General features: G+C 40.5%; 107 protein-coding genes and 1 pseudogene. 26 read left to right on the top strand and 82 right to left on the bottom strand.

Translation table 11 applies throughout. The features are described 5' to 3' along the window. Positions 1 to 132: 132 nt before the first annotated feature. The 6 genes from B3394_RS02170 to B3394_RS02145 all read right to left on the bottom strand — a co-directional run bounded on the left by B3394_RS02170 (position 133) and on the right by B3394_RS02145 (position 10958). The gene (locus B3394_RS02170; RefSeq protein WP_286912490.1) at positions 133 to 585 is read right to left on the bottom strand and encodes a hypothetical protein; all 453 of its coding nucleotides are present in this window, start codon (positions 583 to 585) and stop codon (positions 133 to 135) included. A 2-nt stretch (positions 586 to 587) separates the two neighbouring features. Then, positions 588 to 4172 (bottom strand): DUF6443 domain-containing protein, encoded by a 3585-nt coding sequence (locus B3394_RS02165; RefSeq protein WP_286912486.1) that lies wholly within the window; start codon positions 4170 to 4172, stop codon positions 588 to 590. A gap of 1 nt (position 4173) precedes the next feature. Continuing rightward, positions 4174 to 7458 (bottom strand): hypothetical protein, encoded by a 3285-nt coding sequence (locus B3394_RS02160; RefSeq protein WP_286912483.1) that lies wholly within the window; start codon positions 7456 to 7458, stop codon positions 4174 to 4176. Between the two features lie 13 nt (positions 7459 to 7471). Continuing rightward, on the bottom strand, positions 7472 to 9076 hold the full coding sequence (locus B3394_RS02155) for a T9SS type A sorting domain-containing protein (RefSeq protein ID WP_286912480.1): 1605 nt from the start codon (positions 9074 to 9076) through the stop codon (positions 7472 to 7474). Between the two features lie 737 nt (positions 9077 to 9813). Next, positions 9814 to 10272: a GyrI-like domain-containing protein gene (locus B3394_RS02150; protein ID WP_177735064.1), complete on the bottom strand. Its 459-nt coding sequence runs from the start codon at positions 10270 to 10272 to the stop codon at positions 9814 to 9816. 56 nt (positions 10273 to 10328) lie between these two features. Beyond that, on the bottom strand, positions 10329 to 10958 hold the full coding sequence (locus B3394_RS02145; protein WP_286912474.1) for a hypothetical protein: 630 nt from the start codon (positions 10956 to 10958) through the stop codon (positions 10329 to 10331). 140 nt (positions 10959 to 11098) lie between these two features. Here B3394_RS02145 and B3394_RS02140 point away from each other — a divergent pair, with 140 nt between their 5' ends. Together B3394_RS02140 and B3394_RS02135 are read left to right on the top strand one after the other, a co-directional pair. Then, positions 11099 to 11911, top strand: a complete 813-nt coding sequence (locus tag B3394_RS02140) for a helix-turn-helix transcriptional regulator (protein ID WP_286912469.1) — start codon at positions 11099 to 11101, stop codon at positions 11909 to 11911. 65 nt (positions 11912 to 11976) lie between these two features. Further along, a complete protein-coding gene (locus B3394_RS02135) occupies positions 11977 to 12897 on the top strand; it encodes a tetratricopeptide repeat protein (protein WP_286912467.1) in 921 nt (306 codons plus the stop codon). A 162-nt stretch (positions 12898 to 13059) separates the two neighbouring features. On the opposite strand, the gene B3394_RS02130 is transcribed toward B3394_RS02135, so the two are convergent. From B3394_RS02130 to B3394_RS02120, 3 genes are all read right to left on the bottom strand, one after another. After that, positions 13060 to 13932, bottom strand: coding sequence for a cation diffusion facilitator family transporter (locus tag B3394_RS02130; RefSeq protein ID WP_273245320.1), 873 nt, complete (start codon positions 13930 to 13932; stop codon positions 13060 to 13062). Between the two features lie 120 nt (positions 13933 to 14052). Further along, positions 14053 to 14865 carry an alpha/beta hydrolase gene (locus B3394_RS02125; protein WP_286912466.1) on the bottom strand — a complete coding sequence of 271 codons (813 nt, stop codon included), beginning with the start codon at positions 14863 to 14865 and terminating at the stop codon, positions 14053 to 14055. Positions 14866 to 14962: 97 nt separating this feature from the next. Then, a complete protein-coding gene (locus B3394_RS02120; protein WP_286912460.1) occupies positions 14963 to 15454 on the bottom strand; it encodes a DUF2867 domain-containing protein in 492 nt (163 codons plus the stop codon). A gap of 74 nt (positions 15455 to 15528) precedes the next feature. Here B3394_RS02120 and B3394_RS02115 point away from each other — a divergent pair, with 74 nt between their 5' ends. Then, entirely contained in the window at positions 15529 to 16149 is a 621-nt protein-coding gene (locus B3394_RS02115; RefSeq protein ID WP_286912459.1) for a TetR/AcrR family transcriptional regulator, read from the top strand. 48 nt (positions 16150 to 16197) lie between these two features. Here B3394_RS02115 and B3394_RS02110 read toward each other — a convergent pair whose 3' ends face one another. The 10 genes from B3394_RS02110 to B3394_RS02065 all read right to left on the bottom strand — a co-directional run bounded on the left by B3394_RS02110 (position 16198) and on the right by B3394_RS02065 (position 22876). Beyond that, entirely contained in the window at positions 16198 to 16569 is a 372-nt protein-coding gene (locus B3394_RS02110; RefSeq protein ID WP_286912457.1) for a nuclear transport factor 2 family protein, read from the bottom strand. Between the two features lie 78 nt (positions 16570 to 16647). Next, positions 16648 to 17085, bottom strand: coding sequence for an SRPBCC family protein (locus B3394_RS02105; RefSeq protein WP_286912453.1), 438 nt, complete (start codon positions 17083 to 17085; stop codon positions 16648 to 16650). Between the two features lie 141 nt (positions 17086 to 17226). Next, positions 17227 to 17355, bottom strand: coding sequence for a hypothetical protein (locus tag B3394_RS02100; RefSeq protein WP_262888425.1), 129 nt, complete (start codon positions 17353 to 17355; stop codon positions 17227 to 17229). A 116-nt stretch (positions 17356 to 17471) separates the two neighbouring features. Further along, the gene (locus B3394_RS02095; RefSeq protein ID WP_286912449.1) at positions 17472 to 17930 is read right to left on the bottom strand and encodes an SRPBCC family protein; all 459 of its coding nucleotides are present in this window, start codon (positions 17928 to 17930) and stop codon (positions 17472 to 17474) included. 18 nt (positions 17931 to 17948) lie between these two features. Continuing rightward, a complete protein-coding gene (locus B3394_RS02090; RefSeq protein WP_286912445.1) occupies positions 17949 to 18812 on the bottom strand; it encodes an alpha/beta hydrolase in 864 nt (287 codons plus the stop codon). Positions 18813 to 18845: 33 nt separating this feature from the next. Next, a complete protein-coding gene (locus B3394_RS02085; RefSeq protein ID WP_286912434.1) occupies positions 18846 to 19328 on the bottom strand; it encodes a VOC family protein in 483 nt (160 codons plus the stop codon). Positions 19329 to 19526: 198 nt separating this feature from the next. Then, positions 19527 to 20039, bottom strand: a complete 513-nt coding sequence (locus tag B3394_RS02080) for a VOC family protein (RefSeq protein WP_286912432.1) — start codon at positions 20037 to 20039, stop codon at positions 19527 to 19529. Positions 20040 to 20115: 76 nt separating this feature from the next. Beyond that, positions 20116 to 21045 (bottom strand): helix-turn-helix domain-containing protein, encoded by a 930-nt coding sequence (locus B3394_RS02075; protein WP_177735041.1) that lies wholly within the window; start codon positions 21043 to 21045, stop codon positions 20116 to 20118. A 119-nt stretch (positions 21046 to 21164) separates the two neighbouring features. Beyond that, on the bottom strand, positions 21165 to 21758 hold the full coding sequence (locus B3394_RS02070; protein ID WP_286912430.1) for a CHAP domain-containing protein: 594 nt from the start codon (positions 21756 to 21758) through the stop codon (positions 21165 to 21167). Positions 21759 to 21934: 176 nt separating this feature from the next. Continuing rightward, positions 21935 to 22876 carry an NADP-dependent oxidoreductase gene (locus B3394_RS02065; RefSeq protein WP_286912429.1) on the bottom strand — a complete coding sequence of 314 codons (942 nt, stop codon included), beginning with the start codon at positions 22874 to 22876 and terminating at the stop codon, positions 21935 to 21937. Positions 22877 to 22965: 89 nt separating this feature from the next. Between B3394_RS02065 and B3394_RS02060 the strand changes: the two genes are divergently transcribed. Next, positions 22966 to 23805 carry a helix-turn-helix transcriptional regulator gene (locus B3394_RS02060; RefSeq protein ID WP_286912427.1) on the top strand — a complete coding sequence of 280 codons (840 nt, stop codon included), beginning with the start codon at positions 22966 to 22968 and terminating at the stop codon, positions 23803 to 23805. On the opposite strand, the gene B3394_RS02055 is transcribed toward B3394_RS02060, so the two are convergent. From B3394_RS02055 to B3394_RS02040, 4 genes are all read right to left on the bottom strand, one after another. Beyond that, a complete protein-coding gene (locus B3394_RS02055) occupies positions 23794 to 24375 on the bottom strand; it encodes an AAA family ATPase (protein ID WP_286912421.1) in 582 nt (193 codons plus the stop codon). The two genes, B3394_RS02060 and B3394_RS02055, sit on opposite strands and share 12 nt — an antisense overlap. Positions 24376 to 24496: 121 nt before the next feature. Then, positions 24497 to 24940, bottom strand: coding sequence for a hypothetical protein (locus B3394_RS02050; protein ID WP_177735031.1), 444 nt, complete (start codon positions 24938 to 24940; stop codon positions 24497 to 24499). A 279-nt stretch (positions 24941 to 25219) separates the two neighbouring features. After that, positions 25220 to 27625: an alpha-ketoacid dehydrogenase subunit alpha/beta gene (locus tag B3394_RS02045; RefSeq protein ID WP_286912419.1), complete on the bottom strand. Its 2406-nt coding sequence runs from the start codon at positions 27623 to 27625 to the stop codon at positions 25220 to 25222. A gap of 199 nt (positions 27626 to 27824) precedes the next feature. Next, positions 27825 to 30605 (bottom strand): aminopeptidase, encoded by a 2781-nt coding sequence (locus B3394_RS02040; RefSeq protein WP_246296999.1) that lies wholly within the window; start codon positions 30603 to 30605, stop codon positions 27825 to 27827. A 307-nt stretch (positions 30606 to 30912) separates the two neighbouring features. Between B3394_RS02040 and B3394_RS02035 the strand changes: the two genes are divergently transcribed. Further along, a complete protein-coding gene (locus B3394_RS02035) occupies positions 30913 to 32877 on the top strand; it encodes an endonuclease (protein ID WP_286912417.1) in 1965 nt (654 codons plus the stop codon). 78 nt (positions 32878 to 32955) lie between these two features. Here the strand turns inward: B3394_RS02035 and B3394_RS02030 are convergent, their stop codons facing one another. Both B3394_RS02030 and arsC read right to left on the bottom strand, forming a co-directional pair. Further along, complete coding sequence (locus B3394_RS02030) at positions 32956 to 35433, bottom strand: outer membrane beta-barrel family protein (protein ID WP_273245347.1); 2478 nt, start codon at positions 35431 to 35433, stop codon at positions 32956 to 32958. A gap of 96 nt (positions 35434 to 35529) precedes the next feature. Then, a complete protein-coding gene (gene arsC, locus B3394_RS02025) occupies positions 35530 to 35871 on the bottom strand; it encodes an arsenate reductase (glutaredoxin) (RefSeq protein WP_177735023.1) in 342 nt (113 codons plus the stop codon). Positions 35872 to 35987: 116 nt separating this feature from the next. Between arsC and B3394_RS02020 the strand changes: the two genes are divergently transcribed. Further along, positions 35988 to 36893 carry a CPBP family intramembrane glutamic endopeptidase gene (locus B3394_RS02020; RefSeq protein WP_286912403.1) on the top strand — a complete coding sequence of 302 codons (906 nt, stop codon included), beginning with the start codon at positions 35988 to 35990 and terminating at the stop codon, positions 36891 to 36893. A gap of 11 nt (positions 36894 to 36904) precedes the next feature. Beyond that, entirely contained in the window at positions 36905 to 37945 is a 1041-nt protein-coding gene (locus B3394_RS02015) for an AMP-binding protein (RefSeq protein WP_286912402.1), read from the top strand. Between the two features lie 89 nt (positions 37946 to 38034). Here B3394_RS02015 and B3394_RS02010 read toward each other — a convergent pair whose 3' ends face one another. From B3394_RS02010 to B3394_RS02000, 3 genes are all read right to left on the bottom strand, one after another. Further along, positions 38035 to 38460: a DoxX family protein gene (locus B3394_RS02010; protein ID WP_177735016.1), complete on the bottom strand. Its 426-nt coding sequence runs from the start codon at positions 38458 to 38460 to the stop codon at positions 38035 to 38037. A gap of 117 nt (positions 38461 to 38577) precedes the next feature. Further along, positions 38578 to 40209, bottom strand: coding sequence for a M1 family metallopeptidase (locus B3394_RS02005; protein WP_286912401.1), 1632 nt, complete (start codon positions 40207 to 40209; stop codon positions 38578 to 38580). 133 nt (positions 40210 to 40342) lie between these two features. Then, positions 40343 to 41971 (bottom strand): acyl-CoA carboxylase subunit beta, encoded by a 1629-nt coding sequence (locus B3394_RS02000; RefSeq protein WP_177735012.1) that lies wholly within the window; start codon positions 41969 to 41971, stop codon positions 40343 to 40345. 181 nt (positions 41972 to 42152) lie between these two features. Here B3394_RS02000 and B3394_RS01995 point away from each other — a divergent pair, with 181 nt between their 5' ends. Both B3394_RS01995 and B3394_RS01990 read left to right on the top strand, forming a co-directional pair. Further along, on the top strand, positions 42153 to 42797 hold the full coding sequence (locus B3394_RS01995; RefSeq protein ID WP_177735010.1) for a DUF47 domain-containing protein: 645 nt from the start codon (positions 42153 to 42155) through the stop codon (positions 42795 to 42797). A 30-nt stretch (positions 42798 to 42827) separates the two neighbouring features. Then, positions 42828 to 43895 carry an inorganic phosphate transporter gene (locus tag B3394_RS01990; RefSeq protein ID WP_177735008.1) on the top strand — a complete coding sequence of 356 codons (1068 nt, stop codon included), beginning with the start codon at positions 42828 to 42830 and terminating at the stop codon, positions 43893 to 43895. 72 nt (positions 43896 to 43967) lie between these two features. Here the strand turns inward: B3394_RS01990 and B3394_RS01985 are convergent, their stop codons facing one another. After that, positions 43968 to 44384 carry a hypothetical protein gene (locus tag B3394_RS01985; RefSeq protein WP_273245357.1) on the bottom strand — a complete coding sequence of 139 codons (417 nt, stop codon included), beginning with the start codon at positions 44382 to 44384 and terminating at the stop codon, positions 43968 to 43970. Positions 44385 to 44522: 138 nt separating this feature from the next. On the opposite strand from B3394_RS01985, the gene B3394_RS01980 reads away from it, so the two are divergent. The 3 genes from B3394_RS01980 to B3394_RS01970 are packed head-to-tail and all read left to right on the top strand — an operon-like array spanning position 44523 to position 47253. After that, complete coding sequence (locus B3394_RS01980) at positions 44523 to 45539, top strand: DHH family phosphoesterase (protein WP_177735004.1); 1017 nt, start codon at positions 44523 to 44525, stop codon at positions 45537 to 45539. 4 nt (positions 45540 to 45543) lie between these two features. Continuing rightward, the gene (gldI, locus tag B3394_RS01975) at positions 45544 to 46122 is read left to right on the top strand and encodes a gliding motility-associated peptidyl-prolyl isomerase GldI (protein WP_273245360.1); all 579 of its coding nucleotides are present in this window, start codon (positions 45544 to 45546) and stop codon (positions 46120 to 46122) included. Positions 46123 to 46152: 30 nt separating this feature from the next. Beyond that, positions 46153 to 47253, top strand: coding sequence for a peptidylprolyl isomerase (locus B3394_RS01970; protein WP_414654228.1), 1101 nt, complete (start codon positions 46153 to 46155; stop codon positions 47251 to 47253). Between the two features lie 104 nt (positions 47254 to 47357). On the opposite strand, the gene creD is transcribed toward B3394_RS01970, so the two are convergent. Genes creD through B3394_RS01950 form a run of 4 tightly spaced genes read right to left on the bottom strand, consistent with a single transcriptional unit; the run spans position 47358 to position 50127 of the window. Beyond that, complete coding sequence (creD, locus tag B3394_RS01965; protein WP_286912399.1) at positions 47358 to 48692, bottom strand: cell envelope integrity protein CreD; 1335 nt, start codon at positions 48690 to 48692, stop codon at positions 47358 to 47360. 15 nt (positions 48693 to 48707) lie between these two features. Then, positions 48708 to 49163 (bottom strand): hypothetical protein, encoded by a 456-nt coding sequence (locus tag B3394_RS01960; RefSeq protein ID WP_177734998.1) that lies wholly within the window; start codon positions 49161 to 49163, stop codon positions 48708 to 48710. Between the two features lie 53 nt (positions 49164 to 49216). Then, the gene (locus tag B3394_RS01955) at positions 49217 to 49513 is read right to left on the bottom strand and encodes a winged helix-turn-helix domain-containing protein (protein WP_177734996.1); all 297 of its coding nucleotides are present in this window, start codon (positions 49511 to 49513) and stop codon (positions 49217 to 49219) included. 5 nt (positions 49514 to 49518) lie between these two features. Beyond that, entirely contained in the window at positions 49519 to 50127 is a 609-nt protein-coding gene (locus tag B3394_RS01950; protein ID WP_286912398.1) for a hypothetical protein, read from the bottom strand. 140 nt (positions 50128 to 50267) lie between these two features. On the opposite strand from B3394_RS01950, the gene B3394_RS01945 reads away from it, so the two are divergent. Both B3394_RS01945 and B3394_RS01940 read left to right on the top strand, forming a co-directional pair. Beyond that, the gene (locus B3394_RS01945; protein WP_286912392.1) at positions 50268 to 50537 is read left to right on the top strand and encodes a hypothetical protein; all 270 of its coding nucleotides are present in this window, start codon (positions 50268 to 50270) and stop codon (positions 50535 to 50537) included. Continuing rightward, on the top strand, positions 50534 to 50887 hold the full coding sequence (locus tag B3394_RS01940) for a DUF1801 domain-containing protein (RefSeq protein WP_177734990.1): 354 nt from the start codon (positions 50534 to 50536) through the stop codon (positions 50885 to 50887). The genes B3394_RS01945 and B3394_RS01940 overlap by 4 nt, the downstream gene beginning before the upstream one ends. 50 nt (positions 50888 to 50937) lie before the next feature. Here B3394_RS01940 and B3394_RS01935 read toward each other — a convergent pair whose 3' ends face one another. From B3394_RS01935 to B3394_RS01920, 4 genes are all read right to left on the bottom strand, one after another. After that, the gene (locus B3394_RS01935; RefSeq protein ID WP_177734988.1) at positions 50938 to 51783 is read right to left on the bottom strand and encodes a hypothetical protein; all 846 of its coding nucleotides are present in this window, start codon (positions 51781 to 51783) and stop codon (positions 50938 to 50940) included. A 15-nt stretch (positions 51784 to 51798) separates the two neighbouring features. Next, positions 51799 to 52617 (bottom strand): 3-deoxy-8-phosphooctulonate synthase, encoded by an 819-nt coding sequence (kdsA, locus tag B3394_RS01930; RefSeq protein WP_286912389.1) that lies wholly within the window; start codon positions 52615 to 52617, stop codon positions 51799 to 51801. Between the two features lie 94 nt (positions 52618 to 52711). Further along, the gene (locus B3394_RS01925) at positions 52712 to 53176 is read right to left on the bottom strand and encodes a 2-dehydro-3-deoxyphosphooctonate aldolase (protein WP_177734984.1); all 465 of its coding nucleotides are present in this window, start codon (positions 53174 to 53176) and stop codon (positions 52712 to 52714) included. 2 nt (positions 53177 to 53178) lie between these two features. Continuing rightward, positions 53179 to 53664, bottom strand: a complete 486-nt coding sequence (locus B3394_RS01920) for a DUF4199 domain-containing protein (protein WP_273245372.1) — start codon at positions 53662 to 53664, stop codon at positions 53179 to 53181. Between the two features lie 119 nt (positions 53665 to 53783). On the opposite strand from B3394_RS01920, the gene B3394_RS01915 reads away from it, so the two are divergent. Together B3394_RS01915 and B3394_RS01910 are read left to right on the top strand one after the other, a co-directional pair. Continuing rightward, entirely contained in the window at positions 53784 to 54341 is a 558-nt protein-coding gene (locus B3394_RS01915; RefSeq protein ID WP_177734979.1) for a YeeE/YedE family protein, read from the top strand. A 9-nt stretch (positions 54342 to 54350) separates the two neighbouring features. Then, positions 54351 to 54764, top strand: coding sequence for a DUF6691 family protein (locus tag B3394_RS01910; RefSeq protein ID WP_177734977.1), 414 nt, complete (start codon positions 54351 to 54353; stop codon positions 54762 to 54764). A 45-nt stretch (positions 54765 to 54809) separates the two neighbouring features. Here B3394_RS01910 and B3394_RS01905 read toward each other — a convergent pair whose 3' ends face one another. Beyond that, entirely contained in the window at positions 54810 to 55085 is a 276-nt protein-coding gene (locus B3394_RS01905; protein WP_177734975.1) for an ATP-dependent Clp protease adaptor ClpS, read from the bottom strand. Between the two features lie 28 nt (positions 55086 to 55113). Then, on the bottom strand, positions 55114 to 55947 hold the full coding sequence (gene prmA, locus B3394_RS01900) for a 50S ribosomal protein L11 methyltransferase (protein ID WP_177734973.1): 834 nt from the start codon (positions 55945 to 55947) through the stop codon (positions 55114 to 55116). Positions 55948 to 56036: 89 nt separating this feature from the next. On the opposite strand from prmA, the gene B3394_RS01895 reads away from it, so the two are divergent. Beyond that, positions 56037 to 57254, top strand: a complete 1218-nt coding sequence (locus tag B3394_RS01895; RefSeq protein WP_286912381.1) for a porin — start codon at positions 56037 to 56039, stop codon at positions 57252 to 57254. A 43-nt stretch (positions 57255 to 57297) separates the two neighbouring features. Here the strand turns inward: B3394_RS01895 and B3394_RS01890 are convergent, their stop codons facing one another. Together B3394_RS01890 and B3394_RS01885 are read right to left on the bottom strand one after the other, a co-directional pair. Next, positions 57298 to 58359 (bottom strand): NAD(P)H-dependent flavin oxidoreductase, encoded by a 1062-nt coding sequence (locus tag B3394_RS01890; RefSeq protein ID WP_286912374.1) that lies wholly within the window; start codon positions 58357 to 58359, stop codon positions 57298 to 57300. Between the two features lie 149 nt (positions 58360 to 58508). Further along, a complete protein-coding gene (locus B3394_RS01885) occupies positions 58509 to 61571 on the bottom strand; it encodes a choice-of-anchor I family protein (protein ID WP_286912371.1) in 3063 nt (1020 codons plus the stop codon). Positions 61572 to 61885: 314 nt separating this feature from the next. Here B3394_RS01885 and ccsA point away from each other — a divergent pair, with 314 nt between their 5' ends. Further along, on the top strand, positions 61886 to 65017 hold the full coding sequence (gene ccsA, locus B3394_RS01880) for a cytochrome c biogenesis protein (RefSeq protein WP_177734965.1): 3132 nt from the start codon (positions 61886 to 61888) through the stop codon (positions 65015 to 65017). Positions 65018 to 65186: 169 nt separating this feature from the next. Continuing rightward, on the top strand, positions 65187 to 65474 hold the full coding sequence (locus B3394_RS01875; RefSeq protein ID WP_286912369.1) for a hypothetical protein: 288 nt from the start codon (positions 65187 to 65189) through the stop codon (positions 65472 to 65474). A 32-nt stretch (positions 65475 to 65506) separates the two neighbouring features. Here the strand turns inward: B3394_RS01875 and B3394_RS01870 are convergent, their stop codons facing one another. Beyond that, a complete protein-coding gene (locus tag B3394_RS01870) occupies positions 65507 to 66739 on the bottom strand; it encodes an MFS transporter (protein WP_177734953.1) in 1233 nt (410 codons plus the stop codon). 93 nt (positions 66740 to 66832) lie between these two features. Continuing rightward, on the bottom strand, positions 66833 to 68026 hold the full coding sequence (locus B3394_RS01865; protein WP_286912368.1) for a thioredoxin family protein: 1194 nt from the start codon (positions 68024 to 68026) through the stop codon (positions 66833 to 66835). A 458-nt stretch (positions 68027 to 68484) separates the two neighbouring features. Between B3394_RS01865 and B3394_RS01860 the strand changes: the two genes are divergently transcribed. Then, a complete protein-coding gene (locus B3394_RS01860) occupies positions 68485 to 69225 on the top strand; it encodes a hypothetical protein (protein WP_286912366.1) in 741 nt (246 codons plus the stop codon). A 72-nt stretch (positions 69226 to 69297) separates the two neighbouring features. Here the strand turns inward: B3394_RS01860 and B3394_RS01855 are convergent, their stop codons facing one another. The 8 genes from B3394_RS01855 to clpB form a co-directional block, all read right to left on the bottom strand. Continuing rightward, a complete protein-coding gene (locus B3394_RS01855) occupies positions 69298 to 70095 on the bottom strand; it encodes an alpha/beta hydrolase (RefSeq protein WP_286912363.1) in 798 nt (265 codons plus the stop codon). A 75-nt stretch (positions 70096 to 70170) separates the two neighbouring features. After that, positions 70171 to 70746, bottom strand: coding sequence for a Crp/Fnr family transcriptional regulator (locus tag B3394_RS01850; protein ID WP_177734944.1), 576 nt, complete (start codon positions 70744 to 70746; stop codon positions 70171 to 70173). 23 nt (positions 70747 to 70769) lie between these two features. Next, entirely contained in the window at positions 70770 to 71270 is a 501-nt protein-coding gene (locus B3394_RS01845; RefSeq protein ID WP_286912361.1) for a GyrI-like domain-containing protein, read from the bottom strand. Then, positions 71254 to 71634, bottom strand: coding sequence for a VOC family protein (locus B3394_RS01840; RefSeq protein WP_286912359.1), 381 nt, complete (start codon positions 71632 to 71634; stop codon positions 71254 to 71256). Before B3394_RS01840 ends, B3394_RS01845 begins: the two co-directional genes overlap by 17 nt. 45 nt (positions 71635 to 71679) lie before the next feature. Further along, entirely contained in the window at positions 71680 to 72111 is a 432-nt protein-coding gene (locus B3394_RS01835) for a hypothetical protein (protein WP_286912356.1), read from the bottom strand. A 57-nt stretch (positions 72112 to 72168) separates the two neighbouring features. Then, a complete protein-coding gene (locus B3394_RS01830; RefSeq protein ID WP_286912343.1) occupies positions 72169 to 72306 on the bottom strand; it encodes a hypothetical protein in 138 nt (45 codons plus the stop codon). A 23-nt stretch (positions 72307 to 72329) separates the two neighbouring features. Continuing rightward, on the bottom strand, positions 72330 to 73007 hold the full coding sequence (locus B3394_RS01825) for a hypothetical protein (RefSeq protein WP_286912342.1): 678 nt from the start codon (positions 73005 to 73007) through the stop codon (positions 72330 to 72332). Between the two features lie 171 nt (positions 73008 to 73178). Continuing rightward, entirely contained in the window at positions 73179 to 75791 is a 2613-nt protein-coding gene (gene clpB, locus B3394_RS01820) for an ATP-dependent chaperone ClpB (RefSeq protein WP_286912341.1), read from the bottom strand. Between the two features lie 157 nt (positions 75792 to 75948). On the opposite strand from clpB, the gene ytxJ reads away from it, so the two are divergent. Beyond that, a complete protein-coding gene (gene ytxJ / locus B3394_RS01815; protein WP_177734934.1) occupies positions 75949 to 76338 on the top strand; it encodes a bacillithiol system redox-active protein YtxJ in 390 nt (129 codons plus the stop codon). A 51-nt stretch (positions 76339 to 76389) separates the two neighbouring features. Here the strand turns inward: ytxJ and B3394_RS01810 are convergent, their stop codons facing one another. From B3394_RS01810 to fahA, 14 genes are all read right to left on the bottom strand, one after another. Next, positions 76390 to 77553 carry a hypothetical protein gene (locus tag B3394_RS01810; protein WP_286912338.1) on the bottom strand — a complete coding sequence of 388 codons (1164 nt, stop codon included), beginning with the start codon at positions 77551 to 77553 and terminating at the stop codon, positions 76390 to 76392. Then, positions 77537 to 78532: a DUF2157 domain-containing protein gene (locus tag B3394_RS01805; protein WP_286912333.1), complete on the bottom strand. Its 996-nt coding sequence runs from the start codon at positions 78530 to 78532 to the stop codon at positions 77537 to 77539. The genes B3394_RS01810 and B3394_RS01805 overlap by 17 nt, the downstream gene beginning before the upstream one ends. A gap of 120 nt (positions 78533 to 78652) precedes the next feature. Continuing rightward, complete coding sequence (gene argH / locus B3394_RS01800; protein WP_286912331.1) at positions 78653 to 79933, bottom strand: argininosuccinate lyase; 1281 nt, start codon at positions 79931 to 79933, stop codon at positions 78653 to 78655. Positions 79934 to 79944: 11 nt separating this feature from the next. Then, positions 79945 to 81018 (bottom strand): M20 family metallo-hydrolase, encoded by a 1074-nt coding sequence (locus B3394_RS01795; RefSeq protein WP_286912329.1) that lies wholly within the window; start codon positions 81016 to 81018, stop codon positions 79945 to 79947. Between the two features lie 3 nt (positions 81019 to 81021). Further along, positions 81022 to 81810, bottom strand: coding sequence for an acetylglutamate kinase (argB, locus tag B3394_RS01790; protein ID WP_286912325.1), 789 nt, complete (start codon positions 81808 to 81810; stop codon positions 81022 to 81024). Next, positions 81797 to 82750 carry an N-acetylornithine carbamoyltransferase gene (locus tag B3394_RS01785; protein ID WP_286912319.1) on the bottom strand — a complete coding sequence of 318 codons (954 nt, stop codon included), beginning with the start codon at positions 82748 to 82750 and terminating at the stop codon, positions 81797 to 81799. The genes argB and B3394_RS01785 overlap by 14 nt, the downstream gene beginning before the upstream one ends. A 6-nt stretch (positions 82751 to 82756) precedes the next feature. Beyond that, positions 82757 to 83893 (bottom strand): aspartate aminotransferase family protein, encoded by a 1137-nt coding sequence (locus B3394_RS01780; protein ID WP_286912316.1) that lies wholly within the window; start codon positions 83891 to 83893, stop codon positions 82757 to 82759. Positions 83894 to 83998: 105 nt separating this feature from the next. After that, a complete protein-coding gene (gene argC / locus B3394_RS01775) occupies positions 83999 to 84964 on the bottom strand; it encodes an N-acetyl-gamma-glutamyl-phosphate reductase (protein ID WP_286912311.1) in 966 nt (321 codons plus the stop codon). Continuing rightward, the gene (locus B3394_RS01770) at positions 84957 to 86171 is read right to left on the bottom strand and encodes an argininosuccinate synthase domain-containing protein (protein ID WP_286912306.1); all 1215 of its coding nucleotides are present in this window, start codon (positions 86169 to 86171) and stop codon (positions 84957 to 84959) included. Before B3394_RS01770 ends, argC begins: the two co-directional genes overlap by 8 nt. 4 nt (positions 86172 to 86175) lie before the next feature. Continuing rightward, on the bottom strand, positions 86176 to 86793 hold the full coding sequence (locus B3394_RS01765) for a GNAT family N-acetyltransferase (RefSeq protein WP_286912302.1): 618 nt from the start codon (positions 86791 to 86793) through the stop codon (positions 86176 to 86178). Positions 86794 to 87255: 462 nt separating this feature from the next. Next, positions 87256 to 88719: an N-acetylmuramoyl-L-alanine amidase gene (locus B3394_RS01760; protein WP_177734912.1), complete on the bottom strand. Its 1464-nt coding sequence runs from the start codon at positions 88717 to 88719 to the stop codon at positions 87256 to 87258. A gap of 4 nt (positions 88720 to 88723) precedes the next feature. Beyond that, entirely contained in the window at positions 88724 to 89572 is an 849-nt protein-coding gene (locus B3394_RS01755; RefSeq protein ID WP_286912296.1) for a TolB family protein, read from the bottom strand. Positions 89573 to 89749: 177 nt separating this feature from the next. Further along, the gene (locus B3394_RS01750; protein WP_177734907.1) at positions 89750 to 90934 is read right to left on the bottom strand and encodes a hypothetical protein; all 1185 of its coding nucleotides are present in this window, start codon (positions 90932 to 90934) and stop codon (positions 89750 to 89752) included. A 114-nt stretch (positions 90935 to 91048) separates the two neighbouring features. Further along, positions 91049 to 92332 (bottom strand): fumarylacetoacetase, encoded by a 1284-nt coding sequence (fahA, locus tag B3394_RS01745; RefSeq protein ID WP_273245419.1) that lies wholly within the window; start codon positions 92330 to 92332, stop codon positions 91049 to 91051. Positions 92333 to 92442: 110 nt separating this feature from the next. On the opposite strand from fahA, the gene glyA reads away from it, so the two are divergent. Then, the gene (glyA, locus tag B3394_RS01740) at positions 92443 to 93717 is read left to right on the top strand and encodes a serine hydroxymethyltransferase (protein ID WP_177734903.1); all 1275 of its coding nucleotides are present in this window, start codon (positions 92443 to 92445) and stop codon (positions 93715 to 93717) included. A gap of 595 nt (positions 93718 to 94312) precedes the next feature. Next, positions 94313 to 95005, top strand: a complete 693-nt coding sequence (locus B3394_RS01735) for a hypothetical protein (RefSeq protein WP_177734901.1) — start codon at positions 94313 to 94315, stop codon at positions 95003 to 95005. 39 nt (positions 95006 to 95044) lie between these two features. Here B3394_RS01735 and B3394_RS01730 read toward each other — a convergent pair whose 3' ends face one another. From B3394_RS01730 to truA, 8 genes are all read right to left on the bottom strand, one after another. Next, on the bottom strand, positions 95045 to 95488 hold the full coding sequence (locus B3394_RS01730) for a carboxymuconolactone decarboxylase family protein (RefSeq protein WP_286912291.1): 444 nt from the start codon (positions 95486 to 95488) through the stop codon (positions 95045 to 95047). Between the two features lie 76 nt (positions 95489 to 95564). Next, complete coding sequence (locus B3394_RS01725; RefSeq protein WP_286912288.1) at positions 95565 to 96140, bottom strand: Crp/Fnr family transcriptional regulator; 576 nt, start codon at positions 96138 to 96140, stop codon at positions 95565 to 95567. Positions 96141 to 96246: 106 nt separating this feature from the next. After that, positions 96247 to 96699, bottom strand: a complete 453-nt coding sequence (locus B3394_RS01720) for a GNAT family N-acetyltransferase (RefSeq protein ID WP_286912282.1) — start codon at positions 96697 to 96699, stop codon at positions 96247 to 96249. Continuing rightward, complete coding sequence (locus tag B3394_RS01715) at positions 96700 to 97878, bottom strand: retropepsin-like aspartic protease (RefSeq protein WP_286912279.1); 1179 nt, start codon at positions 97876 to 97878, stop codon at positions 96700 to 96702. It lies immediately after the preceding gene. A 152-nt stretch (positions 97879 to 98030) separates the two neighbouring features. Further along, positions 98031 to 98591, bottom strand: a complete 561-nt coding sequence (locus tag B3394_RS01710) for a DUF4377 domain-containing protein (protein WP_286912275.1) — start codon at positions 98589 to 98591, stop codon at positions 98031 to 98033. 271 nt (positions 98592 to 98862) lie between these two features. Then, positions 98863 to 100251, bottom strand: coding sequence for a dihydrolipoyl dehydrogenase (gene lpdA, locus B3394_RS01705; protein WP_177734891.1), 1389 nt, complete (start codon positions 100249 to 100251; stop codon positions 98863 to 98865). Positions 100252 to 100439: 188 nt separating this feature from the next. Continuing rightward, positions 100440 to 102188 carry an ABC transporter ATP-binding protein gene (locus tag B3394_RS01700; RefSeq protein WP_177734889.1) on the bottom strand — a complete coding sequence of 583 codons (1749 nt, stop codon included), beginning with the start codon at positions 102186 to 102188 and terminating at the stop codon, positions 100440 to 100442. A gap of 2 nt (positions 102189 to 102190) precedes the next feature. Continuing rightward, on the bottom strand, positions 102191 to 102937 hold the full coding sequence (truA, locus tag B3394_RS01695) for a tRNA pseudouridine(38-40) synthase TruA (protein WP_286912270.1): 747 nt from the start codon (positions 102935 to 102937) through the stop codon (positions 102191 to 102193). Positions 102938 to 103090: 153 nt separating this feature from the next. Between truA and B3394_RS01690 the strand changes: the two genes are divergently transcribed. After that, the gene (locus B3394_RS01690; protein WP_286912260.1) at positions 103091 to 103588 is read left to right on the top strand and encodes a metallophosphoesterase family protein; all 498 of its coding nucleotides are present in this window, start codon (positions 103091 to 103093) and stop codon (positions 103586 to 103588) included. A 2-nt stretch (positions 103589 to 103590) separates the two neighbouring features. Here B3394_RS01690 and B3394_RS01685 read toward each other — a convergent pair whose 3' ends face one another. The 4 genes from B3394_RS01685 to B3394_RS01670 all read right to left on the bottom strand — a co-directional run bounded on the left by B3394_RS01685 (position 103591) and on the right by B3394_RS01670 (position 106909). After that, the gene (locus B3394_RS01685) at positions 103591 to 105345 is read right to left on the bottom strand and encodes a tetratricopeptide repeat-containing sensor histidine kinase (RefSeq protein ID WP_286912256.1); all 1755 of its coding nucleotides are present in this window, start codon (positions 105343 to 105345) and stop codon (positions 103591 to 103593) included. Positions 105346 to 105347: 2 nt separating this feature from the next. Beyond that, positions 105348 to 105629, bottom strand: a complete 282-nt coding sequence (locus tag B3394_RS01680; protein WP_177734881.1) for a hypothetical protein — start codon at positions 105627 to 105629, stop codon at positions 105348 to 105350. Between the two features lie 12 nt (positions 105630 to 105641). Then, entirely contained in the window at positions 105642 to 106304 is a 663-nt protein-coding gene (locus B3394_RS01675; RefSeq protein WP_177734879.1) for a response regulator, read from the bottom strand. 194 nt (positions 106305 to 106498) lie between these two features. Then, the gene (locus tag B3394_RS01670) at positions 106499 to 106909 is read right to left on the bottom strand and encodes a DUF4293 domain-containing protein (RefSeq protein WP_177734877.1); all 411 of its coding nucleotides are present in this window, start codon (positions 106907 to 106909) and stop codon (positions 106499 to 106501) included. 185 nt (positions 106910 to 107094) lie between these two features. Between B3394_RS01670 and rho the strand changes: the two genes are divergently transcribed. Continuing rightward, entirely contained in the window at positions 107095 to 108837 is a 1743-nt protein-coding gene (gene rho, locus B3394_RS01665; protein WP_273245463.1) for a transcription termination factor Rho, read from the top strand. Positions 108838 to 108907: 70 nt separating this feature from the next. Here rho and lgt read toward each other — a convergent pair whose 3' ends face one another. From lgt to B3394_RS01640, 5 genes are all read right to left on the bottom strand, one after another. Continuing rightward, complete coding sequence (gene lgt, locus B3394_RS01660; RefSeq protein ID WP_177734872.1) at positions 108908 to 109837, bottom strand: prolipoprotein diacylglyceryl transferase; 930 nt, start codon at positions 109835 to 109837, stop codon at positions 108908 to 108910. A gap of 85 nt (positions 109838 to 109922) precedes the next feature. After that, complete coding sequence (yidD, locus tag B3394_RS01655) at positions 109923 to 110189, bottom strand: membrane protein insertion efficiency factor YidD (protein ID WP_414654238.1); 267 nt, start codon at positions 110187 to 110189, stop codon at positions 109923 to 109925. A gap of 18 nt (positions 110190 to 110207) precedes the next feature. Next, on the bottom strand, positions 110208 to 111689 hold the full coding sequence (cysS, locus tag B3394_RS01650) for a cysteine--tRNA ligase (protein ID WP_286912250.1): 1482 nt from the start codon (positions 111687 to 111689) through the stop codon (positions 110208 to 110210). Positions 111690 to 111738: 49 nt separating this feature from the next. Then, positions 111739 to 112410 carry a GTP cyclohydrolase I FolE gene (gene folE, locus B3394_RS01645; RefSeq protein ID WP_177734868.1) on the bottom strand — a complete coding sequence of 224 codons (672 nt, stop codon included), beginning with the start codon at positions 112408 to 112410 and terminating at the stop codon, positions 111739 to 111741. 171 nt (positions 112411 to 112581) lie between these two features. Then, positions 112582 to 113022 carry a hypothetical protein gene (locus B3394_RS01640; protein WP_177734866.1) on the bottom strand — a complete coding sequence of 147 codons (441 nt, stop codon included), beginning with the start codon at positions 113020 to 113022 and terminating at the stop codon, positions 112582 to 112584. 210 nt (positions 113023 to 113232) lie between these two features. On the opposite strand from B3394_RS01640, the pseudogene B3394_RS01635 reads away from it, so the two are divergent. Then, positions 113233 to 115343, top strand: a pseudogene (locus B3394_RS01635) (hypothetical protein); the annotation flags it as partial.

Here is a 115343-nt window from a genome sequence, read left to right as displayed (position 1 = left end):
CTTTGTAGCATTTGTTTATTCTTTACAATGAGGTATTGTTCGATTAAACTATCCAATTGGATTAACATAAGGATGGACACATGTGTTGCGCCCATCCCTGTATCCCGAATGCCGTTGGAAGCGAATTCTTGACTATGAATCTAAATTCATCTTCAACTTTTTATTTAATATCAGATAAAAAACGGTTCCAATAATTAAAAAAGTTAACAGATGTAAGCCAATATTCATTCTTGGATTATCAAATAAGTCAAAAAAAGGTCTAATAATATCAGAATCTATAAACCTAAATAAAACAAAACCAAAGACTAACGATAATATGAAAACTAGCAAATCTAATTTTAAAACTCTATTTAGAATGAACGAAAAAAGTAGTCCAGCTAAATATGTAAAAAAATAGTATGCATTATTAAAAACAATACTCTTTTGAGGGTATTGGCTTTTCTCAAAATCAAAATTATAAAAGTAATCATCTGTATAAGCAAGGAATAAAAGGCCAAATGACCTCATGATAGATAAAACACAATAGAAAAGTAATAACGCTATAATTATCTGCAAAATGTTATTAGAATTTAAAGCTTTTTTCATAATTACAATTTTTTTAATTTTTCATTAAAGTCTCTATCTTGAGACTCGGGTATTTTTTTAAGATTATCAAGAATATCCATTGCGGCAGCTTTAAAATTAGCTCTTGCTTCTTGGTTTGCACGATTCTGAAGTTTGGCATCAACTTTATCAGTACTCATCGTTGACATTGTTGATTTACCTGCTGTTGTTTTTCCATTTGACAACACGTAACCACGTTGAAGGTCTGAGTTTGGTTTTCTTGATACATCATAAGTTGTGCTACTTGAAGTTGATGATACTGTTGCATTATCTGCCACTTTATCCAAATTTACATTCACTGTCGTTGTTGTTGTTTGAGTGGTTACTTTCATAGAGGAAGCATCACTAATATTATCAACTTTATTTCCGCCACTGTCATAATATTGAGAGGTGACATTAGTCACTTTCATACTAACAGAATAAGTGAATTCTGCTGTTCCCCCTTCAGTTAAAATGTTATAGAATGTACTATGCTCATCTTGTTTTTTGGAAAATTCAACTGCTCTTCCATTTCCCGAATTATTAGAAGAAGGAGATAAAACTTTTTGAGAGCCGCAAAGTAAACACTTATTTTCATAACCGACACTAACAGGTCTAATATTTCCTTGAGAACTAGAAGAGATGATTTTTTTAACTGGGTCAGTTGCCATCATCCCATCAGGGTCAATGAAATAAACAGGATTATTGTATGCATAATTATATGGAGACCATCTTCTACTTTGCTCCGCAAGCGGATCAATATTCATCCATCTTCCAATCGTAGGGTCATAATTCCTTGCACCATAGTCATAGACATTAAGGCCTAATTCATCCTGTAATTCCTTTCCGTTAAATTTATACTGATAAGGATTAGGCATACTATTTAGCTGTTCTAAAACAGGAGCGTTATAACCCGGTGACCCGTCCATTGGCATGCTGAACAAATACTCCTGTGTATTATAAGCCTTATGTTTTAATCCAAACGGATAATAATGACTTTCCTCCATGATCTTTACACGGTCAATCACCTTGTCATAGGCCCAGCTTACCCGTATATTCCCCAAATGGTCAGTATAATTAAAGACATAGTTAAAGTGAATATCATCAGTAACCTTAACATAGCCTTCTGCATGCGGGAAAAAAGCCAATTTACTGCTAATATACTGAAATCCGTCTAAATAATCGGTTTTGCTGACATCGCTGCCGTCAGTCACTTTTTTCTGTACCTTAACCCCGGCAGCACTGTAAAGATAATTGATTTTATTTCCGCCGGAAAACGTTATTTCCATTGGTAAGTTCAGATGATTGTACACAATATTCGTAATCTTTTTATTTTCATCTTGAATCATATTCCCGTTAGCATCATAGGCATAATCATTATATGTATTATTGTATCCATTGTCTTTAAATCCTTCCGGATTATTGGTAGTATCGTTTACACGCATCAAACGGTTACCGTTATAAGTATAGGCTAAATCATCGATATCGATTGTAATATTGGGATGATCTAAATTACCGGTACGTTTTAATTTTGTTATATTACCATTTTTATCATAACTGACGGATTCATCATAAGAGTTCGATATTGGTTCATTCGATAATGGTTTTTGATAATAAGCTCCCAATAAGCGGTTTAAATTATCATAACGATAACCATATTTTCGTAGAATGTTGTCACTGGTTGTCTTCCAGAAAGTTTCAGAAATATTCCCGTTATAAAGAGGTTTTACCTGACCATAGACACTTGCTGTACCATAATACACAGTGCCATCTTCGTCTGTTTCGGTTACCTGATTATAGTTGATTTTATAACCAAATAAATCGGTTTCTTCCATTCGCAGTACCGGATCTCCCACAGGACTGATGTTATTGATATCGGTCAGCCAGCCACGAACATTGTAACGGTAATCTACTTTCTGATATCCTATAGCTCCTGTTGCATCCGGACCTCCTATATTCTTAGAAATTAACAACCCTAATTCATCATAAGTGTTTTTAGTAATTAACTCTTCAGGACCACCATTAATTTGCTGTTTGTGTAATAGTAACCGATCCTGATTTGTATAAGTGTAAGTATGTGTGATTAGAATCTCAGTATTAGTATTACTCCTTTTATGAGTGGTTTTACTATACTCTGTTTTACCTGTGAAATCGACTTTTTTATCAATTTGAGTATAACCACCGAAATGATTGTTAATACGATTTCGAATTGACCTTTCTTTTTTATCATAAAAATCATAGGTAAGCTGGTTGTTGGTCTCATTCGTTGAGGTCAAAATCCTGTTCCAGGTTCCTGTTATATGCCCCTTAACATTTTGTTGAACCGACTGTCCTTCTATTTGCTGCGGAACTACAGGTGCATTCGGATAGGTATAGTTATCATAATAATTAATACTTAATATATGGTATGAACCTGTAGGGAAAACAGTATTGGTATAAGCTATAGACACATTGTTGATGACACCTGTACCTGTTTTATTTTCATTTAATACCGTTGCAGCATTATGGATGTCTTGCACTGCTTTTCTACCTGTAGTATTAGCCGGATGACCGGTGTACCAACCGGTGTAGATATTCTTATTGTAAGCATCATATTTATTTATGATCCATCCTTCTGTATTATTATTTGTAAATGGAGAAAAAACAGGCCCTGTAGCTACAATCCGGTCCAATTTGTCATATATAATGAATTCCCATTGTTTTCCCGGCATTTTTTTCTCTACAAGCCTGTTGTTTTTATCATGTTTATACTGATAACACAAATCATTTAATTGCGTTAACGGGGCAGTCGCTAACGGAGGGATAACGTAGGTCAGGTTGCCGTAAATATCGTATACATAATAAGTGTCATGTGCTCCGTTATTGTACGATCGTTTTAAAATTATCCTGTCTTCTTTGTCTTTATACTCTTCTGTTGTATTATTAGTGCCAGATATCCAGTTTTCATTTTTTATAACCTTCTTATAAAGTTGACCGGGGGAATACGTACCGCTTTGAACCAGATTAATATCATAAAGACCTTTAGCATTATCCCATGTTGTTACTGCTTTGAAAAAAATTACAGCATCAGTACTTTTATTAAAAAAGTAACTATTTCGTATCTCATGTCCGGTGCCGACTGCCCAGGTGTTACCCGAAGCCGACTGTACCATAACCTTATCTAAAGAAGATTCCTCATATACCTTTTCGCTATAGGGATAGGCAGTCGTTTCGAAATAAGGATTACCTGTTACCGAAGACAGTACGTTGTAATAATTATGGGTATCATTCTTTGCTGAAGTAATGAAATTTAAAGAAGGAGCTTGATTGACATAAGATAAATATTCTTTTGATTGTCTGAAAAACGCATCATACTCAATATGGGTAATAATATCGTTTCCTGAGGCTGACTGTTTGTGGCTAATTTGCTGTATTGGTCTGCCAAGTCCATCAATATAACTAAGGTCAATTTTTGCCTGACTCAAAGCAGGTGTAGCGATTCCGTTTAAAACCGGAACTTTATAACGGGTTGTTTTTATCCAATTTTTATCAGGACTCTGCCCAAAAATAAGAATCGGAAACAATAATAAATAGTAAAATATCTTTTTCATATTAATTCTTATAATGGTATTCATTTTCTTTTAAAATATACTTATCATCGTCTTTGGTGTTTTTTAGCCTGCCATAAGGATCATATTCATAATAGGTAGTGTTACCTTTGGGATCGGTTATAGAACTCACACCAATTAAAGGCTTATGGGTATAGGTTGTTACCATACCATTTGGTAATGAATTTCTAAGATTATTCAAAGCAATAATTAAGTTTGCTTCTGTATCACTATTTGATTTAGATTGCAAATTGTTTATTGTAGTAAGCGGAATATCAGTATATGCTGCATTTTCAATTTTTGCAATCAACAATGTTTTATTGTATCCCCATATATAAGAGATTTTAGCTCCGTTTTGCTGTTGTGCTTCCAAATAGTTCCCGTTAGAGGTGTCCACCAAATTGTATATAATCTTATCTTCCAGATTATTCGCAGCTTTTGCTGTTTGTACAATACACGGAAGAATAATGTTATTCCCCCAGTTTTTATATAATGCCCGTTTGGTAAAAATCAATTGGTTGTTTTTAAAGGTATTGATCTGCACGGGTGTATTGATGTTGTTTTTCTGTTTTAATGCGATAAAAGCATTAAACGGCGCTGTGGCCAACGATCCGTTTGGTAAACTATTAATGGTTGTTATATCATCCGGATAGTACACATTTGTCATTTTAGTTTCACCAATACCATTATCTATATTTTCCAAAGATGATTTAATTAAACCCCTGTTGTTATAAGTATATTTTATCCCTTTACTGAGTTCATCACCTTCTGAATATTCTTTTATGGTTTCTGACGCTAACAGGTAATTACTTATTTTATACTTCTTCTTTACGGCAAAAAGTACTCCGATGTTATTTTCATTTTGCACACGCCATGGATGTGTAATTGGCTGATAAAATGATTTTTCATTATAGACCACATCATTGTATGTATTTACCGTTTTCTTGACCAGAAGATTGCTCTGATTGAAAATATTTTCTTCTAACAATTTTCCTCTTTTATAAGAATTATCAGTGAAAATATTCCCTCCCATACCGCTATTGGCTTTAATAAAAGGACTCATACAAATATTGGTTGTAGCCAGATAGATTTCACAGATGCTTACAGGCAGATCGTATGGATCGGCTTTAAAAATTTTATTTTTAAAATTATTGGTCTCGCTTGATGTATAAAAAAATTCTTTGTATCCATTGCCAGTTTCTCTTTCAATAACTCTGGAGTACCCTACAAAAGCACCCGAAGTGATATCTTCTGCCAGGTTACTCTTATCTAATAGTTTCCATTCATTAGTGTCATAAACCACATTTCCAATAGTTGTTATTGTAGCAGGGATGTCTTCATCAAGTCCTTGATTAGTTTGATACTGTACATTAAAAGCCTTTACTAAAGGATGCCCAAAAAATGGAAAATTGTCGAGATTTCCTGAGCTCAGTTGATTATCTTTTTTATACTCATATTCCAAGTATCTGCTATTCCCTAAACCATCGTTTAAAATTTGTTTTTTTATCCTTATTCCTCCACCTTTAATATCAATACCATTAATATTAAAAGTATTCGATTCATATTCGAATTCTGAAAAACCTCCTGTTGGATATTCAACTTTTTTAAGCGACCATGCTTTAGAGAATTCATTTGCCTCTCTATTAAAATAGCCATTTATAGTAGCATTTGGAATATTAGGTATCAGGAAAGGTAAAAGCGATTGCTCTTCTTTATTCGGATAATAATATAATTTAGGATTAGGCGTAAGGCTTAATAGCGTTGGTATATTTGAAACGTCAGCAGAATTATTATAATACCCGAGAAAATCAACTGAAAAGGAGTTAATAGGAGGTAATTTTATGTTTTCAATATAAGTAAAAATGTATGGTTTTTTTCCAGATTCTTCAATACTTGACAGTTTTAGCCTTTTGTAACGGTAAGGATTATATTCATTATCTGGATTAAACTCTCCTACATTATAACTGGAATTAAAATAATCATATTTGAAAGCTACTGTTTTAATAATTTCGTTTTTGAAATTTTTAACGGTCATCTGTGTTAAAAAATCACCATTATAAATATCTTCCCGAGTATTCCCAATCCCCGAATTTGCACCTTCATTATTGTTATACTTAAAAGTGATTTCTCCTTTATCAAAAACAATTCTGCTTAATCGTTTTTTTTGAACATCAACTCTACTATCACTATTTAGTGTATAGTCTACGATACTTGATCCTCCTCCTGTCCAATAACGGGTACAATTGTTAACCGTAAGTGCATCAGAATAAGGTATTCTGAAATAGTTAAAAAAGCGCTGGGTTCTTTTTATAGTATTCTCATAAAGAATATTTTCGTTGAAAGGATTGGAATGAGTGGTATCATAATAAAATTGGACTTTCTTACCTGTATTAGTATCCTCTATTTTTGTAATATGCCAAGCAGAAATCTGGGCTGGATATTGATTTATAAAACCTCCGGGTGTAAAAGAGTACTCTCCCAGAAAGCCTGTTGCAAAAAAAGTCGCAGATAAATCGAAATCACTGAATGTATATTTAATTCCATCCGGTGTGGTAACTATTATTGTAAAAAAATCCTGAGTTGGAAATTCATATAAATAGATATTACCATTAGGATAATTTTTACCGTAAAAATTGGTGTTGAATAAAGCTTTTCCTTTAACTGCCGAGATTATTGTTCCCTTTGGCGCTAACTCCACAGGTGTATTTATATCCTGAAATATAAAACTAGTACTGTAATTATTGGAATGGAAGTTATAAGTATCGGGTAAAAAATCAACCTTTCTTCGATCAAAAGTCATCTCACTGTTAGTTTTCTGAATCAAAAAGTGACCTAAATTGCCTCTTACTGAACTTGCACTACCAACATTAAAATTTTTATTCTGTTCTACCGCATCAGTGAATACATAATCTGTGTCAATCTGATTAAAACCAATGCTGTTAAAATCATTGGCTTGATTTACAATTCTGGTGATTACCGTTTTTGATAAATTCCACCCGAGTCCAACATCAGAAGCAGACTGATCAACTTTAATACCTCCCGAATCATAAGATAGGGTTATCGGGTAGTTAATATTTCCCGTTTCAATATTATAGAGTGGTATTGATATATCTGCTTTGCCAACATAATGGTTTACTTTTTTTAAATTATGCTTTTCAAAACTAAAAACATCAGGATTGGAGATTGTAGCATAATTAAGTTTATCATTAATATCTTTTACAGTTTGTGAACGTAAACTGTAGACTACAAGTAGTAACATAACCACTTGGACTATTATATGTTTTTTCATAATTATCTATTTACTATTTATTGTGGCTTATACTTTTAATCACTTTTACAGAATCCGTTTGCAGATTGGTACGGATCTCTACGATATAAATCCCTTCCGGGTAATGGCTTAGGTCTACCGGAACAGTACGGCTGTCAATAGCAAACTGCTGCAACTGACGCCCGGACAGGTCAAATACCGAAGCGGTACCGCTTTGAAATTCATAGCCCACCACGATATTGGTAAAGTTTTGTGCCGGATTCGGCAAGGCTTCAATAACCGGTTTCTTTACTTCTTTTTTATAGCGGTCTTTGAGTTTTACCACCCAGAAATCATTCCCGCCATGTCCGCTGCTTTTATCGCGGGAGGGCTTGCCTTTGGAGGTTCCGGCCAGCAGGTAACCGCCATCGCGGGTTTCAATCAGTCCGTTCAGGATGTCTTCGCAATCACTGCCCACGGTCTTGCTCCAGATTTCTTCGCCTTTGGCATTGATCTTTGCCGCTATATAATCGTTGATGTCTTTTTTGTCTTTCTTTCCGTCCGATACCTCCGTTTGGGCATAACCGCCAAGGAGCAGCGTACCGTCTTCATTTTCCACTATCGAGGTCAGCAAATCTACCGCTCCGTAGTTGTAGGTTTCCTGCCAAAGCGTTTGTCCGTTGTCATCCAGACGGACGATCCAGAAATCGGTGCCTTTGGTATTCGCCCGGCTCTTGTCGTTCGAAGGATTCGAATTGGAACTACCACCCAGCACGTAGCCGCCGTTTCGGCTTTGTATCAGCGCACTCAGGTTGTCATCGCCATCACCGCCCAGGGTACGCTGCCATTCGATAGCACCGGCTTTGTCGGTTTTGATGATCCAGTAATCCCCGCCGGTACCGATGTTGTCGCTCTGCTTGTCGCCCGAAGCCGGAGAATTGGAATAACCGCCCAGGATATAGCCGCCGTCTTTGGTTTGTTCCACCGTTTTCAGCTGATCCATATAACGGCCGCCGTAGGTCTTTTGCCATTCGATCGTTCCGGAAGCATTCAGTTTTACGATCCAGTAGTCTAAGTTACCCTGATTAGCTTCGGTTTTGTCACCGGATTTTCCTGAGGAAGAAGATCCGCCAACGATATATCCGCCGTCCTTAGTGGGGCTGATGCAGGCCAGCTGTTCCTGACCGCTGCCGCCAATGGTGCGCTGCCATTGCTCATTGCCTTTGGCATCGAGCTTGATGATCCAGTAGTCGTCCTGACCGCGGGAATCTTCTTTTTTATCGCCGCCTTTCGGTGAGTTAGACACACCGGCCAGGATAAAACCGCCATCGGCCGTGATCCGGGCACTTTGCAGGAAATCCAGTTCGCTGCTGCCAAAGCTTTTTTGCCAGTCGGGACTGCCGTGTTCGTCCATTTTCCAGAGCCAGTAATCGAAATTGCCACCGGATGGTGTTTGCTTGTTTCCGTTCTTGTCGGAAAGAGAGCTTCCTGCCAGTAAGAAACCATAGTCGGGTGTGGGCACAACATGGGTTAAAAACTCGGCATGTTTGCCGCCATACGATTTTTCCCAGATGAGGTCCTGGGACTGAACCGTATAGGTACAAAGAAGTAAGGGCAACAGGGCATACAGCCTGCTACCGGTGCGGTAATTTTGTGTCATATACTGTCTAATTAATATTACAGGAAAAATTATACAGACAATTTGGTACTGTTTTTTTCAGAGAGACTTCCCTTTGGGCATTCATACTCTGCAATTTAGCCCACATAAGGGACTTGTTTTTCAGTAATGCTAAAGGTAGTTTCTTAATAATCGGGCGTATCCCGAAAAAGACGGATACAAAACAGGGGGAGTAAAGCACTCCTGGCTTTTTGACTTTTTGTTGCATGGCGTTTAATTTTAAATTTATGATACAAACAAGTATTTAGAATACTGTTTTATTTCTTTATTCTTCTTGGGGGAGGTATTATATAGGAGGGATATTTTGTAAACCTAAATAAAAAATAATAAAAAAACAATTTTTTGTGTGAAAAAAAATGAAAAAATAATGTTTTTATCTTTAAAAGTGCGATATATAAGGGTTTTTTCTGTAAAAATATTTTGAAAGACAATAAGTAATAGCTTGATTATTGCCCGTGATATTGTCTTTTTTATGCAGATAACAGAATAATGTGTAGGGGGATAATGCAAAAAAAGGAATAATCTTATTGGATTGGGAGGAAGGGAGGATATTTTTTTGACCTATATACTTGAATCTGCAAAGTAAAAAAACGCTACTTCATCCTATAAACAATAAAACGCACTCAATACCAAACACCATACCTGCTTTATAGCAAAAATAATACTTCCTCATCTGAAAAAGACAACCCCAAACCGGGTTGCCTTTTTTGGATGAGACCTTATTGTACCGCAATAAAAATGGCTACAATGGCATTTTCGGGATCCTGTGCTCTTTCGTCATAAACCTCAAAGTCGGCCGTATAGGCACGGTCAATATCGGTATTCCATATTTTGACCCAGGCATCGGCAACTGCTCCCTGGAAAATATTCCCTTCGGCAGTAAATTGCTGATAGTGTCCGGCAGGAATTGTTTTTCCGGTCATGCCTTCCGGAATATCGGTTAAACCGGATACGGCACAGCCTAAAATAGCAGTATACGGTTTGGTGTAATCCTTTTCATAATCGGTATAGATACAGTAAATACTGTCCGAAATTTTGTTCGGAATGTTGGCCGCAATTCCTTCCGACATAAATCGCTGCCAGAGTTTGCCGATATCGGTTGCGGCTTGCTGGTTCTCATTGGTCGTTCTGACGGCTATTCCGATAATGTGGAATGCGGCTGTTGGTTCGGTTTTCATCTTTATTGGAATTTAGTTGCGTAGTCTTATTTTCAAAAGTACTGTTTTTAGAAATATTAAGTGATTACGGTCCAGAAATCCAGCGTCATTTTCGTTTCATCGATCATTTCCATAAGCGGAGTACAGCTGTCGTGAATCAGGTAACCGCCGCAGATCTCCTGGGTTTTCTGAAGGTCTTTTCCAAAAGTTACTTCGGCGTAATGATCGTTCGGAAGGGAGCCTATAAAATGCAGCTGGGTATTTTCAAAAGAATTAAGGTATTCGGTTTCTATAGTGTCGGATATTTTAAGCAAGGTTTCCCGGTCACCGCTTTTTAAGGCAAAAGTACCAAATTCGATACAGGAAATCGTATCCGGCAGCCGGACTGCCGCTTTTTCGATATCCATATAGTTTACGGTCACCGTTTTTCGGTCAATAGCATTCAGGAAAGTCAAAAAAGGAGCTTCTGCGGCAAGCTGTTCGGCTATGTCTTTCAGCACTGCCGCGTTTTCTGCAAAAAGCACATTGGCATATTCGTCTTTGGAATTCTTAACAAGGCAATGCATGACAATTCCTTTTTGCAAATCCAGGAAACCGGCTTCAAAATCGGCTACGGCTTTTAAAAGTTCCTGTTCGGTTATATGTTCCGCTTTTTTAAAACTGGTAAATTCCATTACTTCCGGATTTACTTTTTTTCCTTTTATCATGTTTTGTAGATTAGAATGAATAACAGGACAAAAATAACAGCGGCAGGTGACAACAGTATGTCAGCTGTGCTTTCAAAATTTTAAAAAACAGGGAAGATTTATTTTTGTACATTAGTTCGAAGAATTTTACGAAGGAAAGAATGGCAGTAATTTTTGAAACATTTAAGCCTAAAAATAAGGTCATCGCTACGTATGTGGATTATTATTATCTGGATATCAAACCCACAAACGATATTGCCGGATTTACCTGTTTTCCCCATTTCAATAATACCATTTCCTTATACCGTTCCCATAACAGAATGCCGGATGGTACTATCGTGTATGATAAAGCCGCAAAGGCATTTCAGATATTCACACCGGTCAGGGAAAAGGCACTTCAGGTAAAACAGGCAGGAGCAGTACACCGTGTTGCCATTGTTTTTAATCCGTTGGGAATACAGCAGTTTTTCCGTGACCAGGATTTTTCCGGTTATATAACCGATTTTGATTTTTTTACCGGCAGCGAACTGGATACACTCTTTGCAACGGACAACGTGAGTACACTGGCCAACCTGCTGGATCAGTTTTTACACAACAGGTACCGGGAATATAAAAATGAAGTCCTGGAACAAGCCATTGCTTATATTTTCAGGCATTATGATGATTTTTCCATTGAAGATTTAGGGAAGGAACTGCAGTTGAGTCGCAGGCAGCTGGTCCGTATTTTTAAAACACATTTGGGCATTTCCCCGAAGAAATTCCAGCAGATTGTGCTTTTTAGAAAAACAATGGTGCATAAACTTGCTGCAAACAACAGCCAGAGTTTTACAACATTGGCACATGAATATAATTTCAGTGACCAGGCGCATCTCAACAAAACGTTTGAAAAGTTTACAGCGCATTCACCGAAGCAGTTTTTCAGCAAAGGAACCGTTTTAGGAAAAGAAGACACTTTCTGGCATTTACAGAAATAATTTTCCATGTCCCATTTTTACAAGTTTGTTATACTGAAAAAAAATACCTTGCCGAAAAAAATATAATGAAAAATCCGACTATTCCAAACAAACTACGCTGTGTACAGCCGCAAGCCGGTTTTCTGGCAATCCTCTTATGCTTTTTTTCGTTTCAGACCTTTGCACAAATAAAGGACAACGAAGACCTTCAAAAAATGGCCGATGACGACCAGTCGGAAAGAATGGTCGCTAAAGTAGACTGGGCGGTGCTTAATAAAAAAGACAGCCTGAGACGGAGCAGGGTGACCCGGCTTTATGCAGAAGACAAAGTCAAAACGGCTAAAGATTACCTGAATGCCGGAATCGTGTTCCAGCACGGTAACGATACCGTTGCCTCGGCCATGGCAGTAAAAAGTTTTGAAAAGGCAATAAAACTAGATTCCACATTAAACAGATGGTGGTATGCGGCAGCGGTTGACAGGGATTTGATGCGAAGAGGAAAACCACAGCTTTACGGCACGCAGTTCATAAAGAACAAAGCCGCTGATGGTAAGTGGGTCAGGTATAAAATTGACACGACAAAAGTTACCGATGAAGAGCGAAAATACTACCGTGTGGAAACCCTGAAGGAACAGGAAGAAAAAGAGCGGACAATGAACCTGAAGACAATTTCGTCGTATTATGCCAATCACAATTCTGCCGGTAAAACGGTCGGCCATATCCGGCAGGAATTCAAAAAAGGAAAAAGCTCGGATTATAATATTAATGAAGAGGCGGTAAACAATTTTGCTTACGAACTGCTGAACAGGAACAAGGATGAAGAAGCGCTGCAGGTTTTTAAACTAAACACCGAACTTTATCCAAAAGCCTTTAACACCTTCGACAGTTATGGCGAAGCACTGATGAAAACCGGGCAAAAGAAAAAGGGACTTAAAGCCTATAAAAAATCATTGGAACTGAATCCGGCTAACGATAATGCAAGGGAAATATTGAAAAATAACGGCTAATAAAAAGGTTACACCCGATAGTTTAAAAACAAGCGGCGAAATACGATAACATTATCGGGTTTCGTCGTTTTTTATTTCTGTTACCAACGCAGAAGGATATTGTTTCCTGTTTTTATATTGAAACCGGCAGCCGGTTATAAGAAAGTATTCGGTTTCCTGACGTTATTCGTCATTGGGTTCTATATGAATCAGGATGTGTCCCAGTTCCGGGATTTTATACTTTAAAGTGTCCTGTAGCCGGTGGGAAATCGCATGTCCTTCTTTTACCGAAATGGTAGCATCTACAATAGCGTGTAAGTCCACATGGTACTTCATGCCGGATTTGCGGATATAACATTTTTCGGTATCGATAACGCCTTCTACGCCTACAGAAACGGTACGGATCTCTTCGATCAGGTCGTCATAAAAATGCTCATCCATGATCTCGCCCAAAGCCGGTCTGAAAATCAGGTAACTGTTATAGATAATAAAGAAAGAAGCAAATAAAGCAGCCCAGTCGTCAGCCGATTCATAACCTTTACCGAAGATAAGGGCAATGGAAATTCCGATAAAAGCGGCCAATGAGGTAATGGCGTCGCTTCTGTGGTGCCAGGCATCGGCTTTTAAGGAAGAACTGTTGGTTTCGATTCCTTTTTTGTACACCATCCGGAATGAAATTTCTTTCCAGATAATAATGGCACCTAAAACGATAAGGGTATAGGGTTTCGGAAGGTCGTGCGGTGTCCCGATATTGATGATGCTTTCATAAGCAATAACCGTAGCCGAAGTGATCAGAAAGCCAACCACCAGGAAAGTGATTAACGGTTCTGCGCGTCCGTGTCCGTAAGGATGGTTTTTATCGGCCGGCCGGTTGGCGTATTTTATGCCGAATAAAACCAAAAACGAGGCAAAGATATCGGTAGTCGATTCGATCGCATCGGCAATAAGGGCATAGGAATTACCAAAATAACCGGTAAGTCCTTTTATTAATGCCAGGCATGTATTTCCAATGATACTGAAGTAAGTGGTTCTTATCGCGGTTTGTTCGTTCGTCATCTTAATACATCCAAATTTGCTTCAAAATTACACAAAATATTTAAGCACTATTGTCGCGTTTCGAAATTAGCAACACGATTTTTTGTCCGGTTCCGTTAACTTTTTGAATAGCAGGAGTCGTTAGTACCCGTTCAGGAAAGCATCCATTTGCAGGATGTAAAGATCTCCGAATTGTTCTTTGGTCAGTTTGCTAAAACCTTCCAGATGGTTTCCGTCAAATTCAGATAATTTCCTTTTGGGTGCCATCTGAACAAATTTTTTGCTGTCTTCGGCAGTCGTCATTTTGTCCTGTGTTCCGGCAAACAACAGGTATTGGCAATCAATTTTAGCCGATAGCTTCTGGATGTCAAACCGGTTGTCGGGCAGTATTATTGTTTTGTTTTTGAGTGCCTTTATTTTTTGAGCAATTACAGCCGGATCATAAACCAGTCCTTCTGCAATAACAAAATCAACTTTTTGATGCTGCAATGCCATATTGGTCATGATGGTTCCCATTGATAACGCCCAGATCCCGGTTTTTGGGTTTTTGATAGCGGTTTTGGTCCATTGGATCACCGCTTCTAGATCGGTGGCAAACTCGTTATAATACAGATAATCGTTGTTGATGTCAAACGCATCACTATGCCCGAAACCGCGGTAATCGAACAGTACTACCGTATAGCCGCTATTGGACAATACCCATGCCTGGTTGAGCCAGTAGGACATATTGCCGGAATCGCCATAGGTTAAAATGACGGTTGTTTTTTTATCGGCGGTTTTGTCCGGTGCAATAGTCCAGGAAAGCAGGTTCAGTCCGTCTTTGGTGCTTATTTGCTGTTCTTTATAAGACAATTGCAGGTCTTCCGGTTTGGAAATATAATTCTTGTCCGGTTTTAATGCCCAGCAGTTCGTCATGCTGATTAAAAAGAGGAGTAGGGCTGTCGTTTTCTTCATAAGAATGGATTGTAAAGCAATTGTACTCCTTAAAATTATCAATTATTCTGAATTGTACGACATTGAAACACTTTTTATAAAGGATTAAAGTGCGCAATTAAGGGTTTGCCCTGTATGCCTGTCTGACCATGTTTTTTACCACTAAACGGTGAAACGGTTTTATCAGGGCCATATAATACCGGCCTTTATTGTTGTGGTATTGTACTAAGGTTGTCACCTTTATGTTGTATTGCGGTTCCCGCGTATCGGTAATGACAGCCCTGAAATTAAGATGGCTGTCATCGGCTCCCAAAATGATTTCCCGATTTTCGACGGTATAAACCGTAAAAAAGCCGATCGTGCTTCCAGTCTGGACTCCGGCTACCGGTTCTTGGCGGGGAAGCGGCTTTAATCCGATACATTTCACTAAAAACTGACGGATGACAAAAAGGAATTGTACCCATTTGGGCCTGGTTCCAAAAATTATTTTTGCAATTTCCGAAAGGGAGTCTTTATGATTAGTAGTGGAAAATGTATCTTTAAAATCGATTTGAGCCAGGCTTTTTTGCGCCAGCTCACTGTTAACAATTTGTTCTTCTCTAACTTTCATTGCTTTAAATTTTAGCTAAGATAGCCATAAAATCTGAATTAGTACATGTGTACTAATTTTTCTATTTTTGTACTATGAATAAAACAAAACGAAAAATACTGGATGCCGGTTTATTGTTGTTCAACGAATATGGGCTTTCCAACGTAAGCCAGCGAAAAATATCCGATTACCTGGGAATCAGCCCCGGAAATCTGACCTATCATTTTAAGAAAAAAGAAGCAATAGAGGAAGCTTTATACTTCGAATTGGTTGTGATGATCAGGGACGAATATAAAAAAATGGAGCTGAACGCCGTGAGTTTATCCAACCTGACGGCTTTTGTACACCGGTTTTTTGCGTTGATTTATGAATACCGTTTTGTTTTTCTGGACATTGTTCATATCATACGTACCAATGAAATCATTGCGGCACATTACCGCCAATTGATCATTTCCCGTAAAATGCAGTTTCTGGAAACAATAGAACATTTTATTGCTTCCGATTTATTCCGGGCAGCGGAACTGCCGGATGAATATGCATTCTTATATAAAAGAGTTCAGATCATTTTTGATTTTTACCTTTCTTCGATAGAAATTTCAGAAAAAGGCGTGAATAAAACGCATATTGACCGGCACACAACGATTTTCCTGTATGCTGTCTATCCGTATTTGTCGGCTAAAGGGAAGGAACAGTTTTTTGAGCTGCTGCCGAAATAGCAGTCCTAAAAGAGGTATGCTCCGTTTGTTGTCATTGGAGCATTGCTATCAGGAAACGGTAGTAATATGAGGGAAATTACCAATTACGGTCCATTTGTTGTTTTCATCCATTACTAAGGAAATAAAGGAGGTAAAAGACAATTTTGAACTCTTTAAAAGGGCTTTTACCATAGCAATGGAACCCACATGGTCAAGCTGCACTATTTCCAATGTTCTGGGATTACCGCCAAAGGTTTTTGCTGCCACCAGGGCTATATATTCCTGTTTGTCAAAGATCACGACACCTTTATTTTCGAAAAAACCATGCTGCGTATTTTTAAAATCGGGATGTAATATTCCGGATAATTTTTCGGTATCGCTGTCGTCGCCGGCTTTGATGAATTCGGTTACGGCATTCCGGATTTTTTCATGTTGTTCCATGTCTTGCTTTATTTTGAATATGCTTTAATTGCTAAATGATTCCTGCATACCGGATCTGCTAATGCAAACGATTGGTTATTATTGCTCTGCCAGTTCCTTTACGATGTTCAGGGCTTTTGGAAAAGTCCGGCTAAAATAATCGGAAAAATCTTCCGTAATATCCAGGGCGGCCACTAATTCCGTTGTATTGCCGGTTTCGGTCAGCGTATAGTTTTCGGTATCGCCCGAACATTTTTTGGCTTCTTCGGCTATTGGCTGTTCAACACCGTTTTTAACGTTCCCGATATGGGTAAACGAAATAAACCGCTCCGGAATTAACCGGGTGATGGTGCTGTATATGCCGTTTTTTTCTTCATTCAGGAACAATATTTTACTACCTTCTTTCCAGTCGGAAACCGCATAAGAACCTTCACTAAAAGCAGCGGTCCACAGGCGGTAAGTACTGTCATCCCATAACACAGCCCATACTTTGCTTGCAGGAGCATTGATACTGACTTTAAATTGTATCGTTTTCATTGGATAGTGTTTTACGTTTACTGATTAGTCTTTCCAGATCCGTTTTTTACATGTACCGGTAGGGTTTATCATGCCGTTAAAACGGTAAAGGAAAGGTACGGAATATTTGCTAAAGTGTTGCTGTGTATTGCGTTAAGTGGATTATTCTATTTTGACCGATTTTGTACGCGTAACTATATCATCATCCGTTAGTTCGCTGTAACGGATCAGGACATGCCCTTTGTGTTTTTTGTCAATTTCAATCGGAACCACTTCCTCTTCCCATTGCATGCAATGGGTCGAAAACGGTTTTACAGCATAAATCCATTGTCCGGCTTTTTACAGGCAAAAAGCGAACAGCAGAGCAGTAATCCAAAGCAGGTGAGGAAAATATTTCTCATATAATGCTAATCGGGCTGTTGGTTGAAATCCGGGAAACGATCGGCAACCAGCTGTAAGGCAATGTTGTGCTCCAAAAGTGCCTTTAGCGCAGCCAGAACCAAAGTAAAACCTTCGGTGGCGTTGCGCACATAGGCTATTTTTTCTTCGGTCGTACCGGCAATACCGGAATCGGTAATGCTCACAAAAGTAGTATTGTCCTCACGGGTTGTAAATACCCATTCCACGGTGGTTGGCCATTCAATAACAATACGTTTGTCCGGTTCTACCGTCTTGACGGTTATCCTGGCAGCATGGTTATACATTTCCCAGTCCCATTGTATTTGTTTGCCGGCTTCCAGTGGACCACTACTTTTGGTAAACCAGAATTTAGTGGTAATTTCCGGATTTATAAAGGCTTCAAAAACGTCTGAAACCGGTTTGCGGATCAGCATTTCCGCTTTGGCATGGTATATACTTGTTTCCATGATACCGTTTTTTAGTTGTTATTCCGGCTTAACAGGATTTAGTAACCGGAAGGCATTGTAAACCGCCTGGTGTGTTACCGTGGCGTGGTTTTCTTTCGGAAGAAAATCGAAAAAGACCGTCAGGTTTTTGTTTTTGCCTTTTTTTAGATTTTCCGCCAATTTTTTAGCAGTATCTTCCATTACTAATTTTTCTCTTCCGGGCATAGCACCTTCTTTGCCGACACCAACATACACTTTTGTATTCGGATCGAAATTCAGGGATGCAATACCGCCTGTAACAGCACTTTTGTGCAATAAAGAACCGTTATCCCACCATAAACTCGGACTCATAATGATATAGGTATTGAACAGTTTTGGCTTTGTCAGCAGTATTTCGGTTACCAGTAAGCCGCCCAGTGATTGCCCGATAATGGTTTTAGAAGTGCTCACTTTGTAATTGTTTTCAATATACGGCTGTAATTCTTTTTCGATAAAAGCAATGAACTTGTCCGAACTTCCGGAAGTAGGGGATTCCTTTTTATCAAGCGGAACGGTACTCGGATAGGTAAAATCTCTTCGTCTGTCTACATTGGCAATGCCCACAACAATGGATTTGGGCAATTGGTTGATCCAGGGAAAACTGAAATTGTGTACCAATCCGGTGATGTGGATAAAATCTTCATCGGCCGAACCGTCCAAAAGATAGATTACCGGGTATTTTATAGTATCGTTTGCAGTATAGCCTTCCGGCAAATAAATGTTTAATGTTCTGCTTTCTGAAAGAATGGCGGATTGTACGGCATCGATAGTGCCCAGAATAAACGGTTTACGTTCCTTTTGCTGTGCCATCAGCATTCCGTTGAATCCAAGTATAATCGCCAGTAGTAAGCTTGCTTTTTTCATAAATTATGAGGTTGTTATTTGAATATTTGGCGCTTACGCATCGTAAGCATCCTGCAGGGTTTTAATATCGAGTTTGTCCATTTGAAGCAGCGCCATCATAACGCGATGGGATTTTTCGGTATCACCGGAGCTCATTAAGGTTTCAAGCACTGTCGGAACAATCTGCCAGGAAAGCCCGAATTGATCCAGCAGCCAGCCGCATTTTTGTTTTTGGCCGCCTTCGGAAAGTTTATCCCACAGTTCATCAATTTCTTGCTGTGAATGACAGTTAACCACAAAAGAGACTGCCGGAGTAAAGGCAAATTGCGGTCCGCCGTTCAGGGCAATAAATTCCTGACCTTCCAGCTGGAAACTGGCGGTCATTAATGTTCCGGCAGGAGCGGGTCCGCCTTCACTGTAATAGCTGGTTTTCAGTATTTTTGCATTGTTGAAAATGCTGATATAAAAATTCATGGCTTCTTCTGCCTGATTGTCAAACCAAAGAAAAGGGGTGATTTTCCGGATTAGCTTGTCCATGGGGAAGTTTTTTGATTGTTTTCTCAAAATTAAAGAAATTTCCTAAGGAGTAAAAATATTTTTACGCGGTTTAAACGTTAAAAAGTAATCCGGGATAATAATAATAACAAAAAAAGGAGCGCTGCAAAGGCTCCTGATTTTTAGGTATAGTTGCCGGTTCCGGAATGATGATCGTAGAAATAACAACAATATCGGACGTTATTTACCGGATTTAAAAGTACCGTTGTAGAAGATAATGCGCCATTGGTCCGGATCTTCATAGGTCTGGCTTTTTCCTTCCCAATACGGATTTTCGGGTGCAACAGCGGGAACACCGGCCGCAGCCATTTTCTGTACCGCTTTTTCATATTTTTCCGGAGTGTCAAAATAGAAAACCAGCAGGTTCTCTTTGGTAGGTTCCGGTAAGGGTGCCTTATCCGCATGCTGTGTAAATTCAAGATGGTATTTTTCATCCGGAAGCCCCAGCATTACACCGTCATATCCCTGATGTCCGCTGAAAGCGCCCAATTCTTTTAATCCGATAACTTCTTTATAGAATTTTACAACCTTCTGTAAATTGTTGGTAGGTCTTGCTATCCGGAACTGTACGGCTCCGAGGCTTTCGATGGATGGTGTCATGGGGGATTCGGTTTTAGTGTTGCAGGAATGCGTCAGTATAGCCAGCCCGATAAGCAGGGCGGCTTTTGTTTGAAGAATGCTCCTTTTTTTCATAGTGAATATTTTAAGGCAAAATTCGCTTGAAAACAAAAGCCCGTCAATGGCAATATTCCCTATTAAAGAACCAATTTTACGGTAGCAGGCGGTATTCGGACGGGGTGCATTTTTTTTGCGCTTTAAAAAAGCGGCTAAAATGGGAAAGGGTATCAAAAGACAAGGCCGTGGCAATCTCCTTGATGCTTAGTTCCGAATAGCGAAGCAGGAATTCCGCTTCCAGTGTTATTTTCTGGTGGATGATGTCGATAGCCGAAAATCCGGTTTGCTGCTTTACACATTCACTTAAATATTTGGGGGAAATGTGCAGTAAATCGGAATACTCCTTAACCGTCCGGAATAGCGCAAAATGCTTGTCGACCAGTTTCCGGAATTTATGCACGATCTGGAACTGCCGGTTCATGCTGGTTGTCGAATTGAGCAGGCAGATTTCGCAAACCCTGTTGTAGTCATATAAGATCTGGATCAGGTACAGGCGGATCATGTCCAGGTAAAACGGACTGGCCTTATAGTATTCGGCTTTGATTTTTTCAAACTTATAACGATTGGATTCAAAAAGAGCGGCATCCAATTCGAAAACAGGCGGGTATTCGGGGTTGATAAAGAGTAATTCTTCTAAAATGCTGCTGTTGACAAAGCCCTTCTTCAGGAAATCCGATTTAAAAACGACCATATAGGCTTTAAAATCGTCTGAAAAGGAGGAGAGTGAATTAATGGATTCTGCCGGAATAATGGAGATATCCTGTGCTTTCAGCGAGTAGTGGTGCTGACCGACAATCATGTCCAGCTGCCCGGAAATGCAAAGCAAAATGGTTGTAAAGCTAAACCGGGTAACGCCTACAGTTTTTGTAGTATTGTCGATTTCAAGCAGGATAAAATCCTCAAGACACAGGTTGTTAACTTCTGTAGCCGCAGTATTTATATAAAGGCTTATAAAAGTTTGAATATCTAAAAGCTGCGTGGTCAGGGATGAGGATGGCCTTATGATACTTCTGTTCGGTTCCAATTAGTTAAGATTAAGTTCGTACTTCATGACAATGAAGGGGGCGTAATGATAGTATAAAGATACGATTTTTTAAATACGGCCTGCCGGAAAATAACAACGATGCGGATTCGTTTTTCCGGTTATTCTTTTCGCAGCCAGCCGATTATTCGTTTGTTGTCAATTACCCACATGTCATTGCGCAACTGTAATGAGAATCTGGCTCTGGAAGCAGCAAACGGCCCGGGATTCTGCTGGATAATCTCAATCTCGTTATCATGAACTTCCGAAACGATGGCCACATGTCCGAAGCGGTTCAGCAGCGAACCGGAATACACTAACAGGTCGTTGACCTTGGGTTTGGACTCACTCGGATTATGGTATTGCAGCAAAGCGCGTTTGGTGTTGAACCGGCCGTCCGGGATTTCCGGATCAAAAAAGTCTTTTGCATGGCCGTAACTGTCCGGCATCTTGTGGTCTAAATGTTCGCAATAGTAGCGTTTTACAAATTCCACACATTGGTATTTTAATCCTAAATTATAATTGTCGGTAGTCAGGTTACGCCCGGAAACATTATCCACTCCGCCATTATAATAGACATTGACCCCGTTGAACTGATCAACAACCTGGCCGGTAGTGTAGGAGCTGTTGAAGTTGTAGTTTTTAAGGCAGTATACAGTCCCTATGGTGAGTACTGCAATACATCCGGCGATGGTGTAAAGGCGTTTCTTTTTCATGGTTACTGGCAGAGAAATTAAAGTATAAATATAACATAAATTTCAGTCTTTTGCAGCCGCAGCCGGATTTATATTCAATACCGGTAATGGCTTCCGATGCGATTTTCCTGAACATAAAAAAACGGATCCGGAGTATACTCCGGATCCGTTTTGGATAGAGCCGGATTCCAAAAAGATTACAGGGTAATTACAATTTTACCCACGGTTCTTCCGGTTTCAATATCGTGATGGGCCTGTGCCATTTGTTCAAACGGATATGTTTTGGAAACATGGGCTTTTATGCTGCCGTTTTCCAATAAGGCAGCCAGGGATTTCATGTCGTCTCCGTTTGAAGCGACCAGCATAAAAGAGCCGTTAATACCTTTTGAGCGTGCTTTTTCGGTTACCTGTTCGTTCAGACCGGACGGAATGCTAATCAGGGTTCCCTGCTTTCTGATGACTTCAAGGGAACGGTCAATGTTATTTCCGCCGATGGTGTCCAAAACAAAGTCAACATCCGAAACGGTTTCTTCAAAACGTTCGGTGTTGTAGTCAAGGTGTCTGTCTGCACCCAGTCCTAACACAAAATCCTTGTTTTTAGCAGATGAGGTTCCAATCACATAAGCACCCAGGTGTTTGGCAATCTGAACAGCAAAATGCCCGACACCACCGGAAGCGGCGTGAATTAAAACAGTATCGTCAGGCTGTACTTTGGCATGGTGTACCATGGCCTGCCAGGCGGTCAATGCCGCTAAAGTTGCCGCAGCGGCTGCTTCAAAAGAAATGTTGGCAGGTTTTAAGGCCAGTTGGTCTTCGGGCGCACTTACATATTCGGCATAGGCTTTTCCGTGTCCCGGGAAATTAACCATACCGAAAACAGCATCCCCTTTTTTTAAAGTCGTTACTTTTTCTCCTACCGCAGTAACAATACCGGAAATATCCCAACCCAGAATTAAAGGCTGTATTTCTTTTAACCTGCCATACATGCCGTTTCCGTTTCGGGTTTTGGCATCAACAGGATTAATGCTGATGGCTTTTACCTGTATGAGTACTTCGTTATCGTTATAATCAGGTAGCGGTAAGGTGGTGAGCTGTAAATTTTCCGGAGCTCCTGTATTTTCTAAAATAAATGCTTTCATACTATTACAATTAAAATGTAAAGCAAAATTATACAATATATTGGCTATTTTTATGGTATAAATTTTCTTTTATTTGGTATTTTTGTGCCATGAAGCGAGAACATTTGTACGAACCGTTTTCAATTAGTTTTGAAACGCTGACGGAATATCCCAAACCGGCACACCAGCACAGTTATTTTGAACTGGTATATGTGCTGGACGGAAACGGGATGCAGTGCATCAATCAGAATAACTTTGCCTACCATCCGGGGCATCTGTTTTTAATTACGCCCCAGGATTGTCATTCTTTTACGATCGATACACCAACGGAGTTTTTCTTTTTGCGCTTTAATGATATTTATATCCGTTCGAATGCTTTACAAACGGATAATATCAAACGGCTGGAATTCATTTTGCAAAATGCCAACCATCAGCCGGGCTGTATTTTAAAAAATCAAACGGATAAAAGCCTGGTACGGCCGATGGTCGAAGCGATCATACGCGAATATGTCAACCGGGACCTGTATAACAAAGAAGTCATCCAGCAGATCATCAACACGCTGATCGTGATTGTAGCACGCAATATTGCCAAATATTTACCGGAGCAGGTGACTGAAAAAAGCGATGAGAAATTTTTAGCAATCCTCAATTATATACAGCAGCATATTTATGAGCCGGAAAAGATCCGTACCGAGGTAATGAGTGCGCATTTTGGCATTTCGGAAGGGTATTTAGGGCGGTATTTTAAAAAGCACTGTAACGAAACGATGCAGTCGTATATCACGAACTATAAGATCAGTTTAATCGAGTACCGTCTGAAACACAGTGCAAAACGGATTAACGAAATTGCGGTTGAATTAGGATTTACCGATGAAAGCCACCTGAATAAGTTTTTCAAAAAGCAGAAGGGAATTGGTCCCAGACAATACCGGAGCAGGCTATTTTCTTAGCAAGTCCGGGATGTGGGACAACAAAAAGGCAAGCCTTGTTTCAATATCTGCTTTCGGAATTTCAATGATCTGATAGTTGTATAACCGGTAAGTTGCCACCATTTTTTCATAAGTACGAACCGCTTCTTCCCAGGTTTGTTTCCGTTCCGTATCTGTTTGGTATATTTCCTGCCAGGGCGGCAACAGGAATACTTTTGGGTTGTAAGTAAACTGCCGGGCGTTGAGATCCATGGCTTCGGATATTCCCAGATTGATTAACTGCGCATAACACAGGGTGTCGGGAATGCCCCTGTCGAAAAAAACAGGCTCATTGCCGGGATGCGAATTAAATGTTTCGATATAACTGCTAACGGAGCGTTCCAGCATCAGCCGGGTGTACAGCGCGGTGTCTTTCCAGGGTAAAGCCGTTCCGCCGGACTGTAGCTGTTCCTGTATGATTTCCCGGGCTGCTTCCGGAATGCAACGATAGTGCTGCCGGGCTAAAGCATTCAGTAAAGTGGTTTTTCCGGCTCCGGGACCGCCAGTAATCACAAAGAAGGTATCGGAATGCCAGGGTTGTTGCAAGGTCATTTTGTTTTAAGGTATAATGTTTTTGGGATCAATAAGTCTGCCGTGAAGCCGGCAATACCGGTATCCTGATAATCGGACCGTATGTGGATCCCGTTTTTATGAAATGCGGGGGTTATCCTTTTTAAATGGATGTTAATTTAAGTAAAACAGGAAAAATAAAGGTAAGCATTAAATGGGTATAAAGCATTTCTTCGAGGCTTGTTTTTTGCAGTAGCATCAGGATAAGAAAAAACAGCGATTGCGTGATTGTAATACAATACCCGATCATAATGACCTTTTCGCCGGTATTAAACAGCAGAACTGCCATATAGCCGGTTATTATCGCAATCAGGGTTTTTGAGGTCATGTTGAAGATATGGTCAATTTGTGAGGTTCCCTTTTGATAAAAAGACTTCACAATGGAATAGGGATAATAATAAATAGTGATGCCGGTTAATATTGCCGATACGGGATATTGGATAACAGGAATGCCGTTATTGTTGTTGCTGATCAGTATTAAAACCGACAATAGTAATAGTAATAGATTCAGCCAGTATTTTTCTTTTAATTTTATGAAATGGAACATCGGGATAAGTATTATTGGTTAGGTATATTCCATGTGCATGATTGGCTAATGAAGTAAAAATAGCCCAAAAAAGAGTTGCCTGTACAAAAGGGAATTACTCATTTATACTCAAAATTAAATTTTTAAAGGAATAATAAGAAAGAACCTTTTTTACTGTTGAAAACGGAGAAAAAGTAACCCGATTATGGCTGCTGCTTAATAAGTTTTTGGTGCTTTTTAGCGGGTGATACAAAAAAAGCCGGACATTGTCCGGCTTTTTTAATGTTATAGATGTGTTTATTAGTATAAACTTGGATATTTGGAAGGATTCGCCTCATTCATAATTTCGTACACTTTTTCGAAAATATCTTCGGCTGAAGGTTTGGAGAAATAATCCCCGTCTGTTCCGTAAGCAGGACGGTGCGCTTTGGAAGCCAGTGTTTGCGGCTGACTGTCTAAATGCATATATCCTTTTTGCTCATCGATGATTTGCTGCAGGATGTAGGCAGAAGCACCACCCGGAACGTCTTCATCAATTACCAGTAAGCGGTTTGTTTTGGCTACGCTTTTCACGATATCATGATTAATATCGAAAGGCAATAACGACTGAATGTCGATGATTTCGGCATCAATACCCACTTCCAGTAATTCTTTGGCAGCCTGCTCGATTAAACGCAGGGTAGAACCGTAAGAAACCAAAGTGATATCTGTACCTTCTTTGATGGTTTCCACCACACCGATTGGCGTTTTGAAAGCTCCGATATTGGAAGGCATTTTTTCTTTTAAACGGTAACCGTTCAGACATTCTACTACTAAAGCCGGTTCGTCGGTTTCCAGTAACGTATTGTAGAATCCTGCTGCTTTAGTCATGTTTCTCGGTACTAAAACGTGTATTCCGCGGATCGCATTCAGGATCATTCCCATTGGTGATCCGGAGTGCCAGATACCTTCCAGTCTGTGACCGCGTGTTCTGATGATCAGCGGTGCTTTCTGACGTCCGGCAGTTCTATACTGTAAGGTCGCCAAATCGTCACTCATGATCTGGATTGCATATAAAAGATAATCCAGGTACTGGATTTCAGCGATCGGACGTAATCCTCTCATCGCCATTCCGATTCCCTGTCCTAAAATGGTTGCTTCACGAATACCGGCATCGGCAACACGGAAGGCACCATATTTTTCCTGCATACCTTCCAATCCCTGGTTCACATCGCCGATAGTACCGGAATCTTCACCAAAAATTAAGGTTTCAGGATATTTAGCGAAAATAGCATCAAAGTTATCGCGGATGATTAAACGGGCATCCACTTCTTCGGCTGCTGCGTCATAAACAGGCAGTACTTCTGCACTGTTCAATACATTTTTATCCGATTGGGAGAACAAATGCGAGCTGAATTTAGGCTGTATCTTAGCTGTATAGCTGGTAATCCAGGTGGCTAACGAACCTTTTCCGTTTTCGTTTACGATCAGGCGCAATACTTTACGCGCAGTCACTAAAATGTCTTTACGGATCGGTTCTTTAATTGCGGCTAAATCATTTGCATATTTTTCAATGAAAACTTTGTTAGGACTGGAAGCAGCAATACTGTTTAAGAAAGCAGCTAATTCCTGCTGTTCTTCTTTTATCGGGTTCAGGTAAGCGCTCCAGGCTGCTTTTTTGCCTTCCAGCACTTCTTTTTTAGCGGCAGTATCCATTGCTTCAATTTCTTCGGCTGTAGCAATGTTGTTTTCAATCAGCCATTTGCGGAATTGCGCCAGACAGTCAAATTCTGCTTCCCATGCCAGACGATCGGCATTTTTGTAACGTTCGTGTGAACCGGAAGTAGAGTGTCCCTGCGGCTGGGTTAGTTCTTTTACGTGGATTAATACCGGCACGTGCTCTTCACGGGCAATAGCCGCTGCTTTCTGATAGGTTTCCACCAAAGTAGGGTAATCCCATCCTTTTACCGTGATGATCTCAAAACCATTGTTGTTTTCATCACGCTGGAATCCTTTTAATATTTCGGAGATATTCTCTTTTGTAGTCTGGTAGCGGGCGTGAACGGAAATTCCGTATTCATCATCCCAAACGCTCATCACCATTGGTACCTGAAGTACTCCGGCAGCGTTAATGGTTTCAAAGAACAAACCTTCCGAAGTGGAAGCATTACCGATTGTTCCCCATGCGATCTCGTTTCCGTCAATTGAGAAATTGGTGTTATTTTCAATTCCGGATACATTACGGTATATTTTTGAGGCTTGTGCCAAACCTAATAAACGAGGCATTTGCCCGGCTGTTGGAGAAATATCGGCACTTGAATTTTTCTGAGCAGTAAGGTTTTTCCAGTTTCCGTTTTCGTCAAGGCTGTGTGTGGCAAAATGCCCGCCCATCTGACGTCCGGCACTCATCGGGTCATGAGCCAGATCGGCATGACCGTATAAACCGGCAAAAAACTGTTGAATTGTCATTTGACCTATTGCCATCATGAAAGTCTGATCACGGTAATAACCCGAACGGAAATCGCCGTTTTTAAAAGCCTTTGCCATCGCAAGCTGTGGCACTTCTTTACCATCACCAAAAATCCCGAATTTCGCCTTACCGGTAAGTACTTCACGTCTTCCCAATAAGCTGCATTCTCTGCTGATGGTTGCAATTTTATAATCGTTAAGCACCTCTGTTTTGAAATCTTCAAAAGAAAGAGCTTCTTTAGCGGCCGTTTGATTCATAGTCAAATAATAATGAGATTGGGACAAATTTAATTATTTAGTCAATACAAAACAAAGGATTGTGAAAATAACAATTCAACATTTGGTAAAAAAACTATGGGTTTATCTTGTTTTGTTGAGGATATTTTATTGAAAATAGTGTTTTATCAAAGTTTTTTTAATAAAATAAAATAAAAATGCCTGTTTTTTTATCGTTTATTTAGAACCACTTTCTGGTAAATAGCGAAACCAGGGTTTTGGCACTCAGGGTTACGACAAACCGGATGCGCTGTCCGTAATTAGGATCGTTTACTTCCCAGCCGTTATTGGAATACACCGGGAAATAGAGCTCAAAATAGTCCTGAACCAGATTCAGCCGGATTCCGCTGTCGTAAACAAACTGCGGATTGGAGAAACGGTTTTTAATGATTCCGGCATCGGCATAGGCTTCCACCCAGTTCCAGATACTGAAACTGGCATTGGTGGTGGTCATCCACTGGTTTGCATAGCGGTTTTTTAACTTGGATTTAAAACCACCGTCGGCCATTACAAACTGCTGGCTGAAAAGTCCGGTCGATTCCGAACGGCCAATAAGGTTGTAACCGAAAAGATAATCGGAAGGGCGATCCAGTCCGAAGCTAAAGAAATCGGTTCCGGTTTCGTTATACATAAAGGTACCGGCAAAAAAACGAACGGTGACCTGCCGCCTGTCGTCAAATAATTTCCGGTACTGCATTTCGGCGGAAAGCCTGCTGAAATTGCTGGCAATCTGCAAATCGGTTAAAAAGCTGTACAGTCTTGCGGTTTCTGCTTCCCCGATGGAATAGCGGGCGTTAAAAACAGAATAGTTTTCTTCTTTTTTGTTTTTAAGCAGTGGCGAATCTTCTTTTTCTACAAAGACATGGCGTATCAGGATGGTCTCTTTTCTGTTTTCGCGGTAATCCGGTTCCCGGAAACGGAACTGTACCGAAGGCATGATCTTCGTATAGGAAGCATTCGGCGCATAATGGAGCGTTGAACCGGAAATGGAATAACGGATGTTGTACAAACGTTCGTCCCGGATATTCTGGAAATAGGAGAGTGTCGCACTTCCTACCAGTTCTTTGGTATTCGTGGAATAATCAGGGATAATATCAAACTGAAACGGCTTGTCCAGCAGGGTTTCATTGTGAATGCGCATGCCGAGCATCAAACCGTCATACAGGTTGTAATTGAAATCCGGAACATAAAAAAACTGGTTGTATTGCGGATCTTCAAGGTCTTTAAAGAAGTTGAATTTTACCGGACGGTTCAGCGAAGGAAAGCCTTTTAGCGTTTTATAGTTGTTCCGACGGTTAAATTCGGGCACTTCATTGGTGTGATTAAGTGCCAGTTTGTCAATCCCTTCTTTCGGAACGGATACGATGGTGTCCTTAGCTATATTTTCCAGCCAGGTTTTCGAAACTATCTGACCGTTTTTCATACCGTATAACGGAACGGGAACGGTTGCCTGGGCATTGTTTTTGACTTCAACCTGTATGTTGCTGCCGTCGTCCCGCACTTTTCCGAATTTATAATCGATCAGGTCCCTGGAATTGATAACAGATTTGAAAAACCAGTCGATATTTTTGGGTGTTTTTGATTTTAGTATGGTTTCGATATCGTTTCGTGAGGTCTGCTGACTTTTGTTTAGGGTCACGAAATCATAAAGCGCACTGTCTACGCTGTCGTGCTGCAGGTAGGAATCCAGGTAATTCAGGGCTAAGCCGGCTTTGTATTTTCCGGATATTTGTTCGTTGAATTTTACAAAGGTGTTTTTCGGATTCCCGATGGGCTGGTCGAGGTTCATACGGGCCATCATCAGGTACAGATAGCTGTATTGCTCGTTAAACCCGGTGGTAAAAAGGCTAAAGCCTCTCAGGAATTTATAGCGTGCCAATGTTCCGGTCATTTTTACATTGGGGTAATTGTCTTCAATATACTTCATCATCGTGTAGACCTGAATACCGTCGTATATCCAGTTGTCTTCCCGGTGATTGACCTGTAAGGTGTTTTTCAGGTAGTTGTTTACGTATGTTTTCAGGAATTTGAGTTCATAGACAAATTCATCCGGAAAGGGTCTGAGGAATTTGGGCAGCTGGTTCAAGCCGTAAAACGGGTTACGGTCATAGTCGGTCTGGCTGATAACCATTTTGTCCTGTGCCGGATTGCCCAGGTGTTCGGCTACATAGTTAACGACACGGTCAATGATAATGGCTTTTTGAACTTCACTGAGCTTGTTTTCTTTAATGTTGCTTGTTATTTCCGTTTTGTCGTTTTTGTAATTGCCGTATGTTAGCGTGTTTTCCAGTGCGAGGATAATGTCCTGCCTGTTTTTTCCGGTCAGGGTATAGTTTTTAAAACCGTCTTCTTCGGTAGTGGCGGTAATGTCCAGGTCGGTGGTTAGCGATAGTGCTGCCGGTACTTTTAGCTGAATATCAAAATCGGAAATTGCATTTGAAATATCGTCCAGATTTTCATTGCTGTATTTTACAAAAGTGTTTTTTTCGTATCGGGCAGGTGTCAGAAACCAGTTTTTAATATAGAAATCACCCGCATTATTAAAGCCGTAACGGGTAAAACGGTCGTTGGGTATTTTTACGGAATAGACGATGTTAATCCGGAATTTCTGCTTCGGATATACCGGATTCAGCAAATGAATGTCGACTAAATCGGGTTGGTTGGGAAGCCGGGACCATTCCAGTCTTCGCTGGTTCTGATCGATAACGGAAACAATATTGGTGTGTCCTCTGTCGCTCTCGCCGGCAAGATGGAAAATCCGGGTAAATTCGTCCGAAAAACGTTTGGCCAGCGGTGTGCTTCTATCGGAATAGGCATTATTCCAGTCGTTTAGGATATAGTCTTTAAGCGTGTCTTTGGTGTTGTTATAATAGGTTATTTCCTGCTGTATTTTAAGCATTTTCGACTCCGGATCAACGGTAATACTCATAGCGCTGTGGTGCTGGGCACTCACAGAGTACATTCCAAATAATAAAAAGGGGAGAAGGTATTTAATGGCTTTCAAAGGGTTCTGGCAAGTCTTATGGATTAAACCTGGTTTTTTAATTATAACAGTATGTATTCACAATGTTACAATTTTAATTCAAATTATTAGCGAAAATTTTCAGTAGTAATGAAAAATAATATTCCATGAGTTGGCATACGCTTTTTTAGCTGTGGTGTTGTGAATGTTAAAACAGTGTAATTTTTTGATATACAGTGAAGTATTAACAATTATGCTGCCTTTAGTTTTTTGTTTATAATTAACTTTGTCGCTAAACTTAATAGGAATGACAAAAAAATTACTAATTATTTTACTCTTTTTAGCGTCAAATGTTATCTTTTCTCAGGTAGTAATCAACGAGTTGGATTCCGATACGCCTTCAACAGATGATAAAGAGTTTATTGAACTGAAATCCACTGTTCCGAATTTTTCTTTGAACGGTTATGTACTGGTTTTGTTTAACGGCGGTAGTACGGGAACCTCTAACCTGAGCTATTATGCCATTGACCTGGACGGATTAACGACCGATGCAAACGGTATTATCGTGTTGGGAAATACGCTGGTATCTCCTGTGCCGACGTATATTTTTTCTAATAATGTCGTGCAGAACGGACCGGATGCGGTTGCGATTTATCAGGCAAACGGTTCCGATTTTCCAATGAACACACCGGCATCAACAACCAACCTGATCGATGCGCTGGTATACGGAAACAACAATACGCAGGCAACGGCTTTACTGTCGGCATTGGGAGTGAGCACGCAGATTAATGAAAACATGAACAGCCAGGGTACGGTACAGTCCATTCAGCGAAAAGCGGACGGAACCTATGAGGTTAAAGCGCCTACACCCGGAGCGAATAATGATGGCAGCGGTATTGTTTTTAACGGGATTACAATAACAGCACCCACCACGCACCTGAATGAAGGGGATAGTTTTGTTATTACGTTTACGACACAAACGAATGTGGCGAGTAACCTGACGTTTAATTTTTCTTTGCATAACGATAGTTTTACAACAGCAGATTATATCGGTAATACCACGGTTTTGATTCCTGCAGGATCCAATTCTTTTTCGACCACGATCCAGATCATCGATGATGCAATTGATGAAGGGGATGAGGTGCTGAAAATAAAATTCGGAACCCTTCCTGCCGGTTATGTGCGCATGAACGACAATATTGAAATCCGTGTAATCGACAATGATTTTACGGTTTCGGCATGGGGAACGCCTTTAAATCCTACGCATGGTGTGGTTACAAGTACGGCACCAGCCGGTTATTACAATTCACTGGAAGGATTGAGCGGAGCGGCGTTAAAACAGGCTGTTCAGAATATTATTGCCAATCCGGCGGTAGTGAGAGCTCACAATTATGGCGACATTGTTGAAATACTTAAAAAAGCAGATCAGAATCCGCTGAACAGTAATCAGGTCTGGATGATGTATGTTGAGTCCCCGCGGGCGAAACTGGATTATCAAACCGGCAGCAGTAACGTAGGAACCTGGAACCGGGAGCACATTTATCCGCAGTCAAGAGGCGGATTTTCAAACGGTACTTCGTCTACTCCGGACGGGATCAATGTCTGGCTGCCAACCAATGCTGACGATATCAATGCGGCACATGCCGATGCGCATCATTTAAGAGCGGAGGACGGTCCGGAAAACAGTTCCCGAAACAACCGTGATTACGGCGGTACGGACTATAACGGTCCTGTTGGTACTCAGGGTTCGTGGAAAGGCGATGTGGCGCGTGCGGTATTCTATATGGCAGTTCGTTACAATGCTTTGGATGTGGTAAACGGTAATCCGCCGGACACTACCGTAGGACAGCTGGGTGATTTAGCGTCTTTACTGGCCTGGAACCACAGCGATCCGTCGGATGATTTTGAAATGAACCGCAACAATTATATTTATACCTGGCAGGTGAACCGCAATCCGTTTATCGATCATCCGGGTCTTGCCGATTATATCTGGGGAACGCATGTGGGGGAACCCTGGTCGGCTACTTTGAGTACACCGGATGTGAACGCATTGCAGGTATTGTTATATCCGAATCCTGCGAACGATTATTTGTATATTGACGGTGTTCAGGATCGCGGACAGCTGGAAGTGTACACAATTACCGGGCAAAAAGTAAAAACACTGAATTTTGAAGGTACAACAAAAGTATCTCTGGATTTGTCTTCCGGAATGTACATTACAAAAATTACATCCGATAATAAAACGGTAGTGAAAAAGCTGCTGATACGATAAGTAAAAAAGTCATAAACATAAAAAAAACCTTCAAAGCTAACTTTGAAGGTTTTTTTATTGGGTATTATGATTATGGGATTATCCGCCCATATATTCGTCACCACCGTTATTGTCGTCTCTTTTTTGTTGTTTTTCTCTTTCGTTTTTGCTTTTGTTAAAACGGTAAGTGAAAGACAGGTTGATTTGACGCTCTCTCCATTGCATTTCACTGTGTGAGTTTAATTGTAACGGGATGTTGGTATCGCTAATTCTTTTACGGGAATTGAATACGTCGTTTACGTTTAAGGCAATGGTAGCTTTGTCTTTCAGGATGTCTTTGCTGAATGCCAGGTTAGCCGATAGAATTCCTTCACTTCGTCCCTGCGACGTGTTTTGCGGCGCATTGTAAGTAGCGTTGGTCTGCCAGTCAATTCCATACGGTAAAGTAACTTTAGAGCTCACTCTGGTAAACCAGCTGTAGGCAGTATTGCTTAAATCCTGTAATACTTCAACATTATTGGCATCGGTATAGGTATAGCTTCCGTCCAGTTCGTTTCTGAAGAAGTTGAAGTTACCGTTCAATTTCCACCATTTGTACGGATTGTAGTTTAACGTAAATTCAAAACCAAAACGGTATTCTGTCGCTAAGTTTACCGGTGTACTCACATAAACAGGTGTTCCTTCAATGGAATTACCGGTTGCTTTTTTGATAAACTGGAAGCTGTCATCCGTTTTGTTGAAATAAGCGGAAGTGCTTAATGTAAGTTTGTCCCAACGTTTTAAATAACCTAAATCGAAGGAATTGGTATAGGAAGGATTTAAATCCGGATTTCCTTCAAAAACGTTGATGTTACTCGAAAGTCCGCTAAACGGGTTTAAGAAACGGCCTCTCGGACGGTTGATTCTTTTACTGTAGCTCAAACTCACGCTGTTGCTTTGAGAAAACTCATACGTCAGGAAAACACTTGGGAAAAAGTTATCGTATTTTTTAGTGTTGAAATCGCTGTTTTTCAAAAAGTTGATGTCGATATTGGAGTTTTCATAACGCAATCCGAACATATAGCTGAATTTCTTGATTTTTGAACCAAACTGTGCATAAAGGGCATTGATCTGCTCTTTATATTCGAAAACGTTTGTTAAATCACTGTTGTTCTGCCAAACGTTACTGGTAAAGTTGTCCACTCTGTAATCGGTTGTCAGGTCGGTAAAATCACCACGGTAACCGGCTTCAAACTGGCTGTTTTTTCCAATTGGCAATACATAGTCGGATTGAATAAGGCTACGGTTTTGTTTTTGTTTGTTGAAGGTTCTGTCAGCACTATAGATGTTGTCATTCAATTGAATGTCGCTAATGGTAGCATCGTCATTGTCTCTGTTTGAAGAAACGGAAGCATCAACGGTTAATTTATGACCGTCTTTTTTAAATTTCTTTGTAAAGTTGGTTGAATATTCCACGTTCTGGGAATCATTCGTCTGATCGTTAAAACGATTTCGGGTAAAAAGATAGTTGTGATTTGCATCGAAATTATCGAAATACACATTGTCCGGATTACCTCCGGTATTTTTTCGGATACCAACAGAGTTAGTCCAGGTTAATGATTTGGTCAGGTACCATTCCATACCGAAATTCGTATTGTATCCTTTACGCTCTCTTCTGTTGGCTCTGCTTTCGTTGATATATCCGGTAACAGCTCCGGTGTTTTTATCTAAATATTCCGAATTGGTAAACGAGTTTCCGGGACTATCGCTATAGTTATAGCCGGAAGTAGTGAACAGGTTGAAGTTTTTACTTCTGTAATTCACACTGGCATTCACACCAAAGTTATCCGGATTACCGGCAACAGCCGTAACACTTCCGTTAATGCCCTGTGCTTTTCCTTTTTTAAGAATGATATTAACAATACCGGCTCCACCTTCGGCATCATATCTTGCAGACGGATTGGTAATAACTTCCACTTTATCAACAGAATCTGCCGGAAGCGTACGCAACGCATCAGCAACATTGATTCCGGCAAGACCGGATGGTTTTCCGTCAATAAGGATACGAACATTGTCGTTTCCTCTAAGGCTTACATTACCGTCTGAATCTACAGAAACGGAAGGAACATTATCCAGAACATCACTCACACTTCCGCCTTTAACGGTCATGTCTTTTCCAACATTGTATACTTTTTTGTCCAGTTTGATATCAACAGTAGATTTTTCGGCTACTACGGTAACCTCCTGAAGCAATTTGGCATCAAGCGACAGGGTAATCATGCCCAGACTGGTGTCTTTTGTCAGCTCTTTTTGCTTGATTTCCACGGTTTTAAAAGACAGGAATTCTACTTTTATATAGTAATTGCCGGCAGGAACTTCAAAGCTGAATTCTCCTTTGTCGTTTGTCATCGCACCGGAAACGGTAGAAGGGTTTTTTAGATTTTGGGCATAAACATTGGCATACTCCAAAGGCTGTTTGGTTTCACCGTCTACAACTCTACCGGTAACGGTAACTTTATTACCATCAGGTTTTTGGGCAAAAGAGACGAATGATGTCAAAAACAATAGCATTACTATTGCAAGATGAACTCTTTTCATGAATAATTAGTTTGGTTTTCTTCTTAAGACTGCAAAAGTAACCGTAGGTTTAAGCGCGAAATCACAAATGTTTGTTAAAACGAAGCTATAATTATTCTAAATAATGTCCAGTATTTTCGCCGTCGGACGGCCAATCACGGCTTTATCGCCATTAATAACGATCGGACGTTCAATCAGTTTCGGATGTTCTGACAGGATTTCAATTACCGCTTCATCACTTAACGTTTTGCCTTTGTAATTGTCAATCCATAAACTTTCTTTCTGGCGTACCAATTCAATAGGTTTGATGTTGAGCTTGCCGATAATAGACCGTAATTCTTCTTTGCTTAAAGGCTGATCCAGGTATTTAACCGTTTCAAATGTGATGCCTTTGTCTTCCAGCAGGCAAAGTCCTTCTCTGGATTTACTACAGCGGGGATTGTGATAAATAGTGATCATAGCAGAATATTTTTACAAAGGAAATGATATTATTTGAAAATTGAAGTAACTTAGTGGTAACAAATTATTAACCCGTGAACCGGTGTCACGGACCTAACCCATAACACTCCCTCAATATGTTTATTGAACAAGTAAAGACCGAAAAGTTTAATTTTTTATTGTATCTGCCCATTCCTGTTTTGTTTTTAGTGTTAATGCTGGCTAATTATTTTGCTTCTATGGATGTGAATACCGAAGAGGTGATGCATCAGACCATTGCGGCAATAGGTGTGAACACTACTTTTGTATTCCTGATTATTCCGCTGTCGTTAGCCTGTATCTTTTTACTGATCTGGGTAAAAGTGGTCCACCACCAGAGCATTACCAGCCTGACCACATCCCGCGCAAAAATTGACTGGAAACGGGTGTTTTTCTCTTTCGGATTGTGGGGTTTTGTTAGTGTTGGGTTGACGTTACTGGTTTACTTTTCACATCCTGAAAATTTTAAAATCAATTTTCAGCCGGTTCCCTTTTTTACCTTTCTGATCCTGGCGGTGATTTTAGTACCGCTGCAAACCAGTTTTGAAGAATACCTTTTCCGGGGCTATTTAATGCAGGGTCTGGGTGTGGTGACGAATAGTAAATTAATACCGCTGCTGGTTACGTCCATTATGTTCGGATTGATGCATATTGCCAATCCGGAAGTAGGCAAAATGGGCTATATCATACTGATCTATTATATTGGTACCGGTTTCTTTTTGGGAATCATTACCTTAATGGATGAAGGCATGGAACTGGCTTTAGGCTTCCATGCGGCAAATAATCTGGTCGGAGCGCTTTTAATCACGTCGGACTGGACTGCATTCCAGACCCATTCGATTCTTAAAGACTTGTCGGAACCTTCAGCCGGATTTGATGTGATTTTGCCGGTATTTGTGGTTTTTCCTTTGCTTATTTATGTATTTGCAAAAAAATACCAATGGAATAACTGGTCGGATAAGCTAACCGGAAAATTACAATTTAATACTACCGAAACATTATAAACTTGCAGTATATGGAAAAGCTGACTTATAAAAAAGTGCACAACAGGTTCAAATTGAATGGTACCCATTTTAACGGTAAAGAACTTTACCAGCGTGCTTTTGTTTTTATCAAGGAAGGGGAGGAGCATGAAAAGGCTTTGGGAAACTTTATACTGGAATGGTTTGATGAAAAAGATTTTATCGAAATAACCACTTCCGGCACTACCGGAACGCCCAAAGTGATCCGGCTGCAAAAGGATGCGATGGTAAATTCGGCATTGGCAACCGGCGATTTTTTTAAGTTAGAACCGGGTAATAAAGCGTTGCACTGCCTGCCTATTCAGTATATCGCCGGAAAAATGATGCTGGTGCGGGCTTTTATTTTAGGGCTGGAACTCGATTATGTGGCGCCCAGTTCGAATCCGCTGGCAGGAAATGAAACGGTGTATCAGTTTGGTGCCATGGTACCGTTGCAGGTTCAGCATGCTTTAGGGCAGTTGCAGCAAATTAAAACAATCATTATTGGCGGTGCTAAGATCAATACGGTTCTGGCGGCTGCCCTGAAAGAAATTCCGGTTGCGGTTTATGAAACCTACGGAATGACCGAAACCATCACGCACATTGCCGCAAAATTAGTGCAGGAAACCGCGTTTACGGTTTTGTCGGGAATTACCATCAGTACGGACAACAGAGGCTGTTTGCTGATTGATGCGCCGAGGGTTTGCAGGGAACAGCTGGTTACAAACGATATGGTCGAGCTTGTCAATGAAAAGCAATTTATATGGCTGGGACGTTTTGACAACGTTATCAACAGCGGTGGCGTAAAGCTGTTTCCGGAACAGCTGGAGGAAAAATTAGCGGCCGTTGTTCCGCATCGTTTTTATGTGATCGGCAAAGAAGATGAAACACTGGGGGAAAAACTGGTTCTGGTAATTGAAAGTGAACCGTATCCCATTGATAATACGATTTTCGATTTTTTAGGGAAATTTGAGAAACCTAAAGAGATCATTTTTGTTCCGGCATTTAAGGTAACAGACACCGGTAAAGTAAAAAGGCGGGATACGATTCAATAAAAAAACCACAAAGTCACCTGTTTTGATGTTCACAACACGTTTCTGAATACACGTTGGTTCAAGTGGTCTTTGTGGTAGGGATTTTCTAGCTACTTATTCATCTTAAAATAGTAGTCAGCCGAATGTTTTCCGCTTCCGTAAAAAAGGAAAAAGATACAGACTAACAGGGTTATTGTTGCCATGATAAAGTTCTGGACATTCATCTGTCCTAAAAAGTTAATCATTACCGCACCGATTAAAATAGGCAATTGCACCCAGATGGACCAGCGGGTAAGTAAACCAAAAACAATCATGATACCGCCAACCATATGTGCAGAAGCAACATAGTGGATGAGTAGCATTTCACTGCCGAAATTTCGATTCATGTGACCTAAAATTTCATGCAGATATTGTCTGTTTGCAACAAAAAAGGCACCTCTCAAAAACAAAAAGACACCAAGAGCAATTCTAACTAGGTCTAGCGGATAGCTGGTATGCGCATTGGCCCATTTGTTTAAACTTTTAACTCTATCCATAACAAATGACTATTTGATTTAGGATGAAAGTTACTAAATAAAAATTAAAATGTATAATTTTTTAGTTAAAAATAAGTGTTTTAACGATGTTAAATGTTAAAATAAATAATTTAATATTTATTTTACTACAGTATAATACATTTTCTGGGTATTGAACTTCAATTTATTCAGGTCTGTTTTTTTGTCAAACTGCTGCCATTCATTGGTGACATTCACCCTGCTTGTTTTTCCGTTGTAGGAATATTCAATAGGCATCTGAAAATCGGTTACATTGGTTTTCCAGCGGTATTCCACTCTTTGGTTCTCAGTGCGCAATTCTAAAGCCGGAATGTCTTTATAGCGAAGGTACTGGTCAAAAAGCGGCGTCAGGTTCATACCGGTTTCTTTGTTGAAAAAGGCAATAACCGTTTCGGTATCGATAATTTGTTTTTTATAGGTTTCGGAATAATCCAGTAACAGCTTCCACCATTTCGCATCATTGTTGATGATGTGGCGGATGGTATTCAGCAACAGGGAACCTTTGTAATACATATCGCCGGAACCTTCTTTATTAACTCCGTAGAAACCGATAATCGGACGGTCGTTCCGAACGTTTCTTGACTGACCGTTCACGTAAGCTAGTGCTTTGTCATAGCCCAGCGTGCATTCCACAAAAACAGCTTCTGTATAGGTAGTGAAGGCTTCGTGTATCCACATGTCTGCGATGTCTTTTGAGGTGATGCTGTTCCCGAACCATTCGTGCCCGGATTCGTGTATGGTGATAAAGTCAAACGTCATCCCAATTCCGGTACCGCTGTTGTCATGCCCCAAATAGCCTTTTCGGTATTTGTTACCATAGGCAACGGCACTTTGATGCTCCATTCCCAGATAGGGTGTTTCGACTAATTTATAGCTGTCTTCCCAGAACGGGTATTTCCCGAATTTCGACTGGAAGCAGTCCATCATGGGTTTTACTTCTTCAAAGTGTTTGCGGGCTTTGCTTTCGTTTTCACGCAATACGTAGTAATCCAGGTCCAGACCTTTATAATTGTCGTGAATATGGGCATAATCGGCAATATTTACCGTGATGTCGTAGTTGTTAATCGGGTTGATCACTTCCCAATCCCATCGGGTATAACCGTTTTTCAGGTCTTCACTTCCCAGGAACCTGCCGTTGGAAACATTCATCAAACCGTTTGGAACGGCCACTTTAATGGTAGCGCCTTTATCCGGTTCGTCTGTCTGGGAATCTTTTACCGGATACCACAAACTGGCTCCGGTTCCCTGTACCGCAACAGCGATCCAGTCTTTTCCCTGGGCATCTTTGCTGAAAACAAAACCGCCATCCCACGGTGCATTTTTGGCAACCGTTGGTTTACCGGAATAATAAAAACGTATTTTATGGGTGCTGTCTCTCGTTAACCGGTTTGGAAAGGCGATAAAAACAGCGTCATTATCGCGGATATAGTCCAGTTTTTTCTTTTCGAATACGATACTGTCTACTTTCATGTTTTCAAATAGATCCACCTGGATTTTATTGGTGTTGTATATCAGTTTGAAAGTAATATCATTATAACCCGTGATGGAACGCTCTCCGGGATTGATGGTAATGTTCAGGTCATAACGCTGCACATCATAATCGGTTCGCTCCGGACGAAGTCCGCCATGCAGCGAATCGCGTCTGGTAAAAGTTTCTTTTTCTGTGATAAGCTGTGCAGAAACCTGCTGCATTCCTAATACTACCATTGCGGAGAGAATAATGTTTTTCATAGCTTATAAATTGGGTTATAATAATAGTGCTAAATTAATAGTAAAACGGGTATCTATTGTGTTTTTACGGCATAAAAAAAATCTACTGCCTGAGAATAAGTAGTAGATTTTTGAATTTGTTACATTTTAACGGTTATACCTGGATTACGCCAAGGTTAAACGGTTTTTCGATAGGGGCGTGGTTGGCAGCCTCAATTCCCATGGAAATCCATTTACGGGTATCCAGCGGATCGATAATGGCATCGGTCCAAAGTCGGGAAGCGGCATAATACGGAGAAACCTGAGCATCATAACGCGCTTTGATTTTATCGAACATCTCGGCTTCTTTTTCCGGTGTTAATTCTTCACCTTTGGCTTTTAAGGAAGACGCTTCAATCTGCAATAATACTTTAGCAGCCTGCGCACCGCCCATTACTGCCAGTTCGGCACTTGGCCATGCGAATATTAATCTCGGGTCGTAGGCTTTACCACACATGGCATAGTTTCCTGCTCCGTAAGAGTTTCCTACTACAACGGTAAATTTAGGTACTACAGAGTTGGAAACAGCATTAACCATTTTGGCTCCGTCTTTAATGATACCGCCGTGTTCGGATTTGGAACCTACCATAAATCCGGTAACGTCCTGTAAAAACACCAATGGAATTTTCTTCTGGTTACAATTGGCAATAAAACGGGTGGCTTTATCGGCACTGTCGGAATAAATTACCCCGCCAAACTGCATTTCTCCTTTTTTGGTTTTTACCACTTTACGCTGGTTGGCCACAATGCCCACAGCCCAGCCGTCAATACGGGCATAACCGGTAATGATGGTTTGTCCGTAACCGGCTTTGTATTCGTCAAATTCCGAATTGTCCACCATACGTTTGATGATCTCCATCATGTCATATTGTTCCGAACGTGCTTTTGGAAGTATTCCGTAGATCTCGTTTTCGTCTAAAGCCGGTTTTGCCGGTTTTTCACGATTGTATCCTGCTTTTTCAAAATCGCCTATTTTACCCACAATGTTTTTGATGGTGTCCAGAGCGTCTTTATCATCTTTTGCTTTATAATCGGTAACGCCTGAGATTTCACAGTGTGTAGTTGCACCGCCCAGTGTTTCATTGTCGATTGTTTCGCCAATAGCGGCTTTTACCAGATAGCTTCCGGCCAGGAAAATACTGCCTGTTTTGTCCACAATAAGCGCTTCGTCGCTCATAATCGGTAAATAAGCTCCACCGGCAACACAGCTTCCCATTACAGCGGCAATCTGGGTGATACCCATGCTGCTCATGATGGCGTTGTTACGGAAAATACGCCCGAAGTGTTCTTTGTCCGGGAAGATTTCATCCTGCAACGGTAAATAAACCCCGGCACTATCCACAAGGTAGATAATAGGAAGTTTGTTTTCCATGGCGATTTCCTGGGCTCTCAGGTTTTTCTTTGCGGTAATCGGAAACCAGGCTCCGGCTTTTACCGTGGCATCATTGGCTACAACGATACATTGTTTGCCTTTTATATATCCTATTTTAACAACGACACCTCCCGAAGGGCATCCGCCGTGTTCTTTATACATACCATCGCCTACAAATGCGCCGATTTCCACGCTCTTTGCTTTTTCGTCCAGTAAATAATCAATACGCTCACGGGCAGTCATTTTTCCTTCCGAATGTAATTTTGCGATGCGTTTTTCTCCACCTCCAAGTTTAACTTTCGCTAAATTTTGTTTTAATTCTGAGACTAATAGTTTGTTATGATCTTCGTTTTTGTTGAAGTTTAAGTCCATTATGTGTTGTGTTTATGCTTTTTATTTCCTTTGTTGGCGCGCTAATTTACGATTTAATTGCCAATAAAAAGTAGTGTCTGTGCCGAAGTTTTTGAATGGGATTTATTAAACATGAATTGTTGTTTAGTTAACGTTAACTTAACACTACGAGGGTAATTTCGCGTCATTAAATTAACATACGATGTCATTAAACAACATTTTCCAGTTTTTAGTACCGAAAGATAAGAAATTTTTCCCTCTTTTTGAGCAGGCTTCGTTGAACCTGATTCAATTGGCTGAAACACTTCATGAGGCAGTAAACGCTTCTAAAAATGAACGTGAGGAGTACTATAAAAAGATCGAAGAATTAGAAGCAAATATTGAAGAAATTACGCATAAAACAAACTTAGAGTTAAGCCGAAACTTCATTACTCCTTTTGATAGAGAGGATATTCACGCTTTGATCACGGCAATTGATGATGTGGCAGATTATATGCACGGTGCAGCAAGTAGAATGCGTTTGTACCAGGTTGAAAAAATCACAAAATCGATCCGTAAATTAACAGAGATCAATCTGGAAGCATGTCAGCATATTGGTGTTGCCATTAAAGAGCTTAAAGATTTGAAAAACCTGAAAGCGATTGCTGATGCGTGTAAAAAAATCAACAAATTAGAAAGTAAAGCAGATAATGTATTTGATAAAGCGGTAGCCGATATTTTCGAAAACGAAACGGATGCTAAAAACATCATTAAATATAAAGAGGTTTTATCGGCATTAGAAACTGCATCAGACAAATGTAAGAGTGTTGCCAATGTATTGGAATCGGTAACGGTTAAATATTCTTAACAGCATTCATTACTTTAGCAACGAAATTCTATGGATTTTACATTACTTATCATAATCATTGTACTGGCACTGATTTTTGATTATATCAACGGTTTTCACGATGCGGCAAATTCCATTGCAACTATCGTGGCAACAAAAGTTCTGACACCTTTCCAGGCAGTATTATGGGCCGCAGCATTTAACTTTGCAGCCTATTTTATTTCCCGTTACTGGATAGGGGAGTTTAAGATCGGTAATACGATTGCAAAATCGGTTAACGAAAACTTTATTACACTTGAAGTTATTCTTGCCGGGCTTATTGCAGCGATTATCTGGAATTTACTAACCTGGAAGCTGGGTATTCCCTCTTCTTCATCCCACACGTTATTAGGTGGTTTTATGGGAGCAGCTTTGGCACATGCCGGAGCCTTATCAGAAAACGGAGTAGACGTTATTAACTATGTGAAAGTTATCCCAACGTTCCTTTTTATCTTCTGTGCCCCTTTGATCGGTATGTTAATTGCCTATCTCATCACCATACTCATTATGAATATCTGCCGGAAGGCAAACCCGCATAAGGCTGATAAATGGTTTAAGAAATTACAGTTGGTTTCTTCGGCATTATTCAGTTTAGGACATGGTGGTAATGATGCTCAGAAAGTTATGGGTATTATCGGAGCAGCGGTAATCTGCTACCACATGAACATGGGTGACGTAGCCTATACTTCTTTAGAGTCTGCCGATCGTTTTGCACATTTCGTAGACGACTGGGCCTGGGTTCCTTTTGTCAGCTTCCTGGCTATCGGTTTAGGAACATTGAGCGGCGGTTGGAAAATTGTGAAAACAATGGGTTCTAAAATTACCAAAGTAACGCCGTTAGAAGGTGTTGCGGCAGAAACTGCCGGAGCGGTTACGTTATATTTAACGGAGCACATGGGCGTTCCTGTATCGACAACGCATACCATTACCGGTTCGATTATCGGGGTTGGGATTACCAAACGTATCTCGGCGGTAAGATGGGGTGTAACGATTAACCTTTTATGGGCATGGATCTTAACCATTCCGGTATCGGCTTTAATCGCAGCTATCATTTATTATATCCTGAAAATGATCTTTTAAGCTCTGCTTAAAGTAATTATATAAAAAAGCGCTATTCCCGGAATAGCGCTTTTTTTATGCTGGTTATTTTTTTTAGTTCTTAAGATATTTCATGTTGTACACGATAATTCTGTCCTTGTAATAGATGTACAGTTGTTTCCGGTTACCCTGGTTTTTCCGGGTATAGATGCTGACAACACAGTTTTCACCGTCATTTGTGACACACTGAAACGAAGCGATATCATCTGTAGGAGTTGATTTTTTGTCATAATACTCAACGATCCTGAATAACTGCTCCACATTGGAGTAAATCATGATCCTGTTTTTGTCGGTGTTCAGGTTGACAATAATCTCGGCCTTTTTAAAATCGGTATAATCGCTCCATTTTCCTTTTTTATCTTTTTCAGATACGCTCACGCCGGTTGTTATAAAGCGGTAATCCTGACTGTATAGCTCGTTTCCGCCGGCAATCAGCAATAAAAGAATAAAAGCTTTTTTAATAGTTTTCATTGGGTTGAATTCATTTAGCAGTGACAATAATACAAAAAAACGTATCGAAGCACATTATATTTTAAGAGTTTTTTTAAAACCGTATTTTTTAAGAAGTAGGAATTATTTTTGTGAACCAAAAAACTGTAAATTCGCAGCATGATGAATAAAAATGAAATTGAAGCTGTTAAAACGCTGCTTGCTTCACCTAAAAAGATTGTGATTATTCCGCATAGAAATCCTGATGGTGATGCAATGGGGTCTACTTTAGCCCTGTATCACACGTTTCAGAAGTTAAACCATGAGGCGGTTGTGATTTCTCCGAATGATTTTCCCGATTTTTTAAACTGGCTTCCGGCTTCGGAAACCGTAATGATTTATGAAACGGATAAAAAAGCAGCCGAAGAACGGCTAAAACAGGCAGATATCGTCTTTACACTGGATTTTAATGCGCTGCACCGCGTTGGGGAGCAAATGGAAGTTTTCTTAAAAACGCTGGAAGACAAAACCTTTGTAATGATCGACCACCACCAGCTGCCGGATACTTATGCACAATATACTTTTTCCGATACCGGTTACGGTTCTACCTGCGAAATGGTGTTTACCTTTTTACAGGAGCTGGGGTATGGGGATTTAATAGACAAAACCATTGCGACCTGTATTTATACCGGTATTGTAACCGATTCGGGTTCTTTCCGCTTTCCTTTAACAACCAGTACCACCCATCGTGTAGTGGCCGATTTGATTGACAAAGGTGTGGAAAACAGTAAAATTCACAATTTATTGTTCGATACCAGCTCTTATAACCGTTTGCAGCTGCTGGGAAGAGGACTTCAAAACCTGAAACTGCTGCCGGAATATAAAACGTCCTATATTACCTTAACGCAGGAAGAACTGGATATGTTTGATTATGCCAAAGGCGATACGGAAGGCATTGTAAATTATGGCCTTTCGATTAAAGGGATTGATTTTACCGCTATATTTATTGAAAATAAAGAAGAAGGAATCGTTAAGATCTCCTTTCGATCGCAGGGCGGTTTTGATGTGAATCAATTTGCAAGAAAGCATTTTAACGGCGGCGGACACATAAATGCAGCCGGCGGAAAATCCTTTTTGCCATTAGAAGAAACGATACAACAATTTATTGCTATTTTAGCAACTGAAAAGACATCATAAGTTTATGAAAAAAGTATATTTTTTAAGTCTTGCCGTTTTCGGTTTCGTATTTGCCGGTTGTTCCCAGCAACAGGCAAGACAGCCCATTTCGCACAGTTCGGGGACTTTTATTAAAGAATCGATCAAGCGGAACAAAAAGCTGATTGCCAATGAGGAATCGCTTATAGATGCCATTATCGATAAGGATACGGCCAAAACCTATATTGCTTCGGCTAAGGGGTACTGGTACCGTTATGACATTAAAAATGAGACGGAAACAGTAACGCCTAAAAAAGGTGATATCGCTTATTTTGATTACCATATCAGTGATTTGCAGGGAAAAATCATTTATACGGAAGCCGATCTGAAAGCCCAGGTGTATCTTGTTGACAAACAAAACATCATGATGGGACTTCGTGACGGTATTAAGTTAATGAAAAAAGGAGAGAAGGTAACGTTCTTATTTCCTTCCCACATGGCTTACGGTTATCACGGTGATAATGATAAAATTGGTACTAACGAACCGTTAATGTGTACGGTAACGTTAACTGATATTAAAGCAGATCCGAAAAGCGCTGTAAAAACAGAACCAAAAACCAATTAAGAAACCAGTAAATAATTATCAATTTAAAAAATGAAATCAATGACAAGTTTATTTTTAGGCCTTATTGCTTTATTTTCATCTTGTACTTCGTCTTACGATAAATTAGGCGACGGACTATATGCAGATATCGAGACGAATAAAGGTAACATAATCGTTAAATTAGAATACCAGAAAACGCCGATTACGGTAGCCAATTTTGTTTCTTTGGCAGAAGGAAAAAATCCTTTTGTAACGGCACAATATAAAGGAAAACCTTTTTACAATGAAGTGAAATTCCACAGAGTAATCAAAGATTTTATGATTCAGGGTGGTGATCCGGAAGGAAGCGGAAACGGCGGACCGGGTTATAAATTTAAAGACGAGATCGTTCCGGAATTAAAACATGCGAAAGCCGGTATTTTGTCTATGGCAAATGCTGGAGCCGGAACTAACGGAAGCCAGTTTTTTATTACACACAAAGCAACACCATGGTTAGACGGGAAACACACTGTTTTCGGAGAAGTTGTGGAAGGAATGGATGTCGTGAACAAAATCGAACAAAACGATGTGATTAAAAAAGTTACGATTGTTTGTGTTGGTAAAGATGCCAAAAAATTTGACGCACCTAAAGTATTTAAAAGTTACTACGATACAGAATCGGTAACCCAAAAGAAATTAGCAGAGAGCATGTCGAAAGTAAAAACGGATAAAGTAGCTGAATTTGCAGCAGCAAAAACAGGAGCTACAAAAACACAATCCGGATTGGAATATAAAATTGTTACTAAAGGAAACGGTAAAAAACCGGCTGCAGGAACTCAGGTATATGTAAACTATGCGGGATATTTCGAAAGCGGAGAATTATTCGATACCAGCTATGAAGAAATTGCAAAACAATTCGGAAAGCACGATGCTAACAGAGCTGCAGCGAACCAGTATATCCCGTTCCCATTCCCTTATGGTCAGAAAGAAGGTCTGATCCCTGGATTTATTGAAGGATTGGAAAATATGTCTTTTGGAGATAAAGCGATCCTTTTTATCCCATCGCATCTGGCTTACGGAGAACGTGGTTATGCAATCATCCCACCAAATACTAATTTGATTTTCGAGATCGAAATGTTGGAAACACAACCGGCTCCGAAAGCAAAAAAATAATACTAAAGCCTGTCATAAACAGAACTTTTAAAAATACAAAACCAGGACACAAGTCCTGGTTTTTTTATGGATACGGATGCCGTAAGGCTTATTGTTTAATACTGTTAGTTGTTGTTCCAGTCGATTCTTCGGGAGAAATACATCACTAATCCCAGGATGATGAACAAACCGATACTGCCTACTAACAGGGCATAATTTTCCAGTTGTATGATCACAAAGATAAAAGCATACAGGGCAGTGAGGGATAACCCGATAAACGCCGGAAACTTATAATTTTTCAGTATGGAAACGGAATAGATGGTTATCATCGCGACTACGGCAGCTCCGGAAATAATATAGGCTTTCAGGAAACTGCTGTGTTCGGTAATGGCTATTAACAGGGTATAGAACATAATAAGAGCAATACCGATCATACTGTATTGGAAAATATGGATTCTGATTTTACTGATGGACTGGATTAAAAAGAAGATCAGAAAGGTCAGCCCGATTACAAGGAAGCCGTATTTGGACACTCTTTCGTTTTTTTGATACTCGTCTACCGGGATGACAAAATTAACGCCGAAAGCGTAGGCCTTTAAATCGGGTAACAGGTCAAAGTACTGTTGCGAAAAAGCCCTGTTGATGTGCAGGATTTTCCATTTTGCCTGAAAACCGTTTTGGGTAACCGTTTTGGTCTTGTCATTCGGCAGGAAATTCCCGGTAAATCCCGGACTGTGCCAGTTCGATTTCATGCTCACGTCTGTTGTTTTTCCGATAGGTACAAATTTAATCTGTTGGCTGCCGTCGTATTTTACCTTAAAGTCAAAATTAAGCGGGTAGACCCCGTCCGGTGAAAGATGGATAAAAGCGGTTTCCAATGCCTGTATTCCGGTATTGGAATTGGTATAAATCGGTTCAAAAATAAAATGCTGATTTCCGATCGCAATTTTCACTTCGTCCTTAATGCTTTTTAAATTACTGGTCTGTATCAGTATCGTGGCTTTGTCCCAGAGAATATCGCTTTGCGGAATGCCCTTGACACTAAAATCCGGTTTTGAATAAGTTCCTTTAAAATACATATCGGCCGTAAAAACGGAAGCATTATAGTTGCTTCTGTTTAGCGGTTTGGTTTCCACATCGGTGGTGTTTTCCAGTTTTTCCGGAAAGATATAGGCATATTTATAACTGTTCGTAGCCGGAACTTTATAGGGAACTTTTAGCACCGGACCGTAGAAATAAACATCGGTACCCCATTTGTCGTTAATTTCCGTGATGACTTCCTTTTCTCTTTGAGAGCGCTCCGCAATCAGGTCTTTTACAAACTGCAGCGGAATTAAAAGCACTAATGTGAGGAAGCCCACAACCAGCATTTTAACTGTTGTAGTCTGAAAAAAAGGAGTTACGTCCGGAATGCCGGGAGTCTTCGGTTGGGAAGGCTGCTGTTCGAATTGATTTTCCATAAAATAGCGGTTTGATTAATGAATTTTAAAAATGTTGCGTATGGTGCTCACGGGGAATAAGAGCAATTTGGAATAGTCCAGGTAATGGAAGGACAAGGCTTCTTTCCCGCGTTTGTAATAGTGTCTGTATGTTTTTAGCCGGTGCGGATAACACAGTACTCCGGATAATATGACCATCAGTAAATAAGCACTTCTTTTACCGTTACCTAGCAGGTAAAACTGCATGGCAATTTCGTCGCTAACCGTAGTGCCGGTGCCGGTTAGTACATGAATGACATCGTGATCTTCAAATTTCGGTTCCATTTCAAACTGATTTTCCTGTAAAAATGTTCCCAGATGAAACCCTAAGGAGTCTTCCGGATAGGTTAGTAATTCCTCTTTTGTAATATCCCATGGTTTATTCTTTTTAAAATAGCGCTGATAGGGGATCTTTGTGATTTTGTAGAACCGCTCGAATAGAAAATCTCTCATTTTTAGTTTTTAAAAGTACTTTGAATTTCAAAGTAAATGGATAAAAAAATAGCTTAGTTTTTTTGAATCAATTTTTCAAGTGCGTCAATATGGTCCTGAAAAGCTTTTCGGCCTTCTTTGGTAGCGATGTACCGGGTGTTGGGTTTCTTTCCGATAAACTGTTTTTCAATCGTAATATACTGTTCTGCTTCGAGCGCTTTAGCATGGCTCGCCAGGTTACCGTCGGTTACCCCTAAAAGTTCTTTCAGAGTCGTAAAATCAGCATTTTCATTGACCATCAGTATCGACATGATACCCAGCCGGATGCGATGGTCAAAAGCTTTATTGATATTTTCGAGTATACTTTTCAAAACAATTATTTTCTATCGTATTTATAATACATTACGGTACCATACAGGATATGACACACGCCAAATCCGAGCACCCAAAAATACAAACCATATCCGGAAAATTCAACGGCAAACAGTCCTAAAATAATTTCCGTTAAACCCAGGTAACGAACATCTCTCAAAGTGTATTTACTGGCGTTAAGACAGGCCATGCCGTAAAAAAGCAGCATGATGGGTGCTACCAGACCGTAATAGCCGTTTTTTAATAATAATAAGGCAAAGATTCCTCCGGTAACTAACGGAATGGCAAAGTTGATCAACAGTCTTTTGGAAGAAGCATTCCATACTTTTTCGCCCATTTTTTTTGCTTTATTCACCGTCAGTAGATAGGCGGTTATTAGAGATGCCGCTAAAACGCAGCCGGCTATCAGTAATATCTGTTTAAAAAGTACGCTTTCCAGCGTGATATAAAGCCGGGTATTGTTTTCAATCAGCGCATTAGCAATCCAGGCTCCGATTAATGCGTAAATTCCCGCCAGTATCCCGGAAAGACCACTTAATGAAATAAACTGTGACGATTTATTCATTAAATCTTTAATGTCTTTCAAATCCTGTAAATAATTATTTGCCTCCATTTTTAAAGTACTTTGAAATACAAAGTAAAATATAAATTTTGTATTGTACAATACTTTTTTAAAATTATTTTGAGATTAAAAAGATTGGGAATGGGAAATCCGGGAAACAAATAATAAGTTTGTAGTTAAATACAGGAGCTATGAAAACAGGAGGTAGGTTGTTACTGCTAACGGGAATACTATTTGGGATCTTAATTTTATTAGCCATTGCAGGCGTTTTACTGGATGCCAAAACCATCGGGAAGCAGGGGTCGGAGTATGCTTTAGGGTATTATTCCGGTATACTGGTAGGGATGATTTTGTTAATCGGGCTGGATTATGTCTTGATCCGCTACGGACTTCATTATATCCGGAAAGCAAAGCGTAAAAAGCTGGAAGAGCAACCGCTGACGAAAACAGGAAAGCAGTGAAACCGGCCGATAATTATATTCTGAACCAGCCGGAACCGTACCGGTCAATGTTGCTGCACATCGTTGCGGTTCTGGAAAGCAGTGTAACGGAATTTGAAATGCAGTACCGGTGGAAAATACCGTATGTGTATCATAAAGGAAAACCGTTCTGTTATTTGAATGCCAGCCACAAAAAACAATTTGTAGACGTTGGTTTTTCCAAAGGTTTTAAACTGGAAAAGAACCAGGATGTTTTGGTGGCAGACGGCGGCAGGAATACCATAAAATCATTGCGGTACACCACGCTGGAAGCAATTGATAACGCTGTATTGCTCGATGTTGTAAAAGAAGCCATGACGTTATATCCATAAAAAAAACCGCACTTGTTTAAGTGCGGTTTTTTTATGTAAAAGTAATTTTTTTAGATTCTGAAAATACCTCCAAAAGCGATAACTCGCTGTAAAAAGAAGAAATCCTGCGACGCTTTATCATCAGCACTGTAGGTTGTGCGGATATCGTTCATGTTGATATAACCGCCTTTCAATTCTGCCTGTACAAAGAAATATTTAAAGAACGTTAAGTTGATACCTGCTTTGGCAGAAACCCCGAATCCGGAAATGTGGAAATCGTCATGACGCTCTTTGTTGAACAGTTTTGCATTGGTTTTTGGAAATAAAACACCGCCACCAACACCTTCTGTGATGTTGATCTGGAATTTATCGGTATCGTTAATCCCAAACCATTTTGAAATATCATCAACTCTTGAAAATTCCGTGTTGATGTAGTTCAGTCCGTCTGTGTGCTCAAAAGTAAGGAAGCTCTCATCAGATAGATCCACCATACCGTTGTTCACTACTGTCTGGTCGTAATTGGAAGGATACGTTCCGGAAATTCTCGCCAGCTGATCCTGCTGCATTACATATTTCATGTGGTCAACCCCAATGGAAATATTGTATTTGTCGGTAATAAAATACCCGATACGGAAGTTGGTTTGTGGTATCGTCATCCTTCCCGGATTAATATAGTCCACATGCCATCCTTTCGGTTTGTCCTGAGCGGCAACATCATAAAGGGTGAAGTCATAATCTGCTCCTTTAAAATGAATGTCGGAGTCAGTGAAATTAGCCCGGTTACCTCCCCAATAGAAATAAAATTTTCCTTTATTGTGAGCCGTGTATTTTTCAGGTGTAATTGCTTCTTCCTGAGCAAAGGCGTACTGTGAAAAAACACAAAAAGTTAGCACAGCCATTAAAAATGGATGTTTCATTATTGTAGTAAAAAATTAAAATGAGTTTACTGTTTTACGAATCGCAACCAGCTTGGTCATTAATCCTTCAAAGTAATCCAGATGCAGCATGTTTGCTCCATCGCTTTTTGCATTTGCAGGATCAAAATGGGTTTCGATGAAAATACCATCAACGCCAACGGCAATTCCGGCCTTTGCAACGGTTTCGATCATATCCGGTCTTCCTCCGGTTACTCCTACAGTTTGATTGGGCTGCTGTAGCGAGTGAGTTACATCCAGAACCGTAGTGGCATATTGCTGCATGGTAGGTATTCCTCTGTAGTCCACAATCATGTCCTGGTAACCAAACATTGTACCTCTGTCGGTAACCATTACGTTTTCATTATGGCAGTCCAATACTTTCTGAACAGCATGTTTCATGCTTTCCGGACTCATGAATTGTCCTTTTTTTAAGTTTACCGTTTTTCCGGTATTGGCTGCAGCGACAACCAAATCCGTCTGGCGTACTAAAAAGGCAGGAATCTGAAGGATATCTACATATTCCGCAGCCATAGTCGCATCGTGGATTTCGTGAATATCGGTTACTGTTGGTATACCGAATTCCTGAGATACCTTTTGCAGTATTTTTAACGCTTTTTCATCACCAATACCTGTAAAACTGTCAATTCTGGAACGGTTTGCTTTTTTGAAAGAACCTTTAAACACATAAGGAATTTCCAGTCTGTCGGTAATGGTTACTAATTTTTCGGCAATGCGCATTGCCATTTCTTCTCCTTCAATAGCACAAGGCCCGGCAAGTAAAAAGAAGTTTCCGCTGTTGGTATGTTTGATTTGCGGTATATTTTGTAAGTTCATAGTTGTTGTTTTCTTAAAAGTGTAGCAAATATACAACAAAAAAACCTTCTAATGAATGCATTAGAAGGCTGTAAATCTTATAAAATTCTTAAAATTATTGTGTTCTGGATGGGGATTTTTTAATAGATAGTCCTTTGGGGCACATTATTTTACCTTTTTCGAAAGTGTTAAAGTAAAGCAGCAACGGCGTTTTCAATCCTTCCCAGCTTACGGAGTAGATGTTCAGCATTCCGGCACCCACACGATTGTGCTTGGTTGGAAACGGGCAGCAGGTACCTTTTTTCTCAAATACCAGTTTTTGGCCATCAGGACCTTCCAGTCCGTTAAAGAAGAAGGCAACATTGGTTTTTTCCTGTGCTTCGGGTATAAAACCTATATTCACAGGATAATCCTCGTCATAACCGTATTTGGCATTATCGCTGTATTCGGTCAGCAGGAAATAATTGTCACGGACAACAGGGCGCTGTGCCGTATCGTCAATATTTTTAATAGTGGATTTTGTACTGATGCAGGAAGTAAGAAGCGTGCATCCCACGATGGCAAACCATATTTTTTTCATACTTATTTCGTGTTTTTGGTTTGGGTAAAATAGGCAACAATGGCAGCGGTTAAAACACCAATGGACAGTATGTTGAATATTCCCTGTGTTATAAAACTCTGCAGGTTAAAATAGCCGGTGGCAAAAGCACTGTTTTCAGGTTTTGATTTGGCCGCATTGGCAATAGCATTTTTAAAGAAATCAGGAGAAATAGATTCGTGGAAAATAAGCTGAACCAACGGACTGAAAGCACCAATCAGCAGGGTTAGGATCGCCCCGGAAATAAACGCCTGTTTGTAGGTAATCGTACCGTTATAGAAACGGGTCTTTTTTTCTTTTAAAGCCAGGGTGTACAGGATAGCATAAACCAGTCCGAACGGAAGACAGATAAAAAAATAGCTGCTGATTTTTTCATCGTGAAAACCGGCCATTTTTTCAAAAACAATCCATAAAACGGCGATTACAGAAAAGATAATACTCCATTTTATTTCTACAGAAAACTTTTTCATCAAAAAGATAATTTAACGAATTCAAAGGTAGCAGAATATTTTGTTTGTAAAAAATTATGTAATCATTGTTACACAAAATACTGATTGAATAAGTACTTTTGCTGCAAATCAGTTTATTTATGGAAGTTATTTATGGAACATGGCCTTGGTATATTTCAGGTTTTTTGATCGGAATGATTATGCTGACGCTTATTTATTTTGGAAAAGCATTTGGAATGTCGTCCAATTTACGAACCCTTTGCAGTATTGCAGGAGCCGGAAGATTTGCTGAATTTTTCCGTTTTGACTGGAAATCGCAGCGATGGAACCTGGCTGTAGTTTTCGGCGCAATACTGGGCGGATTCGTTGCCGTACATTTTTTGAGTGACGGCAGCGGGGTAAACATCAATCCGCAAACAATCGAACAGCTGGCAGCTTTAAATATAGAAGCACCAAACGGGAAACTGGCTCCGGATTCGTTAATGGGATTTGAAGCAATGAAAAACCCTAAAACCTTTATTATCCTTTTGGCCGGCGGATTGTTGATCGGGTTTGGAACGCGTTATGCCGGCGGATGTACTTCCGGACATGCCATTTCCGGATTGAGTAATTTACAGCTTCCTTCGCTTATTGCCGTTATCGGATTTTTTATTGGCGGTTTAATTATGTCCCATTTTCTTTTACCCCTAATTTTTTAAGACAGCAGCATGAAATATTTGAAATTTATACTTGTAGGCTTTATTTTCGGAATTGTATTGACAAAATCGGAAGCCGTTTCGTGGTACCGCATCTATGAAATGTTCCAGTTTCAGTCTTTCCACATGTTTGGGATCATTATGGTTGCTATCGTAACCGGAGTGATCGGTATCCAGATCATCAAAAGAAAAGAAGTGAAAGATTTTAGCGGTGCGCCGATAAAAATTGAAGATAAAGAAAAAGGATTTACCCGGTATGTTATCGGTGGGGTTCTATTCGGATTAGGATGGGCGATGGTAGGATCTTGTCCGGGACCGATCTTTATCCTTATCGGAGCCGGATTCTGGGGTGCGGGAGTGATCCTTTTAGGAGCACTTCTGGGAACATATATCTATGGTTTGTTAAAAGATATACTGCCGCATTAAGAGCAATAGTCATATAAAAAAGTCCCGGATTATCCGGGACTTTTTTTATTGTATTTCAGCGCTCAAACCAGCGTCGAGTAATTGCAGACATTGTGGCTTTAAATCGGAATAAGCACCGGTTTTAACGGTACACTTTCCTGTATAATGCACTAAAATAGCACATTGTTCCGCTTGTTCAGAAGTGTGGTCGCAAACCTGAATCAACGTGTCGATTACATGATCAAAAGTATTGACATCGTCATTAAACAAGATAATTTCATTGTTTAAGGATATCAATTCTTCAACGGCTACTTCTTCTAAAACTTTTTCTTTAACACTCATAATCAGAAGCTTACTTTAATTTTTTTAGCTAATTTACATATTTTAAAGATACCCAATTATTCTTTTGCAACTTTTTAACATACGTCAGTCCTTTTTCGGTACAGCTGGCATCGATAAACGGAATGTCCTCTTCATAGAATCCGCTTAACAGCAATATTCCGCCTTTGTTTAAACAGTTCACATACGCCTGCATGTCGTTTAAAAGGATGTTGCGGTTAATGTTGGCAATGATCAGATCATATTTCTGATCGGTTAACAAAGACGCATCCCCTTCATAAACGGTAATGTGTTTGCAGTTGTTACGCTCGGCATTTTCAATGGAATTCAGGTAACACCAGTTGTCAATATCGATGGCATCAATTGGCTGTGCACCTTTCATTTCAGCCAGGATGGCAAGAATTGCCGTTCCGCAGCCCATATCGAGTGTTTTTAAGCCGGTAACATCCATTTCTAACAAATGCTGTGTCATCATAAAAGTGGTTTCGTGATGACCGGTTCCGAAACTCATTTTAGGTTCGATCACAATATCGTACTGCGCATCCGTTTTTTCGTGAAAAGGGGCACGGATATGGCAGATGCCGTCTACATCGATCGCTTCAAAGTTTTTCTCCCATTCTTCATTCCAGTTTACCTGCTCGATCTCTTCCATCGTGTATTCGATTTTGAATTCTTCCGAATGTAAAATCTGGATATCTTCCAGGATATTTTCGTGCCAAAGCTCTTTTTGAACGTAAGCAGAAAGCCCGTTTTCGGTTTCGATAAAACTTTCAAAAGCCGTTTCTCCCAATTCTGCAATCAGAATTTCGGAGCCTAACTCTTTGGGTTCCACAGTAAAATGGTATCCTATATAGTTGTTTTGCATAACATTAATTTTTCGCAAAGGTAACATTATCTTAATATCACAACGCAATAAATAACATTAGTTTTGCTCTCAAATAACACAACACTAACATGAGAAAATTACTAATAATTGTTTTGCTGCTCTTTGCTGTAGGTTTACAGGCACAGGACATCAAGATTTCTACCAAAGATAACGATTTAAAATTAGCGGCGCTTCCGTACTATAGCTACGGAAAAGGACTTGGAATTACTTCTGCCGACAGTTTGTTTCAGTTAAACATCCGTTTCCGTATGCAAAACCGCATCGGGTACATCCAGAATGAAGGCGAAGATGCAGCCTATGACGGACAGATCCGTCGTTTGCGTCTGCGTTTTGACGGTTATGTAGGGAATCCTCACTTTTTATATGTGTTGCAATTATCGTTTGCACCGGGTGATGTAGGAGAAATTCATGAAGGCGAAAACATCAACATTATCCGTGATGCGGCCGTGATTTACCGTCCCAACAGAAACTGGAGTTTTACGTTCGGGCAAACGAAGATACCGGGGAACCGCCAGCGTGTGAACTCTTCGGGAGCTTTGCAGTTAACGGATCGTTCCATTAACAATGCGAAATTCAATATCGACAGGGATTTTGGTATTCAGGCATATTTCCTGAACGAGAAAAAAGATGCGTTTTCGTATAATATTAAAACAGCCGTTACTACCGGCGAAGGGCGTAACTGGACGAAAAGCCCGGATAACGGAGTGGCTTTGACCGGTAAGATCGAATTGTTCCCGTTAGGATCGTTTACAAAAGACGGATCTAACTTTGAAGGGGATTTAGCGCGTGAAAAAACACCAAAACTATTGCTTTCCGGAGCTTTTCATCAAAATAACAATGCCCGCAGAACACAAGGGCAGCTGGGTGACGATTTGTACCAGCAAAAAACAATGAAATCCTTTTTTGCAGATGCGATGCTAAAATACAACGGCTGGGCTGCTATGGCGACCTATATGTCCCGTACGGCTAACAATCCGATTGCCATTGATCCGCTTGATCCAACGTTAAGCAACTATGTTTATACCGGTAAAGGGATGGATTATCAGCTGAGTTATACGTTCCCGACAAATTATGAAATCATCGGGCGTTTTTCTACACAAACGGCTAATAAGGATATTAAAACATTAACGCCGGATACGAATGAATATACCATCGGGGTGACGAAATACTTGTGGGAGCATGCTTTTAAGCTGCAAACGGAGCTAACGTATGACCAGTTGGATTTTGCGAACGGAACAACTAAAAATAACTGGTATGTCCGTTTCCAGATAGAAATAGGAATTTAAAAAAAGAACCTCAGTGCAAGCTGAGGTTTTTTTATGTTTTATCTTAACCGATAGCTTCGGTTTGCCGGATCAGTTCCCGGAATACTGCGGCAGATTTAGTCAGATGGATCTTCGGAGCCGATTGTCCGCTCCACAGGTTGGTAAAGTCTTTGTTGTTTTGCTGCTGTGCAATTTGCCGGAAGGCGGTTGTCAGGCTGTTCTGAACAGGATAGGGCGGTATGTTTATCCCGGCCTTATCCAATGCGTCCATAAAACGGTTTTTAAGCCCGCGGGCCCATCGTCCTGAAAAAGTCCGGGTCAGTTCGCTGTCGGTGTCCTGAGCGGCTAAAACAGCCTCTTTATAGGCAGGAATCGCGATACTCTCATCGGTTGCGATAAAAGCCGTTCCGATCTGTACGCCGGATGCGCCCATGGCAAAATCGGCTTTGATGGTTTTCCCGTTATTGATCGCTCCGGAAGCGAGAACCGGTTTGGCAATGTGATGCGTGATTTCCGACAGCAAAGCAGTCAGTCCGATTTGCGGAAGCGGTTTGTGCTCTAAAAAGGAGCCTCTGTGGCCGCCGGCTTCAATGCCCTGGGCAACGATCATGTCGATATCTTTATTGTTCAAAAGCAGTGCTTCTTCCAGGCAGGTTGCCGTTCCGATCAATATAATGTGGTGTTCTTTCAGTTTCCGGATACTGTTGTCATCCAGGATGCCAAAAGTAAAACTGACAATAGGAATCTGCTCGTCAATGAGTATCGGGATTTGCTGCTGGTATGTGTAAAATGAAAATGCCGTTATGGGGGTTACCGGAAAAGAAATGCCGTTTTGTTTTCCTAAAGCTATCAGGAATTCCTGCATTTGCAGGGCATTTTCCGTATCGGTTTCCGGCAGGGAATGGGCAAACAGGTTTACGGCAAACGGTTTCTGGGTAAGCGATTTTGTTTTCCGGATCAGTTCCTTTGTCTTTTCCGGAGATAATCCGCCTACGGGAAGGGAGCCTAAACCGCCTTCATTGGAAACAGCGGCGACCATTTCGGGTGTGGTCACGCCAAGCATTGGAGCCTGGATAACAGGGTAGTGTATGCGGGCTGTTTTGGTAAGTTGATTTTCCCAGTTCATGGTGTGTCTTTTTAAATGAATTTGACACTCAAATTTAAGGAATCACGCTCAAAACCCTTGTAAATTTGTATTTGTTTAACGTTGGTTAAAAACCAAAAACCGGATCAGAAATGAATCCAATCCGGTTTTCTTCTAAAAATATAAATAAACTACTTCACAATTAATTTCTGTGTAATACCCTCAGCAGTACGGATAAGGTAAATACCCGCTGTTAGTTTTGAGGTGTTGATGGTTAAGGCATTTTTCTCCGACTGAATCAGTTTTCCGGAAAGATCGTATAACTGATAATCGGCTACACGGTTAAAATACACCAGACCTTTGTTTGACGGATTCGGGAATACCGTGAATGTTTTCGGTGCATTCGTGAAATCGTCATTGGAAAGGTTGGCGGTATTCACTTCATACATGCTGATCGTACCGCTTATTTCATTGGCTACAGCCACATAATTTTTCCCGGTAGGGCTGTTTGCTGCTCTAATGAACGTTACGCCTTCCGGACCTAAATCGCCGGAATAAGCAGAAACGCTGCGGCTGTTTTTATAGTCTACAAATTTCACATCGGCAGGATTGGTTACGTCATATACCATAACACCACCCACGCGTTCCAGTGTGATAAAGGCAAATGTTTTACCGGCAATTTCGGCTATGGTGATACCTTCCGGCTCCGGACCTTTGGCGCGGCTTCTTCCTTTTTTAACGTTGTCCCCGTGATCGGCATTAAAAATAGGGCTGATGGAAGGGGTCATTGCAGTGTACATTTCAAAATCGTCACCACTGTCAAATACGATGGCTTTGGTATCGGCATTAAAAATAGAGAACGAACGGGCTCCTAATATTCTGATCTGTTCATAATCGGCATCGGCATCGGTGTTTCCGTTCAGGTTGGTCGCACGCAGTCTTCCGGCATTATGATTTTGCTTTAAAACGGCAGCATTCGGGAAAACAGCCGGATCTAAAGTATAGGTATTGGCACCAATGGTTGTTCTTTCGGTAAGGCCGCTGTATTCTTTTTCATCACCCTCATTAGCTGTCAGCAGGTAAGTGGTTCCGCCAACGGTGTAGTTGGCTACGGCATCCGGGATATAATAGGCTTCAACCGGCCAGTTGGCAATCAATACTTCGCTGTTGTTATCGGAAATGTCCATTCCGTTACCCGGAATACGAAGGTCTTTGGTGCCCAATGCCCAAACATCGGCAATGGATTTGGTGTTTAAATTGATTTCTGCAATAGCGTTGTTTTCCTGTAAGGTAACCCATGCTCTTTGAGAATCGGCGCTGATGGTAATGTATTCCGGTTCGAAATCCTGCGACAAAGTACTGCTGCTTTTGGTTTTACGAACACCGGAAGCAATCAGGGCACTTTCCTGTGCATTATAGGCCGTGAACAATAAGGTCGTTACATCGGATTGGGACAAGCTTGCGATTCCGCCGGAAATGTCAATGATGGAAACAGAACCTTCCGGATCTACCGTATAGGCATCGTTTGGTTGTCCTTCGTTAGCAGTCAGTACTTTGGTACCGTCATGTGAAAAAGTAACCATATCCGGTAAAGCACCTACTGTAACCTGTTTTAAAAAGTTTCCGTTCGTGTCAAAAAATACTACGGAACCGTTTAGTTGTTCGTTAGCGTTTGGAGAAGCCACAGCCACTACGCCATTCTTAACGGCTACGCTGGTGATTCCGCCATAAGACGCCATATTGATGGAGTTTACGACACTTAACGCTGCCGGATTGGAGAAATCGATTATTTCCAGCTTGTCGGCAATAGCACTAATGGTAAACAAACGCTGCGTGGCCGGGTCGTGCACCACAATTTCACAAGAACTGCTGCTGGCTCCGGAAGGGTCAAAACTTCCGATGTATTCCAGCTGGATGTCATTATTCGCTACAGGCGCCTGTTTGTCGTTATCTTTAATATACACTGTAGTCATCGGGTTACCGGTAATGCTTAATCCTACCGGGTTTTCAAGACTCAGCACAAAATATTCGGCATGCTGCTCTTCCAGAGTGTCGTCGATAATGGGAATCGAAACGGTTTGGGTGGTCGCACTGCCGGCTGTAAAATGCAGGGTCTGCGTGGCCAGTGTGAAATCTCCGGTATCAGCGGTACTAAAGGGGGCGGCTTTAACAACTAAATCTACCGAAGCATTGGATGGTGCGGTAAGGTTCAGGTTAAAGTTTAAAGTACCGTGGTTTTCATTTACCGTGATAAAATTAGAAGCCATTGCGATTTTGGTGTCAAAAGCAACGGTTGTAAATACGGACAACGGAGTAGTGGTAATCGCATTATCGTTAGTGTCTTCTATAGTGTTGGGTACAACCGCCACATAGTAGTTCTGACTGTTTGTTAAAGGTTGTGCAGGGGCAATGGTGATCACATTATTGCTGATCGTGGCATCAAAAGGTACCGGAGCTCCGGAGGCATTTCCCAAACGCAATTCCACAAGGGCATCAACATTTGTATTGTTGATAGGGGAATTATCTGCCAAACGGATAGCCTCATTGAAAGAGATCGTAGGTTGGGATGTTATGGCAACGTTTGTGGCATTGTTTGCCGGTAAAAAGGTGGCTACCGGAGCCGTAGTGTCTGTACCTCCTGCAATTGTTCCGGTGATGGTCAGGTTATCGAAACGGTTGTTTCCGCTGGATCCTGCCGCAGTTGTTCCGCCAAAATCTATTTTAAGGGCAAAGTTGGGATTGTTGGCAACACCTGTAATTCCCGAAAAGTCAAGTGTGACCACTTCATATGTAGGTTCTGTTTGAGGCGAATAGGAAGTAACGGTTAATCCGGTGGTGATAAAATCGGTTCCGTTAAGCGTATAGGAATAATTCTGAACGGATGCTCCCTGTGTTGTTCTGGTCGTTGCAAATTTAATGATGATGTTCTGATAGCCGGTTGTTGGGGCTGTTACCAAAAGCGAACGGGTATTGCTGGGATTTCTGGGACGTAATCCCAATCCGGCAGCATCACCGTTTTGTGCATTCAGAACGGATCCAGCCACATTGTCCATATATCCTGCTCCGGTTCCGGGATAGCTAATCGCGGTTCCGGTTGGCAAAAGGGAAGCATCTGGAGCAACAGTATTCAGGTTACCGGAAGGCAGCGCATTAAAGTTCCAGTAATGGAGCTGCGTTTGTCCCCAGGTAAAGGTCGTTCCCATAAAGAGAAATAACCGTAGTAAATTCTTTTTAGTAGTGTAGTGTTGTGTCATTTGGTTGTGTGTTTTTTACTGGCTACAAAAGTCAATGCTTCAGGTTATGTAAATATTACCGAATAAATAAATGGATGTGACGGAATGTTTAAGAATAGGTTAGGAATGTAAACAGACCGTTTTAAGGTAAGCCGGTTGTGATAATTCTGTGTAAATGAATCCGGAAATGTTATAAGACTTTTTTTATTAAAAGAAGGCTTTAAGAAAGCTTTATGATTTTTAACAGCTACTAAATATTAAGTTAAAAAGCGTTAATCAGATTTTGTTTTTAAGTACTTTTGCGACAATTTATAAAAAAACAAATCCAACTTACCATGGGTAAAAAAATATTCTCTTTTTTGTCTTCCACGCGTTTAATGGCTTTCTTATTTGTTTTTTTTGCAGCGGCAATGGCTGTAGGAACTTTTATTGAAAGCGAATATAATACCACAACGGCCAGAATCCTGATTTATAATACCAAATGGTTTGAGGGAATCATGGCAATCTTTGTGATTAATTTCTTCGGAAATATTAAACGTTACCAGCTGCACAAAAAGGAAAAATGGGCAACATTACTGCTTCACCTGTCTTTTATTTTTATTATTCTGGGTGCTTTTATCACCCGTTATATCAGTTATGAAGGGGTGATGCCAATCCGTGAAGGAGAAACTGCGAACCAGATCTTTTCCGATAAAACCTATTTAACGGTTTTTGTAGACGGTGATTATCAGGGTGAAATGAGAAGACGAACCTTTGAAAAGCATTTGTTGTTGTCGCCGGTTACCAATAATGATTTTTCTATTGATAAAAAATTCAACGAAACACCTTTTGAAATCGAATATAAAGATTTCGTAATGGGTGCTAAAGAAGTGATCAAACCTTCCGAAAACGGAACCTTATTCCTGAAATTAGTTGAATCGGGCGATGGAACCCGTCATGAACACTATCTGAAAGCAGGAGAAGTTCAGAACATCCACAATGTATTATTTGCGTTTAACAAACCTACTGACGGTGCGATCAATATTGCTTTGGAAGGGGATAAGTATACAATTAAGTCACCTTTTGAAGGTGATTTTATGCGAATGGCAGACCAGATGAAAGGGAAAGTGGCTAAAGATGCTACGCAGGACCTGATGTTCCGTTCGTTATACAATATGGGCGGTACGCAGTTTGTATTGCCGGAACCGGCTATGAAAGGAGTTGTCGCTTTTGAATCGAACAACGATTTTAAAGATGATAAAAAAGACGATGCTTTGGTATTAACGGTTCGTGTGGACGGTAAAGAAAAAGAAGTGACCTTACTTGGTGCCAAAGGTAAAATGGGAGTTCCGAACTCTTTTAAACTGGGTAACCTGGAGTTTACAATGATGTATGGTAGTAAAGTGTACCAGACACCTTTCAGTATTAAATTGAATGATTTTATTGCCGATAAATATCCGGGAACAGAAAAAAGCTATTCTGCTTTTGAAAGTAAAGTTACCGTGATAGACGGCGCCGAAAACTTCGATGCCCGTATTTATATGAATAATATTCTGGATCATAAAGGATACCGTTTCTTCCAGGCTTCTTTTGACCCGGATGAAAAAGGTACCGTACTTTCTGTAAACCACGATAGCTGGGGAACGAATATTACTTATTTGGGTTACTTCTTACTATACATTGGTCTTATGGCAATTTTATTTGATAAAAACACCCGTTTTGGCGATTTAAAACGCAAATTGGAAAAAGTAAAAGCGAAAAAAGCCAAAATGCTTTCGCTGATTGCTTTGTTTGTTTCGTTTGCCGGTTTTTCCCAAAACCACATGCACCAGAAACCTACAGACAAGCAGGTGGATTCTTTACTGTCTAAATACAAAGTGAGTGAAGAACAGGCAGAAAAATTCGGCCGATTGGTCATCCAGGATCTTGGAGGGCGAATGAAGCCTATCAATACCTTCTCTTCGGAATTATTGCGAAAAGTGAGCAAACAGGATCATTATAAAGGAATGAATTCCGACCAGACGTTCCTTTCCATGACGCAATTCCCGCAGGTGTGGTACAATGTTCCGATGATCTACCTGAAGAAAGACAATGACAGTATTCACAAACTGATCGGGGTTCCGGTTGGTGAAAAATATACTTCCCTGGTAAATTTCTTTGACGATAGGGGAAACTATAAACTGACAAAAGTATTGGATGAAGCTTATAAAGCGGCTGTACCAAATCAGTTTCAGAAAGACTTTATCGAAACCGATAAAAAAGTGAACTTATTGTATTCGGCGTTAAGCGGACAGATTCTAAAAGTATTCCCTGTTCCGGGTGATGCAAATAATAAATGGGTTTCTTACCTGGAAATAAACGAGCACACCAATTCGGCTCTGGATTCCATTAAAAACGTTATTCCGTATTATCTGAGCAGTATTGATAAAGCTGCCGTTACCGGCGATTATAAGCTGTCCAACAGCCTGTTGAAAGGATTGGAAAACTACCAGATAAAATACGGCTCAAAAGTGCGTCCGAGCGAAAAGAAAATCGATTCGGAGATCCTGTATAACAAATATGATATTTTCAAGAAACTGTTCTCGTGGTATATGTATGCCGGAGTATTGATGTTCCTGTTTGTAATCATCAAAATTTTCAATGCGAATAAAACGGTTAACATCCTGGTTAAAATCAGCCATGCGATCATTGCCATATTGTTTGTGCTGCACACCGTAGGTTTGATTTTCCGTTGGTATATCTCGGGGCACGCGCCGTGGAGTGATGCTTACGAGTCGATGATATACGTAGGATGGGCGACCATGCTGTTCGGACTTGTTTTCGGAAGAAAATCGGAATTAACGGTAGCTTCTACAGCTTTTGTGGCGGCAATGATATTAATGGTGGCACACTGGAACTGGATGGATCCTGCTATTGCTAATTTACAGCCGGTACTGAATTCGTATTGGTTAATGATCCACGTAGCGGTAATTGTAGGTAGCTACGGACCGTTTACGCTGGGAATGATATTAGGTTTGGTAGCGTTATTACTGATGATCTTTACCAACGAGAAGAACAAAGCCAAAATGGATCTGAATATTAAGGAGATTACCTATATCAATGAAATGGCCTTAACAGTTGGTCTGGTTATGCTTACTATCGGTAACTTCTTAGGAGGACAATGGGCAAATGAAAGCTGGGGACGTTACTGGGGATGGGATCCGAAAGAAACCTGGGCTTTGGTGAGTATCATGGTATATGCCTTTGTGATTCACATGCGTTTTGTTCCGGCTTTAAGAGGAAAATGGATTTATAACCTGATTAGTGTATTAGCGTTCTATTCGATCTTAATGACCTATTTCGGGGTGAATTTCTACCTGACCGGATTGCACTCTTATGCGAAAGGGGACAAAGTGGTAACACCTAATTTTGTGTACTATTCCGTTGCTTTTGTAGCTATACTGGGAACAGCGGCTTACTTTAAAAACAAAAAATACCTGCATAAATAGCCCGTATTTTAAAACGATAATTCCAAAAGCTGCCTGAAAAGGCGGCTTTTTTTATATGTGTTAATTAAAAATAGTTTGTTTTTTAATAGTGTTAATTTAATTTATTATTAACATTTTTTGAAGTATAAACGTTTTAATTTTATGCTGCAAATCACAAAACAACAACATTATGAAAAAAGTAGTTTATTTAGGTCTGGCTTTGTTCTTTTCAATGGCGGTATCGGCTCAGGAAACTGAGAAAAAAGCCGAAAAGAAAGTGAATGAAGCGAAAAAGGAAATGAAGCAGGAAATGAAAAAAGCTGATAAGAAAATGGATAAAGCAGCTAAGGATATGAAGTCGGATGCGAAAGATATGAAAGCCGACATGAAATCGGAAGCAAAGGACATGAAGAAAAAAGCCGATAAGAAGGCGGACAAAATGACTTCTGATGTAAAAGAAGAAATGAATAAGAAATAATAAAAGAAAAAGCTACTGATCAGTAGCTTTTTTTATTCGGTATAGTCCAGATCTTTATTGTGTGTTTCGGCTATCGTAAGGGTCGCATAAATAGCCAGTGTGAACACAACCAGGCCAACTATAGCGGCGGCGGCAATTACCCCGTTACCGACCTTCAGATGATCGAATGCCAGCAACATTACCGGAAGCAGGCCGCGAACCATATTGGGTATCGTGGTGGCTGCGGTACTCCTGATGTTCGTTCCGAACTGTTCGGCACCTACTGTGACAAACATCGCCCAGTAGCCGGTTCCCAGTCCAAGCCAGGCACAATAAAAGTAATACATATTCTCCGATTTTGTTCCGCCAAAAAGCATCAGCAGTACGCCGATTATGGTAAACAGCATCATATAAAAAATAGCTTTCTTCCGGGAACGAAGCAATTGCGAAATGATACCGCTGGCAAAATCGCCGGCCGATATTCCTACGTAGGCCCACATAATGGCTTTTCCGGGTACTATTTCCCCAATGCCGAAAGACGGGGCAAACTGATTGCCCATTACGGCCAGTATGCCTACACAAAACCAGGTGGGCAGCCCGATCGCAATACACTTTACATATCGTATAAAGCGTTCTTTATTGGTGAAAAAAGAAAGGAAATTGCCTTTTTGTATGTCGGCTTCGTGTTCAATATCTTTATAAATACCGGATTCCATAACGCCCACGCGAAGGAATAACAGGAACAGGCCTAAGGAACCGCCGATAAAATAGGCATACGTCCAGTCGCCGGCAAGTTCTACCGTTAACTGGGCAACTACGGCACCCAATAAGCCAAATCCGGCAACAATGGACGTTCCGATAGCCCGAAGTTCCTTTGGAAGCGATTCTGATACCAGCGTGATTCCGGCTCCGAGTTCACCGGCTAAACCCAATCCGGCTATAAACCGTAAAATGGCATAGGTGGTCGCTTTATCCTGAAAAGGAAGTATCGGTAGGAAACCGCAGAGAATGTTTGCCAGGGAATATACCAATATGGAACCAAAAAGTACGGACAGTCTACCTTTTTTATCACCCAGCATTCCCCAGACAATTCCGCCTATCAGCAGGCCTACCATCTGAAAATTAAGGATCATCGTCCCGACATTGTCCACATCCAGTCCGAGGGCTTTTAAACTGGGCACCCGGACAATACCGAACAGCAGTAAATCATAAATGTCTACAAAGTAGCCTAAAGCGGCAACAATTACAGGAAAAGAGAGTAAATGTTTAATTTTTTCAGAGTCCATTTATATTTTTCGGTTAATTACTACCAAAAATATAAATTATTGTTATCCGTGATTCTTTTTTAGCCGGATATTTTTTGGCTGTTTTCCAAACTGTTAATTGGATCGGAACACACTCAACCGTGCCATATCAAGTTTATTTTCTTTATAGAAATCCGTTGCTTTGGGAAGCAGCTTTTTAAGCTCCCCGGTATTGTTTGTTTTCTGATTGTAGAGCAGCTCAGAATACAGTATGTCGGCTTTGTCGTCGTTGTCTTTAGTGCTGCTGCGCAATTTGTCTATTTTGGCTTTGATCGCTGCAAAACTATTCTTGTCTTTTACGATATCCAGAAAATTGTTGATGATATAAGTCGCCCCGCCAATTTCTTCACCTTCCGTCATTTTTGTGAAAAGCGCTAAGGCTTCCGGTTCGCGGCCTTCTTTTATCAGTACTGCGGCTTCCTGCTGCCATAAAAAAGCATCCGGATTGGTACTGAGTCCTGTTTTCAGAATAAGCTCTTTAGCGGACTTTATTTTAGCGAGATTCCAGTTCTTTTTGTCGTCGCTGTTAATCGTTTTTAAAAGAATGTCCTGCAATACTTTAATTTCGGTGCCTTCTTTGGCACCTTTTTCAAATCCTTTTAGCTTATCGGTATTGTTTGCCCAGTAGGTGAAAAATCCGTTATCGATCGAAGTGACACAATTTTTCATGATGGTATAGCTTTTTTGGGTCGCCAGCTGGTCTTTTGGAAAAGCATCGTAAAGATTTTCGGCAAGACGTTTGGTCAGGCGCTCGTCTTTATAGAGCTGTGCCAGGTTGGAATAGGCGTAGAGCGTTCGCACGCTTTTATCGCCGGAATTGTATTTTTTGGCAAGACTTCCGGTGCGTTCCTCCGGATTCAGGGCTATTTTTCCCACCCCATTGATCAGGTAATCCGTATCCGGTTTGGCACCCGAACAATGTACCAGATTGTCTTCCGTATCGAAAAACAGAAAATAAGGAACACTTTCCAGCTGCAGTTTGGATTTGGCAATGTATAAACTGTCTTCCTTTTTCATGTTCTCGGTATTCATCCGGTAGTTCACAAAATTACTGTTGTAAAAATCACCCATAGCGGCTTCTTTAAATACCGGATCGAGTGTTTTGCATACGGTGCAATTGGAATTGTAATATTCTATAAACAGGAGTTTGTTTTCTTTTCTGGCTTTACTGAGTGCGCCGTTAAGATCAGGCTCAAAGCTGATGCCCTGCGCGCTGGCAGTTAATAACGTGCATAAAAAAAGAATAGCCGAAGTTATTGTTCTGATCATGTGATAACGGTTTTGAATGTTGAAAGTAGTGCCTACTGAAAAGCAGTATAAATTTACCATTATCCTGAGAAATAAGGGGAATGATACGGATGGATTAACAGTTTTTTAGGATAACCCGGCCGTAGCTCCGTTTTTTTTATCTAACTGCCAATGTGCTTTGTTTACCGGTAAGGACACTGGTTACCGTTTTTTACAGCAGCGGTATAATATTATTTTTATCATAACATCTTGTTAATGTGTATACTAAAAGTATAATTCCTGACGTTTTTACAGGATGGATTTGCCTGATATTGACAGGTGAATTTTTAAAGTTAGTTTCCTGTTACCGGCATAATGAGGAATTCAGCTTTACTACATCTTTTCTTCGTTATGTTACATAATTGAACAGGATGCTTTCAAGGTTATTTTTTGAGATCATTCAAACGGTAATTTTACGGTAATCAAAAAACAACATTACGATGGAAACCAACTTCAATATACTGTCCATTTGGGATGGGGAAACAAAAGCGAGGACCTTTTTTCAGAGGCTTTTCTTCAGGCGGACTAAAGAGGAAAACAAGCCGCTTAGTACGCCAAAGATCATAGGGAAAGCTTGTGAAGGAATCGTTCTGGGCGGAAAAACAATAAAATCGGTGTTGTTTTCTACGGATATGGCACTGATTGAAAATAATGATGCCGATGCGGTATTGGCAGTTTATCCTTTTGCGCCTTCTCCAAAAATTATGAAGGCATTAATTGACTTCTCCGGCAAACCGGTAATCTGTGGTGTAGGAGGAGGACTAACACAGGGGAAGGTAGCAATTGGAATGGCCATAGAGGCGGAAGCATTGGGCGCTGCCGCGATTATTGTTAACCAGCCTTTTAAAAATGAGCATATCGCCGCCATCAGGAAAAAAATCAGCATACCGATTATTTCCAGTGTTTCGGTAGCCGATTTTTCGTTTCAGGACCGCGTGGATGCGGGCGTGGATATTTTTCACATTACCGGCGGAAAAAACACCAGTAAAATCTTAGAGCATATCGCTTATGCCGTTCCGGGTTATCCGGTTATGGCAACCGGCGGAAAAAGTATGGACAGTATTGAAAGTGCCATCGAATCGGGAGCCGACGCCATTGTTTTAACACCACCTTCCAGTGGCGAACTGTTTAAGAACATCATGGATCAATACCGGAAAGGACTCAACTTTTTAAGGAAATAGCCGTAACAAACAACTTCATTGCATTGCCCCTTGCCCTTTGCCTTTTGCTTTTTATCTTTTCCCCTTTCCCCGTTACTTTCCATTAAAAAACCTGTTAAAATACAAAAGCTGTATTTCCGCTGCTTCCGACCAATAGGCGGTGTCGTGTTTGCCCAAACGTTCCATATATTCGTGTGGAATTGCCTGATCCGTAAGCAGCTGGTGGAAAGTCCTGTTTTGGGTAATTAAGGGGTCTTCGGTACCGCAGTCCAGAATTAGCTGCTGGTTGCTGGTCTTAAAATAGGCTATTCGGTTGCTGATGACGTATTGCTCCCAAAGTTTGCTTTTTGGTCCTAATACTTTATCCACCTGGTAATCGTTTCCGAACGTTCGAATATCCAGGGCACCGCACATGCTTCCTAAAATTCCAAAGGTCTGGCTGTACTGACTGCCGATCAACAGCGTGCCGTATCCGCCCATGCTCCAACCCAGTAACCCTCTGTTGCTGCGGTTTTTCAGCGTTGGATAATGCTTGTCGATATAGGTTACCAGTTCCGAACCAATAAATGTTTCGTACTGAGAAGCCTGATTTACCGGACTATTCACATACCAGCTGTTGTAGTTGCCATCGGGCAAAACAAAGATCGTTTGTTCCTTATCGGCACGGTTTACCAGTGTCGGGATGTCTTTTTCAAGAGTTCGCTGCGGATTGCCGGTGTAACCGTGAAGAATGTAAATCGTGTTGGAAAGCTGCGTGGTAACGGATGGCGATATTACAATCACGCTGATTTCCTTTTTCATGGAAGGGCTGTAAACCTTAATGGTTTCGGTTGTACTGGCCTGGATGGTGATTCCTGTCAGGAAAAGAAGAAAGCTGAAAAAATGTTTCATGACTTTATAATTTGAATTAGTATTACTGCAAAGTTCCTGCGATTTCAATTGTAAAGCCTTTACATATGTTGAGGTTTATAAACTTAATTCTTTTCGGATCCGGCTGAGCTGCGTGGGGGTGATTCCCAGGAAAGAAGCGATATGGTGTTGTTTGATCCGGTTTTGAATGGCTTTGTATTCCTCTAAGAAGCGCAGGTAGCGTTCTTTGGCAGTGTCATATTTTAACGAGATTTCGAGGTTCTCTTTGGCAACGACCCAGTTTTTTTCCAGATACCGGAGCTGGAACATTGCCAGATCGTGGTGGGTATCAAATAAGGCTCTGAATTTTGCCGCCGGGAATTGTATATAATCACAATCTTCGAGCGCAACAATAGCGAACTGGCTGGGCGTTTCCTGAATAACTGCCGATGTTGAAGCTACTAAAGAATGTTCGGCAAAGAATTTTTTGATAATGCTGTCCCCGTTACTGGCAATAAAATAATAGGCGAGCAGTCCCTGGTTGATAAAATAATAATGCTTCGGAACTTCTCCGATCCTTAGTAGGTAATCATTTTTTTTGATTTTCTTATGCTGAAATAAAGAAAGTAATGCCGCTTTGGTTGTTTCCGACAGGGGATAGTATTCCGACATTTTTTGCAACAGCTCTTCCATAGTAACAGCAAATTTACGGATAACTATTGTTCCGCTTTAACCGGAATCCAGATTTCTTCTTCCGAATCGGGAGCATTGTTTTTGTATTTCGCTCCTAAAATCTCAAAATGAGGCCGGTTGTCAAGGGCGTATCCGGATGTGGGAAACCAGGTTTCAAAAATATACCGGAACGTTACCGGGCCGGTATTGGCGGCGCCTTTATGAATAAATACGGCATACAAGCCTTCGGTCAGGGTAAAGGCTTCCATGTCGTGCGGTATCGTATCGAAATCGGTTACAGCTACGGCTGCCCATTTTTCAAAAAGGGCATCCGGATTATAATTGAAAGGACCATCATAGACCTGCATCGAAAAAAGATCAGCATTGATGTTGTTCCGGATTTCCTTTCGCCGGGGCATAAAGCTGCTCCATAGCGGGAACGTTTTATTATCGGATAAAGACATCTGCATCCGTTTGCCAATAAGCTTTGTTTCGGGCAGGGATTCGATACGGAGAAAGATATCGGGACTATCGGGCATTTTCATTCACTTCAAATATTCCGAATACATTGTTGTCGGTATCGATAAAATAACCCTGCCAGCATCTGCCCGGTATTGCAAATTTAGGCATGGCCACCTGTCCGCCGTTTTCCAGGATCAAAGCCGCTGTTTTATCAAAGTTTTCAACTATCAGGGAACAGGTATAGGCATTGGTACCGCATCCTGTTGGCGGCACGGCTACCGGACGTTTTAAAAGACCGCCGTGAATGGTACCGCTGGTTTCGATCCGGAAGTATTCATACGGAACGGATTCTTCGCGTATAATGTTCCATTGGAAAACATTGGTATAAAACTGAATGGCTTTTGCCGTATCGGAAGCCTGAATTTCGAAATAACTGATGGTATTCATCGGGTATGCTGTTTAAGTTGTAATGGCGAAGTTAGGAAATAAAAGTTATGCTTTTTTATACTTTTTAAGGATATCCGGACTGATATTGTTCTCTTTTAAAATGGCAAGAACCAGGTCTTTTGGTGCTTCTTTGCCGTTCAGGCTGACCAGTATTTCCAACGTCATGTTGTTGTTCAGGCTGATAAAGAGCAAACCGTAATCCGGGCTGAAATAGGTGATTCCGGTGCGGAATGTTATATGATCGTGGCGGCTTCCGCATAAAGAGTCGTAGCAGTTGTAATCAACGTGTTTGTACACGGTGTACTTTTTATCTTTCAGGGTATAGGTAACTTTTTCAGAATAATAGCGGTCGCTGACTGCTGTGTTCAGCCCCGGTATGACTTCCGTTTTCGGGATGGAATCTTTAGCTTTCAGGCTGTCGGCTTCCTGTTTGGTAAACGGAAACCAGAACTTTCGTTTGTGGCCATGGATGATCATCTCAATGTCATAGTTCGTTTTTCCGGCAAGAATAGTACCGCCGGAGTAATTAAACTCCTACACTTTTTCGCCGTGAAAACCGATATATTTGGCACTGGCAAACCGGTTGACCAATTGAGTACCGGCCGGTTTGTTTTGGGAATAAACCAGCAAAGAGTTTACGAATACGCTTAATATAAGAAGATGTTTTATCATCGGATCAATCAAAATTATGTTGTTCAAATATAAAGATTATCTTCCATAAACTGTTTTAGAATAAGGTCCGAATAATAATTGCCAATACTGCGGATGTGCAGGGAATAGGCGTCATCATAGGCGTTATAGGCAACGCAGATAATATCGAAATCGGTCTGCCAGTAAAGCTGAATGCTATCGGAACACTCTTTTAGAAAGGAATACTGCCGGTGCATGTTGTTTTTAAAGGCTTCAAGATCCGTTATTTGTAAATCTTTTACGGGTGCTGTTACATAATGCCTGTATGCTTTTTTCAGAGCTAAGATCTCAATCATGACTTCAACAGATTCATACAGGCAGAAATGGGTATAGGCTTCGTCATCGTAATAGGCGATAGCCCCATCTTCGGTTAACAGGTAATCGGGAGTTTCTTTTCCGTTATCCATAGCGAAAGCGGCTTTGCCATTAACCGTGGTATAGTATATTTTTTTGTTTTTAGCGATAATGACATCCGACAAAAAACGGAGCCGGACAGTATAATCCGGATTTTCATATTCCGTAAAAGTATAACCGGAATATTGCTGCTGGATATGCAGCAGCCGGCCGGAATTCGTCAGCCGGTATTTGGATAAATACTTTTCTGCAGCCGCAGCTGCCGTAATCCAGGCAGGATCTCTTTTGAGGGTGCTGAGGTAGTTTCGGGCTCGTTCCGTTAATTGCATAATGACATGAAAATAAGCACCAATTTATAAAAACTTTGGATTGCCCCATAAAAAAAACACCGATTCAGATCCTGAACCGGTGTTTCCAACCAAAAAACCAACCCTGTACGGGTAATTATGAAAACTACTTTATATTGTTAATCTGAACTGATTTCAGATTTTTTGTAACGGTTATTCCGTATCCGCTTTTAATTCGGTCTGATTGCGGAATACTAATTTTCCATCGAAACTGTCCAGTAAAATAATACTGTCGGTAGCGACTTTTCCGGCAAGGATTTCTTTGGATAATTCGTTTAAGACCTCTTTCTGGATCACACGTTTTACCGGACGTGCCCCAAAGTGAGGATCATAACCTTTTACCGCCAGATAATCAATGGCTTCCGGTGTTGCATCCATCGTGATGTGCTGCTGTGCCAGCATTTTAATGACACTTTTTAATTGCAGACCAACAATTTCACGGATATCGGCATTGCTTAAAGGCGTGAACATTACAATCTCGTCGATACGGTTAATGAACTCCGGACGAACGGTTTGTTTCAGCAAGCCTAAAACTTCCACTTTTGCAGCTTCCGTAGCGGCTTCCACACTGCCTTTCAGGTTTTCGAATTTTTCCTGTATGATATGGCTTCCCATATTGGAAGTCATGATGATGATCGTGTTTTTAAAATCGGCCAAACGTCCTTTGTTGTCTGTTAGGCGTCCTTCATCCAATACCTGTAACAGGATGTTGAAAGTATCCGGATGGGCTTTTTCAATTTCATCCAGCAGAACCACCGAATACGGTTTTCTACGAACAGCTTCCGTTAATTGACCGCCTTCATCATAGCCCACATATCCCGGAGGCGCACCAACCAAACGGCTCACGCTGTGGCGTTCCTGGTATTCACTCATATCGATACGCGTCATGGCATTTTCATCGTCAAACAGGTATTCTGCCAGTGCTTTTGCCAATTCGGTTTTACCCACACCGGTTGTTCCCAGGAATAGGAAAGAACCAATCGGTTTTCTCGGATCCTGTAATCCGGCACGGCTTCGGCGAACGGCATCACTGATCGCAATGATTGCTTCTTCCTGTCCGACAACCCTGTTGTGCAGTTCGTTTTCCAGTTTCAGCAATTTCTCACGCTCGCTTTGCAGCATTTTGGTTACCGGAACTCCGGTCCATTTGGCAACTACTTCGGCAATATCATCGTGGGTAACCTCTTCTTTAATCAGCGAATGACCGGATTGATTTTCCTGTAATTGTTTTTGTAAAACATCCAGACGTTCCTGTGCTTCTTTGCTTTTTCCGTAACGGATCTCGGCTACTTTACCGTAATCACCCTCACGTTCTGCACGTTCCGCCTGCATTTTAAGGTCTTCAATTTCCTGTTTTGTCGCCTGGATATTATCCACAACATCTTTTTCCGATTTCCATTTGGCGAAAATCTCGTTGCGTTCTTCTTTCAGATTGGCTAAATCCAATCCTAATATTTTTAATTTGTTTTCGTCATTTTCACGTTTGATCGCTTCAATTTCGATTTCCAGCTGCATGATCTTTCTGTCCAGTACATCTAGTTCTTCCGGTTTGGAGTTGATTTCCATACGCAGTTTGGATGCTGCTTCGTCCATTAAGTCAATCGCTTTATCCGGAAGGAAACGGTTGGTGATATAACGTTGTGACAGTTCTACTGCCGCAATGATCGCATCATCTTTGATACGCACTTTGTGGTGGGTTTCATATTTTTCCTTGATACCACGCAAAATAGAGATCGCACTTTCCGTATCCGGTTCGTCTACCATTACTTTCTGGAAACGACGCTCTAACGCTTTGTCTTTTTCAAAATATTTCTGGTATTCATCCAGGGTTGTCGCACCAATAGCTCTTAATTCACCACGTGCCAACGCCGGTTTTAAGATATTGGCAGCGTCCATTGCGCCTTCACCGCCTCCGGCACCAACCAGTGTGTGGATTTCGTCAATGAACAGTACAATATCCCCTTCTGCTGAGGTTACTTCTTTCACAACGGATTTTAAACGTTCTTCAAATTCACCTTTGTATTTTGCTCCGGCAATTAAAGCACCCATGTCTAACGAATAGACTACTTTGTCTTTTAAGTTTTCCGGAACGTCGCCCTGTACGATACGGTGTGCCAATCCTTCGGCTATAGCCGTTTTACCTACTCCGGGTTCTCCCACCAGCATCGGATTGTTTTTGGTACGTCTGGAAAGAATCTGTAATACCCGGCGGATCTCTTCATCACGCCCGATTACCGGATCCAGTTTCCCGTCGTTTGCCAGCTGGTTTAAATTTTTGGCATATTTGTTTAAGGCATTATAGGTTTCTTCGGCCGAGGCTGAAGTTACCCGTTCGCCTTTACGGATTTCATTGATAGCACTTTCCAGACCTTTTTCGGTTACTCCCTGGTCTTTCAGGATTTGCGCTATTTTACTTTTTGATTTAAAAATTGCCAACAGTAAATGTTCGATGGAAACATATTCATCGTTCATTTTTTTAGCAATGCTGGTTGCTTCATTCAATGTTGTTCCGGCTTCACGGGAAAACATTAATTCGCTTCCGCTAACTTTAGGAAAGCTTTGTAACGTACTGTCCAGAATTTGTTTGAACAGGTTTACATTCACATTCAGTTTTTTCAAAATGAATGGCGCTACATTTTCATCAACCTCAAGAATACCTTTGAAGATATGTTCGTTCTCGATTTGCTGATGGCCTGAACCCTGCGCAATTTGCTGCGCTTGTTGCAGGGCTTCCTGCGATTTGATGGTTAAATTATTAAAGTTCATATTTTTAAATGTTGTTTGTCGTTTGTGATCGTTATTTTCTAACTTTGGTTGGTATATTTCAATTTGTATTCCAATACAACAAAACAAGACAATTTGGCGTTTTTGTGCTCCTATTTGGAGAATTTGAATGTCAAAATGGCGTAAAATCGGACAAAACATGAGTTTTTTAGACAAACTATTCGGGGAGAACAAGAAGGAAGAAGCCCTTCCAAAAGTACATTGGCTGTATTTAGAGGAAACGCCTCTGGATGAAATTGAAAAGATTTCTTTTGAAAAGCCAGTAGCTATTTTTAAACACAGCACCCGTTGCAGCATCAGCAGAATGGCATTAAAGCAGTTTGAAAACGAATATGACGTGCCGGCAACAGCGATGGAGCTTTATTTCCTGGATCTGTTAGCGCATCGTTCGCTTTCGAATGAGGTAGCACAACGTTTCGGAGTGGAACACCAGTCGCCGCAATTGGTACTGATTAAAAATGGAAAAGCAATATATGATGCTTCCCACAGCGATATTGATGCTGAGGTATTGAAACAAAAAATAGCATAAGGAGCTAAATAAGAAATCCCGGATTTTTGATTTGCGGATTTCTTATCCTTTTTAAAAACTTCCGCCCGATCCGCCACCGCTAAAACCGCCATCTCCGAATTCCATCGGCGATTCTTCCGCTTTTATTGCTGGTTTTAAATCAAAAGTAGAAGCGATAATCAGCGTTTCCACATTTAACAAGGCATTGGAATTATCAAAGCGGTCCGGTTTGAAAGTAAAGCCTGTAGCATTGTTTTTTATCTTTTTGATAGAAAAATACGTAAATGCAAAAAGGAATAAGCCTCCAAGAGTCAGTGCAAACTCCGTTGGCAAAACATGATGGTAATTCCGGAAGCTGAAAATCGAAAAACAAAATGCCAGGAAACCGATCCAAAGCAGCATCCTGTTTTTGTTTTGTAATGCAAAAACGATATAAAGAACAGGAATGATAAAGGTAAAGCACCAGAAGAACCATGACAATGGAATTTCCGGACTATAATCGTAGTAGGTGTTGGCCATTGCTGCTGAAAGTTCCCTTACAACAAAATAATTCCCTGATAAATAAAATAAGACCAGACTGAAATTTCTGATCAGCAGGATTCCGTTGTAATAAAAAGGTTCCGTCAGTTTTTTTAGAAGCTGTACACCGGCAACATACATTCCAACTGCAAAAAGCATCATCGCAAAAGGCAGTATCGCTTTTCCATATGCCAAAAGATCAAAGACAGCATAAGCCAGTGTAGCGGTTAAAGCCAGGAAAAAAACAACCATGGAGGGTAAATGTACATAACGCAGATACATCATTAAAGCGGCTATCGTGACCGTGCCTGTAATAACCAGGATGTTGCCTTCTGTAGAAAAAGTAACGGCTATGCCCAGAGCAAACTGCGTTCCCAATATAAAAGCATCGTCCAGTCCGAAACCATAATATTTTTGTCGTGCCAATAATTCAGATCCTACCAGGCCAATTGCCGCAAAAAGATATACCAATCCAATAGCGAGATCTACATTGACCAATCCGAATAGCGCTAATACACCACTAACAGACGAATACAGGAAAACACCCAATATGAAAAATCCTGAACGGATTAAGATGTTGTGCTGGCTTTTCAGTGCGGGTAATGCTTTTACCGCATTTTGGAACTGTTCTTTAGTAATGAAACGGGCTTTCTCTAAAGCCTTCGCTTCGGTAACCAAAAAAGTGTTTTTCAATAAATTCTTATCGTATGCGATCATTTGCTTTATGTTTATTGAAATTTTTAATTAACCGGATAAATAAAATAATAGAAACAATTATATAAAAGGGGGAGGCCAGTAGTATTATTTCATAAAAGTTATCGGCTCTGACAAAAATCAGAAACTTAAACAGCAGGAGGTTTAGGCCTATATAGGCGTATATAATTGTAAAAGCAAATAACGAAACCGAAGGAATCTGATAGCTTGTTTTGTAAAAATAATAGGAGGAAACGCTTAAAAGTATCGCTGCCATCAGCCAGTTATCAAATAAATTATTGATCGTTGCAATACTGATTAAATGCAAAGCATACGTGAGGAAGATAAAATTGAAATGTACTTTTAAGTGAATCTTTGCGCTGTAAACAGTCCAGGCAATTAATAAAACGCCGAGTAAAATTGCCGAATAGCTTAATGTTGCTGTTGAATAAAGATTGTTGCTTAGCAATGCCTGAGGACTAACCGAAAGACCAATATAGGCCGCTAAACCGGTTACCGCAATGGTTAACACGCCTTTATGGTCAAAATAATAGGCGCAAAAGAAACTGATAATTGTAGGGATTAATGTTGCTAAACCGTAATGGGTTCCGAAAAGGGTGTATTGAAATTGTATGTATCCTACAAAAATGCAGCTTAAAAGGGTTGCCGCAAGCACTAAATACTGCCATAAAGGATTCTCAAAACCGGACTCTTCTTTTTGAAATCCTTTCGAATTTTTAAAGCAAAAGTAGAAACAGCATATTGTGATGAGCAGCAGCAGCGACAAGATAACAACGTGTCCGATACTGTCAATATTCTGATAAATTAAAATTCCGATTCCTGAAGTGAATAATAAAACCGACAGGTACAGCATTAGTTTTAATTCGGAATAAAGTGAAAAAATAGCCAACTGGCGATATTCCTTTATTTGGTCGGATTGTTTTGCTGTAATTAAATTTTTCTTAAAAAGAGTTTGGGTAGCCTCATCTTCAAATTGTGCCATACTATTACTTTAAGATAACTTATACTCAAATATATACATTTAGTATGGATTTTTTGGTTTTCGGACAAAAGGATTTCATTTAAAAAAAATACGTTATGCTGCCATAACGTATTTTCTAAATTAATAAGCGCTCTCCATTTTTGCCTGAATCTCTTCCAGGCAAAGATTGTTGATACTGCCTTCATGGGTATGTTTTGTTTTTTCTGGAGCTTTGAAAGTTCCGTTTTCCAATTGCCCGGCTATTATTTTATAGGCATCCCGAAACGGGATTCCCTGAACGACCAATTCGTTTAAGGCATCTACCGTAAAGAGGTAGTTGTATTTCGGATCGTTTAGGATTGTCTCTTTTACTTCAATATCCTGCAAGGCATAACGGGTCATTTCCAGACAGGATTTTAAATTTTGAATAGCCGGAAACAAACCCTCTTTCAGCAGCTGGAATTCCCTGTGGTAACCACTGGGCAGATTGTTCGTTATTAAGGTCAGTTCATACGGCAGACTCTGGATTTTATTCGCTTTTCCCCTGATCAACTCAAAAATATCCGGATTTTTTTTATGCGGCATAATACTGGAACCGGTGGTGAGCTGTTGTGGCAGCGTCATAAAATCAAAATTCTGACTCACATACAGGCAGACGTCCATTGCCAGTTTCGACAAGGTTCCGGCAATGCTGCTCATCGCAAAGGCCAGCGTTTTTTCCGATTTTCCACGGCTCATCTGCGCGGCAACGACATTGTATTTTAATGTTGCAAATTGCAGGGTTTCGGTTGTATGCATTCGGTCGATAGGAAAGGAGCTTCCATAACCAGCCGCAGAACCTAACGGATTCTGGTCGACAACCTGTAAGGCGGCATTCAGCATCGTGATATCGTCAATCAGACTTTCGGCATAGGCAGAAAACCACAAGCCAAAAGAGGAGGGCATGGCAATTTGCAGATGTGTATAACCAGGTAATAAAATCTGCTGATTTTTATCGGCTAATGCCATCAGCAAATCAAAAAGTGCTTTGACCAATGCTTTTATAGCGGTGATTTCGTCTTTAAGGTACAAATGCATGGCTACCAAAACCTGGTCGTTTCGGGAACGCGCCGTATGGATCTTTTTTCCGGTGTCGCCCAGTTGTGCAATCAGCATGGACTCTATTTTGGAATGTACATCTTCAAAATCGGCTTCAATGGTAAACTGTTCTTTTTCAATGGTCAGCAGTATCGCTTCCAGTGCCTGGATAATGTCCGCTGCTTCCGTTTCGGTCAGTAATCCTGTTTTTGAAAGCATTTTGGCATGACCGATGGATCCCAAAACATCATATCGGGCTAAAATAATATCCAGTTCCCTGTCATTGCCTACGGTAAACTGTTCAATTTTCTGATCCGTAGGGATGCCTTTTTCCCATAATTTCATGTTTCGTGTTTTTATGTGGTTAGTAAATAGCCTTCGAGTATGTTGATGTATAATTGAATTCCTTCTTCAATTTCCCGGCGATAGATAAACTCGTTAGCCGTATGGGAACGCAGGGAATTTCCCGGTCCTAATTTTAAGGACTGACAGCTCAGTACCGACTGGTCGGAGAGCGTTGGAGAACCATAGGTGCTGCGTCCTGAAGCGATTCCGGATTGCACTAACGGATGCTGTGGTGCAATCGAAGAGGCATTTAAATTCATCGAGCGCGGTTTTATAACGGCCGATACCTGCTGAACCACCGTGTCCAGTATTTCCTGGTTGCTGTAGCGGTCGTTTACACGGATATCCACGACCAGCCGGCATTCGGCAGGAACAACATTATGCTGCTTTCCGGCATTGATCTGGGTTATTGTCATTTTAACCGGTCCCAATATGTCGGAAACCTTTTCAAAGCGGTAATTTTTAAACCAGTCGATAACGGCAAGCGTTTTGTAAATAGGGTTATCATCGTTGTGATGTGCGGCATGACTGGCCGTTCCGTTTACCGTAACATCCAGTACCAAAAGTCCTTTTTCGGCTATGGCCAATTGCATTTCGGTGGGTTCGCCCACTATTGCACAATCCAGCGGAGGCAAATGTTGCAGGACGCTGTTCAAACCGTTCGGTCCGCTGCTTTCTTCTTCGGCGGAAGCCACGATCACAATATTGTGCGACAGGTTTTCGTGTGTATAGTAATAAGCAAAGGCAGCCAATAGCGAAACCAGGCAGCCACCGGCATCATTACTGCCGAGGCCGAAAATTTTGCCGTCTTCCTCAATAGGGATAAACGGATCAAGGGTATACCCTTGGTTGGGTTTTACGGTATCGTGATGGGAGTTGAGCAGTAATGTCGGTTTGGAAGCGTCGAAATGCTGGTTGTAGGCCCATATATTATTGTTTTCCTGTTTAAAAGGAATATTATTTTCCTGAAACCAGTTTCGGAGTAATAGTGCCGTTTGCTGTTCTTCTCCTGAAAAAGAAGGAGTGGCAATGAGCTTTTTTAATAACTGGATGGTTTCGTTTGTTAGCGTTGGTATTGTTTTCATAAGTTAAAGGCTAATTGTGGTACATCGTGTATTTGGATCTTCAAGAACAGCCGGGTTTCCGATAATGACCCGGTCGACTCCTTTGGACAATGCCAAGAAGCAGTTGTCGAGTTTCGGGATCATACCGGAATGTATCGCACCGATTTCCAGCAGATCCCTGTATTTGGATCGGGTGATGGCCGGTATAACGGAATCGTCATCATTCGAGTTGATTAAAACACCTTGTTTTTCAAAGCAATAAATGAGCTTTACCGTATAGATTTCCGATAGGGCGCTGCCCAGTTCCGATGCAATGGTATCGGCATTGGTGTTTAAAAGCTGTCCGTTTCCGTCATGGGTAATGGCGCAGAAAACCGGTACTATATTTTGGTCCAGTATTTTTGGGAGTGGTTCTTTATTAACGGCAATGATGTCCCCCACGAAACCAAAATCGATGTCCGGATTTTTTCTTTTTTCGGATACGATCGTGTTCCCATCGGCTCCGGAAAAACCAATGGCTATTGACTGCCTCGCGTTCAGCTGTGCAACAATTCTTTTATTAATCAGTCCGGCATAGGTCATCACAACGACATCCAGCATGTACTGGTCGGTAATTCTCCTGCCGTCAATCATTTGCGGTTCCAGACCTAAGGACATGGCGATTTTACTGGCTTCTTTTCCGCCGCCGTGAACGAGTATTTTAGGCCCGTCTGTTTTGGAAAAAGCGGTCAATACTTTCGATAAAGCAACCGGATCATCAATAACATTGCCGCCGATTTTAACGATGGTTATATTGGGTTTACTGGCTTTCATGTGCTAATATTTTGGTTAGAACGGCCTGTGCCGCATAGGTTCTGTTGTTTGCCTGCGAAATGACGATGGAATCGGCACCGTCTAAAACGGCATCACTAACAACCTGGTTTCGTCTCACCGGAAGGCAATGCATGAATTTTGCCTGTTTGGTCAGTGCCATTTTTTCCGGGGTTACCATCCAGGCAGCATCCTGCGACAGTATCTGCCCGTAATCGTTATAATTGCTCCAGTTTTTGGCATAAATAAAATCGGCATCTTTAAATGCTTCCTCCTGGTTGTGGGTAACGGTACTGTTTTTGGTCACTTCCGGATTGAGCTCATAACCTTCCGGATGTGTAATAACAAAATCAACATTAGCGAGCTGCATCATTTTTATAAAGGAATTGGGAACCGCATGTGGCAAAGCTTTCGGGTGCGGTGCCCATGTTAAGACCACCTTCGGCTTTTGGGTCGTCTTGTATTCCTGTATGGTCAGTATATCGGCAACCGCCTGTAGCGGATGTTCCGTGGCGCCTTCGAGGCTGATTACCGGCACGGAGGCATACTGAACAAAGGCGTTGATGACGTGTTCTTCTTCATCTTTTTCCTTATCGGTTAACGAAGGAAAACTGCGAATGGCGATAATGTCGCAATATTGGGAGATTACCTGTGCCGCTTCTTTTGCATGTTCGGCTTTGTCGCCGTCCATAACCGCACCATCTTCAAATTCCAGGCTCCAGCCTTCGTTGTTGAGGTTCATGGTAATGCAGTTCATGCCCAGATTAGCAGCTGCTTTTTGAGTGCTCAGTCGGGTTCTTAAGCTGGGATTGAAAAATAACAGTCCCAGGGTTTTGTTTTCGCCTGCTGTTTTGTTGGCATAAGGATTGGATTTGATCTGTTTGGCTAATAGAAGCAACTCGTCCAGATCGTCAATATGGTTTACGGATGTGAAATATTTCATGTTGTTTTAGGTTAAGGTTGCGAGCGCATTTTTGAGCCCTTTTACAAAATAATCAGTGTCGTCTTTGGTGATGGATAATGGCGGCAGTATGCGCAGCAGGTTTTTCTGTGCGGCATTGCCAGTAAAGATGTATTCTTCATAAATGAGCTTTTTACGCAGTTCGCTAACGTCAAAATTAAATTCCAGTCCGAGCATTAGTCCTCTGCCTTTCACTTTTTTGATTTCGGGAAATTGTTGCATCTGATCGCAGAAATAATCATGCTGAAGACGGACATTGTCAATCAAAGCTTCTTTTTCGATGGTTTCCAATACCGAAAGAGCCGCAGCACAAGCCAGGTGGTTGCCGCCAAATGTGGTTCCCAGCAAACCATAGGAGGCTTTGAATCTGGGACTGATTAAAATACCGCCAACAGGAAAACCGTTGCCCATTCCTTTTGCCATCGAAATGATGTCCGGCTGAATTCCGTGGTGCTGATGGGCAAAGAATTTACCGGAACGGCCGTAACCGCTTTGGATTTCATCCAGGATCAGGATAACGTTATGGGCTTTACAGAGCTGTTGCAATGCCTGAAAGAAAGCGGTTGTACCTTCGTCCAGTCCGCCAACACCCTGAATGCCTTCGATAATTACGGCACAGACGTCGCCTTTGGCAATTTCATCGGCTACCGAACCGATGTCGTTTAACGGTAGGAATACGACTTCGTGTTTATTGTTAACCGGCGCTGTGATAGCGGGATTGTCGGTTACGGCAACCGCGGCAGAAGTACGTCCGTGAAACGCTTTTTGAAATGCAATGATCCTGGATTTTCCATTGTGGAAAGAAGCGAGTTTTAAAGCATTTTCGTTGGCTTCCGCGCCGGAGTTGCACAGGAATAAGGAATAGTCGGGATAACCGGAAAGCTGTGCTGTTTTTTGTGCCAGTTGTTCCTGGATAGGGTTTACTATCGAATTGGAGTAAAATCCTATTTTCTGTACCTGTCCGGTAATCGCACTAACATAGGCTGTATGGGAATGACCAATGGAAATAACGCCGTGGCCTCCGTAGAAGTCAAGGTATTCCTGGTTGTTGGCATCCCATACTTTAGCGCCCATGGCTCTGGTTGGGGTTATGTTGTATATGGGGTAAACGTTGAATAGATTCATTTTTTTAGTTTTTAAATAGTGAAAAGTAAAGGGCAATTAGCAAAGGGCAATTAGCAAAAAGCAAAGGGCAAAATGTAAATGGCAAAGGGCAAAAGCAAATTGGGATTAGAAATTACCGGATTTTAATTGCAAGCCTGTTTTCTCATCTAAGCCGAACATCAGGTTCATGTTTTGAATGGCCTGACCGGATGCGCCTTTGATGAGGTTATCAATAATGGAAGTTACCAACAGGTAATCTCCTTTTTTGGTAAGGCTGATCAGGCATTTATTGGTCTGTACCACTTGTTTCAAATGGATGTTTCCGGTGGTGACCACAACAAACGGTTCCTTTTCGTAAAAGGCCTGAAACTGTTTTACATGTGTGTCCAGTGATTTGTCAGTTTTGGTATACAGCGTTGCAAAAATGCCTCTGGTAAAATCGCCGCGGTTGGGTATAAACAACAGTTCCTGACAGAAATCGGTCTGTGTGATGGCCAGACTTTGCTGTATTTCATCCAGATGCTGGTGTTCAAAGGCTTTGTAATGGGACATATTGTTGTTTCGCCAGCTGTGATGCGTTGTTTCCGAAGGCTGTACGCCGGCACCGGTACTTCCGGTAGTGGCATTAATATGAATACTGTTTTGCAGTTCCTGGTGCTGTGCCAACGGTAGTAAAGCGAGCTGAATAGCCGTAGCGAAACAGCCCGGATTGGCAATAAACTGTGCTTTCTGTATGGCTTTTTTGTTCCATTCCGGCAGTCCGTAAACGAAGGCTTCCGCATCTTTCTGCAAACGGAAGTCATTTCCGAGATCGATGATACGGGTGTGACCGGCAAAAGAATGTGCCGCTAAAAAGGCTTTCGATTTGCCGTGTCCCAGGCAAAGGAACAAGACATTGATTTCCGGGTTTACTGTATCGGTAAATAGTAAGTCCGTTTCACCAAGGAGGTCCTGATGCACATCTGTTACCGGTTTACCGGCATTGGTGGTGCTGTAAACAAAGTCGACTACAGCCTTAGGATGGTTATTCAGTAAACGCAACAGTTCTCCGGAAGTGTAGCCGGAACCTCCGATAATACCAGCATTAATCATAATCCAGATAATTTACATGTGAATAAATAGTTTGTGCATTGCCCAGAATTTTAATGAATCCTTTGGCTTCTTCGGGCGTCCAGGCGTTGTTCATTTCGCCATATTGCCCGAACCGGGAATTCATCAGGTCGTGAGCCGATTCTACTCCGTCCAAAGAGAAATGGTAGGGCTTTAGCGTTACGGTCACTTTTCCGCTGACTGTTTTTTGAGAGTCTGTCAGGAAGGTTTCGATATTGCGCATAACCGGATCCAGGAATTGCCCTTCATGAAACAACATGCCGTACCAGTTGCCCAATTGTTCTTTCCAGTACTGCTGCCATTTTGTGAGTACGTGTTTTTCCAGCAGGTGATGAGCTTTGATAATGAGTAAGGGTGCCGCGGCTTCGAATCCGACTCTGCCTTTAATACCGATGATGGTATCGCCCACGTGTATGTCTCTGCCAATAGCAAATGCGCTTGCCAGAGCTTCCAGTTTGAGGATATTGTTCGCCGGAATGTCTTTTTGATGATTGATGCCGACCAATTCTCCTTTTTCGAATTCAAGGATCACTTTTTCAGGTACGGTTTTTTGTAATGGCGACGGATAAGCTTCTTCCGGTAACGGCAGGTGTGAGGTTAGGGTTTCTTTTCCGCCCACACTGGTTCCCCAGATTCCTTTGTTGATAGAGTATTGCGCTTTTTCCCAGGAATAGTTGATGCCGTTTTGCTGTAAAAATTCCACTTCCTGCTGGCGGGACAATTGCAGGTCTCTGATGGGGGTGATAATTTCAATTTCGGGTGCAATGGTTTGAAAAATAAGGTCAAAACGAATCTGGTCGTTTCCGGCTCCGGTACTGCCGTGCGCAATTGCTGCCGCTCCGTTTGCTTTGGCATATTTTATGACTTCCAATGCCTGGAAAACACGTTCGGCACTGACCGAAAGGGGATAGGTGTTGTTTTTGAGTACGTTGCCGAAAATCAGGTATCTGATGGCTTTGTTATAGTATTTTTCAACAATGTCCAGGTTGGTATGCTGTGTGCTGCCCAATGCATAGGCTCTGGCCGTAATGGTTTCCAGTTCGGCTGCGGTAAAGCCTCCGGTATTTATTAGGACTGTATGTACTTCGAAACCGTTTTGGATTAAATACGTCAGGCAGAAAGAGGTGTCTAAACCACCGCTATAGGCCAATACTACTATTTTGGAATGATTGTTCTGAGTTTTGTTCATGGTATTATTTTTTTAAGAAAAGTGCCTGTTTGATGCTTTTTAATCTGCCCAGCACTTTTTTGTTAAAGGTGTATTCCTGTTCCTGGTTTTTCTTTTCTTTCGGGTCGTACAGCATTCCGGTGCAAAGGCACATTTTGTTTTCTTTGCGTTGCAGGATATCGAAATTCGTACAGGTTTTGCAGCCTGCCCAAAAACTGGGATCATCGGTTAGTTCCGAAAAAGGAACGGGACGATACCCGAGGTCGGAATTGATTTTCATAACCGCTAAACCGGTGGTTATTCCGAAGATTTTTGCTTCCGGATACTTTTTCTGGGAATACTCAAATACAAAAGTTTTGATCTTTTTTGCCAATCCGAGATGCCTGTAGCCGGGATGTACGATCAATCCGGAATGGGCTACGAATTTTCCGTGCTGCCAGCTTTCGATATAGCAGAATCCGGCAAATTTTCCATTCTCCAAAGCGATCACAGCTTCCTGTAAATCGATCTTTTTATGGATGTATTCCGGAGTTCTCTTGGCAATTCCGGTACCTCGCTGCAGGGCAGATGTTTCGATGGTGTCGCAAATTTCCTGCGCATAGTGATAATGCTCCTTTTGAGCAATAACAATGATTACATTCATTTCTAACAATGATGAATAAAGGATTAATAGAAAATAAAAAATAGGGGGTGTGGTTCGAGCCTAAAAGAAATTAGTGTCGAAAAGAGCAGCCTTTACCGTCGTGTTGTCAGTATTACAGACTGTAATGCTAAAAATATAAATGTGTTGTTAAGACTGTTTTGTCCTGATACAAAAATTACTGGTTCCAAAATGGGAAATATGAGAAATGAATAACAATATGAAAAACTCGGGTACTAGAAAGTCGACCGCTCTGTCCGGGAAGATAGGATCAGGGTTTTCCGTGTAGAAAAGTTACTATGTAACGTTGTTGTTTTCATTGCTGCAAATGTAAAAGATTTTGTAATAGGATGTGTTAAAAAATACAGAAAGTGATTTTTTTAACAATAGAAGTCCCTGTTTACAGGGCTTTACACTAAAAAAAATCCGGAGCATTGCCCCGGATTTAAACAAAAAAGAAAGGATTTATTTCTTAATAATCTTACGAATGTATTCTTTATTGTCGGCTGTAATCTTGACAATATAGATTCCCGCAGCAAAATTACGAATGTCAATCTGCTCGGATACGGTGTTGTCTGCCGGTGTCAGATTGTTTTCTAATACGATACGTCCGTTGGTATCGATCAGCATCAGATGAAGCTGTTTTACGGCTATATTTTCAATGGAAAGGTTGATTATTCCGTCTGACGGGTTAGGGTATAAGTTTAAGCTGTCAAATCCGTTCGGAGCTGTTTCACCAGCCATTTTCGCACCACAGCTGGTTGCTGTTACGCTGCGGGTACCGTTCGAATTACTGATTGTTCCCACACTGTTTTTGGCAACCATCGAATACGTATAGGTAGTACCGGCAGTGATCAGGTAAGTGTTTAAGAATGACGTTCCTGTAACATCCGGAGCATACAGGTTACCGTTTCTGTAAATATCATAAGTAGTGGCATTGGCAGAAGCGGTCCAGGTAACGTTAATGGCACTGGTAGTACCGCTGCAGGTTGCTGTTGCAGTTACCGTAAAGGCTCCCGGAGTACTGCAGGATGGCGGTGTAGCCGACAGGGTTCCGTTTGAATTATTGGTACTGCTGCTGGCATTTTTAGCTTTTACATAGTAGGTATAGGCAGTTCCGGCGGTAACGGCGGTATTCAGGTATTGTGTTCCTGTAATGCTGCTGGCATATAAAGCACCGTTTCTGTAAATATCGTAGCTGGTGGCATTGGCAGAAGCCGTCCAGTTCAGTCTTACGCGGGTAGCTGTTCCGTTGCATTCCGGTGTAGCGGTCAATGTGAATGCGCCCGGAGCGGTAACGCTGCAGGTCAGGTTCAGGTTGGATTTTAAAGCATTAAAGTAGGCAGACGCAAAAGAATCCCTCCAGGTGGAGCTTGTTAGTTTTGTAGCATCGGCAGAATCCACAAAACCGATCTCATTTAAGCATCCTGTAGCGGAAGAATAGCGTAAAACACCCAAATGATAGGCCAGGAAGCTATTGTCTTCCACGCAGCGTCTGTTTGTCCAGGAACCGTAAGAAACCATATCGGCCTGGATTTTTTGTGCAAAAGCAATATCCGGAGCGGTATTGGTATCGTCATAAGTACAATAGAAAGTCTCGGTTCCGGTACCACCGCCGGCGTTACAGTGAACGCTCAATAAACGGTCGGCATTCCAGTTATTGGACATCGTTGCTCTTTGGGTAACGGATGTCCAGCTGTTTAGGTTTGTGGTTCGGGTCATGTATACAGTCCACGTACAGCTGTTCTGGATCAGGGTACGGGTTCGTAAACCCACTTCCAGAGAAGTTTCTATTTCGGTTGCGGTTCTTCCGTCGGGATTGTCACTGGTTGAGGTGCCATATCCGTGACCCGGATCGATAACGATTATCTGAGCATTTGCCATAAAGGTCACTACTAAGGCAAACAGGAGTGCAGTTATTTTTTTCATGTGTTTAGTTTTTTAGTTGAGAAGTGAAAATTCTACCGGTTTTATCATCCGAAAACATTATCTGGTTTTTGCCGTAAAATGTTGGGAACATTTCGGTAAAAACTTCTGTATTGGTGATTTTTTTCGGTCTGAAAGTGCTGGTGTCAAAAAGGTATATCTCGGAGTTGCTTACCGTATGCCCGTCTTCACTTTCGTCTAAAAAGCCTAATAAGTATTTGTCGTCTGCCGACCAGGAAGTTGCGATTCCGGTGCCCACTTTTGTTCCTTTTCCGTCTCCGTTAAGGTCGTAAACAAAAATGTCCGGACCGTTGTGTACCGCTACTTTTTTACCGTCATTGGATAAAATAGCGTTGTAGAATTGTCCTTCATCGCCGGTAACTACCCAGCTTTTATCGCTGGCCAGATCTTTGGCTTCGATTTTTAAAGTCGTTAGGTTGGTGTAAACAACTATGTTTGTTGTTTCACCCTGAAACGAAGGCAGGAAGTTGTGATTGATGTTTGTTTTACGTTCCAGTTGTTTGGTGGTAACATCATAGGCCATAACTCTGGATTGTGAGAAATATTCTTTTTCTCCTTTTTCTTTGAAATAAAAAACGATACCGTTCTTATCCCAGCTGTAACCATAACCGCTGCCATCCTTATCGGAAATTTTGACAACAGTGTTTTTTTTCAGGTCTAAAAGATAGAGCCCTTTAAAATGCTCGCCTGTTAGCAAGGCATAGTCTCCGTTTGGAGCTACTACGGGATTGGTGTAAAATCCCTCAACATTAATGCGATTGAATTCGGATAGTTTCTGGGCATGGCCGCTGATGCCTAAAAACAACATCGAAATGAAAAGTAGGTTTTTTTTCATAATGTATAGATTTGATTTTCATAAAATTAGCATTTATATTTTATAAAACGTCAAATTTTTATTAACAAATAATTAATATTATAATGCTTGTTAATATTTTAATGCAGCCTTTCGGAAATAAAAAAAGTGCTTTAATTACTAAAGCACTTTGGTTGGTACAGCCTGAAAACAGGGGTGTTATTTACGGAATTTATTCCGGGTGATAATGTTTTTTAATTTGGATTTAAGATCTTCGCCGGTGTCAAAAACCATTTGTTCGTTGCTTGGGAACGGCACGGCTTTGCGGTCAAAATACTGGTAGTAATTTTCATCGCTGGCACGTCGGTCTCCGTTATAATTGGCATAGATGTTCTGGAAAACAAATTCACTGCTCAACGGGAAAGTTTCGATCAGCTGGTTGGTTTTAAAATCGATATAATCAACTTTAGCCGTTATCTGGCAGGCTTTGAATTGTGTAAATTCATAGATGTTGATCTTTATCGTACGGAAGTTGTCTACTTTAATCGGTTTGCCCAAACTGTCCCTTACCACACGTCCGTTAGCATCCAACAGGTTTTTTACGCCGTCTTTAATCTGTTTTTCCTTGATGAATTGTTTTTCTTTGATTTGTTCCGGAGTGATTTTAATGTCCCTGAAGTTTACAATTAAACCAAAATCGTAAGTCACTCCTTTTTGCCGGTTACTGTGGTAAACGGTCCATTTGTCGTTTAATCCCAGTGTGCTGAAATCCAGAAGATCGTTTTGCAGACCAACCGGAATGACCATATTGGTTTCGTTTTTTGTATAGACGTTTACAAAGTCGGTACCTTTAAATTGTGCCTCATCCATTAATTTTTTGACATCTTTAAAGCCCGGGCTTAAGGTTTCCAGATAAGCGAAATCGTCGTAAGCTCTTCTGAAATTCATTTTGTCGTTGGTAGCCAACAAAGCTTTGGAATTGTTGTACAGGTGTTTGGCAAGTGCATTTTTGCTGCTTATGATCTGATCGGAATAATCGTCAAAAGGGAAAAGGGCATTGCGTTTTTCTTTCAGTAATTGCAAAGGCAATAGCGGGCGGATGCGTTCCTGGCGGTTGTTAAGCTGCAAATAGGTATTGTACAGTTTTTCCAGTTTGGAAGGATTGGCATCTTTTATCAGTAAATCGATAGTCCGTAAATCACGTTCTTTGGCTTTGGCAAACGCTTCTTCCAGTAAATAGACATAATCCTGTTTACCTTTGGCATTTTTGTTATTGCTCAGTCCTTCGATAGCACGGTTAATAGCACCGTCATAATCGCCTTCGCTGATCATGCTTTGGGTTTGTTTGACACCACAGGAATAAACAAATGCTATTACGGAGAACAGCGCTATAATTTTCTTCATAAATCGGACATTTTACTTTGGGTCAAAAATATAATTTTTTTAAGAGGTATTTTCGGTCAGGACATAAAAAAACTCCGAATTTAATCCGGAGTTTGATTTTGATTCGGAAAGAATCTATTTTCTTTCGAAAGCGGGAAGCAGTTTACTGGAAACTTCTCCGAATCCGATTCTTACATTGTTATTCTGGCAGTATCCTTTCATGATTACAGTATCGCCGTCATTGATAAATTTACGTTCGGAACCGTCATTCATTTTAATCGGGTTTTTTCCGCCCCAGGTTAATTCCAGCATCGAACCGAAACTGTCTTCTGTTGGACCGGAAATAGTACCGGAACCCATCATATCACCTGAATTCACACGGCAACCGTTGATGGTGTGGTGTGCCAGCTGCTGACTCATTGTCCAGTACATGTATTTGAAGTTGGATTTACTAACGCTGGTTGCTTCTGCGTTTTCCGGTGCAATTAATACTTCCAGGTTAATATCGAAAGCATGATCGCCGGTTTGCTGTAAATAAGGCAGCGGAGCCGGTTCCTGTACAGGACTTGCCACGCGGAAAGGTTCCAAAGCATCTAAGGTTACAATCCACGGAGAGATGGAAGAGGCAAAGTTTTTCGCTAAGAATGGTCCCAGCGGCACATATTCCCATTTCTGGATGTCACGGGCACTCCAGTCGTTTAGTAAAACCATACCAAAGATATAGTCTTCGGTTTCACCAACAGGGATATTTTCGCCCATGATGTTGGCATCGGTTGTGATGAAAGCGGTTTCCAATTCGAAATCCACCGTACGGGAAGGTCCGAATACCGGTTGTGTTTCTCCGTTTGGAAGGGTTTGTCCCATCGGGCGGTGAATCGGGATTCCGGAAGGAACTATCGTTGAACTTCTTCCGTGGTAACCCACCGGAATGTGCAGCCAGTTTGGCAATAAGGCATTGTCCGGATCACGGAACATTTTACCAACATTAGTAGCATGTTCTTTACTGGAATAGAAATCAGTATAATCACCGATTAAAACCGGCAATTGCATTTCAATATCGTTAACATTGAAAATCACAACTTCTTTGTGCGCTTCATTATCTCTTAATTGCGGATTTACGGCGTCAAAAATTTCAGCCAGGCGGTTACGAACCAATCGCCATGTTTTTTTTCCATCGGAGATAAAGTCGTTCAGCGTATCCTGCATGAACATATCGTCTGTTAATTCTATTCCTTCAAAGTACCCTAATTGTTGTAAGGCTCCCATATCGATCGCAAAATCACCAATACGAGTTCCTATGGTTACGACATCGTCTTTTGTTATGAAAACTCCAAATGGAATATTTTGGATTGGGAAATCGCTGTTTTCAGAGACGTGTAACCACGATTTTCTGTTAGGGTCATTGGCACTTATAGGCATATTGTTTGTTGTTTTTGTTGTTGAAAAATTCGAAATCAAATATAGTCCCTATTGTGAATTTAACAAACGATTTTCGTATTTTTGAACTCAATTTAACGAAATATTATAAAATGCAACGCGACGAACAAATTTTCGACTTAATTCTTGAAGAACAAGATAGACAAATTCACGGACTGGAACTTATTGCTTCTGAGAATTTCGTGAGTGATCAGGTAATGGAAGCAGCGGGTTCTGTTTTAACAAATAAATATGCAGAAGGATATCCCGGAAAAAGATACTATGGCGGATGTGAAGTAGTGGATGTTATTGAGCAGATTGCGATAGACAGAGCGAAGGCTTTGTTTGGAGCGGCTTATGTGAATGTACAACCGCATTCCGGTTCTCAGGCCAATACAGCTGTTTTTGCTGCCTGTTTAAAACCGGGTGACAAAATATTAGGTTTTGACCTTTCACACGGTGGTCACTTAACACACGGTTCACCGGTTAATTTCTCCGGAAAATTATACAATCCTGTATTTTACGGAGTAGAGCAGGAAACAGGAATGCTGAACTATGATAAAATTCAGGAAATTGCTACGAAAGAGCAGCCTAAATTGATCATTGCAGGTGCTTCTGCGTATTCCCGCGATATGGATTTTGCGCGTTTCAGAGCAATTGCAGACAGCGTTGGGGCTATTTTAATGGCAGATATTTCACATCCTGCCGGATTAATCGCGAAAGGATTAATGAATGACCCGGTTCCGCATTGTCATATTATTACGACTACGACACACAAAACATTAAGAGGTCCGAGAGGAGGAATGATCATGATGGGGAACGATTTTGAGAACCCATTCGGAATCAAGACACCTAAAGGAGAAATCAGAATGATGTCGTCTTTATTGGACGGAGCTGTTTTTCCTGGAAATCAGGGCGGACCGTTAGAGCATATCATTGCCGCTAAAGCGGTTGCTTTTGGGGAAGCTTTAACCGATGAGTTTTTCACTTATGCAATGCAGGTACAAAAGAATGCAAAAGCGATGGCTGCTGCCTTTGTGAAAAGAGGGTATAACATCATTTCCGGAGGAACGGACAATCACATGATGTTAATTGACCTGAGAAATAAGAATATTTCCGGTAAAGAGGCTGAAAATGCTTTGGTAAAAGCGGAAATTACCGTTAATAAAAACATGGTTCCTTTTGATGATAAATCACCATTTGTAACCTCTGGTATCCGTGTGGGAACTCCTGCCGTTACTACCCGTGGATTGGTGGAAGCCGATATGGAAACAATTGTTGCTTTGATTGATAAGGTAATTATGAACCATACAAACGAAGAAATTCTTGAAGAAGTTGCCGACGAAGTAAACGATATGATGAGCGAAAGAGCGATGTTCGTTTTTTAATCAGCGATCAGTAAATATTAAAAATCCCTCTTTTTAGGAGGGATTTTTTGTTTTTATTCCGGTAACAAAATTAAATGATAAAAGAGTTGACATCTATATTGAATCCCATTGTAAAAAGGGACTAAAAATAGTCTGGAGTAGTGTAAACGTTATAACAACTGGCTGAAGTTAATTATCAGCACAATCAGTTGTCTTATTAGCATAATCATTATCTGTACCATAAGTAAATCAATGACTTTATAAAGGTTTAACGGACTGCAAGTTACAAAAAAAGGAATAAACGTTTTACGGTTTTTCCTATTATTTTTTATGGATATTCTTAATAAAATCATAAATTTTGCAGTGTAATGCCGCCTATATTCCGGTTCCGGGTTTCCGATGGATGCCCGTCTAAACAGGTAAAACAATAAACTGATATCACAAATCAAAACTTCCGTTGTTTTTAGGGCATGGTTGTTTTCTTTTTTTGAAAAAAATAGAAAAAGCAGCTAAACAGGCATTGTGTTTGATAATTAAAATAGCGTTAAAAAGCGGCATAATATTTTTATGTCGTCCTTAATTTGTTATTTTTAAACTTTAAAAAAATTTCAGCCTGGTGAAATCGTTATATTTATTATTTCTTGTAATCGGATTATCCGTAAATGGTTTTGCGCAAAATGATTTTATCATCAAATCCAAACCGATACCGCGTTTGAAGATACCCATCGCCGCTCCGGATAAAGCATCGAATACCACTGCTTTTCCATCGATGAATTTTGGGGCTTCCATTTTTGATACTCCTGTGAATCCTTTAGATGCTTTAAAACCAAATACGTCTTCTTTTCAGATTGGCGATACCAATAATTCCGGTTTTGGCAGCGAAAAAGAGAAGTTCGCAAATCCGGGAGAGGTATATGTGGACAGGCTGAAACAGGATTTTAAAGGAGAAGGCAACGGCGATTCCAGGATTTTTAAAAGAGATCAGTCCTTTGGTGAGATCAGAACGAAATCGGAATTTGTAAAAATACTGTATCGTGACCATGAATATGTAGACGGGGATATGATTAAGGTACTGGTTAACGGTAAGATTGTGGTTGCCCAGGTAATACTACAGGGCGATTTTAAAGGAATTACACTGGGTCTGGAAAAGGGATTCAACAAACTGGACTTTGAAGCGCTAAACCAGGGAAGTTCCGGTCCCAACACAGCGGAGTTTAATATCTTTGATGATAAAGGACAGACGCTGTCGGCAAACCGATGGGATCTGGCCACCGGCTTTAAGGCAACAATAATGATTATCAGAGAATAATATAAAAACAAAAAATCCCTTTAAAAAGGGATTTTTTATTTAGTCTCTTTCGGGCTGCAAACCACTTGCAATCGCAATCCGGTTCCAGCTGTTAATGGTTACTATGGCAAACATCACCTGGGCAAGATAGTTGTCGTCTTTTAAAGCCTCCTGTGCTCTTTTAAAGGTAGCATCCGATACATGGTGCTGGATCAGGGTCATTTCTTCCGTTAATGCTAAAATAGACTGCTCTTCTTCGGTAAAGAAAGGTGTATCTCTCCAGGCATTCAATGCATAAATCCGTTGTTCCGTTTCGCCGGCTTTTCGGGCATCTTTGGTGTGCATGTTAATGCAGAATGCACAGCCGTTAATCTGGGAAGCTCGGATTTTTATCAGCTCTTTGTGGGTAGTGGTCAGTTTGGAACTGCTTAAATATTTTTCAAAGGCATACATTATTTTATATGCTTCCGGTTCTACCTGACTAAGGTTTATTCTAATGTCCATAACTATTGATTTTTAATATTATAGGACAAAGTTATGGGCTGCAAACCGGAAAAAAATTAAGAAAACCTAAGAAATACTATTTTGTGTTTTTTTTTCGGATTTCACTCAGGTATTCCGGTGTCAAGCCCAGAAAGGACGCCAGCATGTATTGCGGTACGCGCTGGATAAAGCCCGGATACAGTTTGGCGAACTGGGAGTAACGTTCTTCTCCCGATAAAGCAAATATATACTGGATCCGGATTAAAGAAGCGGTATAGGCTCTTTCCAGGTTTTTACGGAAATAGCTCTCCATTTTCGGAACCCGGAGAAACAGTTCTTCTTCTTTTTCCTTGCTGTAATACAACACTTCCGAGCGTTCCAGTGCCTGTATGTAAAACTTTGACGGCTGTCCGGATGAAAAGCTGACATAATCGGTTATCCACCAGTTTTCAAGTCCGAACTGAATAACCTGTTCCCTTCCGTTTTCGGTTATGATATACAAACGGAAACAGCCTTTAAGGATAAAATAGTTGTATTTGCAAAGACTGCCTTCCTGTAGCAGAAAGTCTTTTTTGGCAATATCTTTGGAACTGAAATACGTTTTTATGATGTTTTCGTCTTCAGCAGTAAGGGATACGGATTTTTTAATATGAAGAAAAAGTTGTTCAAACATAGCAGGAGCTTTGGTATAAAGATAATCGATTCTTAGCGGATAGCTTTGGTTTTAAGCATAGTATTTTGCCGGAACAATGGTTTCCGGAAAGGTACATCTTTAATCGTTATAGTTCTTTTGAAAGCCGGATAAGGTGTCTGCACTTAATTCCGTTTTCATAAATAGGCTCTTTATAATTTGTGGTAAAGAAGTCTTTTTCAATATTAAAAATGTCAAATCCCTGTTTCTGGTATAAATAGAGCTGACCGATGCTGGAATTGCCGGTGGCAATTTGAATGGTCCGAAAACCTTTTTTCCGGGCTTCTCCGGCGGCATGGTCAAGCAGTTGCTTTCCAATTCCTTTTTGCTGACAGGCTTCCTGTACGGCTATGTTTTTGATCTCTGCCGTTCCGGCATCTATGGGAAACAGTACATAAACTCCAACGGCGGCTGTTCCGGCATACATCACAAATACAAACGACTGATGGATATAACTGTCAATCATTGCTTTTGACGGATCGGCCAGATATAATAAATCATACGGCAGCGGCTCGGTCTTATCCAGTTGTTTTATGGTCATTTAGTTTTTGTTTAAGGTCAGCTTTGTTAAGTCTTCTGCGCTGTTTCTAAAAGTTACTGTAGCGGAATCTTTATTCTTTAATGGTGAAGGTTGGGTCACAATATAACAATGATCGATGTTCTCGTAGTTGATGTCGTCAATCTGAACGATTTCGTCACCAATGCCCACGGTTCCTCTTATGGCATCGTCCCAGATAATCCCCACGACTAATTTGTCGTTAACGATAGTGGGCTTGAAACCAAATTGTTTTTCCTTTAGGTCATAGCTTTCCCTGAAAGGCTCAAAATAGAAGTATTTGTTTTTATAATCGATGGTTACGATACCGTGATTGAGCAGTTCGGCACCAAATCTGGAGTTTTGATCGCTGGTAGTTTCAACGGTTGCGTTTTTAAAAGGGATACCGTTAATTTTTATTTCCGGAATGGTAAAGCGGTAATTTTTGGTACCGCCGGCATTGCCAAAAATACCGATGGTGGCATTGCCATAACCTTCCTGTGTATTGGTAAAGAGGTTTTCATTTTTAAAAATATCATAGGCTCTTAGTGACATATCGTATAAATTGTTCATACCGGTATCGAATAAAAGCTGTTCTCTGACACTTTTTTTATTTCGTAGCTCAATGGTAATATACGGACTGCTCTGATTGTCCACGAGTATTAATTTTGAAGCATGTTTTTTATTCAGGTTTAATTTGGAATGATTGTCGGTTATGACAATGGTTTGCTTTGTAGAAGAAAGATGCAGGATGGAATTTCGCAGCATGTTACTGCCGATGAATCCATCAATGTTCATGCATTCGGAAATCAGTTTGTTGTCGCTAACCAAAGCCGGAACACCATTAAAGGCAATATTGCCCAAGGTGACTTCCGGTAAAGAAACCATTTTCAGGCTGTCGATTGTTCCGTTGGCATCTGTAATATTGGCATTGGTAAGCACTGCCGGTTTGAGATGGTCGTACAGTTTTTTTGTGATAATGCAGGGCGCACCGGTATCGAGCAGGAAACGATAGGTTTTATTCTGGATGACAACCGGTATGATAATCTTATTGTTTACATTTTCGTATGCAATCTCCGCATGATAATCCTTTTGACTGGTTCCGCCCTGGTTGAAGGTAAACTGCTGGGCAGTGGTTGTAAATGGAATGAAGCATAGCAACAGGAGGCATAGGTAATGTTTCATAGAATTTGGTTTTATTTCGATAAATATACAAATTCACGGTTAACGATTAATTCCGTAAAATGTTAAACTCAAAAAAATGATATCCGGTTTATAATAAAAAAAAACAGCCTCATTACAACAATGAGGCTGGGCTGTAAAACGAATTACGGTTTTTATTTTTTTGGTTTGGGAAGATTATCAGACGTTTTTTTCTGTTTGGAAATCTCTTTTACCAATACATATTTTAAAGATGAGGCATCTGCCGGTGGATTGTCTACTTTTTCTTCTTTTACTTCCAGCACATATTCATTTCCTTCTTCATACTTGAATCCTTCAATACCGCTGTACCAGAACTCCCAGTCTTTTTGACCGTCTTTTTTGATCAACAGGCATTTCTGCGGGGCTACTCCGGTACAGTCTGCCTGCTGTGAGGCGATTGTGAGCTGGAAAGTTGCCGCCACTTCGGCTTTTTGCGGTAATCCTTCCGATACTTTAGCTGTTTTGGAAATTTCCTTTACCAAAACATATTTCATAGCGGGTGCATCTGCCGGCGGATTGTCGATTTTTTCTTCTTTTACTTCCAATACATATTCATTTCCTTCTTCATAGTTGAATCCTTCAATTCCACCATAAAGATTTTCCCAGTCTTTCTGATTTTCTTTTTTAATCAACAGACATTTTTGCGGGGCTACTCCAACACAATCTGCTTCCTGTGAAGCAATTGTTAGTTTCATCACTTCGTTTTTGTTACAGGAAGTAAACAAAAATAGTGACAGTAAAAAATACATTACAGGTCTAAACATAAAACTTGATTTTAAGATTATTGATTTTGTTGAATGCTGTTTTATCCGACCAATGCGGATAGAAACGAATGTAGTAAAGTGGATGTATATTACAAATATAGCATTTTTTGTTATAAAAATCGTATTAAATGTGGGAATACCGGCTATAAAAAAAACCGTCTTGAATTTCAAAACGGTTTTTTTATAGGTATTGTAATGTATATTATAAGTGGATCACTTCGCCATAAGCATCGGCAACAGCTTCCATTACAGCTTCACTCATGGTTGGGTGAGGGTGGATAGCTTTCAGGATTTCATGTCCTGTAGTTTCCAGTTTACGCGCTACAACTGCTTCAGCAATCATGTCGGTAACACCGGCTCCAATCATGTGGCATCCTAACCATTCTCCGTATTTAGCATCGAAGATCACTTTTACAAAACCGTCCGGAGTACCGGCAGCTTTTGCTTTTCCTGATGCAGAGAAAGGGAATTTACCCACCTTGATTTCATATCCTTTTTCTTTAGCCTGTTTTTCAGTCAATCCAACGGAAGCAATTTCCGGAGTAGCGTATGTACAACCTGGAACGTTTCCGTAGTCGATTGGCTCTACATGTAATCCGGCGATTTTTTCAACACAAAGAATACCTTCAGCAGAAGCAACGTGTGCCAAAGCCTGTCCCGGTACAACATCTCCGATGGCATAATAACCCGGAATGTTTGTTTGATAGTAATCGTTTACTAAGATTTTATCTCTGTCTGTCGCAATTCCAACTTCTTCCAAACCGATGTTTTCAATGTTGGATTTGATTCCTACAGCAGAAAGTACGATATCGGCTTCTAAAATTTCTTCCCCTTTTGCTGTTTTTACCGTTGCTTTAACACCTGTTCCGGTTGTATCAACTTTTTCAACAGAAGCATTTGTCATGATTTTGATACCTGCTTTTTTCAATGAACGCTCAAATTGTTTTGAGATATCTTCGTCTTCTACAGGAACAATATTTGGCATGAACTCAACAATAGTAACATCGGTTCCCATTGCATTGTAAAAATGAGCAAACTCAACACCAATAGCACCGGAACCAACAACAATCATCGATTTAGGCTGCTCGGCTAAAGTCATTGCCTGACGGTATCCGATTACTTTTTTACCATCCTGCGGTAAGTTTGGCAATTCACGGGAACGGGCTCCGGTAGCGATGATAATATGATCTGCTGTATATTCCGTTACTTTTCCGTCTTTATCCGTTACGTCAATTTTTTTACCCGGTTTTACTTTACCGAAACCGTCAATAACGTCAATTTTATTTTTTTTCATCAAGAACTGAATCCCTTTGCTCATTCCGTCTGCAACACCACGGCTGCGGGAAATAATAGCATTGAAATCTTTATCAAATTCTTTGATCGTTAATCCGTAATCTGAAGCGTGTTTTAGGTAGTCAAAAACCTGAGCAGATTTTAATAATGCTTTTGTTGGAATACATCCCCAGTTTAAGCAAATACCACCTAAGTTTTCTTTTTCGATAATGGCTACTTTAAAGCCCAATTGTGATGCTCTGATAGCTGTTACATATCCACCCGGACCACTTCCTAAAACAATAATATCGTATTTCATAAAAGTATAATTTCTAATGAATTTTCTGCGTACGAAAATAGGGATTTATTTGTTTATTGAAAAGTTTCGTACTATCAATTTTTAAAACGTGTGGAAAATTAATAGCCTAAAAATATTGTTTTAATAGCTTTTAAAAGAAATTTCTAGCAATTTTTCAACTTTTCAATCATAAATCACGGTTGTCGTATTTATTCCGTAATGGCAAACTGTGAATAATAAAGGTTTTTATAGAAACCGTCTTCTTTATTGAGCAGTTCATAATGGGTGCCTTCTTCTACAATTTCTCCTTTGTCCATTACGATGATTTTATCGGCATTGATAATGGTTGCCAAACGGTGTGCAATCACGATGGAGGTTCTTCCCTGCGTGATGGTTTCGGTTGCCCGCTGTATCAGTTCTTCCGAATAGGAATCGATGGAAGAAGTGGCTTCATCAAGGATCAAAACGCTTGGATTGCTCACAAAGGCTCTTAAAAAGGCGATAAGCTGACGTTGTCCGGAAGACAGCATCACACCGCGTTCTTTTACATTATAGTCGTAACCTTCCGGCAGGCTCATGATAAAATCATGTACGCCTATTTTTTGTGCTGCGTTAATAACATCTTCGCGGCTAATGGCCGGATTGTGCAGGGTAATATTGTTTAAGATCGAATCGGCAAATAAAAAGACATCCTGTAATACAATGGCAATTTGTTTGCGAAGGCTTTCGATTGTAAAATCATGTATATCGGTGTTGTCAATGCTAATTTTCCCGCTGTCAATTTCATAAAAGCGGTTCAAAAGGTTGATAATGGTGGATTTTCCGGCTCCGGTTGCTCCAACGATGGCTATGGTTTCGCCGGCCTTAACTTTCAGGTTAATGCCTTTGAGGACTTCTTCGCCCTGTATGTAGCTGAAGTGTACTTTTTCAAACTGGATATCTCCTTTAAAATGGGTCGCTTCAACGGTTCCGGATGTTTGTAAATGGTCGTCAATGTCCAATACTTCAAAAACCCTTTCGGCAGCGATTATCCCCATCTGCATTACGTTGAATTTATCCGCAATCTGACGCAAAGGATTGAATAGCATGTTAATCAGCATCGTGTAGGCAAATAAATCCCCGAAAGTGGTGGTATTGTCACCATTCAGGATGTTCAGTCCGCCATACCAAACGATACAGCCTAACGTTAGCGAAGAAACAATATCGGCTATCGGGAAGAAGATGGAGTTGTACAGGATATTTTTAAGCCATGCATCATTGTGTTTCTGGTTGATGACCTTGAATTTTTCGAATTCAATTTCTTCACGGTTAAAAAGCTGTACGATTTTCATACCGGTAACGCGTTCCTGTACAAAGGTGTTCAGGTTACCCACCTGATTACGAACTTCTTCGAAAGCAATTTTCATTTTTTGCTGGAAAACACGCGTTGCATATAGCAAAATAGGCATTCCCAAAACAACAATACAGCTTAATTTCCAGTTCATATAGAACATGATTCCCAGAATGACAACCATTTTGAGCAGGTCACTCACGATCATAAACAATCCCTGGCTGAAGATACTGGCTATGGATTCGATATCGGAAACGGAACGGGTCACTAATTTTCCAACCGGTTCGTTGTCGAAATATTTCATCCGGAAATTCGAGATATGGCGAAACAGTTTTTCACGGATATCTTTTACAATATCCTGACCTAACCAGTTTGCCCAGTAAACAAAGTAAAACTGCGAAGCGACTTCCAGAATAAGGATCAGTGCCATTAAAAGAATATACAGCAGCAATCCTTCTGCATCGTGGGTTTTCAGGTACTCATCGACAGTTTGTTTTAGTAAATAGGGACGAAGAGCAGCAAAGATGGAAAGGGATACAGCCCACAATATAACGCCGTTAAAGCGGTTTTGATAAGGCTTTGCAAAGTGCATTACTTTTCGTAAAGAAATAGATTTTATGGCTTTCATATTTATGGGCGCTCTTGGATATACGGATAGATAACTTTCGTCAGGTACAAACCGTGTGCCGGTACTGAAAAACCTGCTTCACTACGGTTTTTGCTTTCAATTATTTTTCTGAAATCATCCAATGTAGTTTTACCTAATCCAATTTTTATTAATGTCCCGACAATAGCTCTGACCATGTTTCTTAAGAAACGATCAGCGGTAATTGTAAAGACTAACCGTGTTTCGTTTTGCTGCCAATGGGCTGCCGTGATTTTGCAATTAAATGTCCTAACATCGGTATGTACTTTTGAAAAACATTCAAAATCGATGTATTCAAACAGTATTTCGGATGCCTGATTCATCGCAGCGACATCAAGCGCGTGGAAATGATACCAGCTTCCTTCATTTTCAAAGACATCTTTGAAAGTGTGGATATGATATTCATAGGTTCTGCTTGTGGCATCAAAACGGGCATGTGCCTCATCATGCAGCGGAATAAGACGGTAAACCACGATATCTTTTGGTAAAAAAGAGTTTAATTTTTGTACCCAGTAATCGGAATTTAAGGTTTCTTCATAATCAAAATGGGCATACATTTGTTTGGCGTGTACTCCGGAATCGGTTCTTCCGGCTCCAACAAGGTCGATAGGCCTGCGCAATAAAACCGTTAAAGCTTTATTTAAAGTTTCCTGAACCGATATAGCATGAGGCTGATATTGCCAGCCGTGATAGTTTTTTCCGTTATAAGCAAATTCTATGAAATATCTCAAAGTTTAATTTCCTAAATTATATAAGAAACAAAGATAAGTTAATTCGATAATTGGCAAATTTGAAAATGCTATAATTTTAAGTTAAAACATGGTAAAGTATGCTTATTTTTGTGTTTTAACAAATCGCACTATACTTCCTTAAACCTTTTCCTTTTGAAAAAAATTCTGTTACTTTCCGATACGCACAGCCATCTTGATGATACGATTCTGAAATATGTTGATCAGGCCGATGAAGTCTGGCATGCCGGTGATATAGGAGATTTATCGGTTACGGATGCCATTAAGGAACGCAAACCTTTGCGGGCGGTTTACGGCAATATTGACGATGGTAAAGCGCGGCTGGAGTTTCCGTTAAACAACCGGTTTTTCTGTGAAGGGGTTTCGGTCTGGATAACCCATATTGGCGGTTATCCCGGAAAATACAATCCGGCCATTCGTGCGGAGTTAAAACAAAATCCACCGAAACTGTTTATTTGCGGGCATTCCCATATTTTAAAAGTGCAGTTTGATAAAGAACTGAATTTGCTGCACATGAATCCCGGAGCAGCAGGAAAACACGGTTTTCATCAGATGAGAACCATGCTGCGTTTTGAGATTGACGGGGATAAAATCCAGAAACTGGAAGTGATCGAGATCGGGAAAAGAGCCTGATTTTAGTCCGGTAATTCCACTTTGATGTAAATTAATGTCCCGGTATTCGACTTGGAGTTGATATTGATGTTTCCATTCATGCTTCTTATCCGCGCTTTAATTTGTGTGAGTCCGAATCCTTCTTTGTGTTCGGTGTTTTTGGTGTCAAATCCGATACCGTTATCTTCAATGTTGATAAACAGCTGGTTGCGGTTCTGGTCGACAGAAAGGTAGGCTTTTGTGGCCCGGCTGTGTTTGATGACATTGTTTAACAGCTCGGCAACAATAAAATAGATCTTCATTTCAAACTCGCTGTTGTAGCGCGAATCTTTAGGGGTATAATTGGTAAACTCGAACTGGATCAGGGTATTCGAATTTTTTTCACAGAGATCCTGCAACGCGGCAAACAATCCCAGTTTTTCAAGTACCGGCGGAATCAGGGTGTGTGACAGATCCCTGATTTTGTCGTGGGCTTCCTTAATGATGGCTCTTGTTTTGGTGAGTTCCGGTGAGGATTCGGTTAAATTGGTTGTTTCGTAGGCCATGAGGTGTAAGCTGGCCGAAGAGAGCAGGGCGCTAATGCTGTCGTGCAGTACGCCGGCAAGTCTTTTTCGTTCAAATTCCTGACCGTCAATGGTTGCGTTAATGATGTTTTGCTGGATTTTATTGTTGACGTCTTTAAGTTTGTTTTTTTGTTTAAGGCGCAGGTTCTGGTAAAAGAAATAGAACAAAATGCTGCAAAAGGCAAACAGGGTGATAAAAATATACAGCAGTTTTTTGTTCCGGGCTTCCTTGTCTTTTAGCAGCTGCTCTTTGGTTTTGTAATTGTCCTCAATTTTATAGATTTTATATTTGGTTTCGGTATCTCTCAGCTGCGAGCTAACCCGTTCGTTAAACAGTGCTTCCGTAATGTCTATGTATTTGTTGAGATAATGATTGGCGGTTTTGTAGTCGTCCATCTTTTCGTATACATACGATAAATTGAGGTAGGTATCGGCGGTTTTAATCGAAAGTGTGTCGTTGGGCTTGGACGCTAAAATTTCAAGAAAAATATCCCGTGCTTTTTCGTTATCGTTCTTAACCTGCAAATAATAATAGGCGAGGTTGCTGCGGGTGTTGTTCATGTAGTTGGTATTGCGCGATGTTTCGGCATAGAATAGAGTCGTATCGAGGTATTTTTTAGCCAGATCGTAATTGGCGGTTTTGAGGTAAAATGCCGCACAGTTGCTGTAACCCAGATATTTTTGATTGGTTGTTCCGTTGTTTTTGGCAATGTTCAGAATCCGGTTCATATAATAACGGGAGCTGTCCATTTTGTTTTTTTCGGTAAAGATTTTGAATAATCCCTGTTGTGCCCAGGCAGCAAGGGAATCGTTTTTTTGATGAATAGCAGATTTTTCGCTTTTTCGAAGGTAATCAATCGCTTTTTTGATGTTTTTTGTTTCTTCAAAACATATTCCGATATATTTGAGAATGATGGCTTCCTGAAGATGAAGTTTTTGTTTTTCGGCTATTTGTAAGGTACTGAAAAGGGTAGTTATGGCTATATTATAGTCTTTAAGACGGATGTAGATCCGGGCTTTCTGAATGTTTTTGTTGCATAAAGCGGAATAGTTTTTATTGTAAAGATGGTATTCCGATTGTTTTTTGAGGTATTGCAACGCTTTCAGATCCTGGTGCGTGTTACTGTAATAGTCAGCCGAGTCAATTCCTGTTTGGTTTTGTGCCCAAAGAGTCTGACCTATAAAAAACAAGAGTAGAAAAGTAATTTTTTTCAATATCAGATTTCGATTACGATTTTAGGTTTTGTTGCGGTTAAGCCGTTTTCTGTTTGTTCCATGTCAATATTGAGTCTGCTGCTGCCGGAAGTAGGGATGTTTTCATCTCTTACAATATAACGGGAGGACGGTTTTTTGTCCATGTCCAGTTTTATTTCTACCCGGTGGGTATCGGTTGTTCCGTCATAAGTGTAAAGGTAATCACAGTTGTCGGGAATCGTGATCTTTAAATTAAAAGAATCATTTCCATTATCACGCACTTCATATTCTTTAAGTAAGGCCATAATTATGTAGATTTATTGGTTAATCAAATTATTCCGGATAGCAAATTTTACTAGTCCTATCGTGTTTTTTACGTTGAGTTTTTTGATTAGATTTTTCCGGTGTGTTTCTACAGTGTTGGTGCTTATAAAAAGTTCTTCGCTAATTTCCTTGCCGCTGTATTCTCTGGAAATGAGTTTTAAGATTTCCAGTTCGCGGTCGGTAATGAGCATTAATAATTCGCTGTTTTCAATGGATTTATCGTTGTTGATACCGGTAAAAGAAAGAAATATCTTTTCACGGATGGCTTTGGAATAGTATTCTTCTCCTTTGCTCACGCAGGTAATGGCATCTACGATGTGTTCGCTTGCGCATTGTTTGGTGAGGTATCCTTTTGCGCCCAGCTGTATGACCTCTTTGATTAGCTTGGCGTCGTCATAACTGGATAAAACAATAACATGGCAGGGGAAACCTTTTTCCGAAAATTCTTTTAAGACTTCTATTCCGTCTTTGCAGGGCATGTTGATGTCGATTACCAGGACGTCTACATTCTGATTGTAGATGTTTTCCAATAGTTCAACACCATTAAGGGAGTAGCCTACCACTTCGAAATTCTTGTTTGTTTTTAAAACAGCAAGAATTCCTTCTATTAAAACCAAATGGTCATCGGCTAAATGAATTCGTATTTTGGTACTCATCGCCACTGTTTTTGTTCAAATTTAACACTATTTGCGACATGTATTTATTTTAAAGGTAAATATTTTGAGATATCGTTAATTAAAAACGATAAAGTGTTTGAAAAAAACGATAAAAAAAGATTTGGGTATAAATAAAAAATCCGGATCAAATTTGATCCGGATTTTTAACGCACTAATAAACTAAGATGATAGGTTTATCGTAATCGGTCTACAGATTTTACGAGATCATCATCCTTCTTGATGGCTTTATTGGCTAAAACCAAAAAGACGATAGAAACAATAGGAAGAAGCATCCCAATACCTTTCTCAGAAACTTCCGTTTCTCCAGATAAATTTAGTGAACGATACACAAATAATCCTAGTAATATAACGTTTAATATCATGTTCAACCGGTTCATAACAAACTGGTTTTGTCTGTTTTTAAAGCTAAATATACTAATCAATGAAAGCGTGGTACTCAGGCCGCATAAAGAAACGTATACCAGATTTGACATAAAGAATACTTTTTCTCCCGCAGCATTTATCCATAAAGGGAATACGAATGGTAAAACCCCCGAAAAGATAAAAGCGATTAAAAGATATACGGACTGAATTCTCTGTATCATTTTGATTTCATTGTGGCACAAAAATAGTATTTCTTTTTTGAAAAAAAATGATACGGTATAAAATAAATTCGTATTATTGCATAGTTAAACCGTAAGTACTTCATTCTGCGGTTCTTTCGTTTCAAAAAAAATACTACCCAAAAACTTAGATCTACATTACATTTAATTTAACTAGAAAACGATTCATGTTTGATATTTCTGTATTAAAAGAAATGAAGCTTGCTGAGCTTCAAGAGATTGCGAAAATTGCGAAAATTAATAAGTACCGAAACCTTAAAAAAGACGAATTAATTTACCAGATTCTCGATCATCAAGCGACAAACCCAGAAGTCGTAAAACCAGCTTTAAAAGAAGAGGCTCCGAAACCGGAGGAAAAGGTAAAAAGAACGAGAATTGCACCGGGAAAGCCTCTGAAAAAAGAAAACAAAGCAGAAAATAAGCCTGCTGTACCAGTCAAAGAAGTGCCTAATGTAAAAGAAGCGGTTCAGCCGGTTAAGAAAGAAGAAGTTATGCCAGCTGCTGTTGAGGAAAAAGAAGTGAAAGCTTCGGAAACTGCAGCAAATAAAAAAGAAAATACTTTTACCAAGAAAAAAGAATTTCAGCAAAAACCACAACGTTTTACCAAAGAGAATAATCAAAATACACAGGCTCCTGTACAGGCGCGTTCTCAGGTAAAACAGGAGACTACCCCGGAAGAAACAGTTTCTGTTTCGAAACCTCAAAACAGTTCTAATCAGAACAACCCGCAAAACCCAAATCCAAATCCAAACCAGAAGAATAAAAAACAAAATTTCAGAGAACCTGATTATGAGTTCGATGGTATTATTGAAAGTGAAGGTGTATTGGAAATGATGCCGGACGGTTATGGCTTTTTGCGTTCTTCCGATTATAATTACCTGGCATCGCCGGATGATATTTATTTATCACAATCCCAGATTCGTTTGTTCGGACTGAAAACGGGTGATACGGTTAAAGGTGTGGTACGTCCTCCGAAAGAAGGAGAGAAGTATTTCCCGCTGGTAAGAGTGTTGAAAATTAACGGACATGATCCGCAGGTGGTTCGTGACAGGGTTTCTTTTGAACATTTAACTCCGTTGTTTCCGGAAGAAAAATTCAATCTTGCTGAAAAACAAAGTACCATTTCAACCCGAATTATTGATTTGTTTTCCCCAATAGGTAAAGGACAGCGTGGTATGATCGTGGCGCAGCCAAAAACAGGTAAAACAATGTTGTTGAAGGATATTGCCAATACCATTGCAGCAAATCATCCTGAAGTATATTTAATTGTTTTGCTAATTGACGAGCGACCGGAAGAGGTTACCGATATGCAGCGCAGCGTTAGGGGAGAAGTTATTGCTTCTACTTTTGATGAGCCAGCTGAGCGCCATGTTAAGGTAGCGAATATTGTTCTGGAAAAAGCAAAACGTCTGGTAGAATGCGGACATGATGTTGTTATTCTATTGGATTCAATTACCCGTCTGGCAAGAGCTTATAATACCGTTCAACCGGCTTCCGGAAAGGTATTAAGTGGTGGTGTGGATGCCAATGCATTGCAAAAGCCAAAACGTTTCTTCGGAGCTGCCCGTAATATTGAAAATGGCGGTTCGTTGAGTATTATTGCTACAGCATTAACAGAAACCGGTTCCAAGATGGACGAAGTTATCTTTGAAGAGTTTAAAGGTACCGGTAATATGGAGTTGCAATTGGATCGAAAAATTGCAAACAAACGTATATTCCCTGCAATTGATCTTACGTCGTCAAGTACCCGTCGTGATGATTTATTACTGGACGAAGGTACGATCCAGAGAATGTGGATCATGCGTAAATACCTGGCAGATATGAATCCTGTTGAAGCAATGGATTTTATTAATGACAGGTTTAAAAAGACCCGAAATAACGAAGAGTTTCTGATCTCAATGAATGATTAAGAAATGATATTTATATAAAAAGGGCGTTTACAATTTGTAAACGCCCTTTTTAATTATTGGAAGTTTTATTTTAAACAGCCGAAGCCGGTTTTTTAGCTCTTATTAATAATATAAAGCCGATAATGATAAAAGGAATGCTCAGCCATTGTCCGGTCGAGAACATGCCTAATTCGTTTTCAAATCCGCCCTGGCTTTCTTTAACGTATTCCACTACAAAACGAACGGTCCAGAGTAATACCAGGAAGATGCCGAAAAGGTAGCCTAATTTCTCTCTGGCATTGGTTTTCCAGTATAGGAAGAATAAGATCAGGAATACGAAAACATATCCCAATGCTTCATATAGCTGTGCCGGATGTTTCGGGATTACGCTTTCCAGCAAAGGTGCAAACTGCGGATTGGTTTCAATGGCTTTGTAAGCTTCTGCTGGGTTGTTGATGTTTGTTAGCTGCATGGCTTCTCTCGGACTGAATTTGTCCTGTATAAAACGGATTCCTAAAGAAGAAGTGGTTTCATGTCCTATGATTTCCGAGTTGAAAAAGTTTCCAAATCGTACAAAAATACCGCCACAGGTAACCGGAATAACGATCCGGTCTAAAATCCAGAGAATCGGTTTGTGGATTATTTTTTTGCTGTAATAATACATGACTAATATGATGGCAATTGCCGCGCCGTGACTGGCTAAACCGGCAAATCCGGTAAATTCAAAGGATGGCTCAAATCGGAAAGGCAATAGTATTTCCAGTTTGTGATCTTTGAAATAATCCCAGTCATAAAAGAAAACGTGTCCTAAACGGGCTCCGATTAAGGTTGCAAAAACGGTATAAATAAATAAGGAGTCAAGTTTTTCGATGGAGATCCCTTCTCTCTGGTAGATGTGCTTCATAAGGTACCATCCTAATCCAAAGGCAACTACGAACATTAAGCTGTAATAACGAACGGTGAAAAAGCCTAAATCGATTCCGTGTGAAGGATTCCAAACAAACTGTAAAGCGTGTGTCATAATTAATTCTGTACTTTTTATTTCGGTAAAAATAGATAAATGAATTTTAAGGAGTATAATAATTAAGGTAAATTTAATTATAAAGTTACGGAACGGGATCGTAACCTTTTCCGCCCCAGGGGTTGCAGCTTATAATGCGTTTTGCGGCCAGCCAGCTTCCTTTTAGCAGGCCGTGTTTTTGCAGGGCTTCAATGGAATATTGAGAGCAGGTGGGAGAGTAGCGGCAGACGGATGGTGTGAATGGTGATATTGCCGTCTGGTAAAAGCGGATTAAAAAAACGAAAGGGAATATGATGATTTTTTTGAAATTCATTTTGCGGTAAATAAAAAATGATGAAGTTTTGGGCTTCATCATTTGGTGTTTGTATTTTTAACTAACGGTAAAGGAAGTACCTTCTTTTCCGTCTTTTAATTGTATTCCTAAAGTTAGCAACTGGTCGCGTATCTGGTCGGAGAGCTGGAAATTTTTATTGGCTCTCGCTTCATTTCTCATCCCAATCAGCATATTGATCACGCCCTCCAGTTTGTTGTTTTCATCGGCACTTAGTTTTTCGTTTTGCAATCCTAAAATGTCAAAAACGAAAGCTTTTATGGCCTTTTTAAAACTTTCTAAATCAGCGGCATTCAGGGTTTCCTTGGATTCTTTCAGCAGGTTGATGTAGCGAACGGCTTCAAAAAGCTGTGCAATCAGGATCGGGCTGTTAAAATCGTCATTCATGGCATCATAACAAGCCTGTTTCCAGGATTGAATGTTGATTGAAGAGGAAGCAGCCGGTTCAATTTCGTTTAGATTGTCAATAGCTTCCATTAAACGGTTGAATCCTTTTTCGGAAGCTAAAATGGCATCATCGGAAAAGTCCAGTATGCTTCTGTAGTGTGCCTGTAATATGAAAAAACGGGCTACTGCAGGAGAGAATGCTTTGCTCAGGATGTTGTTTTCACCCGAAAAAAGTTCTCTTGGCAGGATGTTGTTTCCGGTTGATTTTGCCATTTTTTTACCGTTAAGGGTAAGCATATTGGCGTGCATCCAGTAATTTACCGGAGAATGGCCGGTGCAGGCTTCATTTTGTGCGATTTCACATTCGTGGTGCGGGAATTTTAAGTCCATTCCGCCGCCATGTATGTCAAATCGTTCTCCTAAATATTTTGTGCTCATTGCGGTACATTCCAGGTGCCATCCCGGGAATCCGTCACCCCAGGGTGAAGGCCATCGCATGATATGCTGTGGTTCTGCGTTTTTCCAAAGCGCAAAATCCTGTGGGTTCTTTTTATCGGATTGTCCGTCAAGTTCCCGTGTGTTGGCAATCATGTCTTCGATATTTCTACCGCTTAAGATGCCGTAATTATTGGTTTTGTTGTATTTGATAACATCAAAATAGACGGAACCGTTTACGATGTAGGCAAATCCGTTATCGATGATTTGTTTGATGATTTCGATCTGTTCAATAATGTGCCCGGTTGCCGTTGGTTCGATACTTGGGGCAAGGTTGTTAAATAATTCCAGGATCTGGTGAAAATCAACGGTATATTTCTGAACGACTTCCATCGGTTCGATCTGGTCGATACGTGCTTTTTTGGCGATTTTGTCTTCGCCTTCGTCTTCATCGTCCACTATGTGGCCAACGTCGGTGATGTTACGGACATAACGAACTTTGTATCCAAGATGTTTCAGATATCGGTATATTAAATCAAAAGAGATAAAAGTTCTACAATTCCCAAGATGTACATTGCTGTAAACCGTAGGTCCACAAACATACATTCCAACATTTCCCTCATGAATAGGAGTGAAAAGTTCTTTTTCTCCGGAAAGAGAATTGTAAATTTTTAAATTTTGATTCTGATATAAATGCATCTTTTGTCTATTCGTTATTTGGTTATTAAACTATTTAATAAGTAACAAACTAAAACTGAGTGTCTAATTTAATGTAGTCCAGGAATTCTCTGCGTACTTTGTCTTCTTTAAATTTTCCTCCGAATTCTGCTGTTACGGTGCTGCTTTCGATGTCGCGGATTCCTCTGGAATTCACGCAAAGGTGTTTGGCATCAATAACGCAGGCAACATCCTGAGTGTTTAGTACTCTTTGTAGTTCCTGTACAATCTGGATTGTTAGTCTTTCCTGAACCTGAGGTCTTTTTGCAAAGAAATCCACGATACGGTTCATTTTGGAAAGTCCAACAACGGTACCGTTTGAAATATAGGCTACATGGGCACGGCCTACTATTGGAAGCAGGTGGTGTTCGCAGGTTGAATAAACAGTGATGTTTTTTTCAACAAGCATTTCGCCGTATTTGTATTTATTGTCAAAAGTAGAAGAGCTTGGTTTTTTGGAAGGATTTAAACCGCCAAAAATTTCTTTTACAAACATTTTGGCAACACGGTTAGGTGTTCCTTTTAAGCTATCGTCTGTTAAGTCTAATCCTAAAGTGTTTAGAATGCTTTCGACATCTTTTTTAATTGCGTTTATCTTTTCTTCGTCAGATATGTTAAAAGCATCCGGACGTAATGGGGTTTCAGCACTTGATGCTATATGATTGTCTCCCATTTCGTCATGCAAATCATCACTATGAATCATTATATAAGTTTTTAATGTAAGAAAATTTAGTTTGCAAAGATAACTAATAAACTTGATTCTGTATTCTGAATATAGTTGTAAATTAAGGATAAAATGTTAATCATTTAATAAAATAAAAAAGACCAAACCGGAGTTTAGTCTTTCTGAAATATTTTATGAGGAGATTCCTGTTTATTTTTTACAAGAACCGTCTTTATTCAGGAAAGTGGTGCAATAGTCACTCCATGAATAACACATCCATTGGGAAGTTACTCCTTTATTATCGATTACTCTCCATCGAAACCATTTTGAAGATAACATTTCCAGGGTAAGTGGTGAGGAAAAGATATAGTCATTATTTGATTTTGTGAAGTTGTTAGCATACTTGCTGTCGGTTGATTTGAAAAACACCGGTTTTTCCAAATATTCAGAAGGATTAATACCGCATGCGTTATTTTGTACCTCTATAGTATAGCCTTGTGTTAAATCTTGCGTCGTTGTTACCTTTAATATAGCATTTTCAGCAGAATTTACCGAAGTAAGTGTCAGGGTAGATTTTGCATTCTGTGCAGATAAAGAGGTAATGAATAATAGAAATAATCCTATAATGCTTTTGGAATAAAATTGTTTCATATGAAATTTCAGGTTGGTTATAGGTTGTAAAACTATAAAAAAAATCGAATAATTGTCAATGTAACAGAGTTATTTAACTATAAGCTGGTTTTTTGTTAGGAGATTTTGGTTAAAATGTTAATTTTCATAGTAAAAACTTTTTTTTTCTTCAATAAAGTTAATTGTTTCTTAATTTTATGTAAATTTCGCGTTCCAAAAAACTAATTCATAATGAGAAATAATTACCTGTTATTGTTATTATTTTGCATTTTCTCGGTCAACATGTTTGCGCAAGCCCCCGGCTGTGCCAATGTTCAAGGAGGAGATGTTAACGGTAATCCTGTCGCTCCTATCTGTAATCCGGGTGAGTGTAGGGATCTTACAGCAACATTTTTACAAACCGGAGGAACCAATACTTATGCGGTATCCTCTGTAAATTATGCCCCGCCATTTCCGTTTACCGGTGGAACTCCTGTTTCAGTGAATGTTGACGATGTTTGGTCAAACGCTATTACACTGCCATTTAAATTCTGTTATTTCGGAGTAAATTACACAACTTGTTATGTGGGATCAAATGGAATTATTTCATTTACAGCGCCTGCTAATCCTTTGTTTTGTGATTATGCTATACCGAATGCGCAGCTTCCAACTACGGCAGCGGGTATGCACCGTAATGCGATTATGTTGTATCAGGATATCGATCCAAGATTTTCAAGACCGGCAAATCAACCACAAATTTCGGTTAATTATCAGGTGTTAGGAGCGTATCCATGTAGATCGCTTGTTGTGAATTTTACTAATGTACCTTATTATTCTAGTGGGAATGATTCACATGTGGATAATACTTTTCAAATAGTATTGTATGAAACAACAAATGCCATTGAGTTTTATGTAAAAGCAAGACCAAATCCTGCTTCGGTAATATCAAGTCCTATTAATGGAGGACGAGTAGTTTTAGGTATTCAGAATGCTGCGGGTACTGTTGGTTTTACACCTCCGGGCAGAAATACGGGGACCTGGACAGTAACCACTCCTGAGGCATGGCGTTTTACTCCGTCTGGTCCTTCAAATGTAACATTCCAATGGTTGTTGAATGGTGATCCAATCAGCACCAATACTTCTATTACCGTATGTCCGACGGCTTCAACAACGTATACCGCTGAAGCGACTTATACGGCCTGTGACGGAACCAAAACAATTATTCAGGATAATGTAGATGTTATTTATGCTCCTTTTTCAGTTAACGAGCCTAATGATTTATATAAATGCCCGGGAGATACTTCTTGCTGGGATTTGACCGTTAATAATCCTGTGGTTTTAGGTGCCCTGAATCCTGCGGATTATCCGGTCACTTATTATCCGACTTTGGCGGATGCCCAGATTGAAGCGAATTATATTCCGACACCGGACTGCTATTTCCCAGCAGCTGGTAATAATACAGTATATGTAAGAGTTAATAACCCTAGCTCTGATTGTTATGATATAAAAAGTTTTGAACTATTAATAGGAGGAACAACACCTCCCGATTTTACACAGGTTGGACCATATTGTATCGGGTCTAACCCGGCACCACTTCCTACAACTTCTAATGATGGTTTTCAGGGAACCTGGAATCCGGCGACTATTAATACGACTGCTGTAGGAACGACTACTTATACTTTCACACCTGATCCAGGTCAGTGTGCATCTTCTACAACTATGGATATCCAGATTATTGATGCACCAACGGCTGCTATAGCTAATGGAGCAACAGTGTGTTCTGGTACGTCTACAACATTAAACGTTAGTGGTACACCAAATGCAACAGTAGACTATACTGTTGGTAATAACCCTACAACTATTCCATTGACTTTAGATCCTTCCGGGAACGGAACGATTACAACACCGGTTCTAACAGCAGATACTACCTTTACTATTGTAAATGTTACTTCTGCAGGAACGCCTTCATGTTCTCAGGCAATGTCCAGTTCTGTACTGGTTTTGGTAAAACAATTACCAACAGCTACAATTTCAGGAACAGCTACAATCTGTTCCGGACAAACAGCTGTTATCACCTTTACAGGAACAGCAGGTGCTACCGTTCATTATACTGCAGACGGTAACCCGGCAGATATTACATTGGATGCTTCTGGAAACGGAACAGTAACTACTCCTGTATTAACTGCAGATAGTACTTACACTTTAGTAGATATCGATTCTAATGGTACGCCGAACTGTTATAATACGTTAACAGGTAGTGTAACAATCACTGTCAATGCATTACCAACGGCTACCATCAGCGGGGCGACAACAATCTGTTCGGGTGACACAGCGGTGTTGACTTTTAACGGTACACCAAATGC

Origin of the sequence: Flavobacterium sp. UBA4197 (genome assembly GCF_002379575.1) — a bacterium.
Taxonomy (GTDB): Bacteria; Bacteroidota; Bacteroidia; order Flavobacteriales; family Flavobacteriaceae; genus Flavobacterium; species Flavobacterium inviolabile.
This window is presented reverse-complemented; position numbering and strand designations above follow the sequence as displayed.

Excerpts from the sequence above, each read along its gene's own strand:
- B3394_RS02095 (WP_286912449.1), bottom strand. The coding sequence starts at position 17,930 with ATGGAAACAAGTATATACCATGCCAAAGCGGAAATGCTGATCCGCAAA.
- lgt (WP_177734872.1), bottom strand. The coding sequence starts at position 109,837 with ATGACACACGCTTTACAGTTTGTTTGGAATCCTTCACACGGAATCGAT.
- B3394_RS02085 (WP_286912434.1), bottom strand. The coding sequence starts at position 19,328 with ATGGACAAGCTAATCCGGAAAATCACCCCTTTTCTTTGGTTTGACAAT.
- B3394_RS01750 (WP_177734907.1), bottom strand. The coding sequence starts at position 90,934 with ATGAAGAAAATTATAGCGCTGTTCTCCGTAATAGCATTTGTTTATTCC.
- B3394_RS02170 (WP_286912490.1), bottom strand. The coding sequence starts at position 585 with ATGAAAAAAGCTTTAAATTCTAATAACATTTTGCAGATAATTATAGCG.
- B3394_RS01670 (WP_177734877.1), bottom strand. The coding sequence starts at position 106,909 with ATGATACAGAGAATTCAGTCCGTATATCTTTTAATCGCTTTTATCTTT.
- fahA (WP_273245419.1), bottom strand. The coding sequence starts at position 92,332 with ATGCCTATAAGTGCCAATGACCCTAACAGAAAATCGTGGTTACACGTC.
- B3394_RS01910 (WP_177734977.1), top strand. The coding sequence starts at position 54,351 with ATGAAATATTTGAAATTTATACTTGTAGGCTTTATTTTCGGAATTGTA.
- B3394_RS01980 (WP_177735004.1), top strand. The coding sequence starts at position 44,523 with ATGATGAATAAAAATGAAATTGAAGCTGTTAAAACGCTGCTTGCTTCA.
- gldI (WP_273245360.1), top strand. The coding sequence starts at position 45,544 with ATGAAAAAAGTATATTTTTTAAGTCTTGCCGTTTTCGGTTTCGTATTT.
- B3394_RS01710 (WP_286912275.1), bottom strand. The coding sequence starts at position 98,591 with ATGAAACTAACAATTGCTTCACAGGAAGCAGATTGTGTTGGAGTAGCC.
- B3394_RS02030 (WP_273245347.1), bottom strand. The coding sequence starts at position 35,433 with ATGAAAAGAGTTCATCTTGCAATAGTAATGCTATTGTTTTTGACATCA.
- B3394_RS01935 (WP_177734988.1), bottom strand. The coding sequence starts at position 51,783 with ATGAAACATCCATTTTTAATGGCTGTGCTAACTTTTTGTGTTTTTTCA.
- B3394_RS01945 (WP_286912392.1), top strand. The coding sequence starts at position 50,268 with ATGAAAACAGGAGGTAGGTTGTTACTGCTAACGGGAATACTATTTGGG.
- B3394_RS02145 (WP_286912474.1), bottom strand. The coding sequence starts at position 10,958 with ATGATAAAAGGAAAAAAAGTAAATCCGGAAGTAATGGAATTTACCAGT.
- B3394_RS01725 (WP_286912288.1), bottom strand. The coding sequence starts at position 96,140 with ATGTTTGAACAACTTTTTCTTCATATTAAAAAATCCGTATCCCTTACT.
- B3394_RS01970 (WP_414654228.1), top strand. The coding sequence starts at position 46,153 with ATGAAATCAATGACAAGTTTATTTTTAGGCCTTATTGCTTTATTTTCA.
- B3394_RS01995 (WP_177735010.1), top strand. The coding sequence starts at position 42,153 with ATGTCATTAAACAACATTTTCCAGTTTTTAGTACCGAAAGATAAGAAA.
- B3394_RS01920 (WP_273245372.1), bottom strand. The coding sequence starts at position 53,664 with ATGAAAAAGTTTTCTGTAGAAATAAAATGGAGTATTATCTTTTCTGTA.
- B3394_RS01860 (WP_286912366.1), top strand. The coding sequence starts at position 68,485 with ATGGAAACCAACTTCAATATACTGTCCATTTGGGATGGGGAAACAAAA.
- prmA (WP_177734973.1), bottom strand. The coding sequence starts at position 55,947 with ATGCAAAACAACTATATAGGATACCATTTTACTGTGGAACCCAAAGAG.
- B3394_RS02035 (WP_286912417.1), top strand. The coding sequence starts at position 30,913 with ATGACAAAAAAATTACTAATTATTTTACTCTTTTTAGCGTCAAATGTT.
- B3394_RS02005 (WP_286912401.1), bottom strand. The coding sequence starts at position 40,209 with ATGAAAAACATTATTCTCTCCGCAATGGTAGTATTAGGAATGCAGCAG.
- B3394_RS01680 (WP_177734881.1), bottom strand. The coding sequence starts at position 105,629 with ATGGCCTTACTTAAAGAATATGAAGTGCGTGATAATGGAAATGATTCT.
- B3394_RS01700 (WP_177734889.1), bottom strand. The coding sequence starts at position 102,188 with ATGAAAGCCATAAAATCTATTTCTTTACGAAAAGTAATGCACTTTGCA.
- lpdA (WP_177734891.1), bottom strand. The coding sequence starts at position 100,251 with ATGAAATACGATATTATTGTTTTAGGAAGTGGTCCGGGTGGATATGTA.
- B3394_RS02105 (WP_286912453.1), bottom strand. The coding sequence starts at position 17,085 with ATGAAAACGATACAATTTAAAGTCAGTATCAATGCTCCTGCAAGCAAA.
- argH (WP_286912331.1), bottom strand. The coding sequence starts at position 79,933 with ATGAAATTATGGGAAAAAGGCATCCCTACGGATCAGAAAATTGAACAG.
- B3394_RS02135 (WP_286912467.1), top strand. The coding sequence starts at position 11,977 with ATGAAAAATCCGACTATTCCAAACAAACTACGCTGTGTACAGCCGCAA.
- B3394_RS02050 (WP_177735031.1), bottom strand. The coding sequence starts at position 24,940 with ATGTTCCATTTCATAAAATTAAAAGAAAAATACTGGCTGAATCTATTA.
- B3394_RS01760 (WP_177734912.1), bottom strand. The coding sequence starts at position 88,719 with ATGAAAAAAATAACTGCACTCCTGTTTGCCTTAGTAGTGACCTTTATG.
- glyA (WP_177734903.1), top strand. The coding sequence starts at position 92,443 with ATGCAACGCGACGAACAAATTTTCGACTTAATTCTTGAAGAACAAGAT.
- B3394_RS01885 (WP_286912371.1), bottom strand. The coding sequence starts at position 61,571 with ATGACACAACACTACACTACTAAAAAGAATTTACTACGGTTATTTCTC.
- B3394_RS02120 (WP_286912460.1), bottom strand. The coding sequence starts at position 15,454 with ATGAAAGTTAGAGAAGAACAAATTGTTAACAGTGAGCTGGCGCAAAAA.
- B3394_RS02090 (WP_286912445.1), bottom strand. The coding sequence starts at position 18,812 with ATGAAAAAAGCAAGCTTACTACTGGCGATTATACTTGGATTCAACGGA.
- B3394_RS01795 (WP_286912329.1), bottom strand. The coding sequence starts at position 81,018 with ATGAAAACAATACCAACGCTAACAAACGAAACCATCCAGTTATTAAAA.
- B3394_RS02160 (WP_286912483.1), bottom strand. The coding sequence starts at position 7,458 with ATGAAAAAACATATAATAGTCCAAGTGGTTATGTTACTACTTGTAGTC.
- B3394_RS01950 (WP_286912398.1), bottom strand. The coding sequence starts at position 50,127 with ATGGAGGCAAATAATTATTTACAGGATTTGAAAGACATTAAAGATTTA.
- creD (WP_286912399.1), bottom strand. The coding sequence starts at position 48,692 with ATGGAAAATCAATTCGAACAGCAGCCTTCCCAACCGAAGACTCCCGGC.
- B3394_RS01810 (WP_286912338.1), bottom strand. The coding sequence starts at position 77,553 with ATGATCGCATACGATAAGAATTTATTGAAAAACACTTTTTTGGTTACC.
- argC (WP_286912311.1), bottom strand. The coding sequence starts at position 84,964 with ATGATTAATGCTGGTATTATCGGAGGTTCCGGCTACACTTCCGGAGAA.
- B3394_RS02150 (WP_177735064.1), bottom strand. The coding sequence starts at position 10,272 with ATGAAAACCGAACCAACAGCCGCATTCCACATTATCGGAATAGCCGTC.
- B3394_RS02125 (WP_286912466.1), bottom strand. The coding sequence starts at position 14,865 with ATGAAGAAAACGACAGCCCTACTCCTCTTTTTAATCAGCATGACGAAC.
- B3394_RS02070 (WP_286912430.1), bottom strand. The coding sequence starts at position 21,758 with ATGAAAAAGAAACGCCTTTACACCATCGCCGGATGTATTGCAGTACTC.
- B3394_RS01770 (WP_286912306.1), bottom strand. The coding sequence starts at position 86,171 with ATGAACAAAACTCAGAACAATCATTCCAAAATAGTAGTATTGGCCTAT.
- B3394_RS01765 (WP_286912302.1), bottom strand. The coding sequence starts at position 86,793 with ATGAATGTAATCATTGTTATTGCTCAAAAGGAGCATTATCACTATGCG.
- B3394_RS02080 (WP_286912432.1), bottom strand. The coding sequence starts at position 20,039 with ATGAAAAAAAGGAGCATTCTTCAAACAAAAGCCGCCCTGCTTATCGGG.
- B3394_RS02130 (WP_273245320.1), bottom strand. The coding sequence starts at position 13,932 with ATGACGAACGAACAAACCGCGATAAGAACCACTTACTTCAGTATCATT.
- B3394_RS01780 (WP_286912316.1), bottom strand. The coding sequence starts at position 83,893 with ATGAATCTATTCAACGTTTACCCCATATACAACATAACCCCAACCAGA.
- B3394_RS01870 (WP_177734953.1), bottom strand. The coding sequence starts at position 66,739 with ATGGACTCTGAAAAAATTAAACATTTACTCTCTTTTCCTGTAATTGTT.
- B3394_RS02000 (WP_177735012.1), bottom strand. The coding sequence starts at position 41,971 with ATGGACTTAAACTTCAACAAAAACGAAGATCATAACAAACTATTAGTC.
- B3394_RS01840 (WP_286912359.1), bottom strand. The coding sequence starts at position 71,634 with ATGAATACCATCAGTTATTTCGAAATTCAGGCTTCCGATACGGCAAAA.
- ccsA (WP_177734965.1), top strand. The coding sequence starts at position 61,886 with ATGGGTAAAAAAATATTCTCTTTTTTGTCTTCCACGCGTTTAATGGCT.
- B3394_RS02020 (WP_286912403.1), top strand. The coding sequence starts at position 35,988 with ATGTTTATTGAACAAGTAAAGACCGAAAAGTTTAATTTTTTATTGTAT.
- B3394_RS01985 (WP_273245357.1), bottom strand. The coding sequence starts at position 44,384 with ATGAAAACTATTAAAAAAGCTTTTATTCTTTTATTGCTGATTGCCGGC.
- B3394_RS01785 (WP_286912319.1), bottom strand. The coding sequence starts at position 82,750 with ATGAAATATTTCACATCCGTAAACCATATTGACGATCTGGACGAGTTG.
- argB (WP_286912325.1), bottom strand. The coding sequence starts at position 81,810 with ATGAAAGCCAGTAAACCCAATATAACCATCGTTAAAATCGGCGGCAAT.
- arsC (WP_177735023.1), bottom strand. The coding sequence starts at position 35,871 with ATGATCACTATTTATCACAATCCCCGCTGTAGTAAATCCAGAGAAGGA.
- B3394_RS01825 (WP_286912342.1), bottom strand. The coding sequence starts at position 73,007 with ATGCAATTAACGGAACGAGCCCGAAACTACCTCAGCACCCTCAAAAGA.
- B3394_RS01960 (WP_177734998.1), bottom strand. The coding sequence starts at position 49,163 with ATGAGAGATTTTCTATTCGAGCGGTTCTACAAAATCACAAAGATCCCC.
- B3394_RS02115 (WP_286912459.1), top strand. The coding sequence starts at position 15,529 with ATGAATAAAACAAAACGAAAAATACTGGATGCCGGTTTATTGTTGTTC.
- B3394_RS02140 (WP_286912469.1), top strand. The coding sequence starts at position 11,099 with ATGGCAGTAATTTTTGAAACATTTAAGCCTAAAAATAAGGTCATCGCT.
- B3394_RS01855 (WP_286912363.1), bottom strand. The coding sequence starts at position 70,095 with ATGAAACATTTTTTCAGCTTTCTTCTTTTCCTGACAGGAATCACCATC.
- B3394_RS01890 (WP_286912374.1), bottom strand. The coding sequence starts at position 58,359 with ATGAACTGGGAAAATCAACTTACCAAAACAGCCCGCATACACTACCCT.
- B3394_RS01915 (WP_177734979.1), top strand. The coding sequence starts at position 53,784 with ATGGAAGTTATTTATGGAACATGGCCTTGGTATATTTCAGGTTTTTTG.
- B3394_RS01720 (WP_286912282.1), bottom strand. The coding sequence starts at position 96,699 with ATGACCATAAAACAACTGGATAAGACCGAGCCGCTGCCGTATGATTTA.
- B3394_RS02010 (WP_177735016.1), bottom strand. The coding sequence starts at position 38,460 with ATGGATAGAGTTAAAAGTTTAAACAAATGGGCCAATGCGCATACCAGC.
- B3394_RS01805 (WP_286912333.1), bottom strand. The coding sequence starts at position 78,532 with ATGGCACAATTTGAAGATGAGGCTACCCAAACTCTTTTTAAGAAAAAT.
- B3394_RS02065 (WP_286912429.1), bottom strand. The coding sequence starts at position 22,876 with ATGAAAGCATTTATTTTAGAAAATACAGGAGCTCCGGAAAATTTACAG.
- B3394_RS01715 (WP_286912279.1), bottom strand. The coding sequence starts at position 97,878 with ATGAAACATTACCTATGCCTCCTGTTGCTATGCTTCATTCCATTTACA.
- B3394_RS01730 (WP_286912291.1), bottom strand. The coding sequence starts at position 95,488 with ATGGACATTAGAATAAACCTTAGTCAGGTAGAACCGGAAGCATATAAA.
- kdsA (WP_286912389.1), bottom strand. The coding sequence starts at position 52,617 with ATGAACTTACAAAATATACCGCAAATCAAACATACCAACAGCGGAAAC.
- B3394_RS02155 (WP_286912480.1), bottom strand. The coding sequence starts at position 9,076 with ATGACACAAAATTACCGCACCGGTAGCAGGCTGTATGCCCTGTTGCCC.
- B3394_RS01755 (WP_286912296.1), bottom strand. The coding sequence starts at position 89,572 with ATGAAAAAAAACCTACTTTTCATTTCGATGTTGTTTTTAGGCATCAGC.
- rho (WP_273245463.1), top strand. The coding sequence starts at position 107,095 with ATGTTTGATATTTCTGTATTAAAAGAAATGAAGCTTGCTGAGCTTCAA.
- B3394_RS01850 (WP_177734944.1), bottom strand. The coding sequence starts at position 70,746 with ATGGAAGAGCTGTTGCAAAAAATGTCGGAATACTATCCCCTGTCGGAA.
- B3394_RS01675 (WP_177734879.1), bottom strand. The coding sequence starts at position 106,304 with ATGAGTACCAAAATACGAATTCATTTAGCCGATGACCATTTGGTTTTA.
- B3394_RS01990 (WP_177735008.1), top strand. The coding sequence starts at position 42,828 with ATGGATTTTACATTACTTATCATAATCATTGTACTGGCACTGATTTTT.
- B3394_RS01905 (WP_177734975.1), bottom strand. The coding sequence starts at position 55,085 with ATGAGTGTTAAAGAAAAAGTTTTAGAAGAAGTAGCCGTTGAAGAATTG.
- B3394_RS02015 (WP_286912402.1), top strand. The coding sequence starts at position 36,905 with ATGGAAAAGCTGACTTATAAAAAAGTGCACAACAGGTTCAAATTGAAT.
- B3394_RS02055 (WP_286912421.1), bottom strand. The coding sequence starts at position 24,375 with ATGACCTTGCAACAACCCTGGCATTCCGATACCTTCTTTGTGATTACT.
- B3394_RS01925 (WP_177734984.1), bottom strand. The coding sequence starts at position 53,176 with ATGAAAAAAATATGGTTTGCCATCGTGGGATGCACGCTTCTTACTTCC.
- B3394_RS01830 (WP_286912343.1), bottom strand. The coding sequence starts at position 72,306 with ATGATAAAACATCTTCTTATATTAAGCGTATTCGTAAACTCTTTGCTG.
- B3394_RS01835 (WP_286912356.1), bottom strand. The coding sequence starts at position 72,111 with ATGATCATCCATGGCCACAAACGAAAGTTCTGGTTTCCGTTTACCAAA.
- B3394_RS01875 (WP_286912369.1), top strand. The coding sequence starts at position 65,187 with ATGAAAAAAGTAGTTTATTTAGGTCTGGCTTTGTTCTTTTCAATGGCG.
- folE (WP_177734868.1), bottom strand. The coding sequence starts at position 112,410 with ATGATTCATAGTGATGATTTGCATGACGAAATGGGAGACAATCATATA.
- B3394_RS01845 (WP_286912361.1), bottom strand. The coding sequence starts at position 71,270 with ATGAAAATGCCCGATAGTCCCGATATCTTTCTCCGTATCGAATCCCTG.
- B3394_RS02165 (WP_286912486.1), bottom strand. The coding sequence starts at position 4,172 with ATGAAAAAGATATTTTACTATTTATTATTGTTTCCGATTCTTATTTTT.
- B3394_RS02060 (WP_286912427.1), top strand. The coding sequence starts at position 22,966 with ATGAAGCGAGAACATTTGTACGAACCGTTTTCAATTAGTTTTGAAACG.
- B3394_RS02045 (WP_286912419.1), bottom strand. The coding sequence starts at position 27,625 with ATGAATCAAACGGCCGCTAAAGAAGCTCTTTCTTTTGAAGATTTCAAA.
- B3394_RS01895 (WP_286912381.1), top strand. The coding sequence starts at position 56,037 with ATGAGAAAATTACTAATAATTGTTTTGCTGCTCTTTGCTGTAGGTTTA.
- yidD (WP_414654238.1), bottom strand. The coding sequence starts at position 110,189 with ATGAAGCCCAAAACTTCATCATTTTTTATTTACCGCAAAATGAATTTC.
- B3394_RS02040 (WP_246296999.1), bottom strand. The coding sequence starts at position 30,605 with ATGTACTCTGTGAGTGCCCAGCACCACAGCGCTATGAGTATTACCGTT.
- ytxJ (WP_177734934.1), top strand. The coding sequence starts at position 75,949 with ATGAGTTTTTTAGACAAACTATTCGGGGAGAACAAGAAGGAAGAAGCC.
- B3394_RS02110 (WP_286912457.1), bottom strand. The coding sequence starts at position 16,569 with ATGGAACAACATGAAAAAATCCGGAATGCCGTAACCGAATTCATCAAA.
- B3394_RS02100 (WP_262888425.1), bottom strand. The coding sequence starts at position 17,355 with ATGCAATGGGAAGAGGAAGTGGTTCCGATTGAAATTGACAAAAAACAC.
- B3394_RS01865 (WP_286912368.1), bottom strand. The coding sequence starts at position 68,026 with ATGATCAGAACAATAACTTCGGCTATTCTTTTTTTATGCACGTTATTA.
- clpB (WP_286912341.1), bottom strand. The coding sequence starts at position 75,791 with ATGAACTTTAATAATTTAACCATCAAATCGCAGGAAGCCCTGCAACAA.
- B3394_RS01640 (WP_177734866.1), bottom strand. The coding sequence starts at position 113,022 with ATGAAACAATTTTATTCCAAAAGCATTATAGGATTATTTCTATTATTC.
- cysS (WP_286912250.1), bottom strand. The coding sequence starts at position 111,689 with ATGCATTTATATCAGAATCAAAATTTAAAAATTTACAATTCTCTTTCC.